At 61.5% G+C, this 114034-nt stretch carries 98 protein-coding genes, 2 tRNA genes and 4 pseudogenes (2 of these 104 cut by a window edge); 51 read left to right on the top strand and 53 right to left on the bottom strand.

Annotated features, from left to right (window positions below; translation table 11 throughout):
* From ACVIJ6_RS12305 to ACVIJ6_RS12290, 4 genes are all read right to left on the bottom strand, one after another.
* Nucleotides 1-799: the 5' portion of a M48 family metallopeptidase gene (locus ACVIJ6_RS12305; protein WP_456772932.1), read on the bottom strand. The gene continues 41 nt to the left of window position 1, outside the view; only the first 799 of its 840 coding nucleotides appear in the window; the start codon lies at nt 797-799; its stop codon lies beyond the left edge, outside the window.
* Between the two features lie 208 nt (nt 800-1007).
* Nucleotides 1008-2336, bottom strand: a complete 1329-nt coding sequence (locus ACVIJ6_RS12300) for a polyhydroxyalkanoate depolymerase (protein ID WP_456772931.1) — start codon at nt 2334-2336, stop codon at nt 1008-1010.
* 125 nt (nt 2337-2461) lie between these two features.
* Nucleotides 2462-3274 (bottom strand): ABC transporter permease, encoded by an 813-nt coding sequence (locus tag ACVIJ6_RS12295; RefSeq protein WP_456772930.1) that lies wholly within the window; start codon nt 3272-3274, stop codon nt 2462-2464.
* Entirely contained in the window at nt 3271-4062 is a 792-nt protein-coding gene (locus tag ACVIJ6_RS12290) for an ABC transporter ATP-binding protein (RefSeq protein ID WP_456772929.1), read from the bottom strand. Before ACVIJ6_RS12290 ends, ACVIJ6_RS12295 begins: the two co-directional genes overlap by 4 nt.
* Nucleotides 4063-4159: 97 nt before the next feature.
* On the opposite strand from ACVIJ6_RS12290, the gene ACVIJ6_RS12285 reads away from it, so the two are divergent.
* Complete coding sequence (locus ACVIJ6_RS12285; protein ID WP_456772928.1) at nt 4160-5509, top strand: ActS/PrrB/RegB family redox-sensitive histidine kinase; 1350 nt, start codon at nt 4160-4162, stop codon at nt 5507-5509.
* A gap of 170 nt (nt 5510-5679) precedes the next feature.
* Nucleotides 5680-6234, top strand: a complete 555-nt coding sequence (locus ACVIJ6_RS12280; protein WP_041751765.1) for an ActR/PrrA/RegA family redox response regulator transcription factor — start codon at nt 5680-5682, stop codon at nt 6232-6234.
* 292 nt (nt 6235-6526) lie between these two features.
* Here ACVIJ6_RS12280 and ACVIJ6_RS12275 read toward each other — a convergent pair whose 3' ends face one another.
* Nucleotides 6527-7441 carry a LysR family transcriptional regulator gene (locus tag ACVIJ6_RS12275; RefSeq protein ID WP_456772927.1) on the bottom strand — a complete coding sequence of 305 codons (915 nt, stop codon included), beginning with the start codon at nt 7439-7441 and terminating at the stop codon, nt 6527-6529.
* 131 nt (nt 7442-7572) lie between these two features.
* Between ACVIJ6_RS12275 and ACVIJ6_RS12270 the strand changes: the two genes are divergently transcribed.
* Both ACVIJ6_RS12270 and ACVIJ6_RS12265 read left to right on the top strand, forming a co-directional pair.
* Nucleotides 7573-8619, top strand: a complete 1047-nt coding sequence (locus ACVIJ6_RS12270) for a succinylglutamate desuccinylase/aspartoacylase family protein (RefSeq protein ID WP_456772926.1) — start codon at nt 7573-7575, stop codon at nt 8617-8619.
* Between the two features lie 117 nt (nt 8620-8736).
* On the top strand, nt 8737-9663 hold the full coding sequence (locus ACVIJ6_RS12265) for a pyridoxal-phosphate dependent enzyme (protein ID WP_456772925.1): 927 nt from the start codon (nt 8737-8739) through the stop codon (nt 9661-9663).
* A 165-nt stretch (nt 9664-9828) separates the two neighbouring features.
* Here ACVIJ6_RS12265 and ACVIJ6_RS12260 read toward each other — a convergent pair whose 3' ends face one another.
* The 3 genes from ACVIJ6_RS12260 to ACVIJ6_RS12250 all read right to left on the bottom strand — a co-directional run bounded on the left by ACVIJ6_RS12260 (nt 9829) and on the right by ACVIJ6_RS12250 (nt 11020).
* Nucleotides 9829-10194: a hypothetical protein gene (locus tag ACVIJ6_RS12260; protein WP_041751126.1), complete on the bottom strand. Its 366-nt coding sequence runs from the start codon at nt 10192-10194 to the stop codon at nt 9829-9831.
* A gap of 273 nt (nt 10195-10467) precedes the next feature.
* Entirely contained in the window at nt 10468-10764 is a 297-nt protein-coding gene (locus ACVIJ6_RS12255; protein ID WP_456772924.1) for a hypothetical protein, read from the bottom strand.
* On the bottom strand, nt 10757-11020 hold the full coding sequence (locus ACVIJ6_RS12250; RefSeq protein ID WP_456772923.1) for a hypothetical protein: 264 nt from the start codon (nt 11018-11020) through the stop codon (nt 10757-10759). The genes ACVIJ6_RS12255 and ACVIJ6_RS12250 overlap by 8 nt, the downstream gene beginning before the upstream one ends.
* A 495-nt stretch (nt 11021-11515) precedes the next feature.
* On the opposite strand from ACVIJ6_RS12250, the gene ACVIJ6_RS12245 reads away from it, so the two are divergent.
* The 3 genes from ACVIJ6_RS12245 to ACVIJ6_RS12235 all read left to right on the top strand — a co-directional run bounded on the left by ACVIJ6_RS12245 (nt 11516) and on the right by ACVIJ6_RS12235 (nt 12359).
* Nucleotides 11516-11653, top strand: coding sequence for a hypothetical protein (locus ACVIJ6_RS12245; protein ID WP_456772922.1), 138 nt, complete (start codon nt 11516-11518; stop codon nt 11651-11653).
* A 101-nt stretch (nt 11654-11754) separates the two neighbouring features.
* The gene (locus ACVIJ6_RS12240; protein ID WP_456772921.1) at nt 11755-11997 is read left to right on the top strand and encodes a hypothetical protein; all 243 of its coding nucleotides are present in this window, start codon (nt 11755-11757) and stop codon (nt 11995-11997) included.
* A gap of 101 nt (nt 11998-12098) precedes the next feature.
* Nucleotides 12099-12359: a DUF1488 domain-containing protein gene (locus ACVIJ6_RS12235; RefSeq protein WP_456772920.1), complete on the top strand. Its 261-nt coding sequence runs from the start codon at nt 12099-12101 to the stop codon at nt 12357-12359.
* Nucleotides 12360-12469: 110 nt separating this feature from the next.
* Here ACVIJ6_RS12235 and ACVIJ6_RS12230 read toward each other — a convergent pair whose 3' ends face one another.
* On the bottom strand, nt 12470-12952 hold the full coding sequence (locus ACVIJ6_RS12230; protein WP_456772919.1) for an MmcB family DNA repair protein: 483 nt from the start codon (nt 12950-12952) through the stop codon (nt 12470-12472).
* 59 nt (nt 12953-13011) lie between these two features.
* Between ACVIJ6_RS12230 and ACVIJ6_RS12225 the strand changes: the two are divergent.
* A pseudogene (locus ACVIJ6_RS12225) lies at nt 13012-13210 on the top strand (trehalose synthase); the annotation flags it as partial.
* Between the two features lie 269 nt (nt 13211-13479).
* On the top strand, nt 13480-14148 hold the full coding sequence (locus ACVIJ6_RS12220; RefSeq protein ID WP_456772918.1) for an MBL fold metallo-hydrolase: 669 nt from the start codon (nt 13480-13482) through the stop codon (nt 14146-14148).
* Nucleotides 14149-14264: 116 nt separating this feature from the next.
* Here the strand turns inward: ACVIJ6_RS12220 and ACVIJ6_RS12215 are convergent, their stop codons facing one another.
* A complete protein-coding gene (locus ACVIJ6_RS12215; RefSeq protein ID WP_456772917.1) occupies nt 14265-15782 on the bottom strand; it encodes an extracellular catalytic domain type 1 short-chain-length polyhydroxyalkanoate depolymerase in 1518 nt (505 codons plus the stop codon).
* Nucleotides 15783-16249: 467 nt separating this feature from the next.
* Here ACVIJ6_RS12215 and ACVIJ6_RS12210 point away from each other — a divergent pair, with 467 nt between their 5' ends.
* Nucleotides 16250-17488 (top strand): LLM class flavin-dependent oxidoreductase, encoded by a 1239-nt coding sequence (locus ACVIJ6_RS12210; protein WP_456772916.1) that lies wholly within the window; start codon nt 16250-16252, stop codon nt 17486-17488.
* 529 nt (nt 17489-18017) lie between these two features.
* Here ACVIJ6_RS12210 and ACVIJ6_RS12205 read toward each other — a convergent pair.
* Complete coding sequence (locus tag ACVIJ6_RS12205) at nt 18018-18296, bottom strand: hypothetical protein (protein WP_456772915.1); 279 nt, start codon at nt 18294-18296, stop codon at nt 18018-18020.
* A 99-nt stretch (nt 18297-18395) separates the two neighbouring features.
* Here ACVIJ6_RS12205 and ACVIJ6_RS12200 point away from each other — a divergent pair, with 99 nt between their 5' ends.
* Complete coding sequence (locus ACVIJ6_RS12200; RefSeq protein WP_456772914.1) at nt 18396-19331, top strand: LysR substrate-binding domain-containing protein; 936 nt, start codon at nt 18396-18398, stop codon at nt 19329-19331.
* 63 nt (nt 19332-19394) lie between these two features.
* Here the strand turns inward: ACVIJ6_RS12200 and ACVIJ6_RS12195 are convergent, their stop codons facing one another.
* Entirely contained in the window at nt 19395-19805 is a 411-nt protein-coding gene (locus tag ACVIJ6_RS12195; protein WP_012047410.1) for a response regulator, read from the bottom strand.
* Between the two features lie 47 nt (nt 19806-19852).
* Nucleotides 19853-20218, bottom strand: a complete 366-nt coding sequence (locus tag ACVIJ6_RS12190) for a hypothetical protein (RefSeq protein WP_456772913.1) — start codon at nt 20216-20218, stop codon at nt 19853-19855.
* A 110-nt stretch (nt 20219-20328) separates the two neighbouring features.
* Between ACVIJ6_RS12190 and ACVIJ6_RS12185 the strand changes: the two genes are divergently transcribed.
* The 4 genes from ACVIJ6_RS12185 to ACVIJ6_RS12170 all read left to right on the top strand — a co-directional run bounded on the left by ACVIJ6_RS12185 (nt 20329) and on the right by ACVIJ6_RS12170 (nt 23141).
* Complete coding sequence (locus ACVIJ6_RS12185; protein ID WP_456772912.1) at nt 20329-20604, top strand: outer membrane protein; 276 nt, start codon at nt 20329-20331, stop codon at nt 20602-20604.
* Between the two features lie 126 nt (nt 20605-20730).
* A complete protein-coding gene (locus ACVIJ6_RS12180; RefSeq protein WP_456772911.1) occupies nt 20731-20895 on the top strand; it encodes a hypothetical protein in 165 nt (54 codons plus the stop codon).
* Nucleotides 20896-21095: 200 nt separating this feature from the next.
* Nucleotides 21096-21254, top strand: coding sequence for a hypothetical protein (locus ACVIJ6_RS12175; protein ID WP_011923716.1), 159 nt, complete (start codon nt 21096-21098; stop codon nt 21252-21254).
* A 510-nt stretch (nt 21255-21764) separates the two neighbouring features.
* Nucleotides 21765-23141, top strand: coding sequence for a cytochrome P450 (locus ACVIJ6_RS12170; protein ID WP_456772910.1), 1377 nt, complete (start codon nt 21765-21767; stop codon nt 23139-23141).
* 100 nt (nt 23142-23241) lie between these two features.
* Here the strand turns inward: ACVIJ6_RS12170 and ACVIJ6_RS12165 are convergent, their stop codons facing one another.
* Complete coding sequence (locus tag ACVIJ6_RS12165; protein ID WP_456772909.1) at nt 23242-23382, bottom strand: hypothetical protein; 141 nt, start codon at nt 23380-23382, stop codon at nt 23242-23244.
* On the opposite strand from ACVIJ6_RS12165, the gene ACVIJ6_RS12160 reads away from it, so the two are divergent.
* From ACVIJ6_RS12160 to ACVIJ6_RS12125, 8 genes are all read left to right on the top strand, one after another.
* On the top strand, nt 23381-24343 hold the full coding sequence (locus tag ACVIJ6_RS12160; RefSeq protein ID WP_456772908.1) for a sensor histidine kinase: 963 nt from the start codon (nt 23381-23383) through the stop codon (nt 24341-24343). The genes ACVIJ6_RS12165 and ACVIJ6_RS12160 overlap by 2 nt on opposite strands.
* A 185-nt stretch (nt 24344-24528) precedes the next feature.
* A complete protein-coding gene (locus ACVIJ6_RS12155; RefSeq protein WP_456772907.1) occupies nt 24529-26307 on the top strand; it encodes a putative bifunctional diguanylate cyclase/phosphodiesterase in 1779 nt (592 codons plus the stop codon).
* A 143-nt stretch (nt 26308-26450) separates the two neighbouring features.
* On the top strand, nt 26451-27644 hold the full coding sequence (locus tag ACVIJ6_RS12150; protein WP_456772906.1) for a substrate-binding domain-containing protein: 1194 nt from the start codon (nt 26451-26453) through the stop codon (nt 27642-27644).
* Between the two features lie 66 nt (nt 27645-27710).
* A complete protein-coding gene (locus ACVIJ6_RS12145; RefSeq protein WP_456772905.1) occupies nt 27711-28475 on the top strand; it encodes an ABC transporter ATP-binding protein in 765 nt (254 codons plus the stop codon).
* A complete protein-coding gene (locus tag ACVIJ6_RS12140; RefSeq protein ID WP_456772904.1) occupies nt 28472-29194 on the top strand; it encodes an ABC transporter ATP-binding protein in 723 nt (240 codons plus the stop codon). Before ACVIJ6_RS12145 ends, ACVIJ6_RS12140 begins: the two co-directional genes overlap by 4 nt.
* On the top strand, nt 29191-30201 hold the full coding sequence (locus tag ACVIJ6_RS12135; RefSeq protein WP_456772903.1) for a branched-chain amino acid ABC transporter permease: 1011 nt from the start codon (nt 29191-29193) through the stop codon (nt 30199-30201). Before ACVIJ6_RS12140 ends, ACVIJ6_RS12135 begins: the two co-directional genes overlap by 4 nt.
* Nucleotides 30198-31268 carry a branched-chain amino acid ABC transporter permease gene (locus tag ACVIJ6_RS12130; RefSeq protein WP_456772902.1) on the top strand — a complete coding sequence of 357 codons (1071 nt, stop codon included), beginning with the start codon at nt 30198-30200 and terminating at the stop codon, nt 31266-31268. Before ACVIJ6_RS12135 ends, ACVIJ6_RS12130 begins: the two co-directional genes overlap by 4 nt.
* A 211-nt stretch (nt 31269-31479) precedes the next feature.
* The gene (locus tag ACVIJ6_RS12125) at nt 31480-34584 is read left to right on the top strand and encodes a bifunctional diguanylate cyclase/phosphodiesterase (protein ID WP_456772901.1); all 3105 of its coding nucleotides are present in this window, start codon (nt 31480-31482) and stop codon (nt 34582-34584) included.
* 31 nt (nt 34585-34615) lie between these two features.
* Here the strand turns inward: ACVIJ6_RS12125 and ACVIJ6_RS12120 are convergent, their stop codons facing one another.
* The gene (locus ACVIJ6_RS12120) at nt 34616-34858 is read right to left on the bottom strand and encodes a hypothetical protein (RefSeq protein WP_456772900.1); all 243 of its coding nucleotides are present in this window, start codon (nt 34856-34858) and stop codon (nt 34616-34618) included.
* A 210-nt stretch (nt 34859-35068) separates the two neighbouring features.
* Between ACVIJ6_RS12120 and ACVIJ6_RS12115 the strand changes: the two genes are divergently transcribed.
* From ACVIJ6_RS12115 to ACVIJ6_RS12105, 3 genes and pseudogenes are all read left to right on the top strand, one after another.
* A complete protein-coding gene (locus tag ACVIJ6_RS12115; RefSeq protein WP_041751128.1) occupies nt 35069-35473 on the top strand; it encodes a YccF domain-containing protein in 405 nt (134 codons plus the stop codon).
* Nucleotides 35474-35615: 142 nt separating this feature from the next.
* A tRNA-Arg gene (locus ACVIJ6_RS12110) sits at nt 35616-35692 on the top strand.
* Nucleotides 35693-36009: 317 nt separating this feature from the next.
* Nucleotides 36010-36099, top strand: a pseudogene (locus ACVIJ6_RS12105) (ATP-binding protein); the annotation flags it as partial.
* A gap of 263 nt (nt 36100-36362) precedes the next feature.
* Here ACVIJ6_RS12105 and ACVIJ6_RS12100 read toward each other — a convergent pair.
* The 3 genes from ACVIJ6_RS12100 to ACVIJ6_RS12090 all read right to left on the bottom strand — a co-directional run bounded on the left by ACVIJ6_RS12100 (nt 36363) and on the right by ACVIJ6_RS12090 (nt 38722).
* A complete protein-coding gene (locus ACVIJ6_RS12100; protein ID WP_456772899.1) occupies nt 36363-36962 on the bottom strand; it encodes a Cap15 family cyclic dinucleotide receptor domain-containing protein in 600 nt (199 codons plus the stop codon).
* A 519-nt stretch (nt 36963-37481) separates the two neighbouring features.
* Nucleotides 37482-38372 (bottom strand): ImmA/IrrE family metallo-endopeptidase, encoded by an 891-nt coding sequence (locus ACVIJ6_RS12095; protein ID WP_456772898.1) that lies wholly within the window; start codon nt 38370-38372, stop codon nt 37482-37484.
* The gene (locus tag ACVIJ6_RS12090; RefSeq protein ID WP_456772897.1) at nt 38369-38722 is read right to left on the bottom strand and encodes a helix-turn-helix domain-containing protein; all 354 of its coding nucleotides are present in this window, start codon (nt 38720-38722) and stop codon (nt 38369-38371) included. The genes ACVIJ6_RS12095 and ACVIJ6_RS12090 overlap by 4 nt, the downstream gene beginning before the upstream one ends.
* A gap of 116 nt (nt 38723-38838) precedes the next feature.
* On the opposite strand from ACVIJ6_RS12090, the gene ACVIJ6_RS12085 reads away from it, so the two are divergent.
* The 5 genes from ACVIJ6_RS12085 (at nt 38839) to ACVIJ6_RS12065 (ending at nt 43760) form a co-directional block, all read left to right on the top strand.
* Nucleotides 38839-39054, top strand: a complete 216-nt coding sequence (locus tag ACVIJ6_RS12085) for a hypothetical protein (protein WP_456772896.1) — start codon at nt 38839-38841, stop codon at nt 39052-39054.
* Between the two features lie 27 nt (nt 39055-39081).
* Nucleotides 39082-39708, top strand: coding sequence for a Cap15 family cyclic dinucleotide receptor domain-containing protein (locus tag ACVIJ6_RS12080; RefSeq protein WP_456772895.1), 627 nt, complete (start codon nt 39082-39084; stop codon nt 39706-39708).
* Nucleotides 39708-40853, top strand: coding sequence for a hypothetical protein (locus ACVIJ6_RS12075; RefSeq protein WP_456772894.1), 1146 nt, complete (start codon nt 39708-39710; stop codon nt 40851-40853). The genes ACVIJ6_RS12080 and ACVIJ6_RS12075 overlap by 1 nt, the downstream gene beginning before the upstream one ends.
* Nucleotides 40854-41158: 305 nt before the next feature.
* Nucleotides 41159-41332, top strand: coding sequence for a hypothetical protein (locus ACVIJ6_RS12070; protein WP_456772893.1), 174 nt, complete (start codon nt 41159-41161; stop codon nt 41330-41332).
* A gap of 328 nt (nt 41333-41660) precedes the next feature.
* The gene (locus ACVIJ6_RS12065; RefSeq protein WP_456772892.1) at nt 41661-43760 is read left to right on the top strand and encodes an ATP-dependent helicase; all 2100 of its coding nucleotides are present in this window, start codon (nt 41661-41663) and stop codon (nt 43758-43760) included.
* Between the two features lie 471 nt (nt 43761-44231).
* Here the strand turns inward: ACVIJ6_RS12065 and ACVIJ6_RS12060 are convergent, their stop codons facing one another.
* From ACVIJ6_RS12060 to istA (ACVIJ6_RS12045), 4 genes are all read right to left on the bottom strand, one after another.
* Nucleotides 44232-44399, bottom strand: coding sequence for a hypothetical protein (locus ACVIJ6_RS12060; RefSeq protein WP_456772891.1), 168 nt, complete (start codon nt 44397-44399; stop codon nt 44232-44234).
* A gap of 647 nt (nt 44400-45046) precedes the next feature.
* The gene (locus ACVIJ6_RS12055) at nt 45047-45268 is read right to left on the bottom strand and encodes a helix-turn-helix domain-containing protein (RefSeq protein ID WP_456772890.1); all 222 of its coding nucleotides are present in this window, start codon (nt 45266-45268) and stop codon (nt 45047-45049) included.
* Between the two features lie 261 nt (nt 45269-45529).
* On the bottom strand, nt 45530-46273 hold the full coding sequence (gene istB, locus ACVIJ6_RS12050) for an IS21-like element helper ATPase IstB (protein ID WP_012041725.1): 744 nt from the start codon (nt 46271-46273) through the stop codon (nt 45530-45532).
* 11 nt (nt 46274-46284) lie between these two features.
* Complete coding sequence (gene istA / locus ACVIJ6_RS12045; RefSeq protein ID WP_083780767.1) at nt 46285-47817, bottom strand: IS21 family transposase; 1533 nt, start codon at nt 47815-47817, stop codon at nt 46285-46287.
* Between the two features lie 460 nt (nt 47818-48277).
* Between istA (ACVIJ6_RS12045) and ACVIJ6_RS12040 the strand changes: the two genes are divergently transcribed.
* From ACVIJ6_RS12040 to mobF, 4 genes and pseudogenes are all read left to right on the top strand, one after another.
* The gene (locus ACVIJ6_RS12040) at nt 48278-48757 is read left to right on the top strand and encodes a hypothetical protein (RefSeq protein WP_456772889.1); all 480 of its coding nucleotides are present in this window, start codon (nt 48278-48280) and stop codon (nt 48755-48757) included.
* 683 nt (nt 48758-49440) lie between these two features.
* On the top strand, nt 49441-49761 hold the full coding sequence (locus ACVIJ6_RS12035; RefSeq protein WP_456772888.1) for a hypothetical protein: 321 nt from the start codon (nt 49441-49443) through the stop codon (nt 49759-49761).
* Nucleotides 49758-51569, top strand: a complete 1812-nt coding sequence (locus tag ACVIJ6_RS12030; protein WP_456772887.1) for a type IV secretion system DNA-binding domain-containing protein — start codon at nt 49758-49760, stop codon at nt 51567-51569. The genes ACVIJ6_RS12035 and ACVIJ6_RS12030 overlap by 4 nt, the downstream gene beginning before the upstream one ends.
* A gap of 3 nt (nt 51570-51572) precedes the next feature.
* Nucleotides 51573-52433: pseudogene (mobF, locus tag ACVIJ6_RS12025) on the top strand (MobF family relaxase); the annotation flags it as partial.
* Between the two features lie 90 nt (nt 52434-52523).
* On the opposite strand, the gene ACVIJ6_RS12020 reads toward mobF, so the two are convergent.
* The 10 genes and pseudogenes from ACVIJ6_RS12020 to ACVIJ6_RS11975 form a co-directional block, all read right to left on the bottom strand.
* Nucleotides 52524-52775 (bottom strand): hypothetical protein, encoded by a 252-nt coding sequence (locus ACVIJ6_RS12020; RefSeq protein ID WP_012044969.1) that lies wholly within the window; start codon nt 52773-52775, stop codon nt 52524-52526.
* Nucleotides 52772-54421: an IS66 family transposase gene (tnpC, locus tag ACVIJ6_RS12015; RefSeq protein ID WP_012044968.1), complete on the bottom strand. Its 1650-nt coding sequence runs from the start codon at nt 54419-54421 to the stop codon at nt 52772-52774. Before tnpC (ACVIJ6_RS12015) ends, ACVIJ6_RS12020 begins: the two co-directional genes overlap by 4 nt.
* Before the next feature lie 71 nt (nt 54422-54492).
* A complete protein-coding gene (tnpB, locus tag ACVIJ6_RS12010) occupies nt 54493-54840 on the bottom strand; it encodes an IS66 family insertion sequence element accessory protein TnpB (protein ID WP_041750840.1) in 348 nt (115 codons plus the stop codon).
* Nucleotides 54837-55232 carry an IS66-like element accessory protein TnpA gene (gene tnpA, locus ACVIJ6_RS12005; protein ID WP_083780697.1) on the bottom strand — a complete coding sequence of 132 codons (396 nt, stop codon included), beginning with the start codon at nt 55230-55232 and terminating at the stop codon, nt 54837-54839. The genes tnpB (ACVIJ6_RS12010) and tnpA (ACVIJ6_RS12005) overlap by 4 nt, the downstream gene beginning before the upstream one ends.
* A gap of 507 nt (nt 55233-55739) precedes the next feature.
* Entirely contained in the window at nt 55740-56084 is a 345-nt protein-coding gene (locus ACVIJ6_RS12000) for an Imm1 family immunity protein (protein WP_456771796.1), read from the bottom strand.
* 31 nt (nt 56085-56115) lie between these two features.
* The gene (gene tnpC, locus ACVIJ6_RS11995; protein ID WP_456771795.1) at nt 56116-57726 is read right to left on the bottom strand and encodes an IS66 family transposase; all 1611 of its coding nucleotides are present in this window, start codon (nt 57724-57726) and stop codon (nt 56116-56118) included.
* A gap of 59 nt (nt 57727-57785) precedes the next feature.
* Entirely contained in the window at nt 57786-58136 is a 351-nt protein-coding gene (gene tnpB / locus ACVIJ6_RS11990; protein ID WP_316167519.1) for an IS66 family insertion sequence element accessory protein TnpB, read from the bottom strand.
* Nucleotides 58133-58504 carry an IS66-like element accessory protein TnpA gene (gene tnpA / locus ACVIJ6_RS11985; protein WP_456771794.1) on the bottom strand — a complete coding sequence of 124 codons (372 nt, stop codon included), beginning with the start codon at nt 58502-58504 and terminating at the stop codon, nt 58133-58135. Before tnpA (ACVIJ6_RS11985) ends, tnpB (ACVIJ6_RS11990) begins: the two co-directional genes overlap by 4 nt.
* Nucleotides 58505-59646: 1142 nt before the next feature.
* Nucleotides 59647-60839 (bottom strand): annotated as a pseudogene (locus tag ACVIJ6_RS11980) (DUF932 domain-containing protein).
* A gap of 526 nt (nt 60840-61365) precedes the next feature.
* Nucleotides 61366-62616, bottom strand: a complete 1251-nt coding sequence (locus ACVIJ6_RS11975) for an IS110 family RNA-guided transposase (RefSeq protein WP_456772886.1) — start codon at nt 62614-62616, stop codon at nt 61366-61368.
* A gap of 1462 nt (nt 62617-64078) precedes the next feature.
* On the opposite strand from ACVIJ6_RS11975, the gene ACVIJ6_RS11970 reads away from it, so the two are divergent.
* Nucleotides 64079-65536 (top strand): AbiJ-related protein, encoded by a 1458-nt coding sequence (locus ACVIJ6_RS11970; RefSeq protein ID WP_456772885.1) that lies wholly within the window; start codon nt 64079-64081, stop codon nt 65534-65536.
* 76 nt (nt 65537-65612) lie between these two features.
* On the top strand, nt 65613-66839 hold the full coding sequence (locus ACVIJ6_RS11965; protein ID WP_456772884.1) for a hypothetical protein: 1227 nt from the start codon (nt 65613-65615) through the stop codon (nt 66837-66839).
* A gap of 537 nt (nt 66840-67376) precedes the next feature.
* On the opposite strand, the gene ACVIJ6_RS11960 is transcribed toward ACVIJ6_RS11965, so the two are convergent.
* The 4 genes from ACVIJ6_RS11960 to ACVIJ6_RS11945 form a co-directional block, all read right to left on the bottom strand.
* A complete protein-coding gene (locus tag ACVIJ6_RS11960) occupies nt 67377-67736 on the bottom strand; it encodes a hypothetical protein (protein ID WP_456772883.1) in 360 nt (119 codons plus the stop codon).
* A 16-nt stretch (nt 67737-67752) separates the two neighbouring features.
* Entirely contained in the window at nt 67753-68643 is an 891-nt protein-coding gene (locus ACVIJ6_RS11955) for a hypothetical protein (protein WP_456772882.1), read from the bottom strand.
* A 570-nt stretch (nt 68644-69213) separates the two neighbouring features.
* Complete coding sequence (locus ACVIJ6_RS11950; RefSeq protein ID WP_456772881.1) at nt 69214-70689, bottom strand: DNA cytosine methyltransferase; 1476 nt, start codon at nt 70687-70689, stop codon at nt 69214-69216.
* Between the two features lie 367 nt (nt 70690-71056).
* Nucleotides 71057-71536 carry a very short patch repair endonuclease gene (locus tag ACVIJ6_RS11945; protein ID WP_456772880.1) on the bottom strand — a complete coding sequence of 160 codons (480 nt, stop codon included), beginning with the start codon at nt 71534-71536 and terminating at the stop codon, nt 71057-71059.
* Nucleotides 71537-71622: 86 nt separating this feature from the next.
* Between ACVIJ6_RS11945 and ACVIJ6_RS11940 the strand changes: the two genes are divergently transcribed.
* The 4 genes from ACVIJ6_RS11940 to ACVIJ6_RS11925 are packed head-to-tail and all read left to right on the top strand — an operon-like array spanning nt 71623 to nt 78723.
* Nucleotides 71623-73113: an ATP-binding protein gene (locus tag ACVIJ6_RS11940; RefSeq protein ID WP_456772879.1), complete on the top strand. Its 1491-nt coding sequence runs from the start codon at nt 71623-71625 to the stop codon at nt 73111-73113.
* Complete coding sequence (locus ACVIJ6_RS11935; protein ID WP_456772878.1) at nt 73110-75872, top strand: Z1 domain-containing protein; 2763 nt, start codon at nt 73110-73112, stop codon at nt 75870-75872. Before ACVIJ6_RS11940 ends, ACVIJ6_RS11935 begins: the two co-directional genes overlap by 4 nt.
* Entirely contained in the window at nt 75869-76873 is a 1005-nt protein-coding gene (locus ACVIJ6_RS11930; protein ID WP_456772877.1) for a PD-(D/E)XK motif protein, read from the top strand. The genes ACVIJ6_RS11935 and ACVIJ6_RS11930 overlap by 4 nt, the downstream gene beginning before the upstream one ends.
* Before the next feature lie 5 nt (nt 76874-76878).
* Nucleotides 76879-78723 (top strand): AIPR family protein, encoded by a 1845-nt coding sequence (locus ACVIJ6_RS11925; RefSeq protein WP_456772876.1) that lies wholly within the window; start codon nt 76879-76881, stop codon nt 78721-78723.
* Between the two features lie 552 nt (nt 78724-79275).
* Here ACVIJ6_RS11925 and istB (ACVIJ6_RS11920) read toward each other — a convergent pair.
* Together istB (ACVIJ6_RS11920) and istA (ACVIJ6_RS11915) are read right to left on the bottom strand one after the other, a co-directional pair.
* Entirely contained in the window at nt 79276-80019 is a 744-nt protein-coding gene (istB, locus tag ACVIJ6_RS11920; RefSeq protein ID WP_012041725.1) for an IS21-like element helper ATPase IstB, read from the bottom strand.
* A gap of 11 nt (nt 80020-80030) precedes the next feature.
* Complete coding sequence (istA, locus tag ACVIJ6_RS11915) at nt 80031-81563, bottom strand: IS21 family transposase (RefSeq protein WP_083780767.1); 1533 nt, start codon at nt 81561-81563, stop codon at nt 80031-80033.
* A gap of 58 nt (nt 81564-81621) precedes the next feature.
* Between istA (ACVIJ6_RS11915) and ACVIJ6_RS11910 the strand changes: the two genes are divergently transcribed.
* Nucleotides 81622-82035: a trypco2 family protein gene (locus ACVIJ6_RS11910; RefSeq protein ID WP_456772875.1), complete on the top strand. Its 414-nt coding sequence runs from the start codon at nt 81622-81624 to the stop codon at nt 82033-82035.
* Nucleotides 82036-82044: 9 nt separating this feature from the next.
* On the top strand, nt 82045-85434 hold the full coding sequence (locus ACVIJ6_RS11905; protein ID WP_456772874.1) for an N-acetylmuramoyl-L-alanine amidase: 3390 nt from the start codon (nt 82045-82047) through the stop codon (nt 85432-85434).
* A gap of 138 nt (nt 85435-85572) precedes the next feature.
* Here the strand turns inward: ACVIJ6_RS11905 and ACVIJ6_RS11900 are convergent, their stop codons facing one another.
* Complete coding sequence (locus ACVIJ6_RS11900; RefSeq protein WP_456772873.1) at nt 85573-86931, bottom strand: tyrosine-type recombinase/integrase; 1359 nt, start codon at nt 86929-86931, stop codon at nt 85573-85575.
* Nucleotides 86932-87247: 316 nt separating this feature from the next.
* Here ACVIJ6_RS11900 and ACVIJ6_RS11895 point away from each other — a divergent pair.
* Nucleotides 87248-87324, top strand: a tRNA-Arg gene (locus ACVIJ6_RS11895).
* 196 nt (nt 87325-87520) lie between these two features.
* Here the strand turns inward: ACVIJ6_RS11895 and ACVIJ6_RS11890 are convergent.
* Complete coding sequence (locus tag ACVIJ6_RS11890) at nt 87521-87757, bottom strand: helix-turn-helix domain-containing protein (RefSeq protein WP_456772872.1); 237 nt, start codon at nt 87755-87757, stop codon at nt 87521-87523.
* A 177-nt stretch (nt 87758-87934) separates the two neighbouring features.
* Between ACVIJ6_RS11890 and ACVIJ6_RS11885 the strand changes: the two genes are divergently transcribed.
* The 4 genes from ACVIJ6_RS11885 to ACVIJ6_RS11870 all read left to right on the top strand — a co-directional run bounded on the left by ACVIJ6_RS11885 (nt 87935) and on the right by ACVIJ6_RS11870 (nt 89709).
* Nucleotides 87935-88414, top strand: a complete 480-nt coding sequence (locus ACVIJ6_RS11885) for a hypothetical protein (RefSeq protein WP_456772871.1) — start codon at nt 87935-87937, stop codon at nt 88412-88414.
* Between the two features lie 55 nt (nt 88415-88469).
* Nucleotides 88470-88649 (top strand): hypothetical protein, encoded by a 180-nt coding sequence (locus ACVIJ6_RS11880; protein ID WP_456772870.1) that lies wholly within the window; start codon nt 88470-88472, stop codon nt 88647-88649.
* A gap of 463 nt (nt 88650-89112) precedes the next feature.
* Complete coding sequence (locus ACVIJ6_RS11875; protein WP_456772869.1) at nt 89113-89448, top strand: hypothetical protein; 336 nt, start codon at nt 89113-89115, stop codon at nt 89446-89448.
* A 33-nt stretch (nt 89449-89481) separates the two neighbouring features.
* Nucleotides 89482-89709, top strand: a complete 228-nt coding sequence (locus tag ACVIJ6_RS11870) for a hypothetical protein (protein ID WP_456772868.1) — start codon at nt 89482-89484, stop codon at nt 89707-89709.
* 238 nt (nt 89710-89947) lie between these two features.
* On the opposite strand, the gene ACVIJ6_RS11865 is transcribed toward ACVIJ6_RS11870, so the two are convergent.
* A complete protein-coding gene (locus ACVIJ6_RS11865) occupies nt 89948-90760 on the bottom strand; it encodes a phospholipase D-like domain-containing protein (protein WP_456772867.1) in 813 nt (270 codons plus the stop codon).
* A 176-nt stretch (nt 90761-90936) separates the two neighbouring features.
* Here ACVIJ6_RS11865 and istA (ACVIJ6_RS11860) point away from each other — a divergent pair, with 176 nt between their 5' ends.
* Nucleotides 90937-92469 (top strand): IS21 family transposase, encoded by a 1533-nt coding sequence (istA, locus tag ACVIJ6_RS11860; RefSeq protein WP_456771791.1) that lies wholly within the window; start codon nt 90937-90939, stop codon nt 92467-92469.
* Nucleotides 92466-93290 (top strand): IS21-like element helper ATPase IstB, encoded by an 825-nt coding sequence (gene istB / locus ACVIJ6_RS11855; protein WP_456771792.1) that lies wholly within the window; start codon nt 92466-92468, stop codon nt 93288-93290. The genes istA (ACVIJ6_RS11860) and istB (ACVIJ6_RS11855) overlap by 4 nt, the downstream gene beginning before the upstream one ends.
* Before the next feature lie 117 nt (nt 93291-93407).
* Here the strand turns inward: istB (ACVIJ6_RS11855) and ACVIJ6_RS11850 are convergent, their stop codons facing one another.
* The 3 genes from ACVIJ6_RS11850 to ACVIJ6_RS11840 form a co-directional block, all read right to left on the bottom strand.
* The gene (locus ACVIJ6_RS11850) at nt 93408-94388 is read right to left on the bottom strand and encodes a hypothetical protein (RefSeq protein ID WP_456772866.1); all 981 of its coding nucleotides are present in this window, start codon (nt 94386-94388) and stop codon (nt 93408-93410) included.
* Nucleotides 94385-97927, bottom strand: a complete 3543-nt coding sequence (locus tag ACVIJ6_RS11845; protein WP_456772865.1) for an AAA domain-containing protein — start codon at nt 97925-97927, stop codon at nt 94385-94387. The genes ACVIJ6_RS11850 and ACVIJ6_RS11845 overlap by 4 nt, the downstream gene beginning before the upstream one ends.
* 312 nt (nt 97928-98239) lie before the next feature.
* Nucleotides 98240-98557, bottom strand: coding sequence for a hypothetical protein (locus tag ACVIJ6_RS11840; protein WP_456772864.1), 318 nt, complete (start codon nt 98555-98557; stop codon nt 98240-98242).
* Nucleotides 98558-98581: 24 nt separating this feature from the next.
* Here ACVIJ6_RS11840 and ACVIJ6_RS11835 point away from each other — a divergent pair, with 24 nt between their 5' ends.
* A complete protein-coding gene (locus tag ACVIJ6_RS11835; RefSeq protein ID WP_456772863.1) occupies nt 98582-99022 on the top strand; it encodes a hypothetical protein in 441 nt (146 codons plus the stop codon).
* 326 nt (nt 99023-99348) lie between these two features.
* Here ACVIJ6_RS11835 and ACVIJ6_RS11830 read toward each other — a convergent pair whose 3' ends face one another.
* From ACVIJ6_RS11830 to ACVIJ6_RS11790, 9 genes are all read right to left on the bottom strand, one after another.
* The gene (locus tag ACVIJ6_RS11830) at nt 99349-102747 is read right to left on the bottom strand and encodes a TM0106 family RecB-like putative nuclease (RefSeq protein WP_456772862.1); all 3399 of its coding nucleotides are present in this window, start codon (nt 102745-102747) and stop codon (nt 99349-99351) included.
* Nucleotides 102748-102784: 37 nt separating this feature from the next.
* The gene (locus ACVIJ6_RS11825) at nt 102785-105022 is read right to left on the bottom strand and encodes a DEAD/DEAH box helicase (RefSeq protein ID WP_456772861.1); all 2238 of its coding nucleotides are present in this window, start codon (nt 105020-105022) and stop codon (nt 102785-102787) included.
* Nucleotides 104991-106322, bottom strand: coding sequence for an ATP-binding protein (locus ACVIJ6_RS11820; protein ID WP_456772860.1), 1332 nt, complete (start codon nt 106320-106322; stop codon nt 104991-104993). Before ACVIJ6_RS11820 ends, ACVIJ6_RS11825 begins: the two co-directional genes overlap by 32 nt.
* Nucleotides 106319-108394 (bottom strand): tellurite resistance TerB family protein, encoded by a 2076-nt coding sequence (locus tag ACVIJ6_RS11815; RefSeq protein ID WP_456772859.1) that lies wholly within the window; start codon nt 108392-108394, stop codon nt 106319-106321. The genes ACVIJ6_RS11820 and ACVIJ6_RS11815 overlap by 4 nt, the downstream gene beginning before the upstream one ends.
* A 522-nt stretch (nt 108395-108916) precedes the next feature.
* A protein-coding gene (locus ACVIJ6_RS11810; RefSeq protein WP_456771799.1) for an IS3 family transposase occupies nt 108917-110016 on the bottom strand; the annotation gives its coding sequence in 2 pieces (ribosomal slippage) (nt 108917-109764 and nt 109764-110016; 1101 coding nt in all).
* Between the two features lie 144 nt (nt 110017-110160).
* On the bottom strand, nt 110161-111252 hold the full coding sequence (locus tag ACVIJ6_RS11805; RefSeq protein ID WP_456772858.1) for an ABC transporter ATP-binding protein: 1092 nt from the start codon (nt 111250-111252) through the stop codon (nt 110161-110163).
* Between the two features lie 83 nt (nt 111253-111335).
* Complete coding sequence (locus ACVIJ6_RS11800; RefSeq protein ID WP_456776967.1) at nt 111336-112775, bottom strand: extracellular solute-binding protein; 1440 nt, start codon at nt 112773-112775, stop codon at nt 111336-111338.
* A gap of 48 nt (nt 112776-112823) precedes the next feature.
* Nucleotides 112824-113861, bottom strand: coding sequence for a carbohydrate ABC transporter permease (locus ACVIJ6_RS11795; RefSeq protein ID WP_456772857.1), 1038 nt, complete (start codon nt 113859-113861; stop codon nt 112824-112826).
* Nucleotides 113858-114034, bottom strand: partial view of a carbohydrate ABC transporter permease gene (locus ACVIJ6_RS11790; RefSeq protein ID WP_456772856.1) — the 3' portion only. 699 nt of this gene lie beyond the right edge of the window; only the last 177 of its 876 coding nucleotides appear in the window; its start codon lies off the right edge, out of view — the gene reads right to left on this strand; the stop codon is at nt 113858-113860. Before ACVIJ6_RS11790 ends, ACVIJ6_RS11795 begins: the two co-directional genes overlap by 4 nt.

Here is a 114034-nt window from a genome sequence, read left to right as displayed (position 1 = left end):
TGTCGAGCCACTTCTTCGCACGGTCGACCGAGGAGCAGATCTTGCCACAGACCTTCCAGAACCGCGGCGAGTGGTTCATCTCCACGAGATGCGCGACCTCGTGGGCGGCGAGGTAGTCGAGCACGAAGGCCGGCGCCAGGATCAGGCGCCAGGAGAATGACAGCGAGCCGGCCGAGGTGCAGCTTCCCCAGCGGCTCGACTGGTCGCGGATCGACAGCCGCTTCACCTTGACGCCGAGCTGTTCGGCATAGGCGTCAGCCGCCTTCTGCAGGTCGCGGCGGGCCTCGCGCTTGAGGAAGTCGAGCACACGGCGCTCGGTGTGCTCGATCGCACCGGCCACACACAGGATCTTCTCACCGCTGTCGCGGGTCTCGGTCCAGACCGTGCCGCGCTCGCCCGCGCGGTGAACGATCTTGTGTGGCACGCCGCGCAGCGGCACCAGCGTGCCCGGCAGGAACGGCGCCGCCTTGGGCAGACGACCGAGACGCGCCGCGATCCACGCACCGTGTCGTTGCGCGAAGTCTTTCGCTTCGACAATGGTGCCACGCGGCGGCATCGTCAGGATCGCTTCGCGATCCGACGGATGAATTCTCAGGGTATAACGTCGCGCACGACGGTGACGCCGCAATCTAATCGAGTAGATTTGCGAGCCATGCTTGACGAGAAGACGCGAAGGTTCGGCGGGCCGCCGATAGAGTAGCGCGCGAGTGGCCATTTCTGTCAGTCCGGGAGGGAAGAACTCGCCCGGATTTTGCCATATCCACCGCCAGGGAAATCGGTCGGCGCAAAAACAAATCATTTGCCCAACATACAGGGGGCCCGCCGGTTCCGCCCCCTAGCCGTTGGGGCTCGCGCGCCGCGCATGAGATGAATTCAGATTCAAGAGCGTCGCTCAAGCAGCGACGCCACATTCACTGCTTGAGTCAGTCTGGAAATCAGGTTTCCGACATCTCTTCAAGGAGTTACCGCGCAGCCGGATTCGGATGCGCGGTGAACGTTGTTGTCGCTTATTCAGCCGCAATGGCGAGCAGCGACTTCGGATCGGCTGCCGACAGCATGAAATCGTTGATGCGGGGCACGATCTCCGACTTGAATCGCGAGCCATTGAACACGCCGTAATGTCCGACACCCGGCTGCACGTAGTGAACCCGACGATGATCAGGGATCGACGAGCACAAACCATGCGTCGCTTCGGTCTGGCCGAGACCGGAGATGTCGTCCTTCTCTCCTTCCACCGTCATCAGCGCGACGCGCGTCACCTTCGACGGGTCGACGAGCACGCCACGATGCGTCATCTCGCCCTTCGGCAGCGCGTGGCGGATGAACACCGTCTCCACTGTCTGCAAATAATATTCCGCAGCCAGATCCATGACGGCGAGGTACTCGTCGTAGAAATCGCGATGCTTGTCGACCTGGTCGCCGTCACCCTTCACGAGGTTGGCGAACAGCGCCTTGTGAGCGTCGACATGGCGGTCGAGGTTCATGCTGATGAACCCGTTCAGCTGCAGGAAGCCCGGATAGACGTCACGCATCACGCCGGGATGCGGGAACGGCACTTTGGTGATAACGTGGTTGCGGAACCAGTCGATGCCGCGCTCCTGTGCGAGATTGTTCACCGCCGTTGGATTGCGCCGCGTATCGATCGGCCCGCCCATCAAGGTCATCGAGATCGGCGCGAACGGATCACGCTCGGCCTCCATGACGGACACCGCCGCCAGCACCGGCACCGCCGGCTGGCATACCGCCATCACGTGCATGTTGGTGCCGAGGAAGCGCAGCATCTCGATGACGTAATCGATGTAATCGTCGAGATCGAAGCGGCCTTCGGCCAGCGGCACCATCCGCGCATCCGCCCAGTCGGTAATATAGACCTCATGGGTCGGCAGGAACGCCTCCACCGTGCCACGCAGCAGGGTCGCGTAATGGCCGGACATCGGCGCCACGATCAGGAGCCGCGGCTGCGGCTCGCGCAGCGGGCGGGTCAGCTTGCGGTCGAAATAGAGCAGACGACAGAACGGCTTTTCCCAGATGGACCTGACCTCGACCGGGGTCCTGATGCCATTCACCTCGGTCTCGTCGAGGCCCCATTCGGGCTTGCCGTAGCGGCGCGTGGTGCGTTCGAACAGTTCGCAGGCCGCGGCGATCGACTTGCCCATCTCGGTATGCGCCCAGGGATTGAGCGGATTCTGAAACAGGATCTTGGCGGCATCCGTGACAGCGCGCGCCGGATTGAGCGAGGCATGCGCCATTTCGTACATCCAGTACATCGGCGTCGTCAGGACAGGACTGCCTTCCGACGCCAGGGGCGGCGCACCGCCAAACTCACCTATCGGCATTCTCGTTCAACCCTCTCTGCAACGCAGCATACTGCCGAATGCGTAATTAAGCGTCAATGCGGTGTTGTACGAGTTGGCGCCTCAAAGCAGCGAAATGAGCCCGAAAATCCACGGGAAAAAGCAAATTATTCACCGGATGACAGCAGCGAGCCGGCACGGCGCGCGCTGCGCAAAAGGGCAATGAATGCCGCAAACGACGCCAATAGCAGGGCGGCATTGAGCCCGAGCGCGGTCAGCATCAGGTCGGAGCGGAAGACGTGATCGGAGAGCAGCGCGCGCATGCCTTCGAACACGTAGGTCGGCGGGAGCGACCAGGCGACCCACTGCAGCCAATGCGGCAGCACTTGCACCGGATAATACACGCAGGTCAGCGGCATCAGCGCAAACATCAGGGTCCAGACGATGCTCTCGGCGCCGAGCCCGTTGCGCAGCACCAGGCCCGACACGAAGATGCCGACCGCCCAAGAGGTGAAGATCAGGTTGCAGAAGAACGCGATTAGCGGCAGGCCGAGGCTGTAGAAGTTGAAATCGAAGAACCAGACCGCGATCAGGGTCATCGGGATGATGCCGATGGCGAGCCGGATCAGGCTCATGGTCATCAGCGCCAGCAGGAATTCGACCGGGGTCAGCGGGCTCATCATCAGATTGCCGATGTTGCGCGCCCACATCTCCTCGAGGAAGGAGATCGAGAAGCCGAGTTGGCCGCGGAACAGGATGTCCCACAGGATCACGGCGCCGATCAGCGTGCCGCCGGCCCTGGCGAAGAACCCGGCATTGCTGGCGATATAGGTCTGCAGGAAGCCCCAGGTGATGATCTGCAGGGTCGGCCAGTACATCAGCTCCAGGAGCCGCGGCCAGGACGACAGCAGGAGATACCAATAGCGCAGGACCATTGCGCCGATGCGATGCGGGGCAATGTGTAAGGAGAGGTCGTTCATTGCGCCGCCTCCCGGTCGCGGCCGCGGGCGACGTCGAGGAAGACCTCCTCGAGCGTCGAGCGGTTGTAGCGCACCATGATCCCGGCCGGGCTGTCGTCGTCCTCGATGCGGCCGCGCTTCATGATGATGACGCGATCGCAGAGACGCTCGACCTCGAGCATGTTGTGCGACGCGAGCAGGATGGTGGCGCCACGGCGCTGACGGTAGCGCTCGAGATGGCCCCGGACCCAATCCGCAGTGTCGGGGTCGAGCGAGGCCGTCGGCTCGTCCAGCAGCAGCAGCTCGGGGTCGTTGATCAGCGCCTTGGCCAAGGCCACGCGGGTCTTTTGCCCCGCGGACAGCTTGCCGCTGGCCCGATCGATGAAGTCGGTCAGGTCGAGCTGCGACGCAAGCTCGGCGATGCGTTCCTTCAGATGATCGACCGCGTAGAGCCGGCCGAAGATGGTGAGGTTCTGGCGCACCGTAAGCCGCATCGGCATGTCGACATAGGGGCTCTCGAAATTCATCCGCCCCAGCACGGCCGCGCTCTCCTCCGGCATGCTGTGACCGAGCACCTCGACCTGCCCCGAGGTCGGCTGCACCAGCCCCATGATCATCGCGATCGTGGTGGTCTTGCCGGCGCCGTTGCCGCCCAGCAATCCGGTGATGCTGCCGCGGCGGATCGCAAAGGAGATGCCGTCGACCGCCGTCGCGGTCTTGTAGATCTTGGTTAGCCGCGCCACGGCGATCGCTGGCGAAGCGGGACCAGAAGCCGAGGCTGGAGGCAATGCTGCGTCATCTTGCGTCATGTCGGGAGTTCATTGAGGCATTGTGCCGCAAACCGCAACAGGCCACCAACGGCCGGTCCGATTTGTCGCCGCACATGCGCGGCATTAAGTTCCCACCATGACCGACACGCTGATCATCGACACGCCCGACACCGACTATCGCCATCCGCGGCAGCGCGTCCGGCTCGACACCATTCTGCGGCTGCGCTGGCTGGCGGCCCTTGGGCAGCTGAGCGCGATCTTCATCGTCGTACAGGGGCTGGAATTTGACCTGCCGGTGGTGCCCTGCCTCGCGGTGATCAGCGTGTCCGCGCTGCTCAATCTCGGCCTGCAGATCGCCTTCAACCCGATGCAGCTATTGGAGCCGGCGCATGCCGGCGGCCTGCTCGCGCTCAACATCATCGAGCTGACGGTGCTGCTCTATCTGACCGGCGGGCTGGAGAACCCGTTCTCCTACATGTTCCTGGCACCGGTGCTGATCTCGGCGACCGCCCTGCCCGTACGCTTGACGATCACGCTCGGCCTGCTCGCGGTCGCCTGCGCCACCGCCCTGTTCTTCATGCATCTGCCGCTGCCCTGGGAGGGCGAGGAGCCGCTGATCTTCCCGCCGATCTACCTGTTCGGCGTCTGGCTCTCGATCGCGCTCGCGATCGGCGTCACCAGCCTGTACGCGTTCCAGGTCACCGAAGAGGCGCGCAAGCTGTCGAACGCGCTCGCCGCCACCGAGCTGGTGCTGGCGCGCGAGCAGCATCTTACCCAGCTGGACGGGCTCGCGGCGGCCGCCGCGCATGAGCTCGGCACGCCGCTCGCCACCATCGTGCTGATCTCGCGCGAGCTGGAGCGGGCGCTGCAGGACAACAGCCAGGTGACCTCGGACATCAAGACGCTGCGCGAGCAAGCCCAGCGTTGCCGTGACATTCTCGGCAAGATCACGCAGCTGTCATCCACGGGATCGATGTTCGACCGCATGAAGCTGTCGACCCTGATCGAGGAGACGGTGGCGCCGCACCGCGATTTCGGCGTGGACATCAAGGTTCGCGTCGCGGTGACTGCGACCAGGGAGCCGGTCGGCACCCGCAACCCGGCGATCCTCTATGGCGTTGGCAATATCCTGGAAAATGCCGTCGACTTCGCGCGCGATTCCGTCGAGGTCAACGCCTGGTGGAACAACGAGACGGTCGAGCTCGTGATCTCGGACGACGGCCCCGGCTTCGCGCCAGACATCCTCAAGCGAATCGGCGAGCCCTATCTGTCCCGTCGGCGCAGCACAGAGGACGCCCAAGGGGGCAACCAGGCCGGCGGCCTGGGTCTCGGCGTCTTCATCGCCCGCACCCTGCTGGAGCGCACCGGCGCAAAGGTCTCGTTTACCAATCGCACCTTCCCGGACCATGGCGCCGTGGTCCAGATCGTATGGCCCCGCCGGCGCTTCGAGGCCAGCGAGGACGGCGATCAGACGGAGCCGGAATAGCGCCGTCCGCGCCAAACCGATGCATCGCGGCTGGCATACAGAACATCACGATGCGCGGCGTCACGCCGCAGACTGCGGCAAGGCGCGATCTTGGCAGCGCCTGCCCGGCAAACCATATGATGCTGGAACAGATCGTCTCGCAACATCGAGCCTTCTCGAGGAATATGACCGTGGGCGCCATCGCCGAACTGACGAACCACCCGGACCGCTCTCTTCTGATCGTCGAGGACGACAAGCCGTTCCTGGAGCGGCTGTCGCGCGCCATGGAGAGCCGCGGCTTTACCGTCACGTCCTGCGATAGCGTGGCCGAGGGCATTTCGCAGATTGGCAAGGCCGCCCCTGCCTTCGCGGTCGTCGACCTCCGACTGGGCGATGGCAACGGCCTCGACGTGGTCTCGGCGCTGAAGCGCAAGCGCCCCGACGCCCGCGCCATCGTGCTGACCGGCTATGGCAACATCGCAACCGCCGTCACCGCGGTGAAAATGGGCGCCGTGGACTATCTCGCCAAGCCGGCCGATGCCGACGACGTCGTGGCCGCGCTGCTGGCGACCACCAGCGAGAAGTCCGAACTGCCGCAGAACCCGATGTCGGCCGACCGCGTGCGCTGGGAACACATCCAGCGCATCTACGAGATGTGCAACCGCAACGTCTCGGAAACGGCGCGCCGGCTCAACATGCACCGCCGGACCCTGCAGCGCATCCTCGCCAAGCGCGCGCCGAAATAAGCCCTCCGTCTGGCTCTCCGACTGCGGCGCAGCGGAAACCGCGCCGTAGATCTATACCCCGACGGCTCGCCATCGAGCTGCCGACAGGCCTCTTCCCTTCACCCGCGCTGCATCCATCCAACACCGCGCGCAAGCAACACGCACCGGCGGCATCTGCCGCATGACGGGTTGATCAATAATCGAATATCGGTGCCTATTCGGAGCGTCGCCGAAGAGGGATGCGGAGCGCACGCAGAACAGGGGGCAGATGATGTCGCGCTCTCGTCTCAACCGCTTCCGCGCAGCCCCCCGATCAATGATCATCGGGTGGCAATGGATGCTCGAATGCTCGGACGAGCTCCAACAATAGTGGATCGCGATTATCGGCGCTCCAAACCAACTGAAGCTCGAACGGAATATCGAGTTCGGGAACCTTGCGCAGCACAATTTCGCTCTGATGATATCGCGCAAAGGTTTCTGGTACGATAGCGAAGCCCAGTCCGGCAGCGACCAGTCCAAGCAGTGTGGCGCTATCGGACGCAGTCGCGGCGCTTTCGGCCGGCTCGATGCCGGCCTGCGCGAATTTCCGCATCAACGAATCGTAATGCGCTGGCGATCTGTCTCGTGGAAAAGTCAGAAACGTCTGCCCGGAGAAGTCTCGCAGGCGAAGGTCGCGACTGGACGCGAGTGAGGATTTGCGGGGGATGGCAATCGCCATTTTTTCGGTGTGGATCACAATACCGCGCAGGGAGGGGTCCTGCGGCGAACGCCACGCGAGGCACCCGGCATCCAGCCGACCGCACTTGATCAGGTCGAGCTGTTCCCCGGAAAGGCACGAGACGAACTCAAATCTTATCTCACGCTGGTTCGAGGCAAGACCCGACACTGCCCCAGTGATTCCCGGCAGCCAACCGTAGCCGGGGATGACACCAATTCTGAGCCGCCCGATCGTGCCAGCAAATGCCTGCGCCACTTCGGATCTCATCTGATCGGCCTGTGCGATCAACACGCGCGCCCGAACTTCCAGCTCGCGGCCGAAGCGGGTCAGACTGACGCCACGCGACAGACGATTGAACAGCCTTGCCCCCATCTCGGCTTCCATCGTCGAAATCTGACGTGACAAAGCCGGCTGGGCGATGTTCAGGACCCGAGCCGCTGCGGCCACACTCCGATGGTCCGCAACACACAGAAAGAAGCGCAGCTGTCTTAGCTCCACTGATATACCCATTCAGCATGGATCGATATCCGAACATAGTATTTGTCGAAATTCAGCGTCCATTCGATTGTTGCTTCGTCACAAAAATAGAGGACGATCGGATGCTGAATGCGCATAGGTCCATCTCTGGGACGTCGGCTCCTATGCCGCTGCGTGACCGCAGCATACCCCACGTCCCGGCATCGAACGGGAACTGCAAAACCTATTTCTCTGACGTCGATCTCGACGAACCGGGGCGCAGTGTCGGCTTCCTCTATATTCCTCAGTCACCTGACCATGATGCATGGGGCACGGTCCGCATTCCGCTCGCCGTGGTCGCCAACGGCACCGGACCAACGGTCATCGTCGAGGCCGGCAATCACGGCGACGAGTACGAGGGGCAGATTATTGTTGGAGAGCTGATACGCTCGCTCGCCCCCTCCCAGGTTCAGGGTCGCTTGATTCTTGTTCCCTCCGTCAACATCCCGGCATCGACGGCAGGCAAGCGAACTTCGCCGGATGATGGGCTGAATCTCAATCGTGTTTTTCCTGGCGATCACGCTGGGTCGATCACCCAGCAGATCGCCGCCTTCTTCAGCGACGAGCTGCTCTCACGCGCCGACGCCTTCCTCAGTCTGCATTCCGGCGGGAGCTCGCTCGACATTGTGCCAAGCGCCCTCGTTCAACCGGCGCAGGACCCTTTGCAACAGCAGCGCAATCTCGACTCCGTCCTTGCCTTTGGCGCGTCCATCAACGTGCAGCTCGATAACCTTGGCGACACGAGGACCTGCGTCGCTTCCGCTGTTGCGGCTGGACTGACTTGCGTCAGCACGGAAATGGCAGGCCGCGGGACGGTCGATCGTGATGCTCTCGCGCTTTGCCGCCGAGGCGTTTTCAACGTTCTGCAGCATTGGGGCGTGTTCGATTCCGGACTGGATCTCCCCCGACCGGAGTCGCGCACCCTTCATCGGGTACTGGGGCCGCAATCCTACGTCATCGCCGGAGAGGATGGCGTCTTTGAGGGTCTGCACCATCCCGGTGAGCCCGTCTGCGCCGGTGAAACCGCCGGACGCATCCATTTCCTGACCGATCCGCGCAAGCCGCCAGTTGTACTCACCTACAATGCCGACGGTATCGTCTTCGCCCGCCGACAGCCGGGGCGAGTGCGGCCAGGCAACGTCTGCGCAGTCGTCGCTACGCCCGACAGCTGATCGAGCAGTGACCTGAGCTTGAGCACGCACCGAGCAGAGGGCGGGCGGATCGCAACAAGAGACGGTGGAGATCCACCGAGCAACGTACCCTCCGCAGTCTATGGACATAAGCGTATCATGATGATTCATCGGCAAACGCCGCTGGTACAGGCCCTCAGCCTTTCCGTAAACCTGGGCAAGGACATCCATCTGAAGATGGAAGCCGTCCAACCCACCGGCTCGTTCAAGGCGCGCGGAGTTGGCCACGCCTGCATGGTGCACCGAAACCGGGGCGCGCGCCGCTTCGTGTCCTCCTCCGGAGGCAATGCGGGCTTGGCGGTCGCCCATGCCGGCCGCAAACTTGGAATACCGGTCGTCGTGGTCGTACCGAGCACGACGTCCGAGCGCGCCAAGACGATGATCGGGCTCGAAAGGGCGGAGATCGTCGTCCACGGCTCGTCCTGGACCGAGGCGAACGAATGCGCGCTCTCGATGCTCTCTCAAACCGATGCCTTCATCCATCCTTTCGACGATCCGCTGCTCTGGACGGGTCACGCAACCCTCGTCGATGAACTGCGCGCCGAAGGCGAGAAACCAGATACCATCGTCCTCTCGGTTGGTGGAGGTGGCCTCCTCTGCGGTGTCGCCGAAGGGCTGGATCGCAACGGCTGGGGCGATGTTCCGATCGTCGCGGTCGAAACACGCGGCGCCGACTCTTTTGCTCAGGCGGTTGCGGCCGGTCAGCCGATCACACTCGCGAGGATAGACAGCATCGCGACGTCGCTCGGAGCCAAGACGGTCTGTCACCGGGCGCTGGAGGTGGCGCAGTCCCATCGGATTGAATCCGTCGTCGTCTCGGATGCCGAAGCGGTCGAAGCCTGTCTACGGCTGATGGACGACCACCGCGTGGTCGTAGAGCCAGCATGCGGCGCTTCGCTCGCCGCGCTGACACAGTCGAGGACTGTGTTGCAAAGCGCCGGACGTATCGTCGTCATCGTGTGCGGTGGGGTCGGCGCCAGCGCTGAAGACCTCTTACGCTGGCGCGTGAGCTTTGCTGGCGAGTAGCCGTCTCCGGCTGCCGCAGAGGCTCATGTCCCGAGATGAGGATCCGGATGAGACAGACCCGTCGCGCGCTCATTCCGATCGGCGCGCAACCGCGAAATCCTGCTCTTACTGCCAACAGCGCAAGGCCCGATCCTTGATCGCACCATCGTCCGTTCGCGGGACGGATCAATGCGACTTCACGAACGCCTGCAGCGCATGAAAGACCGTGCGCCGCTGGTTGCGGCTGCACCAATTGCGCATCCAGCTGTCGACCTCGGTGAGATCGAGCTTGATCTGCATGCCTTCATCGCCGCGCGCGGCGTTGACGGCCGAGATGTAGCCCATCATCCATTGCTGATATTTCGAAATGCTGTTGACATAGGGCCCGTCGGCATTGCCGATCGCCTTGTAGGTGCCGGGCGGCTGTTCCTCGGCGGCCGCGATGAACCGCTCGCAGGAGTCGGAGCCCACGCCGAGGACATAAAACGCGACTTCCTCCGCGCGAACGTTGGTCGCGAAGAGCAGTGCCAGCGCCAAGACCACCCTTCGCATCTGCCGTCCTGTCTGAACCCCCGGGTCTGAATACCGGTCAAGCCTTAATAAGGTGGCGACATGTTGCGCCCCATGCAGGGCAATTGTCGGGCAGAACCGGGAAAATGGCCCGAGCCGGCGTTCAATCACCTCTGTCGCAACGCTGTAATAGTCCCGGATCGATCCGCCAGGAATCTTTCAGAGGCCCTGACGGTACCATCCTCCTGCAACACCTTCGGCGCGGGCCGGCAGCCGGCCGCGGATGGCCGGACAGGCAACATGACGCCGTTGCGGTCAGTCCTCTCCGCTCAGCCGGGAAAAATCGGCGAGAACGGAGGCGATCAGCTCGCGATGTCTCGTATCGTGTTCCGAAAGGCTCGCGGCGTAGATGTTGAGGAGATAGCGTGCCTTTGCCGCCGCTTCCGGCCAGGACGCCGCTGCATTCGCCAGCAGATGCCCTTCGAGCGCGGCCTGCCGCTGGCGCAACTCCTGCGCATGACTTTCCGCCTCCGCGAGCGCACGGCGCAGGTCCACCGCCTTCTGCTCACTCATGCCGCGATGACGGTCGAGATCGAGCGGCTCGTCAGACATCCGATGCACTCGCATCGACACGCTGCGCAGCGGCAAGATCCGCCGAGCTGATCGACAGCATCTCCATGGCGGCGCTGTGTGCGGCCGGAACGATGATCATCGTGGCCACCCGACGGTAGGCCGCAAAGGACAGTCCCTCGATCATCTCATCGTCCGTGACCACCTCATAGGTGCCCTCAGGCAGGAGACGCTCGATGGTCCTGATGCGGAATGGATGGTTGAAGGTGACGAATTCGCGCTGCGAGCGGATGCTCATCTGCGCCTGCCTTTCAGAGGCCCCGTCGTGGTAACCCCGAAGCCTCGGGAAGCATGCGCCTTGCCGCGCCCAATAGCCACCGCTTTCTCATCGGCCACGAAGGCGTGAGCAGCAGGCCGGAGGTCGTACTCGGCTTGCGGCGCTTTGGTCCTCGCTATTACATCGGCCCGGGTGTACGGTGAGCAATCACCGTAATTTCGACGGCATTCACCGGTGACCGAGGGTCGCGCGCACTCCCGCCGCAACATGCGAAGGGTGTCCTATGTCGCGATTTCGTCTGAGCGACTGGATCGTCCGCCCGTCATTGTTCCGCTTCTGCTGCTCGTGCTCGCGGCTGCCGTACTGCATTCGTAGAACAGACCACCGCGCGCCTGTCGGCAACCGGTGGAACGGCGGCCACCCGGCCGATGATCAGCGACGCCGCGCCTGCAGCATCGACGCGGCGCCCTCGTCCGACACGTTGAACCAGTTCCACCCCGAGCCGAGGAGACCGACATGGCCAAAGGTCAGCAAAAAGGCAATCGCGAAGCCAAGAAGCCCAAAAAGGAGAAGCCCAAGTCCATCGCCGCAGCGCCGAGCCAGAAGACCGGAGGCTGGCAGCCGGATTTCTCTGGCGACAAGAAGAAGCGCTAACGCATTTCTGCCGCGCATCGACCTGGACGGCGCCCACGCAACGCCGCACGCAATTCACTGACGATGCGGTCGATCGTTCTCGATAGTTCAAAGGACAGACCATGGCGCGCGAAACGATCTATGTCGTCCAGGCCTTCAGTACCGGCCGGGGCGGACGCGCCAAGGCCGAGACGCCGATCGCCTGCAAGACGGAAGCAAGCGCGCTCCGGACCGCGGAACGACTGGTGTCGAGCAAGGCAGGCGTCGTCGCCTTCTCATCGTCGGGCGATCCCGACATGGGCGACTACGACGATGAGCCCAAGGTCTTCTTCCGCCACGGCTCGCTGCCGTCCGCGTTCGATTGAGATGCGCAACCCCTTTGTCGCCGGCGACCACTGCCGTGCGACGCCCCCTGGATGACGTCCGGCCTCTCCGCGGCGCCATCCGAACCTGATTGGTCACACACATGATTGAGTTCCCAAACCACAGCCGCTCCTACGACCGCACACGGCGGGCCGTACGCTTCTGGGGCTATGACAGCGCGATGGAAGCCTCGTTCTTCGTCGATGAAGGCGCGCTGCGACGCCTTCAGCCCGACACCCGTCCGGACGAGTCGGGCTTTCTGACCGCGTTCGATTCCCACCGCGATCGCATCTGTGCCGCCGCCGCCAAGGTCTATGTCCGTGGCAGCCGGGGCTCGTACGATCTGCTCGCCGCCCATTTCTGACGGCGATCTCCGGCTTATCGATTCCGCCGGATGCTGTCGTACGGCCTTGCGTCGCATGGTAAGAGGAACGCAGCTTGCCGCGCGTCTCGAACCATAAGCCCCCGGATGGACTAAGCCTCCGCGTGGCCCTGCGGGTCGATCAACCGGTTCATCCGATGCGCCGCGGCGAGCGCGAAGCGGACAGTCATCAGTTTGCGCGTCGGCGCCGGCAGTTTGTGCTCGGGCGCCTCGCACTGCAGATGGGCGCCATAAGCGTCCGCCACGATCAGCCCGGTGCTTTTCGGAAACAGCTCGCAGGGCAGGTCCTGCGTGAAGGCGAAGAACAGTCGGTCGCAATGGGCGCGATAATCCTCCCATTTGTGGTCGGCGCGTAGATCGTCGAGTGACGATTTGATCTCGACGATCCAGATCTCGCCGCGCTCGTTGAGCGCCACCAGATCGGCGCGGCGTCCCGAAGGCAGAGGCAATTCGCTGATCGTGGCAAAGCCCAGCGATCGCAACAGACGCGACGTGCCGCGCGCGATGGCGAGCGCCGTCTCCGATTGGCGGCGGTCGATGGGAACGAGGCTGATCCGGGCGGCTGACGACTCCATGGATCAAGGATAGCCGATTCTGGCCGCAGCCCAAGCGCGCCATCGGCGCGGAACCGGACCCCTGCGCCGCCCTTTCGCTTATCAAGCGGCCACCGCCTCAGGTGGCGCAACGGGGCCTATTCCCGCAATCACGACGAGCTCGATTTCGGACGTCTCACCAAGCCGCAGCGCGAGGCGGTGTTCGCGGCGTTCGGGCAGGACAAGAGCATGCAGCTGTACGATCGCCGCATCGAGCTCGCCTACAGCCTGATATTCACGAAGACGCGGCCGCGGCAGCGAGGTCGCCGACCCCGTCGCCGTCACTGTCCTGAAACGAGCGCGGATAGATCTGGTAGAAGATCCCCTCGCACCACCACGCGCCCTGCTCCGCCATTTCGACCGCTTTCTGCTCTTGACCTTGCGGCCCAACGCCGGAACCGGCGGCGGGTTCACAAGCTGCCGTGTCGGCATCCCGACGCGCGGCTCAAGCCGTCGCGAGCCGACGTTTTTCGCTTGGCGCATTGCAAAAAATCGGCATGCTGGGCGCCATGAGCGAAGCAAACCAGGGCAAGGCGAAGGCCGGCGCGATGATCGTGCCGGTCACGCCATTCGAGCAGAACTGCACCATCCTGTGGTGCGAGACGACCAAGAAGGCGATCGTGATCGATCCCGGCGGTGACGTGCCGAACATCCAGGCGGCGATCGCGCAGGCCAAGGTCACCGTCGAGAAGATCTGGCTGACGCATGGCCATATCGATCATGTCGGCGGCGCCGCCGATCTGCGCGACGCACTGAAGGTGCCGATCGAGGGCCCGCATATCGCCGACAAGTTCTTGCTCGACAATGTCGTCGCCAGCGGCGCCCGTTTCGGGATCACGGGGGTGCGCGACGTCACGCCGGACCGCTGGCTGGAGGAAGGCGACACCGTCGAGATCGGCGAGCTCGTCTTCGACATCCTGCATTGCCCCGGACATTCGCCGGGCAGCGTCGTGTTCTTCAACAAGGCCATGCGCTTTGCTCATGTCGGGGACGTCTTATTCAACGGCTCTGTCGGCCGGACTGATCTGCCCGGCGGCAGTCATGAGACGCTGATCAGCTCGATCAAGGACAAGCTGCTGCCGCTCGGCGACGATGTCGGATTCATCTGCGGCCATGGCGCCGGCTCGAGCTTCGGCCAGGAGCGGATGACCAACCCGTTCCTGACGGGGATGGCCTGACGCTTGGCTGAATGACGGCAGCTCAGGGTCGGGTCGTCTGCCTCCCACGAACGGAGATCTGAAATAGAGGTCGCGGCCAGCTTTTCGGCTAACCGCGACTGATCCGTGGCCTGGTGTTACTTCAATCCCGCCGCCTGCAACGCACGCTCAATCACGGCCGCGACATCGATCACGCGGCGGCGCTTCGGGACGGGCGGTGTCGCGGCGGCGGAGATCGCAGGCCCGGCGTTGATCGCAGGCACCGCGTCGGCCGGCGTCATGTCGACCGCCTTGGCAACGGCGGGCGTTGCGACGACGGTCGTAGCGCCGAGCGGCTTCACGTCGGCCGGGCTTCCGGGCGCCGTTACGCTGACAGCCTTGATCTCGGCGGACGCCTGCGGAGAGGATTGTGGCTCGGCCTTCGGCGTTGCCGGCTTGATCGCCGAGCGCGCCGGCTTGGCCCGCGCCGGCCGCGACTGCGCCGGCTTCGATGTCCTGGATGGATTTTCGCGCACCGTCTCCGCGGCTGCCTTGGCCTCAGGCTCGCCTGAAGGCATGTCTGCCGAGCGGCGCAGCAGCTTGGTCACGGCCGGCAGCACCGAGATCGGCGAGACCTCCGGGATGAGCTTTGTGCTCGGCGACGTGACCGCGGGCTTCGGCTGGCGGATCCAGTCGGTGACGCCGAAGAATTTCGCAATCAGATAGGACGAGGAGATGCCGGCCTCGAGCAGGAATGGCCCGGCCTTGCCATAGCGCTTGTCGTTGGCCGCGACGCCGATCGGCGTGCCATGCGACATGTTGGTGATGGTGAAGGATTCCACCACGGTCTCGCCATCGGCATTCCACCACTGCTCATGCGGATAGCCATTGACGCGTCCAGCGGCCATCGGCGCCAGCGGCAGATGATGCAGATCGAGCCACTGCTTGACGATCTCACCGGCATTGTCCGGATGCACGGTGTAGTCCGCGGTGCCGTGCCACACCGAGAGTTTCGGCCATTTGCCGCGATGGTGGGAGGCGCGGCGCACGAGGTCGCCGAGTTCGCCGGCGGGACGCGCCGGCGGCATGCGCATCTGCAGAATGGCGTCGCGCATGCTGCGCGCGGTGCCGAACGGCAGCCCAGCGATGACCGCGCCGGCCGCAAATAATTCCGGATGCGCCGATAGCAGCGCCATGGTCATCGCGCCACCAGCCGAGAGGCCGGTGATGAAGATGCGGCGCGGATCGATCGCGCAATCGGCCACCATGCGCGCGATCATCTCGCGGATCGAGGCGACTTCGCCATGGCCGCGAGTGATGTCTTCCGACTGAAACCAGTTGAAGCAGCGCTGCGGATTGTTGATGCGCTGCTGCTCCGGCATCAGCAGCGCGAAGCCGAAATGCTTTGCCAGCGTCGACCAACCAGCGCCGAGGTCATAATCGAACGCGCCCTGCCCGCAGCCATGCAGCACGACGACAAGCGGCAGCAGCGGCTGGCGCTGCGCCGGCACATGAGCGAACATCTTCAGCCGACCGGGATTGCTGCCGAAGCTCTCAATCTCGACCAGCGGACATTCCGGCACAGGCCGCGGCTGGCGATGAAAATCGGCAAATCCTGTGATGCCGTTCAGCTCACGCAGCCGTCGCAAATACTCAACATTTTCAGCGAGGGACAACGGCAGCTCCTTGGCAGTCACGTCTTCAAGTCGGCAGTTCACGTCAGCGCGGATCAACGCCACCATCACCCAGATGGTTGCTGCAGTGCAAAAGAAAAAGCCCGCGCAAGCGCGGACGTCAGCAATTTGATTGCGAATTTCGGTCTTGCTGCGATCAAAATGCCACGCGGACGCGGCGCTTCACACAACAATCACCGAAACGCGAACAATGCTGCGCCGAAATCGCGGCGAGGGTGAGCAACGACGATCACGCAACTGCTTTTGAGCCGTTGACTGCGAGAGGGCCGTGGTCAGTCTCTATTCTCTGCGAATCGCGACCTCGCTCCGAAGTGTGCGCAGCGATCGACGATCAGTAAACAACAAATGGCAGGCATGCACCGCTCTCATCTGAGCACCATTGCCTGCGCACGACGGGCCAATTAGCCTGATGAGCAACCAACAACGACATTCCATTCGGGAGAGAACACATGGCGCGGCTCAAATTCGGTGCGTTCCTCGCCCCGCATCATCCGATCGGCGAGCATCCGATGCTGCAATTCCGCCGCGACCTCGATCTTGTCGCGCAGCTGGACGAGCTCGGCTATGACGAGTTCTGGTGCGGCGAGCACCATTCGTCGGGCTGGGAAATGATCGCGTCGCCCGAGATGTTTCTCGCCGCCGCCGGTGAGCGTACCAAGCGCATCAAGCTCGGCACCGGCGTCATCTCACTGCCCTACCATCATCCCTACAACGTCGCGCAGCGCATGGTGCAGCTCGACCACATGACCGGCGGCCGCGCCATCTTCGGCTCAGGTCCCGGCGCGCTCGCCTCCGATGCGCATACGCTGGGCATCGATCCGATGACGCAGCGCGACCGCCAGGACGAGGCGATCGGCATCATCCGCCGCCTGTTCAACGGCGAGCGCGTGACCGCGAAGAGCGACTGGTTCACGATGAACGACGCCGCGCTGCAGATCCTGCCCTTGCAGGAGGAGATGCCGTTCGTGGTGGCCTCGCAGATCTCGCCGTCCGGCATGACGCTCGCAGGCAAATACGGCATCGGCATCATCTCGCTCGGCTCGATGTCGACGCAAGGACTGATGGCGCTGCCGCAGCAATGGGAGTTCGCCGAGGACGCCGCACGCAAGCACGGCACCACGGTGAGCCGCGCCGATTGGCGCGTGCTGCTGTCCTGGCACATCGCCGAGACGCGCGAGCAGGCGCGCCGCGAGGCCGGCCCCGGCCTGATGCGCTGGCACAACGAATATACCGTCGGCACCTTGATGCGGCCGGGCCTGAAGCCGTTCTCGTCACCCGATGAAGCCGTCGACAAGACCGCCTTCGTCGAAGGCGCGGCGTCGACGATCGGCACCCCGGACGATCTCGTCAAGACGATCAAGACTCTGATGCAGGTATCCGGTGGCGTCGGCGCCATCATCGGCTTCGTGCATGACTGGGCCAATCCGGAGAACACCCGCCGCAGCTGGGACATGGTCGCGCGCTACGTCGTGCCGGAGATCAACGGCTATATCGACGGCCTGCGCCGCTCGCAGAAATTCGTCATCGAGAACCGCGCCATCTTCGAGCGCGCGGGTCAGGCGGTGATGGCCAAGATTATGGACAATGAAAAGGCCGCCGCGGCGTTGTCGCAGACCGGACCGGGACGCATTGCGATTCCTGCCGTCAACGCGCCGGATCTGCAGGAGGCCGCGAAGCGGAGGAGCTGAGGCGCTGGGCGAGTTGCGCGGCCGCGGCAATCCTCGCCCGCGCCGGGCGTGACGTTCCGATTCATCTCACCAGAGAGTCCTGACGCCGCGCGGATCGCACCCCGACGCGATCCGCTGCCGCGGTCGTGCCGATCTCCGCAACGGCCGGACGCCGTGATCCGCTGGACGGATGCGACCTGATCACGTGCGTACAGCTCGTCAGCCAGATCAACCGCCAGCATTCCCAGTCGGGTCCAAGCATTGCGTTGGACGCGGCGGTTGGACTCGCCACGACACCGGAGATCGCACATTCGCCTCCCGCCACGACGGCGGCCGACACGGCGAAGGCCAGGCGCAGGCTGCGCGAAACGAAAAAGGCCATATCACTTACGTCCGTCCAACGACCGTCGAAGGGGGACTGCCGCGAACAGCTCCTGACGCCTGCTCGGTAGAAGCCCCCCATCGCCGACCATGTTGCAGAGATCGAGGCGGGACGACACGCATCCAGGAGCAGCCGCGTTGCGCAAGCTCCGCTCCGGATGTGCTTGCACTATCGCGATGGATGGTGCCGATGCGATGCGTGTTTTCCGTTCGTGCCGGAGGCTCGCTGATCCTGATCGGGCACCCCGGCAATGGCCTCGCTGGGACCATTGGAGATCAGTACGGCGCCATAGGCCCGCTGGAGTCCCATCTTGCCGGCAGGGGTGATTTCACCTCCGTTCAGATGGTCCCGATCCGGGTACATCGCGCAATCCACACATTGCGCGGACGCGCCAAGTGTCGAAGCCAACAGGGCGAAAGAGGCGGTAGCAAGCGTTCTGACGTTCATCGCAGCTCTCCATAAGGACCGCGGAGACCCTAGCTTGTTGACGCCAGCGGAATAATCCGCATTCCTGTTCCAGGTCTTTTGCGTTTTTCGAGGAAATCGATGGACCTTCTGCGTACGCTGGATGTGCTGGTGCGGGTGGTGGAGGCCGGCTCATTCTCGGCCGTGGCCCGCGAACGGCAGATGAGCAACGCTGCCGTCACCCGGCAGATCGCGCAGTTGGAGGACTACTTCGGAGTCCGGCTGTTTCACCGCACGACCCGCAAGCTCAGCCTCACCGATGACGGCGAGATGCTGCTGGGGATGGCCCGACCGCTTCTGGATAGCGCGGAGGATATCAAGTCGGCCCTCGGGCGGCACCGTGCATCACCCATCGGGCTCGTCCGGGTGGGCGCGACGGCAACCGTGAGCCGTTTCCTCACCCAGCGCCTTCCGGTCCTGCTCGCTGACCATCCCCGACTGCGGGTCGAACTGGTGGTGACGGATAGGTTCGACGAAATGATCGAGAACCGGCTCGATCTGGCCGTGCGGCTGGGGGACGTCAAGGACGCCTCGCTCGTCGTCCGCCGTGCAGGCGCCGCTGCCGCCCGCGTTGCAGTCGCTGCACCGAGCTACATCAGGACGCACGGCGGGCCTGCCACGCCGGCCGAACTGACAGATCACCTTTGCATCGTCCTCGATGCCGGCGTAGATCCGGACGTCTGGAGCTTCATCACCCCTGATGGTCCGGTCGATGTGCGCGTGTCGGGAGGTCTCCTCTCCAACGACAGCCGCACGGTGCACGAAGCAGCGCGAACCGGGTATGGCATCGCGTTCCTCTCGCTGGTCGAAGTCCTCGACGATCTGCAGAATGGCGCGCTGGTTCAGGTACTCAGCGATTTTCCGGCCCCGGACATCTCGCTCAACCTGGTCTATCCGTCGCGACGGCATCTTGCGCCGCGCACACGGCTGGTTCTTGATTTCATTTTCGAGCAGGTGAAGCAGGCCGTCCGCAGTCTCGACGAGATATCGACGGCTGCCACCAAGGCGACGGGCTGAGCGCATCGCCTCACGATCCGGCTCGAAGCGCCGTCAGCTGTGTCGGGGCGTCAGGCGCTGCGTCTACCTCACCGCCGCGACCAGCTTCTCGCAATCGGCGATGGTCGCGATCTGTTTCAGCGTCTCGCGCAACGCCGGCAGGTCGACCGGCTTCTGGAATTGCGGGTAGACGACCAGCCCGAGCACGGTCGCAAGCCGCACATGCTCCTCGCGCGTGCCGTCCTCGGCGCCGCTGATGAAGATCACGGGGGTGCGCGATTTCAGCTCGTTGAGCAGCAGCAGGATGTCGGCGCCGCAGCGATCGCCGAGCGACAGGTCCAGGGTGATGCAGTCGAACGTCCGGCTGCGCAGCAGTTCGGCGGCGGCGTCCACCGAGGTGACACACGTCGCCTCGTAGCCGCATTGGACAGCGATCTTGCGAAGGATCGAGAGATGAACTTCGGCATCCTCGATCACCAGCAACTGATTGCTCATGCTCTTGCCCTCGTTGCCTGTTGGCCAGACGTCCCGGTCTGGCCGTGCTAGATGACAGCGATGGCTGCGAGGTAAAGATTCGGGTCCGTAGATTTACGGAGCGAGGTCGGCACGACGAGGTTGACTTCGCCCGAAGCGCCCACCCGACGGGCATGATCAATGTGGACTCCCGGCAACATGGCGAGCTTTTTGGCCAACCGCCCGATGAAGCGGTTACGGCGCTGACGACAACCATCGATGGTGACGGCGATCGTCTTGAAGGGACGTCGCGGGCTGGGGCAGGACATTGGCAAATCTGTAGCGGTGAAGATGGCAGCGGCGCTGATCGGCGCCGGGCTCGCGGGCTCCGCAATGGCAGCCGATCTGCCCGTCAAGGCACCACCTGTCATGGCCGCACCGAACTGGACCGGCATCTACGCCGGCGTATCGGTCGGCGCCCGCTGGGCGGACAACGACTGGCGAACCAGCGACATCTCCCCGAGTTTCCCCGGCGTGTTCGTGCCAACCAGGCACGCGCGGGAGCATGGACAGTGTGGCCGCCAGGATCGGCGGCTATCTCGGCGTCAACTGGCAGTTCGCATCGTCGTGGGTCGCAGGCATCGAGGGTGACTTGGGGTGGGCCGACAATAAGAAGGCGGCGAATCCCCACCCGGGAACAGCCGGGCTGTTCTTCGGCGCGCCGCTGGTCGGCCTTCCCGCCGGCTCGGTGAAGGACACGTGGGACGGCAGCGTACGAGCCCGGCTCGGCTATCTGGTCGCACCCTCAACGATGCTCTACGGCAGTGCCGGCGTGGCGTAGCAGCGCGTCGAGCTGAACGCCAGTTGCACCGTCGTTCCCGGCAACCCGTTCTGCTTCGGCAATCCGCACAACGACAGCTTCGCCTCCACCCGGGTCGGCTGGACCGTCGGCGGCGGCGTCGAGCACATGATCGGTGGCCACTGGCTGATGCGCGCCGACTACCGCTACGCCGATTTCGGCACCTGGACCCAGCCGTTCTTCAACGTCGGGGGCGGCTTCGACGACCGCTTCACCGCGCATGTCACGACGCGAACGCATACGGCAACGGTCGGCATCGCCTACAAGTTCTGAGACGCAGGCGGCACTGAGGCGGCTGCAATGAGCAAGCCGGCGGACATCGGGGGCGATCGGACGGACGAGCATTTCCTTAACCGGGTCCAGCTAGACTGGCGGCCACTTGAGCAGGGCCTGCAGGGGACCGCTCGCGCGTATGGATGCGTCAGGCAGCCCGCCGTTTCGACCCGGCGGGCTTTTCCGTGGAAAGGTCGCCAATGTCACTCTCCTCAGCCAAGAACTACGCGCTGCGCGCCGAACGGTCGCAGGATCCCAAGGAGGCCGCCGACCTTCTGGCAAAGGCGATCCTGGAGCTGGCGGCCTCGATCGAAGCGACCGATGCCAAGGTGAAAAAGATCAACAAGTCGGCCGGCTAATGGTCCTGGCGTCCGCTTCGGACGGTCTGGCGGGTTGAGGTGGCGGCGAGGCCTTCTCGCTTCGACGATGATCCCCTGATCCTTATGAGCGACGACAGCAGGACGCTGACGGCGAACGTCCGGCCCGACGGCAAATCGCGTCCAGCAAGCCATGCTTGAGAATGCGAAGTCTCACTGCTTTGGCCTGCCGATCACAGGTTGATCGCTCTTCAACGGTGCGCGGGCAGGCGGGCCATGGGTGCGGCCAGCGCCCGGCATTCCCCGTGCCCTCGGTCTGAAGGAGGGCGGAATATTCCATCCCTCGGACGCAACGGCGCGCGGCGAGATCGCGGTCGTTTGCGATGCAGCACGACGAGCCGATCATGAGACACCGGAGCGTATTGCATCGCGGCTGCAACCGCCTATCAATGATGGTCAGGGAGTCCGGCCATGCGACGCTGACCAAGACGAAGTCAGACCCGAAACGCCAAACGGCAGACGGCCGGCCAGCAGACGAGAGGAAACCCCGCGATGTCGATGCAGCATGTGGTCTCTGATCCGATCAGGCTGACCGCGCCACGGCGCAACTCACTGACCCATATCCCCGGCGACGAAGGCTGGCCGATCATCGGCAAGACCTTCGAGGTGCTCGCCGACCCGAAGGGCCATGTCGAGCGCAATGCCCGGAAGTACGGCCCGGTCTATCGCAGCCACATGTTCGGCGAGGTGAACGTGGTGCTGCTCGGGCCCGAGGCCAACGAGCTGGTGCTGTTCGACCAGGCCAAGCTGTTCTCGTCGGCCCATGGCTGGGGCCACATCCTCAATTTGCTGTTCCCGCGCGGGCTGATGCTGCTCGATTTCGAAGAGCACCGCATGCATCGCAAGGCCTTGTCGGTCGCATTCAAAGCCGGGCCGATGAAATCCTATCTCACCGGTCTCGACCGCGGCATCGCAGCGCGCATCGCGCAGTGGAAACAAACTCCCGGCGAGATGCTGTTCTATCCCGCGATCAAGCAGCTCACGCTCGACCTCGCCGCGACATCGTTCCTGGGGACCGAGATCGGGCCCGAGGTCGATGCCATCAACCGCGCTTTCGTCGACATGGTCGCGGCGTCCGTGGCCCCGATCCGAAAGCCGCTGCCCGGCACGCAGATGGCCCGCGGCGTCAAGGGACGCCAGCGCATCGTCGCCTATTTCTCGGAGCAGATTCCGCTGCGCCGCGCGAAAGGCGACGGTGACGATCTGTTCTCGCATCTCTGCCGGGCCACCGACGACCACGGCGCGCTGCTGTCGACCCAGGACATCGTCGACCATATGAGCTTTCTGATGATGGCGGCGCATGACACGCTGACGTCGTCGATCACGTCGTTCGTCGCACAGCTTGCCGCCCATCCGGAATGGCAGCAGAAGCTGCGCGACGAGGTCGCGAGCCTTGGCCTCACCGCCGGCGACCCGATGGCCTCGGAGCATCTGGAGAAGATGAAGCTGACCGAGATGGCGTTCCAGGAAACCTTGCGGCTGATGCCGCCGGTGCCGTCGCTGCCGCGCCGGCCGATCCGGGACTTCACCTTCAAGGGCTATGCGATTCCGGCCGGGACCGGCGTCGGCGTCAATCCGATGTTCACACACCATATGCCGGAGATCTGGCCCGAGCCCGAGCGCTTCGACCCGCTGCGCTTCACCGACGAGGCGCAGCGCGGGCGTCACCGCTTTGCCTGGGTCCCGTTCGGCGGCGGCGCGCATATGTGCCTCGGCCTGCACTTCGCCTACATGCAGGTGAAGTGCTTTGCGCGGCACTTCCTGTCGAACATCGAGGTGTCATTTGCGCCGGGCTATCGGCCCAATTGGCAGGTGTGGCCGATCCCCAAGCCGCGCGACGGATTGCGGGTGATGCTGAAAGCGGTCTGATTGCGGCATCGCGACCAGGAGCGCGGCGTTCGACGGCGAGACCCGGATGGCGTCGCGCGCTGTGACCGTCACATGTGAGCCGGTTGATCGCGGACGCGCATCAGCGCAGCGGAGTTCCGCAGATGGAACAATCCGTAGCGCGCAGCGATGCCATGAAAATCGCGCGGTCTACACCGATTGAACGAATTACCGCCATCGCGGCCATAATTTGGTTGCGCGATTGAGGCTCATGCAGCTTCATGACCCGACTCATCTCGGACATCGGCCGCATCTGGCGCGGCGAGTTGCAGCCGTCGCTTGCCTGGAGCAGCGCATTTGCAGCGATGTGCCTGGCGATGGCCACCATGGTCCGCTTCGGCATGGCGCATCTGCGGCCCGACGTGTTCTTCACACCCTATATTCCGGCCGTGTTCTTTGCGACCGCCATGGGCGGATCCGCCGTCGGGCTGGTCACCGCGATCATCGGCGCGGCGCTCGGGCTGTTGCTCGAATTCGGCAGCGCGACTGTGGACGTCGCGCGGGTGGCGCTGATGACGATGTATCTCACCGTCGCGGCCCTGGTGATCTGGGGCGTCAACCATTACCGCGACCTCGCCGCCAAGCAGCGCGAGATCGCGAAGCGGCTGACCGACGAGGAGCAATATCGCAAGCTGCTGGTCGACGAGCTGCATCATCGGCTGAAGAACAAGACATCCACCATTCACGCCGTTCTGCATCAGGTCCTGCACGATCAGCCGCAGGTGTGGAGTAGCATCGACAAGCGCATCCGCGCACTCGCCGGTGCCGACGACCTGATCGCACGGGTCGACGCACAGGGCTGCGATCTGAAGGATCTCTTGGTGTCGGAGCTCGGGCCTTACGGCCATGTTCGCTTCGAGCTCAATGGCGATCCGCTGTTTCTTCCCGCCAAGCTCGCGGTCAGCCTGGCGCTGATCTTCCACGAGCTCGCCACCAACGCCGCCAAATATGGCGCTTTCGCCTCGCCGCGCGGCTTCCTGCAGGTGTCCTGGACGCTGCACGAAGACCGCCTCAGATTGAGCTGGGACGAAACCGAGGGACCTCCGATCGATCAGGTCGGCAAACCGGGTTTCGGGACCAAGCTGCTCAAGGCGGCGCTGTCGCCGTTCGAAGGCAAGACAGAAACCACATTCTTGAAGACCGGGATTCACTGCACCATGCAGTTCAGAGTGCCGCCGAGCTGAGGCCCGACGCCGCTGCGGCCTTCGACTTTCGCAGCAGGACGATCGAGGCCTTCTCTTCGGCGATTTACCCGCCATTAATGACGCCTCGGCAGGATTTCGCATCATTTCCGATGCTTGCCCGCAGAGTTCCGTGTTTCTACGTACCGCTTAACTAAAATGAAGCGGGAACTTTGCACAATCGGCGCATGTACAGCAGCGATCGATTCAATTTTTCAGCCGAGGCGCGCGAAGGCCTCGGGGAGACCGAGGCCGAGCTGCGCTTTCTCCGCAGCATCGTCAGCCAGCTGCCCTCCGGCATCACGGTCCAGGACGAGCACGGTCGCTTTCTGCTCGTCAACGATACCGCAGCCATCCAGCTCCGTGCCGCCGCCAATAGTGCCGATGGAATCGCCGCGCCGCATCTCGATGTCAGGCGCGCGACCTGCCGCGAGCTGCTCGGGCGCGGCCGGGTTGTGATCGCCGAGGAAAAAGTGACGAGCGAACGCGGTCCGCAGACATTGCTGACCGCGCACCGTCCGGTCCAGATCGGTGAGCAACGGTTGCTGCTGTCGAGCTCGGCCGACATCACGGAGCAGAAGGAGTTCGAGGACCAGCTGTTCCGCGCCGCTTATTACGATGAGCTGACCGGCCTGCCGATGCGCCGGGTCGTCGAGCATCGCGCCGACACTCTGGTCCGGCGCGGCCGCGTCGATGGCCGTTTCGCACTCGCCTTCCTGGATCTCGACAATTTCAAGTACATCAACGACTATTATGGCCATGCCACCGGCGATGCCCTGCTGGTCGAGCTTGCCAAGCGCATCAGCCGGGATCTGCGCGAGTCAGACCTGCTGTCCCGCATCAGCGGCGACGAGTTTCTGCTCCTGCTGCATCCGATCGAGCGTGCCGAAGAGGTCGCGGAGTTCCTTCAAGGCATGCTTGACCGCCTGAACGCGCCGTTCTTCATCGACGGCGCCGAGGTATTTGCCTCTGCCTCGGTCGGCGTGAGCCTGTTTCCCGAGCACGGCACGAGCTACGACGTGCTGCGCCAGAATGCCGATCTCGCGATGTATCGCGTCAAGAACAGCGACAAGGGGACGCTGGCTTTTTTCTCCAGCGCGATGGAGCATGAGGCGCTGGCGCGCATGAAGGTCGAGCAGTCGCTGCGGCTCGCCATTCTCGAAAAGCGCTTCTGCTGTGCGTTTCAGGCCAAGGTCGACATCCGCACCGAGGAGATCAAGGGCATCGAGGCGCTGGTCCGGCTGCGCGACAATGAGGGCGTGATCCAGGCGCCCGGCGCCTTCATCAATCTCGCGGTCGAACTCGGGCTGATCGATGAGCTGACCCATCTGGTGCTCGACGAAATCGTCAAATCGATCGACCTGATCAACGAGACCTTCGGTCACGAAACGACGATCAGCATCAACGTCGCCGCCAAGCAGGCCGCGAACCCGGACTTCATGCGCCCGTTCGCGCGGGCGCTCGAATCGACGGGGTTTCCGAAGCGGTTCATGGTCGAGGTCACCGAGGACGCGTTCGTGACGCGTAGCCATTTTCAGGACGAGATCGTGCCGCTGCTCCGCGGCATCGGGGTCGGCATCTCGATCGACGATTTCGGCATCGGCTATTCGTCGCTGTCGGCATTGGCCGACATCACTGCGGACGAGATCAAGATCGATCGTTCCTTCATCACCGACATCCATAAGCGGCCGCGCAGCCAGGGCATCCTGCGCGCGATCGAGTCGCTGAGCGAGGCGCTTGGCATGACGGTGATTGCCGAAGGCATCGAATCCTTCGAGGAGCTGGCCTATCTGCAGGCCGCGACCAGGATTCGCTACGCGCAAGGCTACTACTTCTCGCGACCGATCTTCCTGGAGGAGCTGAAGCCGGCGATCCCGCTTGCAAGCGAAGCGCGTATGAGCCTCGCCAGTCGCCCTGTGCAGGAAAATCGGCAGGCTTACGCCCGCAGCGGCCGCTATCGGCGCTGATCGTGCCGGAGCGGGAGAGGAAGCAAGCTTGTCAGCACAAAGTATGAGCCCTCCCGCGCTGCCAATGAAAGCGCCTTGACCCGCCCCGAGACTGCACACTATCAGTTGCAGACAACAGCCGCCGGTAGCTGGGAGGAAGGCTCGTGGGAACGTCACATATTTTCAAAGGTATTGCTTTATCATTGGCTGCAGCCGTGCTGGCCACCGCCGCACAGGCCGACGATCTGAAAATCGCTCTCATCTATGGCAAGACCGGGCCGCTCGAGGCCTATGCCAAGCAGACCGAAGCCGGCCTGCGTCTCGGCTTCGAATACGCCACCAAAGGCACCAACATGATCGACGGTCGCAAGATCGTCATCATCACCAAGGACGATCAGGGCAAGCCCGATCTGTCGAAAGCCGCGCTTTCAGAGGCCTATCAGGATGACGGCGCCGACATCGCCATCGGCACGACGTCTTCGGCCGCCGCGCTCGCTGACCTGCCGGTCGCCGAGGAGAACAAGAAGATCCTCATCGTCGAGCCGGCCGTGGCAGACCAGATCACCGGCGAGAAGTGGAACCGCTACATCTTCCGCACCGGCCGCAACTCGTCGCAGGACGCGATCTCCAACGCGGTGGCGATCGGCAAGCCTGGCGTCACCGTCGCCACGCTGGCGCAGGATTACGCGTTCGGCCGCGACGGCGTCGCTGCCTTCAAGGAGGCGCTGGCCAAGACCGGCGCGACCTTGGCGGCCGAAGAATACGTGCCGACCAACACCACCGACTTCACCGCGGTCGCCCAGCGTCTGTTCGACGTGCTGAAGGACAAGCCGGGGCGGAAGTTCATCTGGGTGCTCTGGGCCGGCGGCGGCAACCCGCCCGGCAAGCTGCAGGACATGGATCCGAAGCGCTACGGCATCGAGATCTCCACCGGAGGCAATATCCTCGCCGCGCTGGCCGCCTACAAGCAGCTGCCCGGCATGGAAGGCGCCACTTATTACTACTATGACATTCCCAAGAACCCGGTGAACGACTGGCTGCTCGCCGAGCACCAGAAGCGCTTCAGCTCGCCTCCCGACCTGTTCACAGCCGGCGGCTTCTCGGCCGCGATGGCGGTTGTCGCCGCGGTCACCAAGGCCAAGTCGACCGACACCGAGAAGCTGATTGCGGCGATGGAAGGCATGGAGTTCGATACGCCCAAGGGCAAGATGATCTTCCGGAAGGAAGATCACCAGGCGCTGCAAAGCATGTATCACTTCCGCGTCAAGGTCGATCCGAACCTCGCCTGGGCCGTGAACGAGCCGGTGCGCGAGATCAAGATCGAGGACATGGATATCCCGATCCGCAACAAGCGCTGAGTAAATGACATCCGTGCCCGGCCTCGCGCCGGGCACGTTCGCATTGGCAGTCCTACGGCTGGCGACATGACCCTCACCCTCGAAACCCGCGATCTGACCATCCGCTTCGGCGGCCATGTCGCGGTCAACAACGTCAGCTGCAGCTTCCGCCCCGGCGAGCTGACGGCGATCGTCGGCCCGAACGGCGCCGGCAAGACCACCTATTTCAACCTGATGTCCGGCCAGCTGCGGGCCTCATCCGGCTCCATCCTGTTCGATGGCCGCGATATCACCCAACTCTCGGCTCCGCTGCGCACCCGCGCGGGCCTCGGGCGAGCCTTCCAACTCACCAATCTGTTTCCGAATCTCAGCGTGGAAGAGAATGTGCGCCTCGCCGTCCAGGCGCAGAGCGGCACCCATTACGACCTGCTGCGTCCGTGGATGGCGCGGCGTGACCTGATCGCGCGGGCAGATGCCATCCTCGATCAGGTCGCCCTCGGCAGCCGCAGCGGCGTCACCGCAACGACGCTCTCGCATGGCGACCAGCGCAAGCTCGAAGTGGCGCTGATGATGGCGCTGGAGCCCAAGGTCTTCATGTTCGACGAGCCGACCGCCGGGATGAGCATCGACGAGGTGCCGGTCGTGCTCGACCTGATCGGCCGGCTCAAGCAGGACAAGAGCAAGATCATCCTGCTCGTCGAGCACAAGATGGACGTCGTCCGCTCGCTCGCCGACCGCATCATCGTGCTGCATAACGGCCAGCTGGTGGCCGATGGCAAGCCGGCCGAGGTCATCGCTTCGCCGATCGTGCAGGAAGCCTATCTCGGCGTCGCGCCGCGGAGTGCGGCATGAGCGCGCTCCTGAAGCTGTCGGGCGTCCAGACCTATATCGGCCGCTATCACATCCTGCAGGGCGTCGAATTCGACGTGCCAGAAGGCCAGACCACGATGCTGCTGGGGCGCAACGGCGCCGGCAAGACCACGACGCTGCGCACCATCATGGGGCTGTGGCAGGCGAGGACCGGCAGCATCTCGCTGGCCGGCGAGGCGATCGAGAAGCTGGCGACGCCCGACATTGCCCAGCGAGGTGTCGGCTATGTGCCCGAGAGCATGGCGGTGTTCTCCGACCTCACAGTCAAGGAGAACCTGGTGCTGGCAGCGCGCAACGGCCCGCTCGACGAGGCTCAGCTCGCCTGGATCCTCGGCTTTTTTCCGGCTCTGAAGAAATTCTGGCTGTCGCGCGCCGGCAGCCTGTCCGGCGGCCAGAAGCAGATGCTGTCGATCGCCCGCGCCATTGTCGAGCCGCGCAAGCTGCTGCTGATCGACGAGCCGACCAAGGGGTTGGCGCCGGCCATCGTGATGTCGCTGATCGAATGCCTGAAGGAGATCAAGCGTCGCGGCGTCACCATCCTGCTGGTGGAGCAGAATTTCCACGCCGCACGCGAGCTCGGCGATCAGGTCCTGGTGATGGACAATGGCACCATCGTTCATCGCGGGGAGATGGCGGCGCTCGCCGCCGACGTGCCGCTGCAGGAGCGCCTGCTGGGGCTGAGCCTGGAGACGCATCAATGAGCGACATCGCCGCAACCGATCCGCTGCCGAAGCCGAAGCGCGACCTCGCCCCGATGCTGCTGCCTGTCCTGCTCGCGCTCCTGATGCTTCCGCTGGTCGGATCGGCGAGCTCCTGGGTGACGCTGACGGTCGCCAGCCTGGCGATGGGCATGATGATCTTCATCATGGCCTCCGGCCTGACGCTCGTGTTCGGCCTGATGGACGTGCTCAATTTCGGCCATGGCGCGTTCATCGCGGTCGGCGCCTATGTCGCAACGCTGGTCCTGCTGCCGCTCGCAAGCTGGGCGCAGGCCGACTCGCTGCTGGCCAACCTCGCGGTGCTGGTCCCGGCCGCATTGCTGTCGATGGGCGTGACCGCTGCACTCGGCCTGGTCGTCGAACGCGTGCTGGTGCTGCCGGTCTATGGCCAACACCTCAAGCAGATCCTGATGACCACCGGCGGCCTCATCGTTGCCGAGCAGACGCTTTATGCGCTGTTTGGCCCGCAGATCATCCCGCTGCCAGTACCGGCGGCGCTGCGCGGCTCGTTCATCATCGGCGACATCGCGATCGCCAAATACCGGCTGCTGGCGATGCTGATCGGCTTTGCGATCTTCGTCGCCATCGAGCTGGTGCTGAACCGGACCAAGATCGGCCTTCTGATCCGCGCCGGCGTCGAGAATCGCGAAATGGTGGAGGCGCTCGGCTATCGCATCCGCCGCCTGTTCCTCGGGGTGTTCATGACCGGCTCGGCGCTGGCCGGGCTCGGCGGCGTGATGTGGGGCCTCTATCGCGAGCAGGTGCACGCCTCGATCGGCGACGAGCTGACCGTGCTGGTCTTCATCGTCGTGATCATCGGCGGCCTCGGCTCGATCACAGGCTGTTTCATCGGCGCGATCCTGGTCGCGATGGTCGCGAATTATGGCGGCTTCCTGGTGCCGAAGCTCGCCCTCGTCTCCAACATCCTGCTGATGGTCGCCGTGCTGATGTGGCGACCGCGCGGCCTCTATGCGGTGACCAGCCGATGATGATCCTGTCGGGCGATCCTCCCCGCAGCCGTACGCTGTCCGTGCTGCTCGTCATCATCATCCTGGCATTGCTGGCCACGCCCTTCATTTTCCCCGGCGCCAAGGCATTGAATGTGGCCGCCAAGATCTGCATCTTCGCCGCGCTGGTCGCATCCTACGACCTGCTGCTCGGCTACACCGGCTCGGTCTCGTTCGCGCATACGATGTTCTACGGCATCGGATCCTACGCGATCGCCATCGCACTCTATGGACTCGGTCCCAATTGGACGTCGGTCGTGGTGGCCGTCGCAGCGGGCCTGCCGATCGCGCTGCTGCTTGCGCTCGCGATCGGCCTGTTCTCGCTGCGCGTCGAGGCGATCTTCTTTGCGATGATCACGCTGGCGGTCGCCTCCGCCTTCCTGGTGCTGGCGTCGCAATTGTCGTGGTTGACCGGCGGCGAGGACGGTCGCAGCTTCCAGCTGCCCGAGCTGTTGCGTCCCGGCACCGTGTTCATCGGCAAGGAGTGGTTCGGCTTCCCGATCAACGGCCGCATCCTGACCTATTACCTGGTGCTGTCGGCCTGCGCGCTGATGATCCTGGCGCTGCTGCGGGTCGTGAATTCGCCGTTCGGCCGCGTTCTGCAGGCGATCCGCGAAAACCGTTTCCGGGCCGAGGCGCTCGGCTACCGCACTGTCTTTCACCTGACCTATGCCAACTGCATCGCCGCGATGATCGCGGCCGGCGCCGGCATGCTGAACGCGCTCTGGCTGCGCTATGCCGGTCCTGATACCTCGCTGAGCTTCTCGATCATGCTCGACATTCTTCTGATGGTGGTCATCGGCGGCATGGGTACCATCTACGGCGCGATCATCGGGGCTGCGATCTTCATCCTGGCCCAGAACTATCTCCAGGCGCTGATGAGCATCGCCTCGACCGCCGCGGCGGACGCCGGACTGCCACTTCTTCCGGCCCTGCTGCATCCGGATCGCTGGCTGTTGTGGCTCGGCCTGCTGTTCATCGCCAGCGTCTACTTCTTTCCAACAGGCGTGGTCGGCCGCCTCCGCAGCAAGCCAGGCAGCCTGCGCTGAAGTTCGACTCCGGCAGCGCGCGAGCCTGTTGCGCACGCGCCGGTCCCGGATTCTGCCGGCGCGGTATCGCCGTGCTGACCGCGCGGCTTTTCGACAAAATTCCTCCCGGCATTTAACAAGCGGCTAACTGAGTTTCCTAACCGCTCCGGTACCAGTGCCCTGTTATCAAGCATGCTTGCGATCATTGATTTCCTCCCGGGTCGATCCAGGCATGCAACGCGCAGCAGACACGTCAGGGGCGGCCGAGACCGAGCCAATGCGGCTGGGCACGTCGATCTGGCGCGGTCCTGTGCCGTGGCTCGCGGCCTGCGGCGCGCTGCTCATTGCAGCCATCGTGATCGGAACGCTGGTCATGGCCAATGGCTTCAAAGAGCGCACGATCGGCAATAATGAGCGCGAGCTCGAAAATACCGTCTTGTTGCTCAGCCGGCATTTCGCCCAACAGTTCGAGGATGCCGAGACCGCGGTCTCTCACGCGATCCACCGCATGCAGCTCCGATCGATCGACTCGCCTGAGGCCTTCCGCTCGCGCATGGCGCGGCCCGAGATTCGCGAGATGCTGCAGTCGCAGATCAATGGCCTGTCCTATATGGGCGACCTGACGATCATCGGCGCCGATGGCAACTTCATCAACTGGTCGGAAAACAAAGTGGTCCCGGCGATCAACGTCGCAGACCGCGAGTATTTCAAGACCCTCGCTGCCAGTCAGCAGTCCGACAGCGTCATCATCGCGCCGGTCGTGAGCTATGTCACCGGCAAATGGGCCACCATCGTCGCCCATCGGTTGAGCGATGCGAACGGTGAATTTCTCGGCCTGCTGTCGCGCCGGGTCGATCCGAAGACCTATGAGAAATTCCTGGAATCGATGTCGCTCGGCAATGGCGCTTCGATCACGCTGTTCCACGCCGACGGCACGGTGCTCGCGCGCTACCCGCACACCGATGCCGTCATCGGGCGCAGGGTCGGGAATGGCGAGCTGCTCAACACCGTCGCTGACGGCGCGGTCCACACCGCGCTGATCACGAGCCCGTTCGACGACCTCGAGAAGATTGCTGCCGGAGCCAAGGTCAGCCGCTTCCCTCTGACTATCACCGCCACCCGGACGATCGACGACGCGCTCGCGGACTGGCGTTCTCAGGTGGTCCTGCTGGTCGGCGCCGCGACGTTGGCGGCCGGCGTCATTGCCGTGATGTTCAGCCTGATGATCAGGCAGATCCTGCGGCAGAACCGGATGGCCAGGCAGCAGCTCGAAGGCGAGAAGCAACGCGTCGAGACGGCGCTCGACAACATGACGCAAGGGCTGATCTCGTTCGACGCCGACGCATGCGTCGTGATGTTCAATCGACGCTTCATCGATATGCTCGGCCTGTCCACCGATGTGATCAGGCCGGGCGTCCACCTCACGGAGGTCATTGCCCATTGCAAGGCGCAGGGGTGCTTCAACGGGGATGTCGCTGACTTCTGCACTGCCGTCATCGACCGGGCGGACGCAGGCGACGCCTCGCAGATGGTCACCGAATCGGGAGCAGGACGGTTCTTCAACGTCATCGACAAACCGCTGGCCACCGGCGGCTGGGTCACGACCATCGAGGACATCAGCGAGCACCGCAAGCTCGAGCAGGAGCGCGATCGTAATTACGCATTCCTGCGCGAGATCATCGATCACATCCCCTCGCATATCATGGTCAAGGATGCCCACGACCGCCGTTATGTGCTGGTCAACAAGTCGTCCGAGCGGGGCTTCGGCCGGTCGCGTGAGCAGATCGTCGGCAAGACGGTGTTCGACCTGTTGCCCCGCGCGAGCGCGGAAAAGGTCACCGCCGACGACGACCGGGCATTGGAGCATTCGGACGGGCTGGTTCTCGAGGAGCATCCGTGGCAGACGCCTGCCCTCGGCCTGCGCTATGTCACCTCGCGCCGGATCGTCGTCGCCGATGACAGGCAGCGGCCGCGTTATCTGATCAACGTGATCGAGGACACCACCGAACGGCGGCTCGCCAATGAGAGAATTGCCCATCTCGCCCATTACGACGCGCTGACCGAACTGCCGAATCGCGTCCTGTTCCGGGATCGCATCGCCCACGAAATCGAGCGCGCACGGCATGGCATGTTCTTCGCGCTGCTTTATCTCGACATCGACGAGTTCAAGGGCATCAACGACTCGCTTGGACATCACGTCGGCGACGAGCTGCTGAGGACGATCGCCAGCCGGATCAGGAGCTGCCTTGCGCCGGAGGACACCGTGGCTCGGCTCGGCGGCGACGAGTTTGCGGTGCTCCTGACCATGGCGGCCGATCGCGACGAAGTCATCGCCAAGGTCACCGAGATTCTCGAGCGGATTCGCGAGCCCTATCGCTGCCTCGGCCATCAATTGTCGACCGACGCCAGCATCGGTATCGCGCTCGCACCGGAACATGGCGTCGAGATCGACCAGCTGACAAAGCATGCGGACCTCGCGATGTACGCCGCCAAGGCGGACGGCCGCCATACTTTCCGCTTCTTCGAGCCGGCGATGGATGAGACCGCGCGGGAGCGGCTGCAGCTGCAGCAGGATCTGCGCCGCGCCATCACCGAGGGCCAGTTCGAGCTGCATTATCAGCCCCTGCTCGGCTTCACGGAAAACATCATGACCGGCTGCGAGGCGCTGCTGCGCTGGCGTCATCCCGAGCGCGGCATGGTGCCGCCGCTCGATTTCATCCCGCTCGCCGAGGACACCGGCCTCATCAACGAGATCGGCGACTGGGTGATGCGAACGGCTTGCGCCGAAGCGGCGCACTGGCCGAACGACATCCGTGTCGCCGTCAATGTCTCGCCGATCCAGCTGAAATCGCCGACATTGGCGCTGCACATTGCGAGCGCCTTGTCGGCCGCCGGCCTTGCGCCGGAACGGCTCGAGATCGAGATCACCGAGGCGGTCCTGATCGGCGACGATGAGGTCGCGCTCGACATCCTGCATCAGCTGCACGCCATGGGCGTGCGCATCGCGCTGGATGATTTCGGCACCGGCTATTCGTCGCTCAGCTATCTCAAGCGCTTTCCGTTCGACAAGATCAAGATCGATCGCTGCTTCGTCAACGATATCGGTGTCGGCAGTTCATCGGCGATCGTGCAGGCGGTGGTGAGCATTGCCGCGGCGAGCAACATGACGACCACGGCCGAAGGCGTCGAGACGGGCGCGCAGCAGATGGCGCTGCGCCAGCTCGGCTGCACCGAGATGCAGGGCTATCTGTTCAGCGCGCCCAAGCCGGCCGCGGAACTGCGCAAGCTGTTCGCGCCGGGCGCAGCTGTCCCGGACGATCTGCAGGCTGCCGGCTGACGGCGCCGCAGGGCCGTCCACGGCCCGCCGATCATCGGCCGAAGGCCGGATAGCGCGAGTTGCACGCGGTGATGATCGAATCGTGGATCTTGCGGTCATTCTTGTATTGCGGCGCCAGCTCGGCGTTGATGTTGGCGACGCACTGCTTGTATTTCGGGTTCATCCGGTCGAGGAAGCTGAGATCGAGCGCGGCGGCGTTCCGGCCAGACCCGAGCAGGGTGCCCACGGCACCTGCGGTGACAAGCGCGACGAGCGCGTTTCGAGACGGCGACATGGCCCTGATCCTTCCGCCTGGGCGGCCGCGTCGTGCAGCCGGCTTGAGGACAATGCCGCAGACCCCGGCGCGTCGTTCGTGATCGAGGTCACACGCGCCCCGCTGCGCCAAACCGCCCCACAACACATCCGCAGGATCCGCCGCTGCGTGCCTTTGGCCGACGCCGGGAACGACCTATATAAGCGTCGTTGGAACCCAGCAGGTGGCCCCATGCAACCCGTCTCATTGCTTCTCAACGTCCTCTGGATCGTGCTCGGCGGCGCGTATATGGCGTTCGGCTGGCTCGTGGCCGCGGTCGTCATGGCCATCACCATCATCGGCCTGCCCTGGGCCCGCGCCGCCTTCAACATCGCCGCCTATACGCTGCTGCCATTCGGCTCGCGCGCCGTCCGCCGCGACGAGCTCACCGGCATGGAGGATGTCGGCACCGGGCCGCTCGGGCTGCTCGGCAACATCATCTGGTTCGTCCTGGCCGGCTGGTGGCTGGCGCTCGGTCATCTCCTGACGGCGATCGCGCTGGCGGTGACCATCATCGGCCTGCCCTTTGCCTGGGCGCATCTGAAGCTGGCCGGATTGGCGCTTTGGCCGATCGGCAAGACCATCGTGCCGGCCTGACCCCGGGGATGGCAGATCGCTCCACCAGCCCATCCGCCCCCTCAAGGCCGGACACTGCGCCGACGGTCGACCCGAACCCGGCCGGGCGTCGCGTTCAAGGCCGTTGCCGACCCCGGGGCAATCGGCTAAACCGATTCCGCACGCACCCGTAGCTCAGCTGGATAGAGCGTTGCCCTCCGAAGGCAAAGGTCACACGTTCGAATCGTGTCGGGTGCGCCAATAAAATCAATAGCTTGCGCAGATTGTGGTTAACGCGCCAAAATCAAAACTCACCATAGACTCACCAACAAATCTCACGCCTTAGCGTATGATCGGCGGTCGTTGCGTATGCGATCGAGACGAGCAAGGTGAAAGACCCATACGGTTTCACGTATCACCGGCTAAAGCCTGACAGGCCGGGGCGGTCGCCAGTGAAGGTCGCAGCGCAGCTCGTTCGACTATCCGATTCAGCAGACCGTCGGAGGCAGTCTTCACGGCTTAGCGATTCACAATCTGTGGTGGGCGAGTGTGTGGCCTGCGCCAACCGCTCCAGTTCTAATCCGACCTATGCAGACGCCGTCGTCGACCGCCTAGTCGATAACGCGCAACGGATCGACCTCAGTGGCCAGAGCATGCGGCGAACCTGAAAACCGGGGCGGAATACCTGAGCCCGTGGCGCTGCGGATACGCCGCTGCGCTTGGACCAAGTGGAGAGCATTGCCCACGGCAGTAACGGCAACAGAAAGATCAATCTTCAAGCAGCGATTCAGATTGCCCCCCCCCCCCGCGGGTTCGCCGATGCGAGAAGCTAGACGGCCAGAACGCCTCGCGCCCCGGGCGAGATCGGGCCGCCTGCCTATGACAGTTCGCCAGAGGCGACATCAACTCAACCCTCCTGTTCTGCGCCAGATCATTTCCAAAACTTCCACCACGCGTGCTTCGTCAACCGATACACGTGCAGGGTTCCCGCACTGCTCGTCTCTGTGAAATAGTCCCCGTGCAGTAGAGACCCAGCGCTCTCAACCCGCAAGGTCGCAAGTCCCTTGTAGCTTTCACCGGCCGCGACGACGCCTTCCTTGCGCTCGTTAAGATATACATAGTAGATTCTGTTGCGCGCGAGATCCGCATCGTATTGCGCGTGCGCGACCAACGTTCGCGAGATTGACTCGTTTGTCTCTAAGACAAGCTTCAGTCCGAATAATTGGTGCGCAACATTGAGCTTAATGTCTCTGGTGCCACTACCGCGCAGTCCCTGGAACGCGAGCTTTCCTTCCCACTCACCACCAAGATATGGAAACGTGATCTTTTGCAGTGAGGGCATCCAACGCCATGCGGCCGAGGCCACGATCGGCAAAGCAACCGCAGAGACAGACGACCATCTAATGACAGTAATAGCATCGTGAAGACCATCCGCGCCAATATACCCAGCATATATGGCCGAGAGCATCGTTAACGCAACCGATAGGAGAATCAGCGTGAGCAACTGGCGAACCGGCAAGAGATGCAGCATGACTTTTTCCGCTTGAGTTCGAATACCTTGTCAGTAAAGCAGTTCGACATCGACGCCATTTTGAGGTCTTTTGCCGCGCAAAGGCACTCTGGCGGAACAACAATAATATGCTTGTACACCGGCGACGCGCTTCCGCGAAACTGCGCCGCCATGCCTCTGAAACCCAGACCGCCCTCGACCTGGTCTCTGGATGAAGATTTTCCGAGCCACTTCGCAGCAGCCCTTCAGATAAACCACGCTGCTCACGATGGCGCTGTCATGTGTGGAAGGATGCATCCGACGCAAAACTATGTCGTGTCTGGCTGGTCCTTCCGACTTTTCCCACCGCCGCCAGAAACCTCGACTTACTTCAATCGCGGTTCAGCATTTCACAGCTGCTTAGCGATGTCTCTGGTTGCCAGCGTTGATTTCCTTTACTTGGTGTCGGGGAATTCCTTGCTGAAGTTTCGAGAGGGCCACGTAGTTACACCTTAAGCTCCAAGCTCGCAAACCAGAGTGAGGCCTCCTCAGGTCGCCAAGCTAGCGCCGAAACCTGGGGGTCCAGCTTTCGATCAAGTCGGTTTCTTCGTCGTCATATTCAGACTCCTTGTCTGCACTTAACCCATCGCAAGTCAGGACAGTAAGGGTCCGACCGTACTGACCAAGCCCGACCACGTCTTCGTGCACGCGGTAGATGCGTTCGCCGCCCATCCAATCGTTCAAACGTCCATCACCACCATCTCGCTCGCCCGTGCGCACACTCTCTGGTCGAGCATTGAAGGCTGCGGTCACTGTTCCGTCAGGGATAACCGTGCCCTTTCTTATCCAACTTATTCCCTTTGCTTCCTTAAGCCCCTCGGACATAAAGCAATATTCAATGACGCCCTCTGAAGTCAGGATCACGGCGACCCCGTCCCTCGTTAGGGTTGCATAACGGATTGCCGTGGCCGTCAACGATGTGTCGCAAGCCTTCCCGAGCTCTTCGATGCAGGCAAGCCCTGGATCGTGACGGTTCATCTCCTTCTTGAAAGGCAACTCGGGCATCAGGAGCGCTGCAGCGAAATAGTCGGCCTCCTGCTCGAAGGGGTCTGCCGAACGAAATCCAGCCTGAGAGTAATGAATGCCGCTTGAAAGCAGCGCATCGCAATGCCCTTCAATGCAGTAGTGACCCAGCTCGTGCGCAATCGAGAATCTCTGAAAACCTTTGCTACTAATGTTGGTGGCGTACATGATCCCGAACTGGTCTCCCGCTTTCACCAACATGCCCGATACGCCATCCACCGTATTCGGCTTTGCCTGAACGAAAATATCCTTGCCCGCGGCAATTTCCACGGGGTCAACACGCAGCGTGCTGATATTCATCTCCCGCAGAACGAGACTTGCCATACCTTCTGCGAGCGACTTCCGAGCGAGCTTCGGTTTCAGGGTCAACTCTCGTCCCTCTTTTGGGCACCGCGTTTCAGAAGCATCTCCACGAATTGCTCGGTCAGCTTCAAATCCTCCGAGCTAAGTTTGTGCTGGTCCCGATGAAGTCGGCCAACCTCACCTGACGCATCCGGCACTTCGGATCGGCCAAGCAAGTAATCTGTCGTGACTCGGAGGGCACTGGCCAAACGCTTCAAGTTGTCGAACGACGGCTTTCTCGATCCAGCTTCAAAATGAGACACCGAACTAGGTGGAAGACCGGCGCCGCTAGCGAGTTGGGACTGGCTAAGGCCTCGCAATTCGCGAGCCGACTTCAGCCTTTCTTTAAAGATATCAGTGGCTTCCTTAGGTGACATGGCGCTTTCGGCATGACATTGTTGACGCATTCGCCAATTCGAGTCATCATGGCGATATCGTCAAGTATGCCATGTCGGAGTCGCACACGGCAACTACAATGCTAAGGAACCCTCGGATGAGCAAAGACCACAACTGCACGACCGGCCTCGATGATCGCTGCCGTGACCAAGATGGAGAGATCCGCCGGAAGCGAGGCGACACTCTGGTCGGAACGCTCCGTAAGACCTACGGCACCGCCTTCGCACCGGGCGTTCGCAGTGACATGAGATTGGATACCTTGCGTGACCGGATGGGTGCCGCTTCCCTGTCGAAAATCATCAAGGGGAAGTAGGCTATTCGGAACGGGGGGCTCAGCAGAATGCGCGAGCATGAATATGCGCTTCTCGGCGCAATGAACCGGGCTCACGTTGGCAGATATCTCGGACTCGTTTCCGCGGGCGTATCCGCGGTGATCGTGTACGTGTTGCTGTCCGCCGTCGACATCGCGCATCGTCTCGGCTGGAATGCAAACCTTACACCCTCGATCCTTTCGCTGGCCGGGGCTGCCAGCGTCTTCACGACGCTTTATTGGCTGTTCGACCGGTTTGCGTGGAAGTGGCGTTTCATCAAGCTGGTGATCAAAGTCCCGGACATCGCGGGCGAGTGGGAATGTCAGGGACAGACGATTAATCCCGACGGATCTCCCGGCTATAGTTGGCAGGCGGCTGTCACCATCCTGCAGAGCTGGGATCGGATACGAGTTCTACTCAAAACATCTCAATCGACATCGAACAGCGTTTCGGCTGCGCTGATCTGCGACGATGCGGACGCATACCGTCTTCTGTACCACTATCGCAACGACCCGCGTATTGGAGAGATCGAACTGAGGAGCCATCTTGGTTTTGGCGAGCTTGTTTTTGCACGAAACCTAGAGGCGGCTGATGGCGAGTACTTCAATGGACATGGGCGCAACACATTCGGTACGATGAAACTCAAGAGGATCTAATGGCTCGTAACATTGGAAATCGCCTCAACCAGTTGGCCAAACGCCGGAAGGGCATGGACCGCTTAACGCGGATCGCGCAGGATTCGCAGTTAGAGATTGTTGCGAAAAGCCTTCAATCAGAGACTTGGCAAGATCGCGCAAAAAATCAATCTTACACCCGCTACGCGCTTGGAGCGATGCAGGAAGTTGGTCCGGACTACACGCGGATCAGCGTTCAAACCGCGGAGCGCGTAGGAGCCCAACTCAAGACGGGACTCGCAAACGCCGGCATAACAGCGGAGTTTCGATTGCAGGGTTCCGTACCTCTTAACGTCCATATCCGCGGCGTGAGCGACGTCGACCTCTTAACACTCGATCTGGGATTCTTGACGTATTCAACCACCGGCGCACTGAGCCGGGCTCGCGGATACTACTCCGGTATTCCCACTCCGAAGACGTCGATCGGCACCTTGAACTCACTGAGAACTGAGGCAGAGAAGATTCTCAAGGGCAAATATCCTGCCGCCACAGTCGATACGTCGGGTGGTAAGGCGATCAGCATCTCGGGCGGTTCACTCGCCCGCCCCGTCGATGTCGTTCCCAGCCATTGGCATGATAGTTCCGCTTATCAAGACTCTCGGCAAGAGCATGATCGTACGGTGACGATCCTGAATAAGAAGGTGCCGGAAACCATCGACAATCTTCCGTTTCTTCACATCAAGCGCATCCAAGAACGCTGTGACAGCACATTCGGTAGCTTACGGAAGGCCATTCGCCTCTGCAAAAATGTGAAAGCGGATGCAATCGAAGAAGGTACGTCTATCGATTTTCCTAGCTTTGACATCGCAGCCACAATGTACCACGCAGACACGGACGCCCTCAAGATGGGCCTCTTCTACGAGCTAAGAATCTTGGGCGAAGTACAGCGATTCCTCGACTTCCTTTATCACAACGAGACATACGCCAAGTCGCTTCGGGTCCCCGATGATTCACGGATCATTTTTGATACCCAAGCGAAGTACGAAGGTATGAAGCGACTATCCGCCGAAGTTGACGATCTAATGAAGGAAGTTGCCAGGGAGCAAGTACCGCTTCTCTATCTTCCGGAGGGACAAGCATTAAGGACAAGCCGCGACGCTATCTGGTCATTGAATATACCGACTTGAGGGCAGATTGGCGGGAACGCATCACATTGATCGAAATGTTTTTTGGGCTAGAGCAACAAGCTGAACGAAGCCTGTATCCGCATACAGAGCTGATGCCCTGGCTCGCTTCAAAGGCCTTCTGCGGCTCAGGTTCGTCCGACAATCGTGCATTTTCGGCTACATGGCCGCAGCAGGACGCGACCTTGGTCCTTAGATAATTATACGTTTTGCTGCATCGTACGTTTACCGCATGGCGGCACGCCCGGCAGATTCCGTTTTCATCTCCGGACATGCCCTTGCCGTATCCTTTAACCCCGGAGAATTCCATGGCGACAAAAGCAAAAGCGAAGAGGCCCAGTCACGAAGCGTTGGTCGTGACTGGCGGAGGCGACAGCGCGTTCTGGACCAAGCTCGGCGGTGTCTGGCCGCAAGATGATGGCAAAGGCTTCGACGTCGAATTGATCGCCCTACTCGTTACCGGGACGGCTTGTCATCCGTGAACGGAAAGAAGCCGGCGAGTAGACTCGGCGATCTTCCACCAACATCGAGGAGAGGCTCTGTGCGAGTCCTTCCCGGAGCAGCGGCGAGGCACGCTGACGTGGCAAGGGAAATCGTTCCGGGATGGTCGAAGCCCGTGGAGAGCTGATGACCCGCAAAGTGCAGAGCAAGACCCCACATCTGAACCGGTGTGGGGCTATCCTGTCGACGGCGGTATTGAAATACTGGACCCGTCGCTTATCGGATTTCCTTGCCAAAACAACGCAGGGTTGCTCTAAATAGTTGTTTCTCCAAGCCTATCGATACTTTGGTTCTTGCAGGAGCCGACACATGGGGACGGTAACCCGCATCAGGCCCACGCTGTCGCTGGACGACGAGTTCGCCAACTTCGATGTCCGCGAAGAGCTCGAACGTCAGCTCGAGCAACGGCTGCGCGAGGTCGAGCTCGATGCCAGGCCCGCACTGAAAGCTTTCCAGCCTGCCGCGGATGCCGACCAACTCTCGCTCATCCATGCACCCCATCAGACCATTCGGCTGATCGCACCGGCCGGCTCAGGAAAAACCCAGACCATCATCAACCGGGTGCTGCATCTGGCCAAAAAGGGTACCCGTCCCGAGCGCATCCTCTGTCTGACATTCGATAACTCTGCCGTCAGGGCTCTACGGGAAAAGGTCACGGAACAGCTTTGCGGCCTCTCTGCGCCGCACCAGAACTTCCAGATAAGTACGCTGAACGCGTTCGGCTATAAGATTTTGCGCGACCATTTTCACGCCGAGCACAAGCAGATCATCGAAGCGCCTCGTGTCTGGCGATTGATCAAAGAGCTGAAGGACACCCTCGCCTCGACAGAGGAGGGCCGCAAGCGGCACGACGCCCTGCCAGCCTCCCTTCGATTCCGCTTCTACAGTGAATTTTTTGGCCTCTTGAAAAATGCTCTCTTCGACCCGCGTGCGCCTGACCCGCAGAAATTGGCGGATTTCATGCTCACCAGCAAAGCCGGTGAGGTCTTTTTCCAGCCCGGATCAACCTCCGACGAGAAGAAACTCGTCATTCAGGCTGTCTACTGGATGTTCAAGGAATACGAACGCCTGCTCCAGCGCGAGCGGCGCATGGACTTTGATGACCAGAAACTCCGCGCCGTCAAATGCCTGGACTCGTCCCCCAACGCCCTTTCGCTGGCCCAACACCAGTTTGACGAAATCATCGTCGACGAATTCCAGGATATCAACGAGCTGGATTTCGCCTTTGTGTCCCTGATAGCTCAACGGGCGCGGCTGGTCATCACCGGAGACGATGATCAGGCCATCTATGGCTTCCGGGGCTGCACGCCGCGTTACATAATCGAACTCGAAAAACACCTCGGACGTCAGGTCGAAAGCTTCGAGCTCAAACGCAACTACCGCTGCCCCCGCAATATCGTCGACCACGCTACGCGACTGATCCGCCATAACCAATGGCGCGTCGAGAAGAATCCCATCGCGCACCGTTCAGACGATGCCTCCATCAAGGTGATCGAGTCAACGACGGCCACTGCCGAAGCCAAGATGATCGCCACGACCATCGAACGGGTACGCCGGCGCAACAAGGAGCTCAAATTCTCTGACTTCGCCGTGCTCTACCGCACCAACGCCCAGAGCCTGCCGATCCAGTTGCAGTTCATCCTCCGCGACATTCCCTACAACGTTCGTGAACAGGACAACATTCTGCACAACAATGAGTTGGAGAAACTACTTGGTGTATTGCGTGCAAAGCTGGCCCTCAGCAAGAACCAGCAGCCGGACCCGGCCGACGCGGTCCTGAGCCTAAGGTCATATTTTCAGTACGTTGATGAACGGATCCTGGCGAGACTCGAAAGGGCCTTCGAGGCCGCGCCTTCTTTCTTTGACGCACTGGCGAGTCGATCCGTGTTGACCCTCCTGCCGAAGCTCCGGGAAAGCCGTTTTGCCTCCGTCATGCAGGACGTCGCGAAGGCGCCCTCACTCTTCAAGACGCTGGATATTCTCGCCAAGGATTTCCGGGGGCTTCGCGGCATGGTCGGCAGCCTCGAGGACGTGATCGATAACGAAGTACCCCTCGGTGAAGTCTACGAATTGGCCGCGAGCTTCCGCGGCCGCGTCGATGCGTTCGTCGACACCGTGGACAACGCCCTCAAGCGTGCAAAAGAGGCCAAGACGGGTGAAGAGCAAGATGGCGTCGCCCTGGCGACCTACTTCAAGGCCAAGGGGCTGCAATGGCACACCGTAATCCTGACCAGCTGCAACGAAGGGCTCATTCCCCACAAACGCGCGCCCGTCGAGGATGAACGGCGCCTTTTCTACGTGGCGTTGACGAGAGCCTCTTCGAACCTGGTCGTCAGTTATCTGAAGACGTCCTGTAAAACCCGCGTGACGGCGAGTACATTCCTCACGCAGGCCGGCCTGCATGGCTAGCTCCTACAGCCGCCGCTGTCGAAGCTGCAACCGCTGGATCAACATGCGGCAGATGCCCCACGGACAGTGGGTGCCGTTCGAGAACAATGAGCCCCATAAGTGCGAGGCCGTTCCCGCGCCACCGCCTCCTCGGCCTGCGCCGCCGCGACCCGCTCCAATCGATCCGCCTGATTTTCCTGACATCGAGATTCCCGAGGATGTCGCCGAACCCGTGTGGCCATCGCCGCAGCCGCGCCCGCGTCCGGAGGAGCCGCCCGTTTCTCCCGCGCCGCGGTCACGCCCATCGCCACCTGTCAATCCACAGCCTCCGCCGCAGCCCCAACCACAGCCCGCGGGCGGTGCCTTGCCTCAAAGGCCAACGGCCAGGCCGCCGGCGCCGGAAGTTATTGCACGTCTGCGGTTACGGTTCACGGATCTCCTTAGGATCGGCGCCTACGGCGTCCTCACAATCTATCTCTCAATCGGCGTGCTTCACTCGATCGCCTTTTCGCTCTTCATCAGCCGCGTAGCCTGCGTCACCACCTCCAAAACGATCATCTCGATCTTCTGCAACGCGGGCATAGGGACTTCGCACCTAGTCGCGGTAATCGGCTGGCCATGGTATTGGCTATAGACCCGCTTCTCGTTGGCGAAAATCATGTGGGCAGCGCTCGCTAGCTTGCGGCACTCCGGACTGCCGGCGTTCTGATTTGGAGACTTAATTTTTACGTCCATACCGCGGCAACCCGCGTCATCGCGGCGCGCAGAGCGCCGTCAATCGTGGGACAGCGGTAGGCCGCGAATCGGCATCTGGTTGTTGCTGTAAGGCTGATGCGCTCCTCGACCATTTCCGCCAAAGGCAAGAGGAAGTAGCCCATGACTTCTCTAGTTTGTTGCTGACCGAGGCTCATGGCCAGGACAGTCCGGCGGGCTCGACGATCCGGCGATGGACCAGCCAAGTGGGCGCGTGACGCGGCCCAATGTGGTGGCGCGCCGTGCGCAGGGGCACGGAGAGCTTCCCGTCTGCGTCTGACCTGCCCATTGAACAGTCCGTCGCGCCCCGGGCCGGAATGCGGGTGGCGATGAGCGACGCCTGCTCGAAAACTCCACATCAGACTCCTGAGGTGCATTAGAAATAGCCGAAATCCCGTTCCGCGTTGACATGGCCATCGGCCTTGAATCGTGGTGGACTGAGGATATGCGGTGCTTGTGCACGCGATCAAAAGCTGACCTTCCCGGCGTGCGCAGGTGAACTTGGTGCTCGATCAGCCACACCACGCTACGGGCACAATCAAGACGGGCGCGTTTCAGTCAGATCGATTGACTAGCTTTGCTGCTGCAGCAGTCAAACGTACGCCAGGCTGATCGCCATTGCTGAACTCAATTCCCGCCAGCTCCAAGGCCCGACGCAGCTTGTCCACGGTTCCTGTGTAAGCCGAGATCGGGCCCGGATTCCGTTCGATCCTTTTGATGGTTTCCAGTGAGACACCGGATTTCTCCGCAAGGTCGCGTTGTGCGATACGCAGCATTGCCCGAGCTGCGGATTCCGACGAAGTCGCCCAGGCGTACCGATATGAAGTCGCCCGTGGATTCCGAGACGATGTCGCCCACCTTTCCGATTTGATCTCGCCCAGCGGCGAGGCGTTCTGGCCGGCTGGTTCTCTGGCATCGGTCAAGCCGCGCGGTCAATCTGGAATCGCGACTTCAACCTTTTTTCTTCTTCTGCGGTTGCTGTGGGCATGTGGACAACGCGATTGCGTTGTCCAAGCGCAGCGGCATGTCCACGGCGCTCAGGTCTTTCGGGCGGATTGCCGAGTTCGGCGCAGGCTCTCACCGGTGAGGTCGAGCCGATGGGCATTGTGGACGAGGCGATCGAGCACGGCGTCGGCATAGGTGGGATCTCCAATGAGCAGATGCCACTGGTCCACGGGGAGCTGGCTGGTGACGATGGTGGAGCGATGACCGTAGCGATCTTCGAGGATTTCCAGGAGGTCGTGACGGGCGCCGGCATCGAGCGGCTCGAGCCCCCAATCATCGAGGATCAGCAGATCGACACGGCCAAGGCCGCGCAACAGGCGTGGGTGACGACCGTCGCCGCGGGCGAGCGCCAGATCGTCGAACAGGCGCGGGACGCGTTGATAGAGCACGGAGCGATTGTCGCGACAGGCCTTGTGGCCGAGCGCCGAGGCGAGCCAACTCTTGCCGACGCCTGCCGGGCCGCAGATCAGGAGATTGACGTGGTCGTCGATCCAACGGCCCTCGACAAGCTTGGCGAACAGCGGGCGGTCGAGACCGCGCGGGGTGCGGTAGTCGATGTCCTCGACGCATGCCTGCTGGCGCAGCTTGGCGTAGCGCAGGCGAGTGGCGAGCCGTTTGTCGTGCCGCAGCGAGGCTTCACGTTCGAGCAGCAGAGCAAGCCATTCGGCGTGACCGAGGCTGCCAGCCTCACCGGCGGCTTCGATGTCGGCGAAGGCCTTGGCCATGCCGTGGAGGCCGAGGGCGTTGAGGCGGTCGAGGGTCGGATGGGTGAGCAAGGGACGGTCTCCTAATTGTAGTAGCGCGGTCCGCGGATGTTGGCATGCAGGATCGGCGCATCGTCCGCGGAGCGCTGGTGAGCGGGACGCCGATCGAGATTGTTGGCGAGGATCGACTTGACCGAGCCATAGGTGCGCGCGCCGATGTCGATCGCCCGCGCAGCCGCCGCGTCCAGCCGTTCGCGCCCATAGGAGGCGGCGAGCCTGAGGATGCCGAGGCAGGCGCGGAAGCCTTGTTCGGGGTGCGAGCGCTCGTCGAGAATGAGGTCGCACAATGCGCTGGTTGCCGGCCCGATCGCGGCGGCGTCCTGACGGATACGCCCGATAGTCCAGCCGGCGTAGCGCCGATGGCTGGAGGCCATGTGCTCCGGCACGGTGGTGTGCTTGTGATTGCCACTCATGCGCTGATGCGCGGCAATCCGCTCGCCCTTGTGGAAGATCTCGACGGTGCGGGCGGTGAACCGCACCTCGACCTCGGCACGCGCGAAGCGATGCGGAACGCTGTAATAATGCTTCTCCACCTCGACGTGGTAGTCGAGGCTGACGCGGCGGATCCGCCACTCGGCGAGCACGTAGGGGCTCGCCGGCAACGGCTTGAGCGCCGGCCGGTCGATCTCCTCGAGCAGCCGGCGGCGCGTCACGCCGAGCCGCCGGATCGGCCGCTCCTCGTTGAGCCTGGTGAGCAACTCGCCGATCGCTGCGTTGACCTCGGCGAGGCTGTAGAAGACGCGGTGGCGCAGGCGACCGAGCAGCCAGCGCTCGATGATGAGGACGGCCTGCTCGACCTTGGCCTTGTCGCGCGGCTTGCGAGGTCGCGCCGGCAAGACGGCCGTGCCGTAATGCGCGGCCATCTCCGCATAGGTGCGATTGATCTGCGGGTCGTAGAGGCTCGCCTTGATGACTGCGACTTTGGTGTTGTCAGGCACCAGGAGCGCCGGGACGCCGCCGATCGCCGCGAAGGCGCCAACATGGGCGCTGATCCAGTCGGCGAGCCCCTGCGTCCACGTCGCCTGCGCGTAGGTGAAGCTCGAGGCGCCGAGCACGGCGACGAAGATCTGCGCCGTCCTCCGCTCGCCGGTGAGGCGGTCGACCACCACCGGCACGCCGTCGCCCGCGTAGTCGACGAACAGCTTGTCACCGGCCGCGTGCGCCTGGCGCATCGTCACCGACAGGCGTCCCTCCCAGGCGCGGTAAAGCTCGCAGAAGCGCGAGTACCGGTATCCGCCGGGCTCGGCGCCGATGTACTCCTCCCACAGGATCGACAGCGTCACGTGCTTGCGCTTGAGCTCGCGGTGCACCGCCGCCCAATCGGGCTCGGCGATGCGGCGATGACCCTGCCGGTTACCGTTGCCGGTCTTGGCGAACAGGCGGGCCTCCAGGGCCGCGTCCGTGAGTTCGTCGGGCAACGGCCAGCTCAGGCCTGCGGCCTCGAACCGCCGGATGGTCAGCCGCACTGTCGAGGGCGCCGCGCCCATCCGCCGAGCAATCTCGCGGCTCGGCAGCCCAGCCGCCTTCATCCTGATCACATCGCGCACACGGCGCATCGCAAGCCTCTCCGTCGGCATCCAGGGTCCCCCTTCGCAAAGCCGAAAGGTTGACCCTATGGGAGCCAGAAGAGGTCTCGTCACCCCGGGTTCGCTCTTGCGATACCCGGGCGACATCATCCCGGAATCGTGGGCGACATCATCTCGGAACGGGTGGGCGACTTCAAATCGGAATGGTGGGCGAGATCATCTCGGAATCCTGGGCGACATCGATCGGAATCCGCACCCGAGCTGCCCGGATCTGTTCGCTAGTCAACATTACGCCCCGAGGGTAAAATTTTGCACCTGAGGTGTTGACACGTCAGGGGCTCTGGATTACTCTGGTAGCGTAACATCGAGCCCCTTGCGGGCAAACCTTGGCGCGCGCCTATCCCACAGATATCGGCGTCGCGCGGAAGCGTGCCGCCATGCGGTTCACAAGCCTGACAAGTCGTGCGACCAAGCGCGTGCGGAGTGGCCAATGATCAACCACTTCCGGAAGACCAGCGGTGAAGAGTCATCGGTTTACCCTCCGGCACCTCAGCTGGAAGATTCCTCGCTCCTCGCACTTGAACAGCAATTCACCGAGTTATGCGCAGAGCTGAAGGCGCTGGAGTCGTCGCGTCGCAATCGAATTCAGGATGATGGCGAGGTACCTGAACAGTCCCGCGGGGAGCTCTCTTTTTGGCAACCTCCTTCTGATGAAGTCACGACAGACAAAATAGAAGCGATTCTTCTCCGCCTGTACCCGGTCGAGCAGGAGATCATACAAACTCCTGCATCGACAATGGTAGGATTGGGCGTAAAGGCGCGGCACGCCGCTTATGTTACTTCCCAGTATTGGGAAGAGGACCTTGGCCAACTCGATTGGGACGCGAAGGCGGTCCGCTGCCTGATAGAAGCAGTCTGCGAGGTAGCAGGCGTCGCGTTGCCATTTCATGGTTCAGAAGTCGACGAGTGAGTGCGCATTGCGTCGCGTTTCTACAGCCCATGCACGAGAGAGCGAAGCGAATGAGTGTCATATCGATCATGGCCGCAATACTAGAGGATGAATTAGAAGCGTACGGCGTACTTGGATTGACCCAAGTTGATTGCAAAGCCATCGTTCAAAGCGTGATCGACCGGACGATTGAACTTGAGGTCAGAGACAGCTGGAGTCGGTCCGAGCCCTATCCAGGTGAACAGAATTGACGGTTTGTTGGCTAAATTTTCCGAAAATCAGAAGCGTGAATGTATCATGCACATCGCGTATCCACGAGGCGCTTTCGGTCGCCTGTCTCCTCTGTGACGAGGTCGCCCATTAAATGATCGGCGCAAAAAGATCATGCGACACCTGTTATGTGTCACCCTCAAGCACAGTGACTGCTACTGGCCGACGATCGTCGGAGCAGAGAAATTTCCAGGACCCTCCCTTTTATATCCTGTTGTTCGATGTGCCTTTTCATCGGTTGAAGTGCGTCTCAACGTCTGAACGAGATTGTTTGAGGGGCGACAATCGGGTGCACCGATAGGCTCCGCTCCCTTCTTGCGCTTGCCGACCTTCGGGTGAGCGTTAGACTTGAAGTCTCCTGGACGCTCCAATTGGGCAGCGGGCTCATCCGCATTCATGATCGATCGCCTCGGCAACTCAGTTGAGGCCATCTCATGACAAGCAAGACAAGACCAATCTCGATCCGTCTCACAGCGAGCGAGATTGAGCAAATCCACGCGCGGGCTCACAGGCTTTCGGCAAACGTGACGGGCGTCGCCCGCGACCTGATCCGCACCGGGCTTGCCGGCGGAGACAACAAGGCGCTCGCCGATCGGTTGATGCGGATTGAGCGTCGGATCGCCGCGCTTGAACAGCAAAGCCAGGAAACCTACGCGCAGGTTCAATCGACCGACAAGGCAGCACGTGATCTGCTTGCGATGTTCGAGGCGCTGTTGAAGGCCCTGACCGGCGAAAGCTCTGGGAGGGCAGCATGACCCGGCGTTTGCGGATCATTTGCTTTCTCGCTGCCATGGGCTGCTTCGCGGTTGCGGCGAGCATCTCGTATCTCGGGTTTGAGGTCTGGCCGCCGAGCGCCACGCTGGCAGACGGAAGGAGCGCCGAATTCAAGCCAGCAGACATCCAAGCCTGCATCAGAGGGCGTGGCTTGGCCTGGCTGGGAGACCGCACCGGCGAGGCCTATTGGCAGGCCTGCCGAGACTGGCTCACGCGATATCAAGCTCTCACCGGCTTCGAGCTTCGTTTCTGGAGCGTCATCGGCGCCAGTCTTGCGGGCTTACTTCCGCTGTTCGGGTTTGCGCTAGGTCTTCGGCTGGACTCGGTCTCGCTCAAAGTCCTTCGCGGAGCACGGCTGCAAACGGGCCGCCAAGGCCTGAAGGCGTTCGCCCGGGCCGCAACTGCGGAGTGCAAGGTCCATGGGAAGGGCGTTGAGTTGATGCCGTCGGTGCCGTTCGGCCGCGAGCGGGAGGCGCGGCATTTCCTGATCGTCGGCAGCGTCGGCGGCGGCAAAACTCAGACCATGCTTCACTTGATCAATGAAGCGCTCTCTCGCGGAGACGGCCTTCTGGTGCTCGACACCAAAGGCGACATGATGGGCGGGCTCCCAGCCGATGGAGAGCCCCTCCTCGTTGCGCCCCACGATCGGAGATCGCTGGTCTGGGACGTTGCTGCCGACTGCAGCATCAAGCAGGATGCCCGCGAGCTTGCCGCCCGCTTCATTCCGCCAAGCTCCGATCCGATGTGGTCACAGGCAGCGCAGGAGATCTTTGTCGCCTGCATCGTCTACCTCCAGGCGACCAAGGGTAAGGACTGGGGGTGGAGTGATCTGGAACGAGTCGTGACCGCAGATGTGGACAAGCTCGCGGGATTCGCAAAGGATCACAACCCCAATGCGCTACGACTGCTCGACCAGCCGGAAAGTAAAACCACCCTCAGTATCCTGACCACCTTCCAGACCCATATGCGGATCGTCTCGGTCCTGGCGGAGGCCTGGTCCGACCCAACGGCCCCCCGCTTCTCGATCCGCCACTGGCTGCATCACCCGACTCGCTATCGCCCCCTGATCCTCCAGCACGACCCCGGCTACCCGGAACTATCGCGGATCTGGATCGGCAGCCTGCTCGGCCTGCTGGCCTCGGCGGTGGGAAGCCCGACCCTCGCGGAAAGCCGTGAGCGGAGGGTCTGGCTGTTCTTGGACGAGTTCCCGCAGCTGCCGCCGATCAAGCAGTTTCCAACCTTCCTCGAGCTTGGCCGATCTAAGGGCGTCGCTGTCGTGATCGGAGCACAGGACACGGCCCAGATCCGCGCTGTTTATGGGCAGGACCAGGCCAAGTCCTGGTTCGGCATGACCGGCACCAAGATCATCACCCGGATAAACGCCAGCGAAGCGGCTGAGGACATCAGTCGCCTCATCGGCGAGCAGGAGGTCGAACGGCGCACGAAGAGTTCGACCCATGCCGGCGGCAAGACCAGCGTCACTGAGAGCACCCAACGCGAAATGCGCCGGGTGATCACGGCATCCGAGCTTGGCTCCCGCCTTGGCCCAACCCGGGACGGCGTGCGCGTCCTGCTCATCGGTCTTGGCGAAGACGTGTACGAGCTGGAACTGCCCTATCTGAAGCTGCGGCAACTGCGCGAGCCGATAGTGCCTGCTGATTGGACTCGCCCCTTGTCCGGGGCGAGGCTGTCCGACCGCGCCGACGATGACACCGATCCAACTCCACCCCCTCCGCCTGCACGCCTGTCGAGGGAGCTGGCGCGGCAAATCCTCAAGCGGCGGGAGTGAGCCATGGTGGCGTCGATCTCAGCCCGTGGGAACGCGGCTTCTGCGTCACGCTACTATGGCCATCTGCAGCACGACGACTACTACAGTCGGGAGGGCGAGCCGCCGGGCCGCTGGGCGGGCAAAGGGGCCGAGCGGCTCAGCCTAGACGGACCGGTGACGCGAACCGAGTTTGACGCCGCGCTGCGCGGGATCGATCCCAAGACCGGCGAGCGGCTGGCGAAGCTCGGCGGCCGCGGCCGGGAGCACGCGGCCGGCTGGGACATGACCTTCAGCGCGCCCAAATCCGTCTCGGTGCTCTGGGCGCTTTCTGAGGCCCCCGAGCGCCAGATGATCGCCCAGGCCCATCGGTCAGCCGTGCTCGCGGCGACTGCTCAACTGGAAGGCACCGCCGGCTGGGCCAGACGTGGCCGGTCCGGAGCCACCCGAGAGCAAACGGCAGGGCTGCTGATGGCGCAGTTCGACCACCATACCAGCCGCGAATCCGATCCGCAGCTGCACACGCACACGTTCATCTTTAACCTCGCCCCGCGGCGCGACGGCGGCTGGGGCGCCATCGTCAGCCGCGAGCTCTACAAGGCCCAGAAGCAGGCCGGCGCAACCTACCGCCAAGCAATGGCTTTAGAGCTCGAACGGCAAGGCATTCGGCTGGAGCGGCGGAAGGACACGTTTCGGGTGGCGGCCATCCCGCGCCATGTCGAGCGGGCATTCTCCAAGCGGCGCCAGGCCATTGAGGAAGCCGCGAAGGCCCACGGCTACAGCACGCCAAAGGGCATGGAGCTGGCGACCCTGCGCTCGCGCCGCCCCAAGCGGGACGCCAAGCTCAGCGAACTCACAAACCATTGGCGAGCCGAGGCCAAGGCGCTGGGCTTTGATCTCGGCAGGAGCCATGATCACATGCACGCCACGACCAGCGGCCATTCGTATGCGTCCGGCGTAGGCCGCAGGCGAGTTGGATTATTCGGACGGCCAGCGCTTAAGCAATCCCGGACTTTCTTTGTACATCCGGACGAGTTCGATCAGGTTTTCGATTCCGAAGTTGGTGAACGCCTGGACGCCGTCTTCTCCGACGCCATAGACCCAGATGACGCCGTCCTCGATCTCCATTTCGTTGGCGACGTCACGTAGCCAATCCTCATCTTCGCCGAGGTCTTTCGCGACCTGAGTGATGGTGGTGACGTGATGGACCTTGTTAACATGGATGGTCATGCGGCTTGAGCAGAGATTGTTGGTGCTGGCGTCCAATTCCAGGGCAGAAGCTCGTCCAGCCGATGAGCCGGATGGGCGGCGATGCGAGCGAGGATATCCGTAAGCCACGCCTGCGGATCGATGCCGTTCATTTTTGCCGTGACGATCAAGCTGTACATGGCTGCGGCACGTCGCCCTCCGCGATCAGACCCGCAGAACAGCCAGGATTTTCGTCCAAGAGCAATGCCTCGCAAGCCTCGTTCGGCGGCATTGTTGGAGAGACACACGCGTCCATCGTCCAGGAACAGCGTGAAGCTTGCCCATCGCTTCAGGATATAGTTGAACGCCTTGGCCAGGTCGTGACCGCGGGACAGTTTGGCGAGCTGTTCGCGCATGTAGACCTGAAGGTCCTCCACCAGAGGCCGGCTCAGCATCTGTCGCACCTGAAGACGCCCTTCGGGGCTCCTGCCATTGATGGAACGTTCGATCTCGAACAGCTCATCGATCCGCCGCACGACCTCGATCGCGATCGGAGAGAGCGGGATTTCCTTCTTTCCGGCGCCCTTGCGCCGCGCATTCTCTTCGATGTCGGCCATGGCAAAGAACGGGCGCCTTCCATGTGACCAGCAGGCAGCCTCCCGGATCGGTCCGGGCTGGCGCCCGGCCAGATAGAGCTGGTTGTAGCCGTCATAGGCGTCGGCCTGCAGGATGCCGGCATACCGGGCCAGATGCCCCTGCGGATGCTCGCCCTTGCGGTCGCGTGAGTAGTAGAACATCGCTGCTGGTGGACCCGCGCCCCCAAACGGCCGGTCGTCCCGAACGTAGATCCAGCACCGTCCCGTGTCGGTCTTGCCCTTGGCCAGGACCGGCACCGTCGTATCGTCGGCATGAAGGCGCTCGGCTGCCATAACATGGGCTTCCACCAGGCGCAGCAGGGGATCCAGCGACGTACAGACCGCCCCCACGGCATCGGCCATGGTTGATAGCGCGATCGGCACCCCTTCCAGGGCATACCGCTCGGCCTGGCGGTTCAAGGGCTGATGCTGGCCGAACTTCTCGAACATGATCATGGCCAGGAGGCTCGGGCCGGCCCATCCCCGCGGGATGGCATGGAACGGCGCCGGGGCCTGGCTGATCTTCTCGCAATCGCGGCAGGAGAACTTCTCCCGTACCGTCTCGATCACCTTCCACTGGCGCGGCACTACCTCCAGCGTGCGCGTCACGTCCTCGCCGAGCTTGCGAAGGCGATTGCTGCCGCAACATTCACAAGCTGCCGGCGGATCGATCACCACCCGTTCCCGTGGCAGATGCTCGGGGAAGGTCTGACGCTCGGGGCGCTTGCGTGTAAATCCACGCACTGTCGTCGTCTTCGCCACGGCCCGTTCCGCCGCCAGCTCGTCCTCGGTGGCGTCGGCTTCCAGCTCTTCGAACGTCAGCGCCAACTGCTCGATCAGCCGCGCCGAACGTTCCGACCGTGGCCCATAGATCTGATGTTTCAGCTTGGCGATCTGCAACTGCTGCTGGGCGATCAGCGCTTCGTCTTCCGACGCTTTCGCGCGGGCGACCGCGAGTTCAGCGGCGATCTCCAAACCCTTCGCGCGCTCGACTGCCAGCGCCTCCTTCAGGGCGCCAACGTCATCCGGAACAGCGTCGCGATCAGCATTCATGCGACGCAGTGAATCATAGATTGAATGCGTTGGGACTCCTCAAAATGCCGGCAGCCGCAGATTTTCCTGAATCAGCCAGCGCTCTGCGGCCGCCAGCTTAGTTGGGGATTCCTCCAGTCGATGCCCTCGAGCATGTAAGCCATTTGCGCCGCCGAGATCGATACCGCGCCGTCCGACGCTGAGGGCCAGATGAACTTCCCACGGTCGAGGCGCTTGGCGTAGAGCGACATGCCCAGCCCATCGTGCCAAAGAATCTTGACGAGGTCACCGCGGCGGCCCCGGAAGATGTAGAGATCGCCGGCATGGGGATCGCGCTTCAAGGTCTCCTGAACCGTAAGAGCCAGGCTTTGCATGCCGCGACGCATGTCGGTGTGGCCAGTGGCGATCCAAACCCTGACGCCGCTCGGAATCGGGATCATCGTCGCCGCAGCAGCTCAAGAATTCGCTGCAGCGCCTCAACGTCCACGTCACGGTCAACGCGAACGCGACAGCCGCCGCCAAGCTCGATCTCGATGATTCCAGCCCTTGCACGCTGCGCAGGCGGTGAAGATACTCGTTGTGGCGCGTCGCTCGAAGTCGGAGCCGCCATCGGTGTGATCTCGACGGGAACGAGAGCTGGCACAGAATCTCCGCCCAGTCGACCCTGGCGCGCCTGTCGACGCCAAGTGAACAGCAGGCTGTGAGCCACCCCATGCCGGCGCGCGACGCCGCAGACCGTCTCGCCAGCCTGCAAGGTTTCTTCGACAAGGCGAACCTTCTCGTCGTAACTCCATCGCCGCCGACGCTCGGCGCCCAACACATTGACCTGCATTCGCCAGGTGACCTTAAAGCTAGACTTAAGGTCAAATCCTCGGCCCGCCAATCAAACTACACAAGGCGGCCGCCGCCGGGGGGATACGGCCATTCTCACGCGGGACTGCCAGAAGGGCGCGGCCATGCCCGCTCGCCGGTCGCTCAACCATCAGCGCCGGCAGCTTTGGCAGCAGGTCAGCCAACCCAGCACCAAAGCGCCGCTCAACTCGGCTCTCGCCTCGGCCACGTCCTCCGCACGTTGGACCAGCCGGCCGGCACGTCTGGCGTCAGGATCAAGCTCCGCCACCGCGAGTACGAGCGGGAATGACCGAGAGCCGGGAAGACAAATTTGACGTTGCCTCCCGAGCCTGCAGCTGCCGCTGATCGCGCAAACGGGATTGCCGACTGGCGGAGCCCCTGCGCGCTTCCCAATCGATCTGCAGCCCTCAGGGTACGCATCCGGTGAAGACCACGGGCGGAGTAGCCCGCGCGGAGTATCCATCCGGCCGAGACCGCGGCAGATCTGTTACGCGATTTGCCACGCGACGTGATCGTATCGTGCTCCGTCATTGACGAAGAAGTACGCAATCGCTTTGTAGCATTCTTCTAGATCTATGCACCAGGATAGGGGATGCTCGTCGACCTGCCCGTTGGAGAGTGTGTAAGCGCAGGTTCCCTGATGGTCTGGGTTACCCTTTGTCACGACGCCGCTATCGCCATTGAACCGCAGATACATAAGCCAAGCGTGGCTACCATTGCGCAGCATGGCTAAGGACTGACCGTTCGGTACCGATATCCAGAGTTCGAACTGCGGTTGCTTGTCGATGCGATCCAGAGCAAGGCTCAGATGCTCGACAGTGGCAATCGACAAGTCAGTTCCGTTAAACGTGATCTTCATCTGATCAGGCAGCGGCGACAAGGGTTCTGGGTTTTGACCAATTCCACGGCAGCAGCTCGTCGAGCCTCGACGCCGGATGATCATTGATCCGCAGCAGCACGTCCGTCAACCAGGCCAGCGGACCGATGCCGTTGAGTTTGGCGGTCTGGATCAGGGTGTAGATGGCGGCGGCACGGCGGCCGCCATCGTCGGAGCCGGCGAAGGTCCAGTTCTTGCGGCCGACGGCCACGGCGCGCAGCTCGCGTTCGGCCGCGTTGTTGGTCATGCACAGCCGGCCATCGTCGATGAAGCGCGTGAACACCTCCCAGCGCTTGAGGCTGTAGTCGATCGCCTTGGCGGTCTCGCTCTTGCCGGAGAGCTTGGCGCGGCGCTCGTACAGGAAGGCATGAAGCTCATCGACCAGCGGGCGGCTGCGCGCATGGCGCGCGGCTTTGCGCTCGTGGGCCGGCAGACCGTTGATCTCGCGCTCGATCGCAAACAGGGCGTCGATCTTCGCGATCGCTTCGATCGCGATCGGCGCCTTCTTCAGCCGCGCGATCTCGAAGAACTTGCGCCGTGCATGCGCCCAGCAGCCGACCTCGATGACCGGGCCCGGCTTCCGCGATGGATCGTAGAGCCTGTTGAAGCCGGCATAGGCGTCCGCCTGCATCGGTCCGGCATAGATCGCAAGATGCGCCTCTGGATGGGTGCCGGAGCGGTCGGGCGAGTAGAAGAACGCGGCGGCCGGCGGCGCGTGCCCGGCGAAGGGCCGATCGTCGCGCACATAGGTCCAGACGCGCCCCGTGCGCGTCTTGCCCTTGGCCAGAACCGGCACCGTGGTGTCGTCGGCATGGATGCGCTCGGCAGCGAGTACATGCGCCTTGATCGCCTCGACCAGCGGCATCAATGTCGCCGCCGCCGCGCCGACCCAGTCGGCCAGCGTGGAGACGTCCAGCATCACACCTTCATGCGCATACGTCGTGCTCTGCCGGTTGAGGGGCAGGTGCAATCCGTATTTGGCGAACAGGATGTGCGCGAGCAGACGCGGTCCAGCGCGCCCGCGCGAGATCGGATGGAACGGCGCCGGCGGCTGGCTGATCGCCTCGCAGGCGCGGCAGGAGAACTTCTCACGCACGTGCTGGATCACCTTCCACTGCCGCGGCACGAGCTCCAGCGTCTCGGTCACGTCCTCGCCGATCTTGCGCAGCCTGTCGCCGCCGCAACACGGGCAATGGGCCGGCGCGGGATGAACGATGCGCTCCCGCGGCAGGTCTTCGGGCAGCGGCCGCCGCGCCGGACGCCGCCGCTCGAATGGCTGCACGTCTATCTTCGCGGCCTTGGCGCGTTCGGCTGCCAGCTGCGCATCGGCTTCGGCCTCCGATGCATCCTCCTCGAGGTCGGCGAGTTCTAGCTCGAGCTGATCGAGCACCGAGGCGCGCTCGGAGGATTGGCCGTGCTGTTCGTGCTTGAGCTTGGCGATCGTGAACTTCATCTGCTCGATCAGCAGCGTGCGGGCGCGGACCTCGGCTTCGAGATTGCGTGCCTTGGCTTCCGCCGCAAGCTGGGCCGCCTGGCCGGCGAGCACCAGCGCCTTCAGCGTCGCGACATCATCAGGGAGCGAATCGGCTGTGATCATCACAGAAGATGGAATCACAGCTCCGCCCGGTACGCATCAGTGCCGTGACGTTCGAGCGCTCAACCAACAGCTTCCGGGCGCCACGTCCGCTGCGGATGCCGCCAGTCGATGCCTTCGAGCAGATAGCCGAGCTGGGCCGGCGTGATCGTCACAGCTCCGTCCACAGCCTGTGGCCAGATGAAGCGGCCGCGCTCCAGCCGCTTGGCGAACAGGCACATGCCCTGGCCATCGTGCCACAGCACCTTGATCAGTCCGCCGCTGCGGCCGCGGAACACGAACAGATGGCCGCCATGCGGATCTCGCTTCAAGGTCTCCTGGACCAGCAGCGCCAGGCCGTCGAAGCCCTTGCGCATGTCGGTATGGCCGGTCGCCAGCCAGACCTGTGTGCCCGAGGGGATCGGGATCGTCATCGCGAACCCGCCCGGAGCGCCGTGATCACCGCCGTCACCGTCGCGGCATCCGCCGCGCCGCTGATCCGGATCTTGGTCTCAGTCCCGATCTCGACTTCGATCAGCCCCTGAGGCGGAGCTGCCGCTGCGTGAAGATCGCGATCGGCTGCAATCGTCACAGCGGCGAAGCCGGGCACGGCAGTCTCCTTGCCGCACAGCTGCCGGCGCCAGCGGAACACCTGGCTGGAATGCACACCAAACGCGCGCGCCACGCCCAGGATCGTCGCACCCGGCTGCAACGCTGCAGCGACGATGCGCTCCTTGTCAGCCCGCGACCAATGCCGCCGTCGCCGCTCCGACGTGATCACTTCAACTTCCGCTTTGGCCATAGGACTAGCTCCAGGACTAGTCCTATGGCTTCGCGAAGCCTCACTGCCGACGCAAGGTGGCCGTCACCGGGGGCTTACCCCTCAGGAAGCGATCTGCGAACTTCAATTCAGATCGGGAGAGCCGACAACGTTGGCGGGGGCCCTAAACCGAAGGAGACGCACGAGAGATCGAGAGCGAGACCGGAGATTTCGTTCGTATACGCGCCCAATCGCCGGCAAGTGATTGACGAGCTTTGATTTGTCGATCATTCCGCACGACCGCTGTATTCGTTCGGGCCCGCTTGTGTAAACATCGATCAACAGGATCTTTTTGTTTCACCCCAATGAGATAGCCGCGCGCGGCCCGCGAAGCGTCAGCATCGGAGGTGCATAGGGTGTGAAAAATCCCTTCCTCCTCTTCCCTGAGCCTTCGCTTCGATCCTCGTTGCGTGCCACGGCTTACGAAGCGGCGCAATCGCAGCCGCAAAGACGCACAACTCTCGCCGCCGGGACGTCGACTAGGCCGCGGTCATGCTATCAACCAACAGCGGTCCGATTGCGCTAGGCAGGTGGACTTTTTGCAGAAGAGCCGGGCCGAAATGTCCTGCCACCGCTCCGCTGAAACGAGAACGTCTCTGCAGTCCTGGCGCAAATCGACTGCGAGTCGTCGCGATTGATCGACGCTGGGAATCGTCAGCCCGATGACATCGGGCCCCGACCATGTCGCGCGGCCATAGCTCAAAGCTGAAGTCAATTTGCGCGCCGCAGGTGACGTGTTTTGGCTGCCGTTGTGCGGAGGGCGGCCGGCAAACGATTTGTCAACTGGCAATAAGCTTTCATGCAGCGAAGTGGCTGAACTTCCGCTGCCACACAGGGGCACCGTGGACGAGGTTGCAGCATTCTAGCCGCTGGAATCCGTCGATCTCGCGCGATTGAAGAGCCAGCGCAAACCAAAAAGTTCGGACGAGCTCGTCCGTCCGCCTGGCAGTCGTCGCGATGAGTTGCCGTCGAACTGTGCTTTCGCGAGCCGGGCCGAAGGCCCGGCGAGCACCGAACGCGTGCACGCGTCAGCGTCGCCGATCTGGCTAGCGGGGTCAGCAACGCCGTTCAACTTTGTTGAGAGCGACCGCGCAACCGGTGTCACCCGGTTGCGCGGCTTGTGTTCAGACGCCGCGCTCCATCAAGCGCCTGGCCTTGCCCTCGAGCTCGAGTCTTGCGTCCTGATGCGCCTTACCCCGAGCAACAGCCGTGATGCCCTGCACGAAGTCAAAGATGCTCTCCGGCTTGCGGTTCTCTTCACCCAAGACCGCTTCAATGACCTTCGACGTTTCGGCTTTGGACAAACCGCTCTTGCGCAGAAAACTTTCCCGATCCTCATCTGTGCGGGCGACAATCCGCTGCCGAGCGGCCGCAATGCCGGCAACAAACGGCGCGGGCGAGGAATTGGCAAAGTTCGTCAGCGCCGGTGCGGCCTCATGCGCAAAGCGCTGCGTGGCAAACTTCGAATGCCGGATCGTGATCTGCTCGAACTTCTCCACGCCCCAGAGATTACGGTTCATGCAGACGGCGCGCAGATAGAAGCTCGCAATGCCGAGCGTCTTGCTGCCGACCTCGGAGTTCCAGCAATAGAAGCCACGGAAGTAGACATCCGGTGAGCCGTCCGGCAGCCGTCCCGCCTCGATCGGATTGGCGTCGTCGACCAGAAACAGGAACACGTCGCGATCACTGGCGTAGAGCGTGGTGGTGTCCTTGGTCACGTCCACGAACGGGTTATGAGTCATGCTCGACCAGTCCAGCATACCCGGCACTTTCCATCGTGTGTCACCGGTGCCATTGCCGGCGATCTGCATGACGGCGGCAACCAGTTCATGATCCCAGATGCGTAGTCCGGCCCGGTGACGGCGCGAAGCTCGACACGGCCGCTGTCGGCTTCCAGGGTCTTGACCAGTTCGGCACGGTGCGACAGCAAGCCATGTTGCAAATTGATGGCCGATAAGGGCGCGGGCAGTTGCCGAAGGTACGCGGCGGGCGCACCGACAAGCGTGCACAATTGCCCAAAGCTCCAATGCGTCGGCGCCACCGGTTCGTCACGACCGGGAACGATCAGGGCCAGCCGCTCGGCGTTCTCTCGGGCAGCTTCGACGCGAATGGATTGGCTTTCGACGGTGCGGGCCTGTGCGCACGCTGCCCGGCTGCGCACGGCATCATAGAGGTCCGGCAAACTGAGATATCGCTCGTCATCGGGACGCGCAAACCACTCCGACGATACCCGGCCAATGCGCTGGCCGCGCGAGATGTCCACCCGGAATCCTCCCGAAACCTTCTGCCCGCCGTGCTGAGAAATTGTCACGTTCATCGTCATCTCCTGTCAGGTTGAAGCGCAGCGCTGCGCTGCAACCCTGCCCGTCGGCGAGACCTGGGGTAGCAAGGGCAAGGGCGGTCGGAGTGGAGGGGACTCCCCACCTTTTGCAAGAGCATTCTGCTTGCGAGTGCGACCAACCATTGCAGCTTCGGTTTCGCTTTTTAGGCAGGGTGAAGAGCGCACAAGCGCGCTCGAACCCCTGCCTCGCGGCGAGCAGCGGGTGTGCAAGCGGAGTGAGTGCCTTCGCGGGGAACCGGCTGCAGGGAGCGTGTTGAAGCTGTCGCTGATAGCTCCCGTGAGCCGCGACTGAAGCTGGGCGGAAGGCACTCCGAAGCGCGCCGAGGGCGGAGCCCTAAGCCTTCGGTGTGTGAGCGCAGCGACGCGCAAAGCACCGCCACCAGGCGACAACTCGTCAAGGTCATCGCTCGCTCATGTGAACAGACTGATCGGCGATCATCTGGGCCTGTCGTCGTCGCGACGCTACGCTATGCGGAGGCTTCGCGCCTCGCCGACGACAGGATCAAACCGCCGCACAGCGCGGAGTTCGGTCTCTGTCGAAGAGTTCGCCGGTCTTCAACATGGCACAGGCAACACCGATCAAACGGCTGCCGATCGAACGCAGCGCGCGAGCATGAGAGTGTCCGCGCTTTCGTAAGGCGGCATATCGATTGCGTGTTTGGAAGTCGTGCAGCACCGCCACGCGCGCCCAATGGTAGACAGCCGTTCTGAGACGATGCGGACAAGACTGCCGCATGACCACGAGAATCTGCTTACCGCTGCGCCGCGTGACGGGCGCGACGCCAGACAGGCCCCGAAGTGCTTGGGCATCGCGGCGAGCGACCGCGTCATGTGCTTCGGATAGAAGCGCAGCGAGGACGATCGTCCCAATTCCGGGCATCGATCGCAAGATTTCGGGATCAGCCTGGGTGTTTGGTGCGACGCCGATTGCTGGTGGGAGCTCGGCGACCGCAGAACACAAGCGCTCGAGCTGCTTCATCGCAAGCTTCATCTGCCCCATGACGAGCCGTAGACGCTCCAGGATCAGCTCGCAATGCGCGACGCAGGCTTCCGTAACACCATCTGCAACCGTTATCGGCTTGCCACGAAGATGGTTGAGCAACGTGTCGGCCGTCCACTTCTTCACCCGGCTTTGCTTCAGTCGCTTTGCGACCGTCGACGTTCTCACCGTCTGCGCTTTTGCGGGCGTGGGGATCAAGTCCCAGAGCTCCAAGATCCACTGCTGCGACCAATCTTCCGCAAGGTCCAGCATCTGCGGGAAATAGCGCCAGAGCTGATGCCGAAAGCGGTTAGCCAAACGATTGCGTTCGGCAGACAGGTCCTCCGCCATGCGTGACCACTCGCGCAACTGGATGATCGTCGGATGCACCGGTTCCAAGAACCGATAGAAGCGCCGATCTGTTCGCAGGGTATCGGCAAGAACGAGCGCATCAAGCCGATCATCCTTGGCACCCGCCATGGTAAATCGATCTCGAAAGCGATCAAGTTGCTTCGGATTCAAGGCATGCACCAGAAAACCAGACTCCATCAGGCTCTCGACGACTGGTCCGTGCGGGACTTCGATTCCAACAGCGATGCGGCCTGGCTCGACACCCGTCGTTGTTCGGATCCAGTCGGTAAGTTCAGCCAACCCTTCACCGCTATGCTGGAACGAGCGATGGCCGAGCTTTGCTCCTTGGGCATCCAACGCGTAAACGTAGTGCGTCGCCGATGCCCAATCGACGCCCGCGTATGCAGCAATATCTTCAGTCATTCCCTTTCTCCTGCTCAGTCGGGCAGCTGCGCTCCTCGCCGGCCCTGTTCTGGCGCTCAAAGGCGCAACTCCCCACGGGGCGTCGAACGCAGCTCATCCGTCGGGGCACTCGTCCCCTCTAGGCGCTCACGGCGCAGGATCACCAGGTGACTCCCAACGAATCAGCCCGCAGGCGACGATAGCCCCGTGAGGAGCATTGTGATTGGAACAGGGATCGCCCGCGCTTAAGGGCCGCTCGAAGAGCGGGTCTGCACAAGCGCATGACCGACTGCGACGATTCCGGAATTGAGGACGCGCGGAAGACCGGGGAGACCGCTCGGGGCGGCGTCGGCACAAGCCGGCGCTTCACCCTGGTGCGCGCGAGGGGCGGCGCCCCATAGCTCTTCAACAGAAAAAGAAGCGTATGGGCGGAGCGCCAGCGGAGGCCACTCGCGGGTCGCAAGACCGGTTAAGAGGGCAGCCGCAGGAGCGTCAGCATAGCGCCGCCGAAGGCGGGACGCGGGACCGACTGCCCCCGGCGAGCGACTCAAGAGCATCGCGACGTAATAGGATCAATTTTGCATTTATGATTTTATGGTATCGTCTCATCGTTGAGCATGTAGATGCACGACGTGCGCACGTTCACTGAGCGAGAGTCTCATAGAGGACGAAATGGCCAAGAAAGCGAAGAAGGCAAAGAAGACCGCCAAGGCAGCCACCAAGAAGGTCGCTAAGAAGACTGCAAAGAAAAAGAAGTAATCTCTCCTACGACTAAGAGATTGCGCCTCTGGGTCGCACCCCGAACGCAAAGCGAAACCTCTCCCAGGAATCTGAAACGTCCTTTGGCAGCCGTACGGTTTCGCGGCAAGGTAAGATGAGATCGGCCCCTTGTTCAGGTAGCTGCTGCATAAAGGTCCGGTTTTTCGTTTCTGCCCCGAAGAGCGTGATCCGCTCTTGCGCAAAGGATCGATGACGCCAAGCCGCGACGCTCTTGCGGCGCGGTTCACGAGAGCCCGGTCCGCGATGCGAGTTGGAGAGCGGCGGCGCGTAGAAAACTAACGGCCGAAGCCGCAGTCTGGGCCTCCCGCACTCCGCCCGTCAACCAGTCGAGGTTGCGAAGCACCTCAATATCTGTATCCCTGAAGGCGGCGGCTAGCACGCTTTCGTCGTCGCGGCCTCGACAGATTGCGCGCGCGAACAAAGATCCGCGCGCGTCAGAGACTGCAGAACTTTGCGCGGTCTCGCGCCGATGCCGCCCGCGAACAATGCCGCCGCAGCGCCATGCACTGTCCCGCCACCAGCCACCTAATGAAGAACACCGAACGCCAGCCGAGGCCCGGAAGCGCGTCGTCGATCTCCGCGACACTAAACGGCAGCGCTTCGCGCACGCGCCGAGAGGCACTGGACGCGCCGACGCCGGATATCAATGGCGGCACGCGGCCCCAAATCTACCCTCCTCTAGCGATCTAGCTGGACATTTCCAATGTTCATGATATGTACTGTCAGCAGTTCTCCCCCGCTGACCGAAATTGATGGCCGCGGTTGGACGTCCATATTGCCGCGACAATCGCAGCGGCCACGCAGCCGCAGCGGCGAATATCCTTTGGTTTCAATGCCCGACAGCCTACACAGCTTGATCGTTGCCGTCTTGCATTCGATGAGCCATTCGGCCCTGAGTGTCGAGCCATTGCGCATAGCAGGGCTGGTCGTGCCAGGTGGTGAGGGTCTGTCCAAGCGGCAACGTATCGATCTGGCGCTGGACGGTTTGACCGAAAGGCAATTGGCAACTCTGGCGTTGAGATTTGCCGTTGAGCGCAACGACCCAGCCCTCGACGAGGCGTCCCGTAAGGCGTTGGAGGCCGGTGACCCGCCTCTGACGCACATCACGCGTCGAGACGTCGCCAGGGTTTACGGAGACGATCTGGCCGGGGAACTCGACACCGTGTCGCTGGTCGGAAAATACTTCCCTCTATCTTCGCCGTTTGAAATGTTCGAGCAGCGCGGCCGCAGCCTTCGCGATCAGATCGAGAGACATATGGACCGCAATCCCGGCGATTGGTCGGTCGAACATTTGTTCGGGCAAATTGGGGCATTCGACTGTTCCCGGGCGCGCTTCGCAGCGATGATCGAGGAGTCGGTTCATCCGCTCTCGCGATCGGGGGACGAGCAGCTAAGAATAGTGACCGCTCTGAACAAGGTCCTAACGCGAGATGGCTATCATCTAGTCCCCGATGGAGAAGTATCCGGTCATCCAATCTTCGCGTTTCGGCCCGTAGTACGGGGCGTGGCTGGGCGGCCCAAGAACTTGATTTTTGCTTCAAGGGGACCGAAAAAGCCCGAGATCGGCTTCGTTGACGCAATCAACAACGACATCGTCGTACTGTCCGGTGAAGAAAGCTGCCTGATCTATGATCATCCGATCGGATCGAACGGGCTGCTTTGGTCAGACCTTGTGGCTTGGTGGGAAGAAGCCACCCCCGGCGGAAACGCCGCCGGTTTGGGAGCGCGCCTTCGGCAATCGTTGTCGTCCGACGGTGAAGAAAACCTTTTCGCGACCTACTTCAAGAAGTACAGGCCCACCCTCGGCGATGATCTGCCGGCGTTGCTGCCGCAGGTCTATCTTCATTACGACCCCGCCATCGTCAAACTGCTGCGCCACCGCCTACCTCTAGCACGACAACGCATGGACTTTCTGCTGCTGCTCCCGGAGCGACAGCGGATCGTAATCGAGGTCGACGGCACACATCATTTCTCCGAAGAAGGCAAACCCTCGCTGAAGGTCTATGCCGACATGGTGTCGGCCGACCGTGAGCTGCGGCTCGCCGGATATGAAGTGTACCGATTCGGCGCGAACGAGGTCGTCGGTTACGGCTCCGAGACGAGAATTACGAATTTCTTCGACAAGCTCTTCCGACTCCATCGAGTCGGCACAGAAAGCTGATAGTCCGAGGATAAATCGAAGCGCGCTACGTGCTCGCATGAGAAGTTCGTGTCGGAACTCTGCAGGGTCTGCGATCATGAACGATGGGCGGGAATTTCAGGAGATCGCTCACTGCGGTGGGCAGGTGATATTCACCGTCGACCGAGGCGACGACGGTCGGAGGCGATATCGTGTCACCTGGCAAAGCAGCCGGCCCGTTCCGGCGGCCGTATACTCGATCTACGCGTTGAGAGAGGGCATCCCGATCGCCGATCTGCCGATGGGAGGAATAGGTGCGCCTTGGCCCGCTCCACCCGTGCCCGGCTGCGTTCCGGTATTCGTGGCCTCAGACAGCGAGGGAAAATTCGGATTTCAATGCCCGAGATGCGACCAGTATTGGCGGACGCGTGGCGGCGTATCGCTCTGCCCCTACTGCGGAGCCCACGCCGAGCGTCACGAATTTCTGTCCGCGGCGCAACGGGTCTACGTCCGGCTTTATTGCGAGAAGCTCGACGAGGCGCTTTCGACGGACCAAGACGGGACGCACGTCATCGATATGGACGTCGTAGCGGACGCGGCGGGAAAGGACGTCGCAAAGCCACCGTTCTATTATGCCGAGCAGAGCCAACAGAAGCAGTTCGACTGCACTGCCTGCGGCGAGTTCAACGACATCCTGGGTCGCTTCGCCTATTGCTCGGTGTGTGGCACGCGCAACGATCTCGCCGAACTCGAGGGGAGCATCATCCCGGCAATCCGCGAGGGGCTGAACCGTGGCGCCGATCCTCCGGGCTGCTTAAGGGACCTCGGCTCGGCTTTCGATACCTTTGTCGGGCAATACGCGACGCAACTAATCAAGAACAGGCCGATGCGCTCGGCGCGTCGCGAACGCATCGGGAGAATGCGCTTTCACGATCTTGCCACAACGAGACGAGAGTTGTTGGGCGGTTTCGACATTGATATCTACGAAGGCCTAACGGAAGCGGAGATTGCCGCCGCGACGCGTTCGTTTCATCGCCGTCACGTCTACGAACACAACGGAGGCGAAGTCGATGAGAAATATCTGCGTGACAGCGGCGATACATCGGTCCGACTGAAGCAGAGCATTCGGGAGACGCAGGCAGGCGTCCACGAATTCGCCAATCTCGTGCTGCGCATGGCGCGGACCCTTCACCGCGGCTTCCACGACATCTACGAACCGATCAAGGCAGCCGTAGATCGATATGAAGCGGAGAAGAAACGCGTGGCCGCCCTCCAGCGTACGAACGAGCGGCGATCCCCCGCGTCACCAGTCAATTCCGCCAAGCCTCAATTGAGTGGTGAATAGATCGAAAAACCAGCGGGACATGCCGCAGAGTTCCGGGCCATCTTCCGCTTCGAGAAGAAGCGCGCTCGTCGGCGACGGGACCACAGCGACGGCGAGTAACGGGAAGCAGGCGGTTGAGGTGGACGCCCCCCTGGACGGGTCGATCGCCATGCCGCGCCCATCGCGCCTCGATGGAGCCCTTGTGCCCCAGGGGGATCGCCCCGCAGCCCTCGGCGCTGCGGAGGACGGAGAACGGACGTCTTTTTGACTTTGACGAGGAATGCCGCGGTTGGCGGCAGGGAAGAAAGTAGGCATTGAACCGTTGCGGGAAGGCGATTGAGGAGCTTCCGTCCCTCGGGCCCGATCAGCCATTCGAGGCCCGCGACGGACACGGCCATTACCATACGAACGGAGAGCACATTGGCGACTGCCGCCACCCAAATCTACGCATTGGTTCGCTCTCCCGCCCAACAGCGCTTTTCATGCGTTCAATGCAGAGCAGGCGAAGAACCTTGCCGACACCCGCGGTCAAGCCGCCGAGATCGAAGTCGCAGGTCCTCAGCCGGCTCCCTCGCTCGTCACCTTCAGTCCAGCAAGCTCGATAAAGAATCCTACAGGGACGAACATAGCAGAGGTCCAAACAAGCAATAGATTTGCGGCCGTACTGCCAGGCTCTCCCGCCAGAACACTGCGATACGCGATGACAGAGCCGACGAAGATCGCAACGCCGACCAGAACAAACAACATTTTCCAGCCCGCCGTCGCTTTGTGCGCTGGAATGCCCAAACCGCCGCCGGCCAGCGCAGCGACGGTACCAACGAGCACCACCCAGGACTCCATTCCTGGTGGACTTGACATGAACTTTGCCACGATGGCGGCTACAAGACCGGCCAATACCATGAAGCTCAGGTTCTTCATCGCCCTTTGCTTCCGGCTATCTCGTGCTGCCCAATAGGTCCAACTTGACAGTTGTCAGACCAAGTGCTGCACCGTCAGGTGCGAGTAGCAGCATTGGTGTCACCCCAGACGGGGCCAGCGCATTTTCAATCATCAGCGAACGCCCACCGTTGATGCGAACCAGTGCCACCAGGTATCGCGGATCGAATCCAATCGCCCGAAAGTCTTCCTGCTTAAGCAGTTCTCCGAGGGGCATGGGGCCGCGGAAATCGAGATCCCGCGTCTTCAGACTCTGGACGAAGCTTTCGGAAGTAGCTCCCAGCATTTCCGCGCCGAAGCCGACGCGGATATCACCGGGGCCCGTTGCCAAGTCGACCTGCAACGACTTCTTTTCCGGGTAGTACCTGAGTACAATTCTGGCGAAGGCCTCTGCGATCTCACCTGCGCCGGTCTGGTACGTCCTCCTCAGCTCGGCACCAGTCGTTTTCGGTCCACCTGCTGTGTCTCGCTTGCCTGGAACCTGGACATAGGCTTCAGCGGATTTCATCCCATCATTGCTGACGGAGATAGGAGCGTCGTGATCCAACTGGTAGCTCTCAAGGCTGCCATAGTCGTTCTTGCAGAAGACCCCACCGGGCTCCAATGGCTTGTCGAAGGGGATGATGAGTGCCGGCTTTTTCCAATCGAGCGATAGCTTCTTGTCGTGCAGGTTCTTTATATAGTGCCAGGCACGAGCTTGCCCGTTCCACGGATCTACATCCGAGCCCCACTCGAACCTGCTGTCTTTGGTTTGAGGTGTGACGTCTCGGACAGGCGGCGGCAGACCGCCCTTGCCAAAATCCCCAAGGTTGCAGCCTTGTGCAGAGGCTCCTACGGAGCCTACCGAGAGCGAGACAACTGCGGCGACGCAAACAAGAACACGTCTCATCTGTCCTCCAGTCAACCGAAGCTCCTGCAAGGGAGATAGAAGTATTTAGCGCCCATGCTTGAAGGTTAACATGGCTTGCAAACGCCGAACAGGAGCAAATTTGCTACCTGAAGTCCGGGTGAGTGAGAGCGCGCGTCGACAGTAAAATTGAGCGCTTTTCCTTGGAAGCCCTCCGGTAAGGGTCGCGGCCGCGAGCTGGCAGCAGGGTTGAGTATGAACACATCTGGCAAAAGGATAGAGGCACCCGCAAGAGGGTCACGACGCGCAGCGGCGGGATCCGCGACCGAGCGCAGTCGCGAGACCGGTCAAGAAGGCACCCGAGCGCGGGACAGTGATGGCGAAGCCGGCGTGCAATGACGGCGGGACCGCGAACGAGCGGCTCCGGCGAGCGACGCATTATCCTGCGCTAGGGATCAAGGCCGGATGGCCGAGATGTTACGCGGCTCGGTTGACGAGAGCCCGACGTGGCACAGCAGCGTAGCGCGAACAACAACTAACGGGTGACTGGAATCACGTCGCTTGGCGAGCTTTCCTGAACGAGGAGCACGTGCCCATTTCTACTTTTTGGTCCTATTCAGCGGCTACGCTCGAAGGCATCAAGGCGGCCCGGAGACTGGAGACCATTTCGACTGCGATCTCCCGGGCCATGACCGGCGGAACTGAATTGCCGATCTGCCGAAATGCCGGGTTCATGGTTCCGGCAAATACAAAACCGTCCGGGAACGACTGAAGCCGGGCCGCTTCCCTGACCGTGATCACCCGTGCCTGGTCGCTGTCGTAGTGGATATGCGTATATGTATCCTTGCCGATGTGAGCAGTAAGCGTCCGGACGGGTCCGTTTGCCTTCAGTTTCCACCATCGGTTTGGAAACTTCGTCGGGTCATACGGAGGGACCATTGAATCGCGAAGGATGCGCCACTGGGCAGTAGAAGGCGCAAGCCCACGTCGCCGTGCCGCCGCCTGAAACAACTGTGATGCCAGACGATGAGCTGCGGGATATTCGTCCCCTGGCGCCATGGCCCTGAAGATCTGAGCGTCACGAGGCAGGAAGCGCAACACGTGATCATAGATGCCATCGCGCGCCTCGAAGTCTGGCCAGGAACGCATCAGCCGGGCGTACGAGGACAGGTTCTCCCAGGCCGTTCTGCGATAGCGAACCGCTTCCGTAAAACGACGGGCTCCTCGCTTCAGTTTTCCTTCGAGATGCGCCGTGACAGGCGGTAAATCGCTGAGTGCCTCGCGAGCGGTGACGGCATGTGGCAATCCCTCGTGTCCGGTGTCAGCCTTGACGAAGGCATATTCATCCGAGCCTTTTACCAGCTTCAACGAGACGGCACGTGTCCCGGCATATCCCGAAGGGAGGTCGCAGTGACGCGTTGCGCGGGGAAATCTGATAGTTGCGCCAAGCTCCCTCCGATACGCGATCATATAGACGCGATCTCGCATCTGCGGGACCCCGTGATGGGCTGCATTAATCAGAGAGTACGCCGCGTCATAGCCCATGTCGTCGAGCGCCTCGACGATCTCCTGGACGACGTTGTGCCCGCCGTAGTTCAGAACATCGGGAACATTTTCAAAGAGAATTGCCAGTGGCTTGAGCCGGTCGACATAGTGAAGATAGCGCAGGTACAGATTTCCCCGCGGATCAATCTTGAATGCGCGTGGATGGTCCGCCACCTCGCGGAGTTTCGCACGACCGACACGAGCGTATGCTTGGCAGGGTGGCCCGCCCACGATTATGTCGACAGCCTCGGCTGTTTCTCCCAGCCCGAACTCGGCAACGATCTCTTCCGGTTCAAGCTCGGCAACATCACGGGGCATCGCGTGATGCTCCAAGACATCCTTCGATGCATTCCTGAAGAAGTTGATCGCATGCGAACGCGCCGCCAGTTTGTCGATTTCGAGTGCAGCGGCGATGTCACAGCCTGCCGCTCTAAAACCGAGGCTCAGGCCGCCGCAGCCCGCGAACAAGTCGAGGACCCTTGGCCGAGCCGCAGGGTTGCTGAGCCGAGCGCATTTCGCAGCGATGGCGGATGACGATTTCATGGAGGTGCGCTTCCATTGCGCGAGGCAGAGTGACGCAGCAACTTACCAGGTTGGGCGGACATTGCCAGGCCGCTGAAGCGGAAATTGTGGTCCAGGGAACAGGAACCAAGTGCACGCAGGCGCGCCGGGACGAGAACCGCCCTGGCCTCCATCCACCGGCTTAGAACCGAGGGAGCTCGTCGTGCGCTTTCGATGAGCACGGCGCCTCCTGGCGCAAGATTCGGCCGATGCAGGTTGAGCAAATCGCGCAAGTAATGGCTACCTGGCTGCTGTTCTTTGGTGCCAGACCGTCGGTGCCGATCTCCCTCCATACGCCGACCAGCAGACCGAACGCTCAGTATTCTTGGCATCCCATGGCCCGCGGAGCCTATTGCTGTGCGGGATCGGCCTGAGCGCGAGCTTTCCTCCCCGGCCGTTTCTCGCGCGGCCCAGTGCGAGGGAGCAGCCTGCCAGGCGGTCCAAGCACCTTCTTGAGCCTTTTCGCCACGGGCGCGAGATCCGCCAGCTCACATTCCCACACCACCACAACGCGCCACCCCATCGCTTCCAGTTCTCGCTCTGCTTTTCGATCCCGGGCGATGTTGCCGTCGAATTTGCGCTGCCAGAATTCCGGGCGGGTCTTGGGCACGTACGCCAGCCCGCAATCGTGGCGGTGCCAGAAACAGCCGTGGACAAAGATCGCGGCCCGCCTGCCCCGGAACACGACGTCGGGCTTTCCAGGAAGCTCCCTGGCGTGGAGCCGAAACCGATAGCCCATGGCATGCAGCAGCTTTCGAATGGCCAACTCCGGCCCCGTGTCGCGTCCCCGGATGCGCCCCATAAGGGCGCTCCGCTTCTCGGAGCTCATGATGTCAAACCGCAGACTTGGCTCGCCAGCGCGCTCAACCCCTGGTAACCTGCTCTTCGTTTTCTCCCGTAGGGTTTTTTGAGCCATTGCCAACGCGCGCCGTACCGCCATCCGCTGCAGCCCTCGTAGGCTCCCTTCGGGGGGTCGGCTATTCGCTGGAGACCGCAATTGCCGACATTCTCGATAACAGCATAGCTGCCGACGCCAAAACTATCGAGATCCAATGCGATTGGAATGATGGCGAGCCGGTCGCCTGGATACTGGATGACGGCGCGGGCATGCATGCCGATGGGCTCGTCGAAGCGATGCGATTCGGCGGCATCGGCCCGGAGGCCGAACGGTCGGCCGAGGACCTGGGCAGGTTTGGACTGGGACTCAAGACCGCATCCCTGTCCCAATGTCGCCAGCTTACGGTCGTGTCAAAGATTTCCACGGAGGAGACCTCATTTACCTGGGATCTTGATCAGCTGCGCAGGAATGGTGGTGGATGGGATCTGATCGAGGGCGATGCGGGCCTCCGCGAGGACATCCGCGACCGCTTGGCATCCAGGAGATCCGGCACGCTCGTCGTCTGGCGGAAGGTGGATTTCGGGCGAACGAGCGATCGGCCGAGCCACGAAACGTTTCTTGCTGATCTCGAGCGCGTCGATGCGCACCTTGGAATGGTCTTCCATCGGTTTCTCGCGGGCGATGCCCGGGCTCTCAAGATGACTCTCAATGGCAGCCGGGTCGAGGCGTGGGACCCGTTCCTGGAGAAGGACGAATCGATCATTCGAAATCCGGAGCAGCACATCGCGGGGCCTGGCGGCAAGATACGCGTCCGCGGGTTTGTCTTGCCGCACCGCGACCGCTTCCGCAACGACATCGAATTCGAGAGGGCCGGCGGACCTGACGGCTGGACAGCCCAGCAGGGCTTCTACGTGTATCGGCAGAAGCGCCTCCTTTCGGCGGGGGGTTGGCTTGGGCTCGGAGGGAGCCGCGCATGGACCCGAGACGAAACCAGCCGGCTGGCCCGCATACGGATCGATATTCCGAACACCGCCGACCACGATTGGCGTATCGACGTGCGCAAGGCGATCGCCCGGCCGCCGGATGCGATCAGAAAGCCATTGCAGCGGATAGCCGAGGATGTGCGTCGCAAGGCCCGCGAGGTTTTCGTCCATCGAGGCCAATTCGGAAGCCGACAGAAGGCAACCACAGTATCTCGAATCTGGCAGGTGAACCCTGAAGGTACCAGGCGCCGGTACACCCTGCGACGAGATCATGAGTTCATCGAGCTCATAAATGGCCGAATGGACAAGACAGCATTCGACCTGCTTGAGGGACTTTTTGATCTTATCGAGCGGACAGTACCCGTGGACCGCGTATGGCTGGACGTGACTGAACGCGGCGTTCCAGACGAAGGAGTCGACAACACCGAGCTGGTGAACGCCGCGCTCTCCATGGCGCGGCTGATGGAGCGGGCCGGGCTCCCCCTGCTCGAAGTCGCGGCACGGCTTTCGAGAATGGATCCGTTCGACAAGGTTGAGGAAATCGAGCAGAAGCTCATACGCAAATTACAGGGGGAAAAACGATGAGCTCGGTCGAGGACACGATTGGTTCGATGGCCCTCATGATGCTTCGGCAACGCCATCCCAACGCGGCCATGGGCAAGGAACAAATAGAGGCTGCAGTAGATGATTGTTCCCGACTGCTCGCGCAGGACCTATCGCCTGAGCAGATCGCAGCAATCGTGCATGAACTGGAAACACGGCTGACCGTCAAGATCGGCCGGCCTACAACACTCATTGACCAGCGAGGCCACGTCCCCTGGTACTTCGGAGATCGTAAGGAAGGCCGGAGGTTCTTCAAGCGGTATGGCGAGTTCCTGCTTCAGGATCAAGGCTGGCCACCGGCGGCCATCGACGCGATCGACCTCTCTACCGATCTGATCATGGAGCTGATCGAAGACCCGAATCGGGACGGCCCCTGGGATCGTCGCGGCCTAGTCGTCGGGCATGTGCAATTCGGAAAAACGGCCAACTATGCCGGACTCGCGAGCAAGGCAGCGGACGCTGGGTACAAGCTGATAATCGTTCTCGCCGGCATGCACAATGCTCTCCGGCAGCAGACTCAGCGGCGCATGGATCGCGATTTTCTCGGCTACAATACCACTCCGACAAATGGCGGTGGCTTCACACGGATCGGAGTGGGCGAACTCGACAAGAGCATTCATGCCGAGCACCTCACCACCCAGGCGGCCAACGGCGATTTCAATCGCGCGTTCGCCGACAACCTTGGAATCGGGGTGCAGCAACGTCCCGTGCTTCTGGTCATCAAAAAGAACGCGCGCATTCTCGAAAATCTGAACAACTGGGTTAGCGAGGTCCTCGCCCCCCGGGCCGACACCGAGGCTCGGCCTCTGCTCGTCATCGACGACGAGGCGGATCAGGCGTCGGTTGACACGGGCGAACAGCAGTTTCTCGATGACGATACGCCTGATCCCGAATATGAGCCCAAGCGCATCAATGGACAGATACGCCGTCTTCTCGCGGCATTCTCACGTTCGGCATACGTAGCCTATACTGCGACGCCGTTCGCAAACGTTCTGATCCACGATGCCGCGTCTACCGACGAGCACGGCGATGACGTGTTTCCTCGCAGCTTCATCATCAATCTCCCCTCGCCCTCGAACTATGTTGGGCCAAGCCTTCTCTTCGGCATCGACGGCAGTGGAGGTGAGGCAGCGGTCGAACCGATCGACGTCACTCGAGACGTAGACCAAAGCGATGAAGGTTGGATCGCGGTCGACCACAAGAAGACTTTCTCGCCGCGTTATCACGGCGAGGATCGTATTCCTCCATCACTCGAAGACGCAATCCTGAGTTTCGTACTGGCCTGCGCGGCGCGGGCAGCGCGGGGACAGCGCAATGTTCACAATTCGATGCTTATTCACGTCTCCCGCTTCAAAGACGTGCATCAGGCGGTCTTTCGGCAGGTAGATGAATGGGTCTCCGACTTGAAGCGCAAGCTCAAGTACAGGACAAAAAAAGCGGATCCGATCCTCGACCGTCTGCGTGAGCTTTGGGAGAGCGATTTCGCGCCGACTTCGGCGTCGATCAGAGCGCAGGAAATCGGACAATCGCTAGCCACGACGGACTGGGCGGATGTGGAGCGCGAACTGGTTTACGCTTCCGACAAGATCAGACCGCAGGTCGTCAACAGCGAAATACGGGATGCGCTCGACTATGACGGCAACGCAGCTCAGGGATTGAATGTCATAGCGATTGGTGGCGACAAGCTTTCTCGAGGACTGACGCTAGAAGGACTTACTGTCAGCTATTTTCTGCGTGCATCAAGGATGTACGACAGCCTGATGCAGATGGGACGTTGGTTCGGATACCGTCCCGGATATGTTGACCTCTGTCGGATCTATATGACACCCGACCTACGACTGTGGTTCCGCCATGTGGCGACCGCCGCCGAGGAGCTTCGAGAGCGTCTCAATCATATGGCCATGATAGGCGCCACTCCTGAGCAATACGGGCTTAGAATCCAGTCCCACGACATTCTGCTCGTCACCGCTCCGAACAAGATGCGTCACTCGCGGGAATTCCAGGTCTCGTTTCAGGGTGAGGCAAAGATACAAACCGTTCTTTTCCACGACCAACCGACCAACTACCGTAACGCACTGGCAATTACAGGATTTCTGGACCGAATTGGACCCGCTGTAGAACCTGGCGCGAACGAGGAGCTCAAAGCGTTCCAAGGGCGCCGGGTATGGAAGGCGGTAGCCGGAGCCGAAGTCGCAACTCTGCTCGCATCGCTTCTCTTTCCCGAAGCGGCTCACGATGTGAATGCCGTCCGCCTGAGTTCTTACGTCAGAGAGCAACTTGGTGCCGGGGAACTGACGGACTGGACGATCGCGGTGCTCAGCGGCAGCGGAGAGACATTGGGCGTGAATGGATGGACCTTCACGACAGTAGAACGTGCCCCCTTACCGCGTGGAGACGCGTCTGGTCGTTATGTCGTCAAGACGATACTCTCACCCCGAGACGAAGCAATCGATCTGAGTCGATCAGAATTCGAGCGTGCACTTTCCGCAACGAACAGAAAACGGGTCGCGGCCGGCAAGGATGAAGCCAGCACACCCGACGGCCCCGAGATCCGAAGGGTCCGCGGCGAAGATCCGAGGCGGGCGCTTTTGTTGCTCTACCCGCTGTCTCCTAAGAATGCAGGCCTGGACGCCGTAGAGGTTCCGATCTTCGGTGTCGTAGTCAGCTTTCCGGACTCCAATAGCGGCCGTTCAATTCGGTATCGATTCAACACCGTTGAACAACGGCTCGAACCCGTATGATATCGCCTCGAGACGAACTCGTATCAAAATGGGCTGAGGCAGCCTGCGTCGCTCCGTCGGATCATCAATGGCGGGCAATTTCCCTCTCGATCGCCGCGCCAGTACGCTTGCGAGCCGGTATCAGAGAGCCAGATGGCCGGATAGCGCTTCTCGTCGAGTCGCCACTAAGCGCAGCGCCGAACAGGCTGCTCAGGCTTACTGCTGAAGGTGTCAGCCTGAGCGATGAGCGAGACGCGGCAAGGGGGCTCCTTCGCATTGCGATCACACTTGAGCGCGAACAACTACGAGATATTTTTGAAGTGCTGGCAGCCGACCTGGTGGAAGTCGCGCGGGAGGCCTTGGATGCTGCCCGGACCATAGCCATCGTCGTGTCTCGACTTGAGGCATGGCAGGTATTCCTGCGTTCGGGTCGCCGGGGTCTATCACGAGAGGAGCAGGTTGGGCTTCTCGGTGAACTCGTCGTCCTGGAGCATCTGGCGTCCGAGATCGGATATGAAGCGGCCGTCGAAAGCTGGTTTGGGCCGCTCGAAGGCATTCACGACTTCAGCAGATCAGGAATCGGCATGGAGGTGAAAGCGGTCGCCCGGGGCGGAAATCTCCTGCGGATATCACGACTGGACCAACTGGATCGACGAGGACTTTCGGCTCTTCTGATTGCCCGCGCAAGATTTCAGGAGGTACCAGGGGGACGCACAGTTCTGACTGCCGCAAATGACATTCGGAATGCCCTGAACCAATCTTCGCCCGATGTTAGATCGACTTTTGATGATCTACTGATTCGGGCCGGGCTTGTTAAGGTCGGACATCTGCAACCCCCCATGCTCTCGTTCTCCCTTCAGACGCTGTATGGCTTTGACGTTCGTGAGGATTTTCCTAGGTTGACTGGCGCGTCGGTTCCCAAGGAGGTTGTGGATGCGTCCTATGCTCTTGACGAGAGACTACTGGTAGATTTCCTAATTACCCACGACGCTCTTAAGAAGCACCTCAAGATGATGGGCTGAACCTCATGAGTGAAGAAGCGATCGAGATTTTTGCTCGGGAGCTTGCGGCTGAAGTCGACGAGGCCGTACAGCTTGGCGACAACAGCATCTACAGCGAGGAAGAGTTCACCCGCCTCGTCCTCGATCGGCTCGGTGATGAAGGTGCCATTGAGAACCCGATGCTGCTCTGGCAGGAGGGAAGCTTTTCCCGAACGAGATACAAGATCACCGGTTATTCGATTCCAGATGACGAGGAGCGCCTCATACTCGTCACGACGCTCCACACTGGAGAAATGCCTCCACGCGCGTTGACGCGCGACGAGATTCTGAATGCTCTGCAGCAGGCCATGAAGTTCTATGAATGCAGTTGCAAGGGACTTCACACGAAAATTGAACCCTCGAACACAGATGCGAGCGAACTCGCTAGGCACATCTACGAAGCTCGTGAAAAAATCGGCGTTCTTCGAGTGGTTCTCCTCTCCGACGCTCTTACGGGGCTGAGATCCATCGATCTGAAGAAGGCCTTTGACGGCACCCGCGTAATTGTCGACCTGTTCGGCATTGAACGGCTACAGCGGATTCTGGGACAAGGCCTTCGCAGAGACGACATCACTGTGGATTTTGTCGCCGATTTTGGCAGTCCACTTTCCTGTCTCAAAGCCTCAGCGGACACTGCAGACTATGACGCGTATCTCGCATCCATACCGGGCATCCTGCTCGCAGATATATACGAGAAGTATGGTACGCGACTGCTTGAACTGAACGTACGAGCGTTTCTTGGTGTTCGTGGACGCAAGAGTGTAAATTCTGGTCTCCGTCAAACTATCCGTGAACTACCGCACCGTTTTCTTGCATACAACAACGGTATCGTTGCGACTGTCGACTCCATGGAGATTGAGGAAAATGGCGCCGGACTGTATGGCATCAAGTCAGTCCGAGGCCTGCAGATCGTGAACGGTGGCCAGACTACTGCGAGCCTCCATCGCGCCCAGCGGAGAGATGGAGCCAAGCTCGACGCGATCTCTGTGCCTGCAAAGATTATCTGCGTGGGCGGAGCGCACCTCGACGAAATGGTTGGTGCAGTCTCAAGGTCTGCAAACAGCCAGAATACGGTTCAGCCCGCCGACTTCTCTGCAAACGATCCCTTCCACGTCACGATTGAAAAGCTCGCGAACAATACGTGGCTTCCAGACGGAACGAGTCGCTGGTTCTATGAGCGCGCTCGCGGCAGCTACGGAGCAGCGGAGCTCAAGGCGTCCTTTGCTACTGCCCAGAAGCGACGATTCGCTCAGGAGACACCAAAGGAGCGAAGGTTCTCCAAGACCGACATGGCAAAGTACCTGAATGCCTGGGCTGGACACCCTCACCAAGTCAGCTTTGGCAATCAGAAGAACTTTCAATTTTTTATGCAGGGATTGAAAGACGAGCACCCGACTGGATTTGAACCGGATTCCGGCTGGTACAAGGCATTCATTGCCAAGGCAATTCTGTTCCGGACCGTGCAGACTATCGTCAAGGCAAAGAAATTTGCTGCGTTTCAGGCCAACATCACGGCGTATACAATCGCGTATCTTTCCTGGACGACTGAAGGCCGCTTAGATCTTGAGATGATCTGGAGCCGGCAGGCAATCTCGCCTGAGCTTCACAACATACTTGAGGACTGGGTGACCAAGATCGACGAGGCCCTAAGGAAGACCGCCGGCAATCGTATGGTCAGCGAATGGGCCAAGAAACCCTCGTGCTCGGAGGCGGTTCGCGAGTTGAAGCTGGAGCTTCCGAATAAGCTCCCGCCAGAATTTCTCTACCAGACCGCGCCCCGCAGCTCAGTCATGCGTCGGCCCAAACTGCCGGATGACGAACTTAGGCTGTAATCGGACGAAGAACGCGCAAGCCGCACGATGAGCCAATGCTCTGCTAGCCGGTCAAGCGATCCTGGCGACAAACCGCTCCAAGGTAGCGCATGCGTCAAGACAACAACGAATCAGACGCCCGTCGTGATCCGAAACTTGCAGCACTTGGCGAGCGGTGGGCCGCCGCGCTACGGCTTACGTTGCTTTAGCTCACGATTCCGTTACTCTTGCACGTGCGGCAACTTTACGAGGAGCATTCATATGCCTGATCCTGATGACCGTATCAAATTGGCCGATGCGATTATGGGTCTTCGAAACGAATGCGGATTCCGACGAAGTCGCCCAGGCGTACCGATATGAAGTCGCCCGTGGATTCCGAGACGATGTCGCCCACCTTTCCGATTTGATCTCGCCCAGCGGCGAGGCGTTCTGGCCGGCTGGTTCTCTGGCATCGGTCAAGCCGCGCGGTCAATCTGGAATCGCGACTTCAACCTTTTTTCTTCTTCTGCGGTTGCTGTGGGCATGTGGACAACGCGATTGCGTTGTCCAAGCGCAGCGGCATGTCCACGGCGCTCAGGTCTTTCGGGCGGATTGCCGAGTTCGGCGCAGGCTCTCACCGGTGAGGTCGAGCCGATGGGCATTGTGGACGAGGCGATCGAGCACGGCGTCGGCATAGGTGGGATCTCCAATGAGCAGATGCCACTGGTCCACGGGGAGCTGGCTGGTGACGATGGTGGAGCGATGACCGTAGCGATCTTCGAGGATTTCCAGGAGGTCGTGACGGGCGCCGGCATCGAGCGGCTCGAGCCCCCAATCATCGAGGATCAGCAGATCGACACGGCCAAGGCCGCGCAACAGGCGTGGGTGACGACCGTCGCCGCGGGCGAGCGCCAGATCGTCGAACAGGCGCGGGACGCGTTGATAGAGCACGGAGCGATTGTCGCGACAGGCCTTGTGGCCGAGCGCCGAGGCGAGCCAACTCTTGCCGACGCCTGCCGGGCCGCAGATCAGGAGATTGACGTGGTCGTCGATCCAACGGCCCTCGACAAGCTTGGCGAACAGCGGGCGGTCGAGACCGCGCGGGGTGCGGTAGTCGATGTCCTCGACGCATGCCTGCTGGCGCAGCTTGGCGTAGCGCAGGCGAGTGGCGAGCCGTTTGTCGTGCCGCAGCGAGGCTTCACGTTCGAGCAGCAGAGCAAGCCATTCGGCGTGACCGAGGCTGCCAGCCTCACCGGCGGCTTCGATGTCGGCGAAGGCCTTGGCCATGCCGTGGAGGCCGAGGGCGTTGAGGCGGTCGAGGGTCGGATGGGTGAGCAAGGGACGGTCTCCTAATTGTAGTAGCGCGGTCCGCGGATGTTGGCATGCAGGATCGGCGCATCGTCCGCGGAGCGCTGGTGAGCGGGACGCCGATCGAGATTGTTGGCGAGGATCGACTTGACCGAGCCATAGGTGCGCGCGCCGATGTCGATCGCCCGCGCAGCCGCCGCGTCCAGCCGTTCGCGCCCATAGGAGGCGGCGAGCCTGAGGATGCCGAGGCAGGCGCGGAAGCCTTGTTCGGGGTGCGAGCGCTCGTCGAGAATGAGGTCGCACAATGCGCTGGTTGCCGGCCCGATCGCGGCGGCGTCCTGACGGATACGCCCGATAGTCCAGCCGGCGTAGCGCCGATGGCTGGAGGCCATGTGCTCCGGCACGGTGGTGTGCTTGTGATTGCCACTCATGCGCTGATGCGCGGCAATCCGCTCGCCCTTGTGGAAGATCTCGACGGTGCGGGCGGTGAACCGCACCTCGACCTCGGCACGCGCGAAGCGATGCGGAACGCTGTAATAATGCTTCTCCACCTCGACGTGGTAGTCGAGGCTGACGCGGCGGATCCGCCACTCGGCGAGCACGTAGGGGCTCGCCGGCAACGGCTTGAGCGCCGGCCGGTCGATCTCCTCGAGCAGCCGGCGGCGCGTCACGCCGAGCCGCCGGATCGGCCGCTCCTCGTTGAGCCTGGTGAGCAACTCGCCGATCGCTGCGTTGACCTCGGCGAGGCTGTAGAAGACGCGGTGGCGCAGGCGACCGAGCAGCCAGCGCTCGATGATGAGGACGGCCTGCTCGACCTTGGCCTTGTCGCGCGGCTTGCGAGGTCGCGCCGGCAAGACGGCCGTGCCGTAATGCGCGGCCATCTCCGCATAGGTGCGATTGATCTGCGGGTCGTAGAGGCTCGCCTTGATGACTGCGACTTTGGTGTTGTCAGGCACCAGGAGCGCCGGGACGCCGCCGATCGCCGCGAAGGCGCCAACATGGGCGCTGATCCAGTCGGCGAGCCCCTGCGTCCACGTCGCCTGCGCGTAGGTGAAGCTCGAGGCGCCGAGCACGGCGACGAAGATCTGCGCCGTCCTCCGCTCGCCGGTGAGGCGGTCGACCACCACCGGCACGCCGTCGCCCGCGTAGTCGACGAACAGCTTGTCACCGGCCGCGTGCGCCTGGCGCATCGTCACCGACAGGCGTCCCTCCCAGGCGCGGTAAAGCTCGCAGAAGCGCGAGTACCGGTATCCGCCGGGCTCGGCGCCGATGTACTCCTCCCACAGGATCGACAGCGTCACGTGCTTGCGCTTGAGCTCGCGGTGCACCGCCGCCCAATCGGGCTCGGCGATGCGGCGATGACCCTGCCGGTTACCGTTGCCGGTCTTGGCGAACAGGCGGGCCTCCAGGGCCGCGTCCGTGAGTTCGTCGGGCAACGGCCAGCTCAGGCCTGCGGCCTCGAACCGCCGGATGGTCAGCCGCACTGTCGAGGGCGCCGCGCCCATCCGCCGAGCAATCTCGCGGCTCGGCAGCCCAGCCGCCTTCATCCTGATCACATCGCGCACACGGCGCATCGCAAGCCTCTCCGTCGGCATCCAGGGTCCCCCTTCGCAAAGCCGAAAGGTTGACCCTATGGGAGCCAGAAGAGGTCTCGTCACCCCGGGTTCGCTCTTGCGATACCCGGGCGACATCATCCCGGAATCGTGGGCGACATCATCTCGGAACGGGTGGGCGACTTCAAATCGGAATGGTGGGCGAGATCATCTCGGAATCCTGGGCGACATCGATCGGAATCCGCAAAACGAAATCCGGACAGCCGCTGAGCGTGCTCAAGCGCTGGATGCCAAGGATCGGTTTCTGATAACTGAGGCGGAGCTCGAACTTACGATCGTTGCAGAGGACACGATCGGAATGGATGCGGAGCTTGGATGGTGGATCTTCAAGGCGAAGGCACAAGGGGCAGCCAAAGATGCCAGCACTCAGAAGGTCCGCCTGAAATTGGCTCTTGGCAACGTTGAGGTCGGCTCGGCCAAGAAAACAAAGTGATACGCTTCGATGCCAGAGCTTGGACGGCTAGTTGAGATCAAGGGAGATCGAGATCACCAGGAAGGCACCGGCTTTCTGATAGCCGACGGCCTGATTCTGACGGGCTGGCACGTGCTGCGCCCCCCTCCCGGGGATCCGTTTCCGTCTCGCGTGCGTGTCAGGTTGGAGCGAGATTTCGAACCGAGGAAGGCCGTTGATGAAAAAGATAAGATCGCCGACATTCTGTGGCCCGAAAGCGACCCAGGCGACGATTTGGACTTTGCGCTGCTGGGTCTCCCGGCCTCGAACGGCAAGCTGCCCCCAGGGACTAGCGTAGCGCCCGTCAGGTGGGCGTCCTTGGGAAGATGGGGCCAAGTTGAAGTTACTGCCGTCGGATACCCTGACACAGCCGTTGATGACAAATTGGAGCGCCGTGAAACTAAGGGAATCTCAGGCCTTATCCAGCTCGCCGATAATGCTCGAGCTTTGGCCGAGGGAACGGGCCTGCTCAAGATCACGTTGAGAGACGAAGACACCCCCAGCGAACCGGCTGCCAAGGCGTGGCCTGCGATGTCCGGCGCCGCCGTTTTCGCTGGAGAGGTTCTAGTAGGAATAATCCGACTAGCAGGCCAAGAACTAAGCAGGCATCGACTTTATGTCGTTCCGATCGACCGCCTTTTTGCGCGCGATGATGTCATCGCAAAGCTTCGCGCAACTCACTACGCGCTTCCACCGCGTATCGATCTGGATCGCACACCATCAGCCTCAGCGTGGACTAATTCAACCCTATGGAATGTTCCTTATCTGAGGAATGATGCATTTGCCGGCCGTGAAGAGATCATTTCTCGAATTTCAGCAGAATTGAATTCAAGCTCGGCACGGGCCGTCATACAGGCTATCGCCGGACTTGGGGGAATTGGCAAAACGCAGGTCGCGCTTGAATACTGCTATCGGTATCGTGATTCTTACCAGATCATCTGGTGGGTTAGAGCGGAAGACAAGAAAACTCGCGCTGCCGATCTGAAGGAGCTAGGCCAACGGCTGGGGCTAGCCATCGACCAAAACGGCGAGACGGAACAGATCCAGTCAACGCTCCAGTTGCTCAACCAATTGTCAAGCTGGCTTCTAGTATTCGACAACGTTGAAGATCCAAATGATTTGACGGGACTGCTACCAACCGCTGGGCACGGACACGTTATCGTAACATCCAGGCATGCAAGTTGGGCAGGTGTGGCGAAAGCTATTACGCTCGATGTATGGACGAGAGATGAGACAATCAATTATTTGATTAATCGGACAGCCCAAGCTGATACGGCGGATAATCTGGCCGCGGCCGCAGAATTGGCCGAAGTTCTGGGGCGGCTACCGTTGGCGATCGAGCAGGCTGCCGCCTACATTGACGAAACCAAGATAGGTCTCATTGAATACACAAAGCTATTCTCCAAACATAAGCTCCGGCTCTTCCAGTTGCGTCGTCCATCGCGAAATCGAGATGAGCAAAGTGTCGCCAAGGTCTGGAATATTTCTATTCGCCGCGTCGAAAGAGCTTCGCCAGGCGCCGTTGCACTGCTGAAGCTTTGTGCCTTTCTGCGGGCCGATCAAATCGCCAAGGAAGCAATTCAAAAGCAGCATACGGCGATGCCTGAGCCGCTCAGAGCCACCGCGGCGGACTTTGTCTCCTTGGGTGACGCGATCGCCGTCTTACGACGATACTCATTAGTTACTGCAACCCCGGAATATATTTCAGTTCATCGACTTCTTCAACTGGTAGTTAGAACTCGTCTCAGCGAACGTGAATATCGACTTTTCTCTGAGTTGGCGAACCGCCTTGAGCACCGGGTAGACGACACCCATTATGCTGACGAACAGCCACACCGCTCTCTATCGGACGCCTCACTTGAACTATGGAACCACCTATTTTACCAGGCGAGAACAAGACGTAACTTCCTGATATCGGTTAGTACAAGCATGACTGTTGGCGGTATTGGCTTCACCTTGTACAGAACACTTCAGAGCAATTCCTCAGACGAAGCAGACACCGACCCAGCTTCGCCTCCGATCGTGAGCAACGGAGACCCCTTTCCACTGACATGGTTGGCCGAAGTACTTAGGTCGGCGGGCCTAAGCGTTACGGAGCAGCCAGGCTGGCTCAACCGAGGACGCGGCAGCGTAGGCCCACTCAAAGGTGTAATGTGCCATCACACAGCTGGACCGCGATTTGGGAACATGCCCTCTCTGAGCATCATCACCAACGGCCGGCCGGATATGCCGGGCCCTCTTGCGCAGCTTGCTCTTGGGCGTGACGGTACCTTCTTTGCGATAGCGGCCGGAAGAGCAAGCCATGCCGGATCAGGCATGTGGCAAGGCATCAGCACGGGAAACGAAAGCTTTCTCGGGATTCAAGCCGAGAACTCAGGCGGTCCGGATGACGCCTGGCCTGCAGAACAAATGCAGGCTTATCAGCGTGGAGTCGCCGCCATCTTACGAAAGATCGGCGCCGACGCCATCATGTGTTGCGGACACAAGGAATACGCGCTGCCTCCGGGACGCAAGGACGACCCCTCATTTGACATGGAGAAGTTTCGAACTGACGTTGCCAGGATTTTGGCTAACGTTGCGGAAGCGGATGAAACCGTTCCGGATCTGGACGAAATAGCCAAAAGTCAGGGCCCTATCGCAGCAATCACGGCCATCGCGATGCGATCCAGGAGCGCCCGACTATCGTGGAGAGACCGGGGCATCGCGCCTGTAGGATACATCAAGGGCATGGCCGTCGTCTTTGCCAGAGTGTCCCTCAAGCTCAAGATTGGCGACCCCGCCGCGATTGATATGGCAAAGGCGAATAGTGGAGATGCTGCTAGGGACGCTCTTGCGTGGTATGATGACGTCTTCCGTGCAGCAGGAATGGATAACAGCAAGGGCGGTCTGGATACGCTGCGGCACCTCTTTGTGCTTCTGATCGGCCTAGGGATGCGTGAAAGCATCGGAAGATATTGTGAGGGTCGGGATAGAGCGGCCAACTCGACTGACGAGCAGGCCGAAGCAGGGCTTTTTTCTTCCAGCCTTGCGACCCAAAATGCAAGTCCGCTCCTTACGCCGCTATTCCAACAATACCTCGCTCGCCCATCTGGCTTTTCAGAAATCTTCAGAGAGGGCGTAACGTGCACCTCTTCGAACATGGAGAACTTTGGGAACGGAGCAGGCAAGGAATTTCAAAAGCTCTCGAAGGAGAGGCCAGCTTTCGCGGTGGAGCACGCAGGCGTGGTGCTTCGGAATGCGCGGAGAGCGTACGGTCCGATCAATCAAAAGAAGGTAGAAGTTCGCACGGAATGCAATGCGATGCTCCAACGGGTTCAAAGTTTCCTGGAAACACAACAAGAATTATTCGCCGAGCTCGGCGTAGACAAGACGACGCCCTAATCTGGCGGCGTATGGCGGCGCCTCACTTCGCAATCGTCAGGCACCCGGCCTACCCGCACTGCATCGGCTTCGCGGCCGAGCTTCGCGGCTCGTTGTCTCATTTGCAGTCAACACAGATTGAGCGCAGTCCTCTTATTGCTATGCGGCAACCATGCCGTCGCCAACCCGATCGTCGCCAGGATCAACTGATTGCTCGAATAGCCGAGCAAGCGCCGCCTCTCGCGATGCGTAATCGAGCGCATAGATCGTCCGCCGAAATTTCTTGCCATTAAGAAGTCCCTGTATGTAACCCGCGATCGTGTCGGCTGCCATCACGAGAAGCGAATCGACCGTGTGAATGTATCGCCCTGTGATTGAACCGCGAGAATGTCCCATCAATGTGCCAATTGTTGCTTCTGTGAAGCCCAGATCGTTCGCAATGCTCGAGAAGCTATGGCGGAGTACGTGGGGTGTCAGATCGGCGAGAGTGGTATCCTTCAAGAGCTTACTCCAAAGTCGAGGAAATCCGACCAGTGGCTTCCCTTTGACGGTACCCTCAAACACAAAGCCATCTGCGTTTCCGGAAAGGAGCGGAGTAAGGAGATTCAAGACCGGCAGACCTACCGGACGGACTGAGGCCCCTTCCTTGCTGTCGTTTAGACGCAGACAGCTGCCGTCCACGTCCACCTCGGATCTCTTGAGATTGATTGCCTCGCCACGGCGGCAAGCCGTCAGAGCCAGATGACGAATAATCTTCACTGTTGTTTCAAACCGCGCATCTGTGCCCTTCTCAAGGAGAATTTTCCCCAGCAACCGATACTCATCATCGCTAAGACGCCTTTTCTTTACACCGTCTGCCGGCTTGCGGACGCCGTGGGCGGCGTTCTTCTCGATCAAGCCTTGATTCACAGCGTAAGTGAGAATTCCGCTAAGCAGTCCCGCAGTTCGTGTTGCCGTGCCAAGCCCTCCCCGTACAACAGATTTTCCACGCTTGTTCTTCGTCTTTTCGATCGTAGCCGACTTGCCTGAAGCGACATCCTCGATGAACTTGTTGATATCAGCAGGCTTGATATCCTGTAGGCGCTTCCTGCCCAACAACGGCACGATGTGGCGGCAAATGCGGCCCTTGTCGACGTAAAGAGAACTGGCTTTTTTAGGCCGGTTTCCCTTCCCGAGAATGAGGCCCTTTTCGGCCGCTGCCAGATATCGTTCACAGAGCTCCTTGACTGTAAGAGCTTTGCGGTGTCGTGCGCGATCCTCCGCAGGATCCTGACCTCTCAAGGTCTCGCCGAGGGTAGCAATCGCCAGCTTGCGGGCCTGCTCGGCTGAAATGGTTCCGTGCCGGCCAATGGTCAGACGCTTGCGGCCGCCATTGCGGTTTCGATAGTCGACAAAGAAAGTACGACTCCCGCTCGGGTGGACAAATACGCCAAACCCCTTCAGCTCACTGCACCAGATCGTGAATTGCTTGGACCGGGGTATCGCAGCGTCGACCACCGTCTTCGTAAGTTTGGGCATCCCACTAAACCCGTTAAAAAAACTCACCAAAAACTCACCACCAATTGGAAAGCGGTAGCGAACTGGAGAGTAGAATACCCGCGCTTTGTGTCGGAAATGTATTCAATATCTCAAGGCATTAGAGGATGCCCTCGAAGAATGACGAAGGCTAGCGCGCTCTAGCGCAAGTGGGATTTTTGCCCTCCGAAGGCAAATGTCAAGCTGTTTTGCGGGAGCGTAAAAGTAAAAAGTGACTTGGGTTTCAAACACTTAAGAAATCGGCGCGGACCGCTTCACAGCCACGAAGTTTCCGCGTAAGCATTGCGTAAGCAGGCAGGCACCCGTAGCTCAGCTGGATAGAGCGTCGCCCTCCGAAGGCGAAGGCCACACGTTCGAATCGTGTCGGGTGCGCCACCCAATAGGTAGCTCTCTCGGAAGCCGGGAAGAGCCCGCAGCACATCTCCCAGCTACTCATCAGAATTGCGTTCAGCGCGGAAGGCGCCATCGCCCGGTTGCGTTTGGTCGTTAGAAGCCAATTGATTTGCATGCGTTGCGACCTGGGTCCTGACGCCGTCGATCGAGGCAATGGGGAGCATAGACTTGGGGCTGGTTAGGCTTTGGGGTTCTTGAGCCTCACGCCCTCGCCTTTTTGGTCCGCATCGAGAAATTCTATGCCGGCTTTGACCAAAGCTTTCTGAACAGCTTGCACCGTACTTATCCGAGAATCCACAACACCGCCCTCGAGCCTGGCAACGGCGTTCAGGGACACGATCGCCTTGTCCGCAAGTTGCTGCTGGGACCAGCCAAGCAACGCTCTAGCAGCCCGAATTTGTCGAGAGGTGATCATATGATCACCATCGACACCCCTAGCAAATGCGCCACTATAAGGTTATAAATACACCTCTTAAGGGTATCATTCACCCGCATCAGGATGAAATCTCATGTGGATAGCCTTGGGGTCCGAGCTGAGCCGTCTGCGCGCATTTTCGGGTGCATGCTGCAGCTTGTTGAGGATGCATGAGCCATGAAGCCCCCCTCGTCCCGACCGTCTTACAAGCCCCAGGCCGGAGTCGCTTCTCATTGTGGCCGCACCGACAATTCCAACAAACCTTCCCGACGTCCGACTTCAAAACTCGCCAGCAGACCGTTTAATGCAACCAATGACGATTCAGGTCTGGTTGTATTGGGCAAGCAGCTCGAAGAGGCTTTAGCCAAGATACGAGCTTTGCACGATCCGGCATCGCCAGATCATCTCGAGCAAATTGAAACCATGCTCGCGGACTTAGCGCCCATAGAGCAGGCCATTATGGCTACACCGGCACGAACTATAGCGGGTCTGGGCGTAAAAGCTCGCCATGCGGCCTACGTCAATTCCGAGAATTGGGATGCGCCGATTGACGAGATCGACTGGGATGCTCGGGCCGTTCGCTCCTTGATTGAAGCGGTGTGCGACGTGGCCTCTATGTCATTCTCCTTGGGGTCGAACTGCAAGGAAGAGAACTAGTCGCGCCGCGCAGATCCTGCTGCCGTTCAATTCTGGATAGAAAGGATTGGAGCGAATGAGCGTCCTGTCGATCATGGCCGCGATCCTCGAGGAGGAGTTGCGAGAACATGGTATCCGCGGACTAACCCAACGCGACCGTGAAACGATCGTCCACAACATTATCGAACGCACAGCCGAATTAGAAACAGATATCAAGCGGCGTCATTTGGGAGCACACCTCGACGATCAGAACTGAGGACAGTTGGTGAGTTGCGGACCACTTTCGAGCGTGGAGGAGGGAGTGTCCGCAATTATGCGTCAAAATCCTCCTTTTACGACGAATAGTTATCTTGATTTCTCGTTTCTGTTCCCACGGCATCACCGTCGCCAGAATCGCGGATTGGAGCGAAAACGGACGAACGATTGCGGCCAATTCTAGAGGCGACTAGAGAATCTGCGGCGCGGGGAGATTGGATGGCCGATTTCTATTGGACGCCGAAAACACCAGAGGCCCTCGCCATTGCAATGATGGGCTGCCGAGGTAGCCCGTAACGCGCAAACGGCGTCGATGCCATCTTGCTGGACGCAGCCAACATCGCCTACCGAGAGCGGAACGCTCCGGGCCTTGAGGCGCAGAAAGCCGAAAGTAAGCCGGCGTTGACTTTGTTGTGGTGGACTTGCCATCGGTCGGCCGGCGCACAGTTGGGATCATAGCCGTGATGCCAGAGTACGAGGCGCAGCTCATATCGGGACGTACGAATACGGCGCTGGCGGCAGCGAAGCGCTTTCATTGTGCGTCGGGCGAGGCGTCCGCGCGCTACGCTATTTGCCACGTCGGCAAGACATCGTGCACCGACTCAATCCCAAAAGATGTTGAGTTGGGCATGGACGTACCGCGCGACCGCAGCCGATCTACAGACAGCGCAAAGCAGAATGGTGGACCCGATGGTCGTTCGAGTACAAACCAACGCGCGTACCCACGCATCGACTATCTAGGAGATCGCGGGCAGATCAGCATCGCCAAGAAATATCGCAATCTGGCAGACGCCGATTAGACTTATCCCTGCACGATCGGAGCGCTGTGGGGCGTGGCCCTGACATCCAGCGAACAGGCGGCTTTCTGCAGTTGCGTCCAGGCGGAATTCGCGCGCGAGAGAAAGGAGCGGGAAGTCGAGCGCCTGAGGGAAGACGCAGCGTGGGAAGATGAGTGGGCCAGATGCGAGAAACTGATCGCCAAAGCGCAGGCGGCGCTGGAGGTAGCGCAGCGGCAGCCCGAGGAACATCGGAAGCTCTCGAAGCCGAGCGGCGCGACCTAGAATATTAAGCTGAAGAGCCTGCCATCGGCCGTGGGCCCGGATTGCAGATAAGAGTCCGCTCACGGCCTCAAGTAAGACAAGAAGTAGAACGCTGATTGTGGTGCAGCCAAATGTCAAGTTATCCGCCGGGACGCCGGCACAAGGTGTTGCTTCGATCGCTGCCGCGTCAGGCGGACTTCCCGGCCGCAACAGCGCCCTCATTCTTAGGGGTCTTCTGTCGGTAAGGCGCGCTACAAGGTCAGGAAAATTTTGATCGCGCGTGCTCGAAGCGCCGGAGGAACGTGTCCGCGATTTTGTTGAGTTCGACGAACACGCCGATCTCCTTCCGGGAGCTCGATTGCGACGAACTTGCAGATAGCCAATTCTGACTACTTACCGCCAATGCATCGTCGTCCCAGCACAAGACTTTCGCATGGAGTCTCGGCTGGAAGATTGGACGAATACGGACTCCCTGCCTCTCGAATTCGCGGGTGAGTTCCGCGGCATCGACGCCCGACAATGGACCGGTCGCTCGTCCATAAAACAACGACGCCTGAATTTTCTTTTCCTGTGCGGCCGTGACCGCCGGGACGATTGCCATTGGAAGTCCGGCGATGCCGATGCGGTGGCTCGTGATGGCGATGCGCTTTTTGGCCTGATCGCGAGCCTCCAACGGGATCGAGGCATGATCCGGCGACAGGAGGATACGCACCTTGGCCTTTCGCCCAGAACCGGGCTTCGCGCTCGCGATCCGGCGGGCAAGTACCGTCAATTCATCCGCCAATGGATGCCAGACACCACGCGAACCCAAGGACATCGCCGCAACGTGATTCACGATGCGGCCAGCGAGCCGGGCATCTCTCAGGCGGACAGTAGCCTCGAAGCTGTCGAATTCCGTCGACAGCCAATTACAGGAACCGACCAACGCGGTCCACGCGCCGTTGCCATCGTCGCTTGCGATGATCTTGGCATGCGAATCCGTCGTCAAAGTGTGCACCCTGACGAGATCCGAACGGCCGGCCTGCTGGATCGAATTCCGAAGCGACGAAGACGCATGCGCGACGACAATCAAGGTGAGAACCCAGCGACAATCAGGATGAGAGAGTGCCGGCGGGAGCGGGACGAAGGGAGGGCGTAGCCCGACCGGAGGACCGCTCCCGCCGGCGGCGCGTCCCTTTCAGGCCGTCTGGCGGCCGGGTGTGGTTAGCGCAAGCTGTTGATTCGTCTCGACAAGAGAGGATCGACGGCTTGCCTGGCCTCCACATCACCGACCACCAGATGAGGCTATACATGAGTTACCGATTGACGTTATCGGCCGAGGCCGCGGCGGCCAAAGCCGGGTTTTCGACGGCGAGTGCCTACCGGATCGAGGCCGATCCGCGGCTGCCGTCGCAGAAGCAGGAGCCGCGTGGCCGGCGGCGGCCTGATCCGCTGGCGCCCTATTGGGACGCCGAGATCGAGCCGATCCTGAAGGCCGCACCGGGTATCCGGGCGGTCGGTGTGCTGGAGGAGCTGCGCCGGCGCCATCCCGATCTCAATCCCAACATCCGCCGCACGCTGGAGCGGCGCATCACGGCCTGGCGCGCCTTCAATGGGCCCGAGCAGGACGTCATCTTCCGCCAGGAGCATGAGCCCGGGCGGCTCGGCCTGTCGGACTTCACCGATGCCGGCGTGCTGGGTATCACCATCGCGGGCGTGGCGCTCGACCACCGGCTCTATCACTTCCGGTTGGCGTTCTCCGGCTTCGCGCACGCCCATGTCGTGCTCGGTGGCGAGAGCTTCGTCGCATTGGCCGAAGGCCTGCAGAATGCGCTGTGGGCGCTCGGCGGCGTCCCCAGAGAGCATCGCAGCGACAGCCTGTCGGCAGCGTTCCGCAACCTCACGATCGATGCGCGCGAGGACATCACGCAACGCTACGACGAACTGATGCGGCATTACGGCATGGTGGCGACCCGCAACAATGCCGGCATCGCGCATGAGAACGGTTCGATCGAGAGCCCACATGGCCATCTCAAGAAGACGCTGGAGGACGCGCTGCTTTTGCGGGGGACGCGCGACTTCGCCGACCTCGATGCCTATCGCGCCTTCGTCGACATGGTCGTCGGCCGGCGCAACGCCCATCTCGTCAAGCGGATCGCAATCGAGAAGGAGACGCTGGCGCCACTGCCGAGAGGTCGCAGCAGTGACTTCGAGGAGAAGGTGATCCACGTGACCTCGTCGGGCGGCTTCATCCTGCGCCGCGTGTTCTACACGGTGCCGTCGAAGCTGATCGGTCATCGTCTGCGCGTGCGCATCTACGATGATCGCCTCGAATGCTTCATAGGCACCACGCAGGTCGCGACGCTGCGTCGTGGTCGTCCGGTGTCGGACAAAAAGGGCGGACATGTCGTCGACTATCGGCACGTCATCCACGCCCTGCGGCGCAAGCCGATGGCGCTCGCCAATCTCGTCTATCGCGATCAGCTGTTCCCACGGGCCGCCTATCGACGCGCGTTCGAGACTCTGCAGGAACGATATGACGATCGTCATGCCTGCAAGGTGACGGTCGAGCTTCTCGCCCTCGCTCACGAGCGGGCCTGCGAGGCAGAGCTTGCCGAGATCGTCGCCAGAGATCTCGATGCGGGACGGCTGCCTGACCTTGCCGCGTTGCGCATCCGCTTTCGCCCGGAGCAGGCCGCGATCCCGCACGTCGCCGTCGAGCTCGCACCGCTCGCCGCCTACGACGAACTGGCGTCCATCGGCTTCGTGCCGGCAACCTCGAATACGGGAGATGCAGCATGACCAGCACGACCACATCCATCGATGCCGCGCGTGTCGAACTCCTTCTCACAGAGTTGCGCTTGCCGAGCGTCAAGGCGATCTGGCCAAAGCTCGCCGCGCAATCTGACAAGGAAGGCTGGCCCGCGGCGCGCTTCCTCGCCACGCTCGCCGAACACGAGGTGGCCGATCGTGGCCGTCGCCGCATCGAGCGGCACATGACGGAGGCACGCCTGCCTGCGGGCAAGACGCTCGCGACATTCGACTTCGAGAGCGTGCCGACGCTGTCCAAGGCGCAGGTGATGGCACTCGCCGCAGGTGACGTCTGGCTCGAGACCGGGGCCAATCTGTTGCTGTTCGGTCCGCCCGGCGGCGGCAAGAGCCATCTCAGCGCGGCGATCGGGCTTGCCCTCGTCGAGAACGGCTGGCGCGTCCTGTTCACGCGCACGACGGACCTCGTGCAGCAGCTGCAGGTGGCGCGGCGTGAACTGGCTCTGGAATCCGCGATCGCCAAGCTTGATCGCTATGACCTGCTGATCCTCGACGACATCACCTACGTCTCCAAGGATCAGGCCGAGACCAGCGTGCTGTTCGAGCTGATAGCCACCCGCTACGAGCGGCGCTCGCTCCTGATCACCGCCAACCAGCCGTTCGGCGAGTGGGGCCGCATCTTCCCCGATCAGGCCATGACGCTCGCCGCCGTCGACCGCCTCGTCCACCACGCCACGATCATCGAGATGAACGTCGAGAGCTACCGCCGCAAGGCCGCCCTCGGCCGCAAGCGCGGCGCCAGCCGGCCACCAGTCCATGCTACGCCGAAGGAGGTTCAAAGCTCCGCTGATTGACGCTGCCGCACCGCTGATTGTCGCCCAGCGTCAATCAGCACTTGCCAAGCCGGACGTCCGCGACAATGATCCCAGGATCCCGGCCCCAATCTTCTCATCCAGATTGACGCCCAGTTCTCATCCTGATCGTCGCGCTACAGACGCAGTACGGGACGATGAATTGTCGGAGAGATCGTCCGACTGCCCCCACAGAATATCGACCCGCACGTTGCGCGCCGCTGCGGCCAATATTGGCTTCATGAAATCGTCCTGCCGGTCCGATATGAACGTCGAATGGATAACGACGTGTTCCCGCGCGCGAGACAAGGCATCCAGGAATGCCTTCTTGTGCTCCTCGTCACCAAGTATCAGGTCGCTCTGATCGAACACCGCATCGACCACGGGTTCGGTCCAATCGGTCGGATCGGTGACCGTCACCTCCGTGCCGGCACTAGTCTTCGCAGCAGGCGTCGTGGCAGCCGACGCTGCCTTCAGTATCGCAGCGCGCAGCGGTTGCTCGGCCCGAGTGGATATATCGTCGATCACACCACCCATCACCCTGACGACCGCATATCCCTCGATCGGCAGATGCGGAGACGAATCGGAACCGATGATGACCTCGTTATCGCCCTCCAGCGCACTGTAGATCTGGCTCAGATCCTCGGCATCCTTGCGTGGGTCCGGACTCAGGAAGACCAAGGCATCGGCATCCGACGACTTCGAAACGCGATTGCGAGCCCTAATCGAAAATTCGCTACCTCGAAACGCCTGCCCGGTCACGCGATCGTAGGCGAAGCTCATAGTTCTGGGCCGAATCGTCGTCAGTCCGCGCAGCTCGCCAAACTTTATCTGCTCCTTTCCGGCGACAGTGGCCCGAAATATCGTCGCGCTCGGATTGTCGATGATCTCAACCCACCCCGCCCTCATCAGGCGGATGAACGCCTCGACGACGATCCGACGATGCAACCTAGAGCGCTTCGAGAGGTCCGCCGTCGTGGCGGGCGCCTTCGAAACGGCCTCAAGCATCAGATGCTCGATCACGCTCCACCGCCGCCCCTTCTCGACGTGGAAGCGGCGCCGACCCCGTCGCATCGGAATGGCTACTTCGATCAGGCTCATGACTTCTTCCGCAACGTGTTCCAAGGGACGATGGTCGCATCGCCGTCACGTTCTGCCGTCTCCAAACAGGCCAGAAATTTCTTCAGAAATCCAATGTCCGCAGTAGGCACTTTTTCCGAGTATTTCATCACGTGGCGATAGAAGCTCAGACTTCCGATGACGATCATGCGCCACTTCGCGCGACTGAGCAGCACGTTCATCCGACGGCTGTCCTCAAGAAATCCGAGGGCGCTCTTGATGGTCGCCTTCTCGTTGTTCCTCACGAGCGATATCAGAACAGCGTCGGCCTGGTCGCCTTGGAAGGAATCCACCGTCCCGCAGTAGCCGTCTTCGCCCAACGCCGGTTCGAACTGCAACAGATGCTTCAGCGAGGTCGCCATCTCCGACCGGATGGTCTGCCGCAACTTTTTGACCTGCTCGTTGTAGGGCGAGAGCACGGCGAGCGAAGGCCGTGAGCGATCGGTCGTTCGCAGCAGCCGAAGTACCTGCAGCGCGGCAGTCACCTCGTCCGGATTCACCCACGGCGGGGCACGATCGCCGCCGCGATAGCCGATCGTTTCGCGACTGTATGGCATGTCGACGAATATAATCGGTCTCTCCGGAAGGCGCTCGTCTGAAAACCTGAACGGTGGACTGCCGTTGCGGTACTTCTTCTCGACCTTCTCGTTCGTCTTGATCGTGCCTTCGTAGAAGCAGTCCGAGACGATCTTGGCGATCGCCGGATGCATACGATGCTGCTCATCGAGCTTATGGAAGATCGGACGCCGTACCCGACCTTGATCCGATCTCGCGCCGATCTCACCTCGAACCAGAGTTTCGAACAGCGTCAAGACGGCGAGCGTATCGGCGCAGAGCCGGCCAAAATCCGCTTCGTCTAATTCTATGACATTGAGGATTTCCTCGATACCCGGCTCCTTCTGGTACCTGGCTACGTACGGCATCGCCGCCCGCAGCGCCTTCTTGACGGATTCGGCGCTCGACAGAAGCTTGATCATGTTGTCAGCGCCATAGGGCGCCAACTGCTGGTGATCGCCGATCATCAGGCGCCGATGGGAGAGCAGAAGAGGCGAAAGCAATTCGCTGCCTGTCGCCTTTCCCGCTTCTTCGATGATCGTCCAATCGAACAGGCTGGACTCCTCGATCAATTGCTCGACCGCGGCGGAATTGGTTGTCGCGAACACGAGGTTCGCCGAACGCAGGATCATCGCCTCGAACGCGCGCGCCTCCGCTATCATCGCCCGCGCGGCCTTCGACTTGTCGGATCCCTTTGCTTTGCGGACTTCGGCCAGATCTCTGATCTTGTCGCGAACGCTCGGATCCGCCTCCTCGACCAGATCGCTGTCGGCCAGGGCTTCCAGCCAGATGTCGGCTTGGCGATCGATCTCCAGATCCGTATCGCTCGCATCGTCGTCCGCCGGCCTGGCCCGGACGGCCACCGGCTCGACGCCACTCGGCAGCATCGCCATCACTTCCTGCATCAAGTGATCGATAGCGGCGTTGCTCTGCGCCGAAAGCAGAAGTCGCGAAGTCGGTTCGTCTATGAAGCGGCGTCGTACGATTTCCGAGACAGCATACGTCTTGCCGACGCCCGGAGGCCCCTGCAGCAGAAAGAAGGGAATCGTCGAGAGAATGCTCGTCAGCGCCTCTTGCTTCGATTTGTCCAGGCTCTTGAAGTCGCTATCCTGCTTGACGGGATCGTGGCTGTCTTCGATCCGTCCGCGGGGGTCGGTCAGCATCCGCAGCAGCTCCGAATGCTCGCGCAACGTCCGGAGCGCCTTGAGACGCCGGCGCAGCTGTGTGAGCTTTCCGCGCATCTCACCCGGAATCAAGAACGCCTCGTCGCTGATTCTGGTCGCGAAGGAGCCTTCGAACTTGAAGCTTTCCCTTTGGTTCGCCGAATCGACACCGACGTATCGCCAGTGGTTTTCGACGTCTCGTTCGCCCAGCGATCCGATTTGGGCCAGGGACCAACCGTCGTTGCTCTTATCCGTCGCCTCTCCCTTGTCCAGTAACTCGGACAAACGAACCGCTGGAGAACTACGGAACAGGAGCACCTTCGACAGCGCCTCCCGCTCCTCATCGTGTCGCGATGTGGCGATCACGCCGTGATTTCCTCCTTCGGACGGACGGCCGGGCTTCACCGAGACCGGAAAGATATCGGCGACCGCGTAAGCCATCTCAAGTGCAGTGAGCAACGCAAAGGCTTCGTATTTGCGATCCAGATCCGTCTTGCGGTGCTCGGCGGGCTTGAGCGCATCGATGTGCGGCTGCCAGTGAGCCACGCGACCTCTGCGGCGGGAAAAGCTCTGCTCCTGAGCCTTGCCCGTTGGCAAAATGTCGAGCATCTCGGGAAGTAGCACTTCGGATCCCATGATCGCGTGCGGCCTGGCAAGCTCCGCCTTCTCGCAAACTGCGAACTCGAAGGTCGGAACGTCCGTGGTTTCGGGCGCCCGATAGGGCGATAGCCAGTATGTCATCTGGTTGCCGAGCAAGGCGACCTTGGCCCCGCCCGCATTGTCTTTGACCAGCGTTAGGTAGGGCTCGCCGGCAAGATCATCCTTGACGAAGGCGACCAGACCATCGACATCGTTCGCCTCGATTTCGTTGCTGGTTGCGAGGCGAATGTCCCGCGTCAACTGAGAGCGCGCATCGAGCCTGAAAGCCGCTGCGAGCTTGAGTTCTCCGCCGGCGGCCTGAGCTTGAATGGTTTCGATCACGTCGGAGATTTCCCGGCAGATCTGCTCTCCATCGAGACGTTCGACCGGGATCGTCCCGGTCAGTTTGCGCAAAATTCTCACTTCGGTGACCGAAAGGTGGTCGGCGACCTCTGACAGCAACAGACGCAGATCGATGACCCTGCCTGGCGAAACGTCGAGAAGTTCCGCGATCATCAGGCCGAGATTGCGCCAATCTTGGCCGAAAGACGCCGCCTGCGCTTCCGCCCCTCCTGCACCTGCGCGGGGGACGTCTTCAACCGTCGCCAACCGCATGGACCATTCGAAGCCAGTCAATCGAAAGTCCGGTTCATCGCCGAACGATCCGACGATCGACCACGGGTCCAGATTCCGGTGGATAATGCCCTGCGAATGTAGCAGTTCGAGCGCCCGAGCAACACGGAGAAAATTCTCCCACAACAACCGACGATTTCTCGGCAACCGCGGCGCCGACAGGACGGGTGGCTTTGCCGTCGTGCTCCGGAACGTCTCAAGGGGGTCGCCGCGGCCGGGATCAAGCACAATGTAGAAGCCATCCCTATCCGCCCCCGCCGTGATCATGGGAACAAACAGGTCATCCGCCTTCGGCACTGCGGCAAGTCTTTGTAGTTGCCGAATTTCGCTCCGCCAAATGTCCTTCATGTCCTCGTCGGAGGCGACGCCTTCGCGACTCCAGGCTTTGACCAGAACCGGTAACCCCTCCGGATTGCGAGCTCTGAAGAGAGACGGCCGCCCGCGCGACGGGTCGCCGCCCACCAAATCGTCTGGCGCAGGTTTGTACCCCTTGAGAAAGGAAGTCGTCTTCCCTGCCCTACTCTGGGCCATGATACTTCTCTCCGTCCGAACATCCTTCAGACCTCATACGACCTTCCGACCATTCAACGAAGTGATATTTTTTGACGCCCCAACCGATGGTTGATAACTGGAAATCCCCCGATGCAACCAGAAAGCAATGGAAGGCGCCGAGTTCGATCCGATCGATCGTGCGGCCTCGCTTCACCTTCCAAGAGGCCGGCTTCACCTGCCCACCGATTAGAACACCTCGAGGACGATGTAAGTCCGTCTCTTAGGCGCCAGCCATACAAAAGGATAAATCGCAAACGCCGGCTACGCGAGTAGCGGGCCCAAATGAACGTATCAATCAAGCAGGTCATATTTCACGTCGCAGACCAGGTCTCTCAGGTTCTTGCCACGCTTCTTCAGAAACTCAGGCAAAAACGGCCAATCCAAATTTTCACCCGACGCGGAAATGATCAATTGAGGTTCCTCGTATACGTCGAGGTATCCCAAGCCATTTCGATCCAGCGTCATCGATAGCCTTCTTATCCGATAATCTGAGGGGCGAGCATCTTTGATCATGATCGTCTTAAGAGCGTCGGGATGCACGCACACCCCTCCGGCATCAGTCGTTCGTCTTCCGCCGAGTTGTAAGCACTTCTCCACGATCGCTCTCATCAGATTTCTATCCGGAAGACTAACATGGCGGAGTCGTTCGACGTATGCTGTCACATACCCAACGGTGCGACCATTGATGGTATGGCTGCACTTCCGATCATCGAGGCACCTGATGTAGGCCTGAAGTTATTTCGGGACGGTAATGCCTCCCTCATTGGCCTCATCCTTTATTTCCTGCAGATAACGCTGCCGCAGCGTATCTCCAGCCGCAGCAAATCGTTCTTCGCGGTCACGTTTCCACTTCGTGAGAACCGCCAGGGTGAATTTCTTGGGATCAGTATCGACAAGCTTGTGACAAACGTTGCACAAGAAGATTGGGTTATCGAAAGCACGTCGCTGGTCTTCGCTGAGACTCTTATCAAAACGCGCTCCGCCAGGGCTTTCAGCTTTGATGTGACAGGCCTCGCCGATCAAAGTTCCGTTGGCGTTCACCAAAACGGTATTGCATCCCGGCTTCGCGCATAGGTTCCCGGAAAGGATATAGAGCTGACGAAGGGGTTTGTGCAGACGGAGCTTTTCGAGCGGTCTTGGCCGTTGCTTCCCTTCTCGCCAGCCCGCCCAGTATGTACGGCCAGCTAGACACCTTCGGTCCGCTTCGTATTTTAATCGCGGGCGAGAGACTGGATTTGTAAAGTGACTGTATATAGGAAGCAAAGACGCACAAAAAGTGCTGATGACTCCGTCTTCGTCGCGGCATCGACAAGAACGATGGGAACGCGTGTGCCAAGGAGATCGTGATCCATTAGCCTGTTGACCGAATTCAAAAAGAATTTTCGCTTCTCCCAAAGGGGTCAGTCCAGGCGCGTAGATAACTCGAGATATCGACAGAATGCGTTCGCCAGCTGCATCTGTCTCGGCGTCCGGCACTCCGCTTCGAAGAGCCGCGGCGAGGCGACGATCACGCAGATGCATTTCGCGCGCGAGGTCGCGACGTTCAATCGGTTTGCGCTATACAGAAATTCCATACCCCGGGGCGCATCGGTATGACTCGAAGTTGTCATCGAGTAGATCACGATCGGAGCCTCGCGACCCTGAAATTTGTCGACCGTCCCTATCCGTGCGCCCGGAAGGCGCTCCTGCAGTTCGAACACCTGAGCATTGTAGGGCGCTATGATCAGTATGTCGTCCAAACCGACTGGCGCCTCCGCGCCTTCGCGGTTCGTCCAGGTCGTCCCACTTTGCAATATCTCCCCGACCAGGTCACGAACGCAGTCGGCCTCTTCCGGCGACGAGCTCTGGTTACCTTCGTGCTCGACGGGCAAATATTTGAGACCCGATCCTTGGAGGCGCCCGCCGGACCGGATCGACTGGTTGTCCAGTCCGGGGCGCGGATAAAGACGGCTCTCGTAGAACATTTCCGAATTAAACGAGCATATCGACGGATGCAGACGCCACGTCTCCGGCAGGAATAGTCCGCGGTCGGGCGGGACCGTCGCATGAACACCAAGAATGTGATCGAGGGAAGATACATCGACGCCGTCGGGATGACTGCCTTGGATCGGCTGCTCGAGCTGCCGGGGATCTCCGAGGAGAACGATACTCTTAGCGGCCTGGGACACGGCTAGGACGTTTGCGAGCGACATCTGCGCGGCCTCGTCGATGAAAAGAACGTCGACACTTCCCGCGGCATCGGTCCTTGCCCAGAACCAGGCCGTCGCGCCCCCGACGTTGCAGTCGGAGCGCAGAGCGTCAAGAAAGTCCGCGTTGTCGGACGTGAACCGGAGTGGCGGCCGGTCGTCCTCCCTTTCGGATACCTTCTGGATGCATCCGAACTCGATACCTTCCTTGCGCGCCGCCACGAGCACCTCGTCCAGAAGGTTACGGATCACCTTGTGGCTGTTCGCGGTTACGCCTACGGACTTTCCGTTCTTCGCCAACGCGCAGATCATGCGAGCGCCCGTGTATGTCTTGCCAGCTCCCGGCGGTCCCTGCACCGGCAGGACGCTTTGGTCGAGATTGAGCGCGGCTCGAATGGCCGCGGCGAGCGTCTCCTCGCCCTCGACCTGAAACGCTTGTCCGCGCAGCCGAGGCGCGGCACCTATGAGTAGATCCCGCGCCGCCTTGTGATCGCCGTCGCCCTCCATCCCGTGGTCCGCCACATACTCGCCGAGCCGCATCAGGGAATCGGCGAGCACCTGGGTGTCGACGTAGCTATGGGCGAAGATGGCCGCGGGATGATACGTCGCCGTATCTCCACGCTTCTTGATGTCGATCGTTCGTTCGTCGAGTGAAATCCCCACCGCGCGCCCGAACTTGTCGCCTCCGACGCTCCTGAGTTCATCACCTTCCCGGATGTCCGTGTCCTGAAGCACGAACGCGTACCGGTGGATGGGTGCCTTGGCGGTGCCGCCCACTTGGTTCAGGAAGGTCATGTCCGACAGGCCATCGCGCTCGTGAAGCAGGTCCTCGGCGGACAGGTCGCGAAGCCGGAAGTATTCCCACCAGACGGCTTTCTTCTCCCGACCGTGCCAGTCGAGCATGAAGGCGAGAAGCCAGCGAGCTTGTTGTTCGGGGCTGCGTTGCAAGACGTCGTCCGACACACCGAGGGTGAGCCGTGCCACGAGTGCAGCGACCTTCTTCTGCCACTCGTCGAGCTCGGCGCTGATCTCGGCGGTCGGCCCCGCCGGCCGCTCGACTGTCGCGCCGGCCGCGACCAGAGCCGTTCGAACCGTCTCCAGCCAGTTCCGCAGAGCTTTGGTCGAGACACAGTCGTCGCAATTGTATCCTTCGACCGCGATCTTGTCGGCTTCGGGAACGCCCGATGGGTCGGCGAGTTCCAGCCGCGCCTGCGTCCGGGCCATCGCGGCTCCAACGTCGGCCAACGGCACGCTCCGGACAAAGCCGTAGAGCGGCTCAAGCTTCTTTATCGAATAGCTTTCCACGCTCGCCCTGATGGCATGGCGTACGACCGAGAAGAGATCGACGAAGATCTCCCCTCGAAGAAGATTGTCGACTTCATTTTCGCGCGTCGCGTAGCGTCCCATCAGACGCTTCATCGCCGCCGGTTCGTAAGGGGCGAAGTGAAAGATATGAAGGCCCGGGTATTCCTTTAGACGCAGCGTCACGAAGTCGACGAAACGTTCGAACGCCGCCCGCTCTTCCTGCCTGTTGGAAGCCCAGTCTCCGACATATCGCTCCGCCCCGTCCGCATCGATGAAGACGTATCCAAACAGAAATTCGAGACCCCCGTCGCCCACGAACGGATCTCCTTCGAAGTCGAAGAAGATGTCGCCGGGCGAAGGCTCGGGAAGACGCGCCAACCCGAACCCCGGCACCGGAGCGAGCGTTTCGTACAGGATCTTACCGGCTCTGATCCCTTCGATTTGGATTCTCGCCTGTTCGCGTATCTTCTCGAAGCTCTTGGCGGCACCGCGATCAGGTCTCCAGGGAAGCGGCAGAGGCACCGCCGCGAGCTCCGTGGTGGTGTTGACCCCTCGCCTTTCCAATTCGCCGATTTGGGATTTGCTGATGCCTGCGACCAGCGACATGTGGTCGTCGGCCCTCCTCCTGTCGTCGCACTGACGGCGCCAACGGCAGATTTCACAATGCTCGATCGGTTCGGGATAGGCGGCGACAGCGTCTCCGCCGGAGACGGCACGCTCGAGGCTGGCCCTCACATGGCGGTAGTAGGCGGCGTAGTCGGCGACGCGATGCTCTTCGGGCGAGAAATCGTTTCCCGGTGTGATGACCAAAGCCGACTCCGATTCGCAACCCTGCATCTTGGAAAGAAGATCGGAGTACAGCGATATCTGCAGGACCGTGTTGCCCTTCGTTTCCCGGGACAGCTTCGTGTCAGTCACCTGGTACGACCATGCCCCCAGCCGGCTGGGCTTCTCCACGCGAAGAAGGACGTCGGCCCGCCCGCTCCATACACCGTCCTGCAGCGCCGCCTGCACGATAGTGGCGTCACCCCTGCCGAGAGCTTCGCGGGTGGCGGCAACCGAGATCGCGTCAACGCCCACGCCCTCGATCAGGGTGGCGACCGCACCGTTCGAGGTCAGGTGACGGACGTAGTCGCGCTCGTGCAACGCACCGCGCTCCGCCAACGTCTCAAGCACCGGGTCCCAGATCTTCGGCATGGCGAGCTCGCCGTTCACGACCTTGACGTCGAGCGCGGTCAGATAGCCGCAATTCAGATGCCCGACCAAATCGCCGGCGCTGAGAAACAGCTTCCCATCCGCTCTGTGCATTCCGCCTCCTCACCGATCGCGATCGCCTTGAAAATAGCTACGCGCCGGCGGCCATCGCTGATATATCGGCTATTCGGCCGCGGTTCTGCTTGGCCCACAGCGAGCGCGCCAACCCTTCCGGCACCTGCTCTCTGAACTTTCCGGTCTTGACGTTAGCGACGAACGCCGAAACGACCGCCGGATCGAACTCGTGCATCTGTACGAGCTTTTGCAAGATGGGCTGGAGTTCTTCCTGCTTGACCTTGGAAACCGACACGCCCAGTTCGTGTACCCCGGATTTGAGGCCGGCCATGGCCAGAGCCGCGCTGAACACTGCTGTCGCCTGAGAACCCCGCCAGAGAAAGACGTGCATGTCCCGATCTTCGGGCATCAGCCAGCGGTGCTGTAAATCCAGATTTCTGAACATCTCGCGCCCTTCGGACAGAAGCTTCCGAGCCTTCTCGTCGAGATAGGGCGGGACATCGCTCGCGAGATAGACCGATCGCATCTCCGCCACCAGCCTGTCGTGCGCGGGTTCGCCGTTAGCTGGTTCGAAGCGCGGGACGACGCCGCCCGGATGCGGCGCGACGACCAGGGTCATCGTCTGCTCGTCAAGGTCCTGCACGATCCATCGTCTCCCGGCGAAGACAACCAGGCCGTCCTTATGGACGGGATGGGTGATCGGCAGCGTTCCGAGAGTCCGCCCGCCGACCGTCAGCCGCCACTCTTCGCCAGACTCGAAGACCGCGAAGAAGCTGCGCGACTGCGCCGTCTTTTCGCCCTCCTGCCCGAGCATGAGCGTACCGTCCTCGGCCTGCTCGACGAAGCGCACGTCGCGTGATCCAAGATGGCGCAGCAGGTTCATGAAGTCGTTGGTCGAGATGGACGCAAAAGGACCAGGTCCACACAGAAGGTCGTACAGCGGCTTGGGTCTGATGCCGCCGCGCTCAACGATGACCGAGAGTATCTGGTGGATCAGCGTCGACGCGATCTCTGGAGACGTGCCGGCTTCCTCCACGAACCCCTGAAGAAGAAGTCTGACGACCGCGACGGACCTGATCGTGTTCGATCGAAGGCGGTCCAGTATCCCGGACTTCCGATCGATGTTCGGTTCTCTCAGGTAGATGCGTAGGACCGACGGTGTACCGCGGCGTCTGCCGGTCCGACCGAGTCTTTGCCTAAGCGACGCCAGCGAACGCGGCGCTCCTATCTGAGCGACCGACTTGACCGAGCCGATGTCGACGCCCAACTCGAGTGTCGACGTGCAGACCGCTGTCGTGGGCCACTTCCCGTCCTTGAGGCGGTCCTCCAACTCCTCCCGCAATACCTTCGAAAGGCTACCGTGGTGAGGATAAAATTCGTTCGGCACGTTCAGCTTTTCAGAGCGTCGGCGCAGCCGGTCGGCCGTCGATTCCACAGTCCGCCGCGATCCTCCGAAGACGAGATTGTTTTCACCTCGCAGCGTCTCGAACAGATGATCCGAGATCCAATCGAGCGCGATCCGATGCGGCAGGCCGTCCTCGTTCTCCGTCCCTCCCTCGGCGTGATCGGGATCGTCGAGATCAGGTGGCTCGACGTATCCCCTGACCTGGAGCCTCAGTTCCGGCGCATCGGACTTCGCCAGAAGTTCAGCCACACGATCCGGATCTCTGGGCCGTAGCCAGGCGCGCGCTTGCCCTAGATCGCCGATCGTCGCAGAGAGACCCACCCTCCGCGCCGGGCGGGCCGCCATTGCGTCGATGCGGCGGAGCAGGCTCGCTACATGCAGTCCTCTCGGTCCCTGGAGGAAGGAGTGGAGTTCGTCGATCACAATAAATTCCGCAGCCGACAGCAGCCGCTTGGCGTCAGCAGGACGGCGGACGAACATTGCCTCGATGGACTCCGGCGTGATGAGCGCGATGCCGTCCGGCCTACTTATCGCTTTCTTCTTGTCCGCCTGCGGCGCATCGCCGTGCCACTTGACTACGGGGATCTCCATGCTTTCGCAGAGCTCTTCGAGACGCCTGAACTGATCGTTGATGAGTGCCTTGAGCGGACTTACGTACAGAACCGAGAAGCCGGACGCCTTCCGGTCAGCTATCGAAGTCAAGATCGGCAGAAACGCCGCCTCGGTCTTTCCGGCGGCGGTTGTCGCCGCAATCAGGATGTCGCTGTCGCCGTCGAGCACCTCGACGATCGTACGGGCCTGGATTTCGCGGAGTTCGTCCCAGCCTTGGTCGCGGATCCAGCGGCGGATCTTCGGGTGGAGCCGGTGATAAGCGGATTCAAGTCCCGATGCGGAAACTGGTGAGCTCATCTCCATCTCCCGGTTGCGGTCCGCCCTCGGGCACCATCTCCTCCTGGCCGTGCAGATCGGCGGAGATCTGAACTTGACCCAGCAGATCCTGCCATTTGGCGCCGGGATTCTGCTCCAGAACCGAGAGCAATTGGACGAACGCCTTCACCGTCGTCCGGGGCGTCCGGAAGTACGCTTCACCAATCCGTCGATCGCAATGGTTCATGAACGCCTTCAGAGCCTCGTCCGGCACCAGATTGTTGGAGGGATCGCCTCCTGCAAAGACGTTCCTGATATTCGACAGCAGGACGAGGAGGTCCTCCGGCGTCAGGCTCTGGAGGTTGATGACCGGTCCCGAGAGGTCCACGAGACCTCCCGTCGCGAATTGGTTCTCGGCGAGGCGCGACTGCAGCGCTTCGTAGCTGAACAACCCTCGCCGGGTGTCCATCAGGAACGATGGCGTTCCGCACATCATGAATCCGATGTTGGACGTATTCCCCTGCAGGGCGTCGTTGACGATGCGCAGTATCTGCTCGAAATTTAGCTTCCGCGCTTGGGCACTCTGCAGCTTGTAGATGTTCACCATCTCGTCGAACATGACGAACAGCCCGGCATAGCCGGCCACCTTGGTCAGACATGCGAGCGATTTCAGAGAGTCGTACACGCTGTCGTCATCGATGATCGTACGGACTCCGAGCGACTTGTTCGCCTCCGTCTTTGTAGAGAACTCCCCACGCAGCCAGCGCAAGGCAGCGGTCTTGAGTTCTTCGTTCGACGTTTCGCTGCCGCGCCAATAGGCCTTTAGGACGGTCGCGAAATCGTAGCCGCCGACGAATTCCTGTATCGACGCCAGCCTCTCGTCGATGACCTTCTCGACCGCGATCTGCCGCTCACTCGCCTCCTTCACGGCGTCCGTCACCAACCGCTCCACAACCGCCGCCAACGCGCCGCCTTCCGGCTTGGTCCGCGTAGCCATGTTGCGGACCGCTTCGGAATACAGTGCTCTGGCCTGGCCCCCTCCGGCATGGATGCGGCGGTCGGGCGCTAGATCGGCATGGACGGTGACGCACTTCCGCTCCAGCGCGATCAATCGGATCAGGTTCGCGAAGAAGGTCTTTCCGGCGCCGTAGTCGCCGATCACGAACCTGACGGCGGCCCCACCGTCGGCGATACGGTCGACGTCGCGAAGGAGAGCACCGATCTCCGCGGCTCTGCCGACCTGGATGTGCGGAAGGCCCACTCGCGGAACCACGCCTGCGCTGAGCGCCTGAATAATCGTATCCCGTTCCTTCGGCTTGATTGCCTTCGGCGCTTTGCTCATGTCGTCGTCTCTCTCAATTCGGCCAACCGCGACCGTAGCTGGGGCGCCATGACGATCTCATCGCCCTCCTCCAGCAACGGCTCGTCGAAGTGGTCGAAAGACCAGTCGTTGATGCATTCAAGAGCGCCTTCGGGAAGGAGCTTCATGGCGCGTGCGCGCTCTTCAAATTCGGCTTTGGAAATGGAACCCTTGAGCTCGATTTGCTCAAGCAGTTCGGTGTGCTGGCGGTCCAGGCCTTCAAGGGACGCGCCGTTCGCGGTGGAAGCGATGGGCGTCTCGACTTCGGAAGGTGCCGGTTCTTCCTCAAAGATGTTCGCCAGCAATTCGGAAACGGCCGCCGTTTCGCGTTGCGTCCGGGCGAGACGCACAGCATCGATCTTTATGCCAGCAGCATCATTCGGCGGAGCGGGAGCTTCCTTGGGAATCGGAATGCCCACCTCGCGCCTTTCGTCCGAGACAGCGACAGGTTCGTCGCTTCTTGGTACCGCCCGGTGCAGTTCGGAATAGACACGCTCCTTAGGCAACCCCAAAGACTTGTGCAGCCGTTCGAGAAACTTGACGTCGTCCGCATCGACGTTGCCGCTACCACCCACGACGGCAAGCGCGGCGTCGGCGATCGCCTCGCGTTCGGCATCGCTCCGTTCCGCCAGCCGCTTCATTACTCTCGACAGCTTCGGCGGACTGTTGAAGGTCGTGACGGCGAAAGCGATAAGGCGGGCACGCTCGATCGCGCCGAGGTTGTTTCCGTCTCTGATCCCGGCGATCACACGGGACATCTCGTCTCCGGATGTTTGACCATCCGCTGCCGCCGCGAGTACGGCGACTTCGACTTGAGCCTTCATCGTGCGGTAGGCCGGACGCTCGAAATCGACGTGACCGCCGCCTGGAGCACTGAATAGGAAAACCTGATCGTCCAATTGCGGAACGGCGCTGCCAAACCGGCGATCAGGCTCGATGGCGATGTCGACAAGATCTAGCACCTGACTCAATTGGTCGGCGAGACCAGGCGCCACCTTGTCCCGCATCTCGAAATTCGCCGCCCGTAGAACCGTCCGCATCTTGCTGCTCGCGCTGCCGTGGCCGCCCATGATCTCCGACAGACGCGCCTTGAATTGGTGCAATGCCTCGAACCCGATCTCCAACAAGAGATCGGCAGGAAGCATGAGCGCGGCCTGCACCGAATTTCTCGCTTCCGGCCTCTTTCCCAGCAATCGGCTGAAACTATCGAGTTCGTCGGTACAATCCTGCAGCAGCTGCCTCAACGGCTCCGGTGATATCGCCGTCTTTACGACGTCCGGATAGTCTTCGTGCGGTCCCTCGATCTGGGCGTTGAAAGCGCTGCTTGCCGCTTGATATCGGATCTCAATGTTGCCCGTCGTCTCGACAACGAACCCTTCAGGGAACCTCGCCCGAAACCGGAGGTGCCACAAGGCGACGAATTCGTCGAAGCAACGGACCGCGGCCGTACGTAGGTAGACGTCCTGCAGCGCCAAGACCCAGACAAGGGCGTCCTCCGACAACAGAACCCGCGACAGCGACAGGCGACGTCCCAAGTGGATACGCACGCCGAGGTCCATCTCGGACGAATGCGTACGTTCAGGCGACAATGCGGGAACGGGAAGCGGAATGCCGGCCGCGCATCTCGCTGCGTCGAGGAAACGTTTCGCGTACCCTTGGAAGGAGTCGCTGTCCTTTCGCGCCGCCACAAGTCTTTCGACTTCGGCAATAATTTCCGGAGCGCTAGCAAGATCGCGCTCAACGAACAGCCGGTGCTCCAATCCGTAGAAGAACAGAAAGACATGCCCGATGCCGTACGAGGTCGACCGCCGCCCTGTGGACATCCAATCGAGGAACGCGCGCCTCGCGGCAGGAGACACGTCGGCGTAGGACGGCCAGTAAGGCATCGAATTCCCGGCAACGTCCGGCCTGGGCGATTTCGCGCTAAGCTGCGGGTTCACAGCGTAGCCGTCTATTTCACGGTTTTCGAAGGAGAGAGCGCGTCCGAGGTAGAAGAGCCCTGAGGATATGTCCGCGCCTTGAACCGTTACGAATTCCCCCGATCGAACCCACACCTGGCCGAGCTCGGTCGGTCGCGGGAGGCTCCTGCGTTGGATTGTCCAGACCTGACCTTCTGCATGGAGCCAATCCTCGCCATGCTTTCGACCGGGCTTACGACAGGGACCGTAGACTCCTTGCGCTTTCCGAACCTGACGAGAAAGAAAACGAGCGCGAGAAGGACGCAAATCGTCCCAACCGCGGCCAGATGTTCCATGACGAACTGGTAGACCGCCGTCAGGACCGCAAAAAGCGCGCCCAGCACGATCAGCAAGCCAGTTCCCGCGTTTGATCCTCTCTTACGCCGCCCCATACCCCGTCAGTCCGATGTCTGGTCGAGTGATAAAGGCATAGCGTGTGACGGGCGACCAGTGCAATCGGCCATTGTTCGATAAAACCCGCCAGCGGCTGCTCGCGATATCGGGCTTCGTAATGACCTTGCCCCCAAGTTTTATCCAGGTCTGAGTTCGTTCGGGCGGTTGGATTGAAGTGCTCCCCGAAACTAGGCCAACTGAGGCTGGAATTTTCCGGGGTTAGGCTCATGCCGGCGGGGGCGCCGATGAGCCATTCAACAGCGAAATCGGCGCCTTGTTGCCGATCGCGCTATGTGGCCGGACCTCATTGTAGTCTCTACGCCAATCCTCCATTTTCTGCCGGGCATCGTCAAGGCTCAGGAACCAGTGCGTGTTCAGGCACTCGTTTCGGAACTTGCCATTGAAGGATTCGATGAAGCTGTTGTCGGTCGGCTTGCCTGGCCTGGAGAAGTCGAGAATGACATTCTTCTGGTAAGCCCAGATGTCGAGATCGCGGGAGATGAACTCCGACCCCTGATCGACGCGAATAGTCTTGGGGTAGCCGACGGCCTTGCAGACGCGTTCCAAAGTCAGCACGACATCCTCGCCTCGATAGCTGAAGCGCGGATCGACGGCTGGTGAGAAGCGACTGAAGGTATCGACGATCGTAAGAACCCGGATCTTGCGGCCGGTAGCGAGCTGATCGTGAACGAAATCCATCGCCCAAGTCTCATTGATCTGAGATGCGTCGGTACGATCCTCGCGCAGCTTGGCCTTGACGCGACGTCTCGGCGTTTTATTGCGCAATTGCAGGCCTAATTCCCTGTAGAGACGATAGACGCGCTTAACGTTGACGGCCCAACCGTCACGTTGCAGCAGGACATGGACCCGGCGATATCCGTATCTCACCCGCGTCTGGCAGACGTCCTTGATCCGATTTTTAAGGGCGGCCTGGTCGCCGCGCTTCGACTTGTAGACGTACAGTGCGCGATCGATCCGAAGCGTCGAACAGGCCCGCCTGATCGAGACCTTCCAGTCGCTCCGCACCTTGTCGACAAGCTCCCGCTTGCGGCCAGGCTTCAGAGCTTTTTTGAGAGCACATCCTGCAGCATGGCCTTGTCGAGCGACAAGTCCGCAACGATCCGCTTGAGCTTGGCGTTCTCCTCCTCGAGTTGGCGCAGCCGCTTCATCTCCGATGGCATCAGACCGGCATACTTCTTCTTCCAATTGAAATACGTCGCCTGGCTGATCCCGGCCTTGCGGCAAACCTCCGCAACCGCCGTACCGTCCTCAGCCTGCTTCAGAACAAATGCGATCTGAGCCTCCGAAAACTTCGATGCCTTCATGGAACTCTCCTCTGTCCCGGGTGGGATCATAAGTGGAAAATTCCAGTTCAAACTGGCCTAATTTGGCGGGGGCACGTCAGCAGAACCCCTTACGGCGTTCTTCGCGAGCGATGGCGATGTGGACCGCCGCGCCGGTGCCGCCGTTCAGGGAATGGCCATCCCCGTCGCCTTGTCGAAGAGGTGCGTTCGCTCCAGGTCGAGAGCGACGTCGATGAATTGATCGGGCGCCGCAGCCACGCCCACCGGCATCTGCGCCGTGAACGGAAACGCGCCGACGGTGCCGATCACCAGCGTATGCGGCCCGAGCGGCTCCACGTCCTTCACCAGGAGGCGGATGCAAGCGCCCGCCGGGGCGTCCTGCCGCAGCACGTGGTCGGGCCGCACGCCGAGCACGACCGGCTTGCCGACGCTGCCTGCATAGGCGGCCTCGCGGGATTTCGGCAGTGTCAACGCCGTTCCGGACGGCTCGGTGAACACCAGCGCGCCATCGCGGGCGAGGATTTCGCCGTGAATGAAATTCATGCTGGGCGCGCCCATGAAGCCCGCCACGAAGAGATTGCTGGGCTTCTCGTAGATCGTGATCGGATCGGCTGCTTGCTCGATCCGGCCGCGATTCATGACCACGACGCGATCGGCCATGGTCATGGCTTCGACCTGATCGTGCGTGACGTAGACGATCGTCTTGGCGAGACGGCGGTGCAACGACTTGATCTCGGTCCGCATCTCGATGCGGAGCTTGGCGTCGAGGTTCGACAATGGCTCGTCGAACAGAAACACGTCCGGACTGCGCACGATGGCGCGGCCGATCGCCACGCGCTGGCGCTGCCCGCCGGAGAGCTGCTTGGGCCGACGGTCGAGATATTGCTCGAGCTCGAGCACCCGCGCCACCTCCTGGACGGCTTTCGCGATGCTGGCGCGTGGCTCGCCGCGCACCTTCATGCCATAGCCGATGTTCTCTCCGACCGTCATATGCGGATAGAGCGCGTAGTTCTGGAAAACCATCGCGCAATTGCGCAAGCCGGGACGCAGCTGCGTCACATCGCGCTCACCGATGCGAATGGTTCCGCCGGTGACCGTCTCCAGCCCCGCGATCATACGCAAAGTCGTGGTCTTGCCGCAGCCCGACGGGCCGACAAGCACGACGAACTCCTCGTCGGCCACGTTCAGATCGAGCCCCTCGATGATCTTGTAGGGCCCGTATGCCTTGCTGACGTTCTCGATCTCGACGCGCGCCATGGAATCCTTTTTCCGTCCTCTCTGTCGACGGCCAACCAGCCCGGATGAGGCTCACGCATCATCCGGGCAGGCCTCAGCGAACACTACTTCTTGGGCGGAAGTCCCATCGCCGCACGATAGGCGGCGAGTTGCTTCGCGCGACCGAACTCGTCGGTCAGCCGATTCCATTCCTTCGCGACCGCGTCCAGCGCGGCCTGCGGCGTGGTCTGGCCGGCGAGCGCCTTGCCAAGCTCGATCTCCACGACCTCAGTGTAGGAGAAATAGCCGGGCAGACGCATATCGAGCGCGACGTTCTTGCCGTTGATGGATTCGGCCTGCGCGCCGAGATATTCCTTGGCTTCCGCTGGCGAGAAGATCTTGTTCCACAACTCCAGATTCGCGGTGTGCGACTTGCGGTAAGGATTGACACCGGTGCCGCCGGTAATCGCAGCCTGGCCGGAGACTTCGGGACTCGTCAGCGTCTTCACGAAATCCCATGCCGCCTTCTGATTCTTGCCCGCCTGGGGGACGCCGATCTGCCAGCCTCCGAACGCCATGAAGGGGGTCGGCAGGACCGCCGGGAACTTGTCCCACTTTTTCGTCTTCGCGTTCCAGATCTCGTCGGAGCCGGGCAGGATCGCCGAGCCGACCTTGCCTGAAATCTTGGACTGCTTGGGGTCAGCCGCGATCACGCCGGTGTCGCCCCAGCCGATCGACTCCGCGACTTGGCCGCCGGCGACCGCCGCGTTGACCTCGCCGAACGAGAAGTTCAGCGCGTTGGGCGGGCCGAGCTTGGACGCGCGGATATACTCTTCCAGCCCCTTCACCCAGCCGGGATTGTTGATCTGCGCATCCATCGTTTCGGGGTCGAAGAACATCGCGCCCGGATAGTTCGGATTGTTGGTGTAGGCAGCCGCGTGGCTGAAGAAGAACCAGAACTGCTGGCCGCCGCGACGGAAGGCTTCCGCGGTGCCCCAAAGTCCCTTGTCCGGACGCTGGAAGAACTCCGCGATGTCGAGATATTGCTTCCAGGTCTTCGGCGGTGCCAGGTCGTAACCGTATTTGGCCTTGAAAGCGTCCTTCTCCTTGGGATCGCTGAACAGGTCGGTACGATATGTATAGGTGTGAACGTCACCGTCCATCGATTGCGAATAGATCTTGCCTTCCCACACCATCAGGCGCTCGCGATAGGCCGGCTCGATATCGTCCCAATCCTTGCCGGACTGCATGTCCTTGGGCATCTCGCTGAGATAGGGAACGAAGTCAGGCAGCCATGCCGGGGCGAAGCTGACCAGATCGAAGGTCGCATCCGAGGAGGTCAGCGACGTGACGATCTTCGGATAGAGCTCAGACCATGGGAACTCGACGACATTGACCTTGCCGCAGGTCTTCTTGGTCCATTCGTCCGCGCCAAGCTTGAGCGCGGAGGCGATATACGGTCCGGTCTGCGTCGCCACCGTCAGGGTGACGCCGGAGTAATCCGGGCTACAGGCCGCATGCGCCTGGCTCGCGGCGCAAGCCATCGCGAGCGAGGTGGTCAGCATCAGAAACGTCCGTCGTAACATCGTCCAGTCCTCCCTAGATGATTTTTGCTATTTGATTGCCCCGAGCAGCAGGCCCGACCGCATCATGCGGCTGAGCAGGCCCGCCATGATCATCATCGGCACGATGGCGACGAGCGCCGCGGCGGAGATCGCCCACCATTCGTCACCGCGCTGACTGTTCTGTCCCGCCACCAGGATCGGCAGCGTCTGCCATCTGGAATTGGTCAGGAACAGCGCGAACAGGAACTCGTTCCAGACAAAGGCGAGCGTGATCATGAAGGTCGCGAGCAGCCCGTTCATCGACATCGGCACCACGATGCCGAGAAAGATGCGCCAGCTCGGCACATTGTCGACCATTGCGGCTTCCTCCACCTCGATCGGGATCGCCTCGAAGAAGTCCCGCATCAGCCAGACGACGATCGGCAGCGAGAACGCGACGTAGCACAGCGTCAGGCCGAGATAGCTGTCGACGAGTTGGAAGCCGAGCCGGCCGATTTCGCTGTAGAGCAGATACAACGCAAAGGCCGTGACGATCGGCGGGAACATGCGCTGGCTCACAAACCAGAACAGGATGTCCTCATTGCCGAGGATCGGCCCCGGCAGCGGCAGCCGGTTGGCGATGATGGCAACGACCAGCGCGATCGGAAACGCGAGCAGCAGCGCCTGCGGCCGGTTGAATCCGAGTGTATTGTTGAACAGCAGGTAGCCGCCCAGTGCCAGCAGCAAGAAGATCAGCCCTGCGCCAAAGCGAACCTTGAACTCGAAACGCACCAGCGCGTAGGCCGCCATCGCACCGATCGCCGTCGCGATCGCCGCCGCGGACAGGCCGACGATCGTCGAGTTCAGGAACGTCCGGAAGAATTCCCCGCGGATCCCCTGGTAGAGATCGATGAAGGGCTGCAGAGTCGGCGTGAAATCGACGAAGGGAATGTAGGTCGGGCCACCGACCACGCCCGGCGGCGTCTTGAAGGCGGTCACCACCACCCAATAGAGCGGAAACGTCGTGATCAGACACCATGCGAGCACGCCGACCGCGACAAGGCGTCGGCTCCAGCTCGACAGTCCGGTAAGGCCCCGCCGGCTCATCGCCGCTTCTCCAGATGCGGCCGCAACAGGGCCAGATAGGTGACGCCGATGATTGTGATGGCGATCAGGAACAGGAAACTGAGCGCAGACGTATAGCCGAGATTGAACTTCTTGAAGCCCTCCTGATAGGCGAACAAGGTCAGCGTCTCGGTATCCACGCCGGGTCCACCGCC

It is taken from the genome of Bradyrhizobium sp. USDA 4369, assembly GCF_054056435.1.
Note: the sequence above shows the minus strand (reverse complement) of the source record. Positions and strands in the feature narration are given on the sequence as shown.

Excerpts from the sequence above, each read along its gene's own strand:
- ACVIJ6_RS12300 (WP_456772931.1), bottom strand. The coding sequence starts at position 2,336 with ATGCCGATAGGTGAGTTTGGCGGTGCGCCGCCCCTGGCGTCGGAAGGC.
- ACVIJ6_RS12295 (WP_456772930.1), bottom strand. The coding sequence starts at position 3,274 with ATGAACGACCTCTCCTTACACATTGCCCCGCATCGCATCGGCGCAATG.
- ACVIJ6_RS12290 (WP_456772929.1), bottom strand. The coding sequence starts at position 4,062 with ATGACGCAAGATGACGCAGCATTGCCTCCAGCCTCGGCTTCTGGTCCC.
- ACVIJ6_RS12285 (WP_456772928.1), top strand. The coding sequence starts at position 4,160 with ATGACCGACACGCTGATCATCGACACGCCCGACACCGACTATCGCCAT.
- ACVIJ6_RS12275 (WP_456772927.1), bottom strand. The coding sequence starts at position 7,441 with ATGGGTATATCAGTGGAGCTAAGACAGCTGCGCTTCTTTCTGTGTGTT.
- ACVIJ6_RS12270 (WP_456772926.1), top strand. The coding sequence starts at position 7,573 with ATGCCGCTGCGTGACCGCAGCATACCCCACGTCCCGGCATCGAACGGG.
- ACVIJ6_RS12265 (WP_456772925.1), top strand. The coding sequence starts at position 8,737 with ATGATGATTCATCGGCAAACGCCGCTGGTACAGGCCCTCAGCCTTTCC.
- ACVIJ6_RS12260 (WP_041751126.1), bottom strand. The coding sequence starts at position 10,194 with ATGCGAAGGGTGGTCTTGGCGCTGGCACTGCTCTTCGCGACCAACGTT.
- ACVIJ6_RS12255 (WP_456772924.1), bottom strand. The coding sequence starts at position 10,764 with ATGTCTGACGAGCCGCTCGATCTCGACCGTCATCGCGGCATGAGTGAG.
- ACVIJ6_RS12250 (WP_456772923.1), bottom strand. The coding sequence starts at position 11,020 with ATGAGCATCCGCTCGCAGCGCGAATTCGTCACCTTCAACCATCCATTC.
- ACVIJ6_RS12245 (WP_456772922.1), top strand. The coding sequence starts at position 11,516 with ATGGCCAAAGGTCAGCAAAAAGGCAATCGCGAAGCCAAGAAGCCCAAA.
- ACVIJ6_RS12240 (WP_456772921.1), top strand. The coding sequence starts at position 11,755 with ATGGCGCGCGAAACGATCTATGTCGTCCAGGCCTTCAGTACCGGCCGG.
- ACVIJ6_RS12235 (WP_456772920.1), top strand. The coding sequence starts at position 12,099 with ATGATTGAGTTCCCAAACCACAGCCGCTCCTACGACCGCACACGGCGG.
- ACVIJ6_RS12230 (WP_456772919.1), bottom strand. The coding sequence starts at position 12,952 with ATGGAGTCGTCAGCCGCCCGGATCAGCCTCGTTCCCATCGACCGCCGC.
- ACVIJ6_RS12220 (WP_456772918.1), top strand. The coding sequence starts at position 13,480 with ATGAGCGAAGCAAACCAGGGCAAGGCGAAGGCCGGCGCGATGATCGTG.
- ACVIJ6_RS12210 (WP_456772916.1), top strand. The coding sequence starts at position 16,250 with ATGGCGCGGCTCAAATTCGGTGCGTTCCTCGCCCCGCATCATCCGATC.
- ACVIJ6_RS12205 (WP_456772915.1), bottom strand. The coding sequence starts at position 18,296 with ATGAACGTCAGAACGCTTGCTACCGCCTCTTTCGCCCTGTTGGCTTCG.
- ACVIJ6_RS12200 (WP_456772914.1), top strand. The coding sequence starts at position 18,396 with ATGGACCTTCTGCGTACGCTGGATGTGCTGGTGCGGGTGGTGGAGGCC.
- ACVIJ6_RS12195 (WP_012047410.1), bottom strand. The coding sequence starts at position 19,805 with ATGAGCAATCAGTTGCTGGTGATCGAGGATGCCGAAGTTCATCTCTCG.
- ACVIJ6_RS12190 (WP_456772913.1), bottom strand. The coding sequence starts at position 20,218 with ATGCCGGTCCAGTTCGGTGCGGCCATGACAGGTGGTGCCTTGACGGGC.
- ACVIJ6_RS12185 (WP_456772912.1), top strand. The coding sequence starts at position 20,329 with ATGGACAGTGTGGCCGCCAGGATCGGCGGCTATCTCGGCGTCAACTGG.
- ACVIJ6_RS12180 (WP_456772911.1), top strand. The coding sequence starts at position 20,731 with ATGATCGGTGGCCACTGGCTGATGCGCGCCGACTACCGCTACGCCGAT.
- ACVIJ6_RS12175 (WP_011923716.1), top strand. The coding sequence starts at position 21,096 with ATGTCACTCTCCTCAGCCAAGAACTACGCGCTGCGCGCCGAACGGTCG.
- ACVIJ6_RS12170 (WP_456772910.1), top strand. The coding sequence starts at position 21,765 with ATGTCGATGCAGCATGTGGTCTCTGATCCGATCAGGCTGACCGCGCCA.
- ACVIJ6_RS12160 (WP_456772908.1), top strand. The coding sequence starts at position 23,381 with ATGACCCGACTCATCTCGGACATCGGCCGCATCTGGCGCGGCGAGTTG.
- ACVIJ6_RS12165 (WP_456772909.1), bottom strand. The coding sequence starts at position 23,382 with ATGAAGCTGCATGAGCCTCAATCGCGCAACCAAATTATGGCCGCGATG.
- ACVIJ6_RS12155 (WP_456772907.1), top strand. The coding sequence starts at position 24,529 with ATGTACAGCAGCGATCGATTCAATTTTTCAGCCGAGGCGCGCGAAGGC.
- ACVIJ6_RS12145 (WP_456772905.1), top strand. The coding sequence starts at position 27,711 with ATGACCCTCACCCTCGAAACCCGCGATCTGACCATCCGCTTCGGCGGC.
- ACVIJ6_RS12140 (WP_456772904.1), top strand. The coding sequence starts at position 28,472 with ATGAGCGCGCTCCTGAAGCTGTCGGGCGTCCAGACCTATATCGGCCGC.
- ACVIJ6_RS12135 (WP_456772903.1), top strand. The coding sequence starts at position 29,191 with ATGAGCGACATCGCCGCAACCGATCCGCTGCCGAAGCCGAAGCGCGAC.
- ACVIJ6_RS12130 (WP_456772902.1), top strand. The coding sequence starts at position 30,198 with ATGATGATCCTGTCGGGCGATCCTCCCCGCAGCCGTACGCTGTCCGTG.
- ACVIJ6_RS12125 (WP_456772901.1), top strand. The coding sequence starts at position 31,480 with ATGCAACGCGCAGCAGACACGTCAGGGGCGGCCGAGACCGAGCCAATG.
- ACVIJ6_RS12120 (WP_456772900.1), bottom strand. The coding sequence starts at position 34,858 with ATGTCGCCGTCTCGAAACGCGCTCGTCGCGCTTGTCACCGCAGGTGCC.
- ACVIJ6_RS12115 (WP_041751128.1), top strand. The coding sequence starts at position 35,069 with ATGCAACCCGTCTCATTGCTTCTCAACGTCCTCTGGATCGTGCTCGGC.
- ACVIJ6_RS12100 (WP_456772899.1), bottom strand. The coding sequence starts at position 36,962 with ATGCTGCATCTCTTGCCGGTTCGCCAGTTGCTCACGCTGATTCTCCTA.
- ACVIJ6_RS12090 (WP_456772897.1), bottom strand. The coding sequence starts at position 38,722 with ATGTCACCTAAGGAAGCCACTGATATCTTTAAAGAAAGGCTGAAGTCG.
- ACVIJ6_RS12085 (WP_456772896.1), top strand. The coding sequence starts at position 38,839 with ATGAGCAAAGACCACAACTGCACGACCGGCCTCGATGATCGCTGCCGT.
- ACVIJ6_RS12080 (WP_456772895.1), top strand. The coding sequence starts at position 39,082 with ATGCGCGAGCATGAATATGCGCTTCTCGGCGCAATGAACCGGGCTCAC.
- ACVIJ6_RS12075 (WP_456772894.1), top strand. The coding sequence starts at position 39,708 with ATGGCTCGTAACATTGGAAATCGCCTCAACCAGTTGGCCAAACGCCGG.
- ACVIJ6_RS12070 (WP_456772893.1), top strand. The coding sequence starts at position 41,159 with ATGGCGACAAAAGCAAAAGCGAAGAGGCCCAGTCACGAAGCGTTGGTC.
- ACVIJ6_RS12065 (WP_456772892.1), top strand. The coding sequence starts at position 41,661 with ATGGGGACGGTAACCCGCATCAGGCCCACGCTGTCGCTGGACGACGAG.
- ACVIJ6_RS12060 (WP_456772891.1), bottom strand. The coding sequence starts at position 44,399 with ATGATTTTCGCCAACGAGAAGCGGGTCTATAGCCAATACCATGGCCAG.
- ACVIJ6_RS12055 (WP_456772890.1), bottom strand. The coding sequence starts at position 45,268 with ATGCTGCGTATCGCACAACGCGACCTTGCGGAGAAATCCGGTGTCTCA.
- istA (WP_083780767.1), bottom strand. The coding sequence starts at position 47,817 with ATGCGCCGTGTGCGCGATGTGATCAGGATGAAGGCGGCTGGGCTGCCG.
- ACVIJ6_RS12040 (WP_456772889.1), top strand. The coding sequence starts at position 48,278 with ATGATCAACCACTTCCGGAAGACCAGCGGTGAAGAGTCATCGGTTTAC.
- ACVIJ6_RS12035 (WP_456772888.1), top strand. The coding sequence starts at position 49,441 with ATGACAAGCAAGACAAGACCAATCTCGATCCGTCTCACAGCGAGCGAG.
- ACVIJ6_RS12030 (WP_456772887.1), top strand. The coding sequence starts at position 49,758 with ATGACCCGGCGTTTGCGGATCATTTGCTTTCTCGCTGCCATGGGCTGC.
- ACVIJ6_RS12020 (WP_012044969.1), bottom strand. The coding sequence starts at position 52,775 with ATGACCATCCATGTTAACAAGGTCCATCACGTCACCACCATCACTCAG.
- tnpC (WP_012044968.1), bottom strand. The coding sequence starts at position 54,421 with ATGAATGCTGATCGCGACGCTGTTCCGGATGACGTTGGCGCCCTGAAG.
- tnpB (WP_041750840.1), bottom strand. The coding sequence starts at position 54,840 with ATGATCCCGATTCCGAGCGGCGTCAGGGTTTGGATCGCCACTGGCCAC.
- tnpA (WP_083780697.1), bottom strand. The coding sequence starts at position 55,232 with ATGCAGGTCAATGTGTTGGGCGCCGAGCGTCGGCGGCGATGGAGTTAC.
- tnpC (WP_456771795.1), bottom strand. The coding sequence starts at position 57,726 with ATGATCACAGCCGATTCGCTCCCTGATGATGTCGCGACGCTGAAGGCG.
- tnpB (WP_316167519.1), bottom strand. The coding sequence starts at position 58,136 with ATGACGATCCCGATCCCCTCGGGCACACAGGTCTGGCTGGCGACCGGC.
- tnpA (WP_456771794.1), bottom strand. The coding sequence starts at position 58,504 with ATGGCCAAAGCGGAAGTTGAAGTGATCACGTCGGAGCGGCGACGGCGG.
- ACVIJ6_RS11975 (WP_456772886.1), bottom strand. The coding sequence starts at position 62,616 with ATGACTGAAGATATTGCTGCATACGCGGGCGTCGATTGGGCATCGGCG.
- ACVIJ6_RS11970 (WP_456772885.1), top strand. The coding sequence starts at position 64,079 with ATGTTCATGATATGTACTGTCAGCAGTTCTCCCCCGCTGACCGAAATT.
- ACVIJ6_RS11965 (WP_456772884.1), top strand. The coding sequence starts at position 65,613 with ATGAACGATGGGCGGGAATTTCAGGAGATCGCTCACTGCGGTGGGCAG.
- ACVIJ6_RS11960 (WP_456772883.1), bottom strand. The coding sequence starts at position 67,736 with ATGAAGAACCTGAGCTTCATGGTATTGGCCGGTCTTGTAGCCGCCATC.
- ACVIJ6_RS11955 (WP_456772882.1), bottom strand. The coding sequence starts at position 68,643 with ATGAGACGTGTTCTTGTTTGCGTCGCCGCAGTTGTCTCGCTCTCGGTA.
- ACVIJ6_RS11950 (WP_456772881.1), bottom strand. The coding sequence starts at position 70,689 with ATGAAATCGTCATCCGCCATCGCTGCGAAATGCGCTCGGCTCAGCAAC.
- ACVIJ6_RS11945 (WP_456772880.1), bottom strand. The coding sequence starts at position 71,536 with ATGAGCTCCGAGAAGCGGAGCGCCCTTATGGGGCGCATCCGGGGACGC.
- ACVIJ6_RS11935 (WP_456772878.1), top strand. The coding sequence starts at position 73,110 with ATGAGCTCGGTCGAGGACACGATTGGTTCGATGGCCCTCATGATGCTT.
- ACVIJ6_RS11930 (WP_456772877.1), top strand. The coding sequence starts at position 75,869 with ATGATATCGCCTCGAGACGAACTCGTATCAAAATGGGCTGAGGCAGCC.
- ACVIJ6_RS11925 (WP_456772876.1), top strand. The coding sequence starts at position 76,879 with ATGAGTGAAGAAGCGATCGAGATTTTTGCTCGGGAGCTTGCGGCTGAA.
- istA (WP_083780767.1), bottom strand. The coding sequence starts at position 81,563 with ATGCGCCGTGTGCGCGATGTGATCAGGATGAAGGCGGCTGGGCTGCCG.
- ACVIJ6_RS11910 (WP_456772875.1), top strand. The coding sequence starts at position 81,622 with ATGGGAGCCAGAAGAGGTCTCGTCACCCCGGGTTCGCTCTTGCGATAC.
- ACVIJ6_RS11905 (WP_456772874.1), top strand. The coding sequence starts at position 82,045 with ATGCCAGAGCTTGGACGGCTAGTTGAGATCAAGGGAGATCGAGATCAC.
- ACVIJ6_RS11900 (WP_456772873.1), bottom strand. The coding sequence starts at position 86,931 with ATGCCCAAACTTACGAAGACGGTGGTCGACGCTGCGATACCCCGGTCC.
- ACVIJ6_RS11890 (WP_456772872.1), bottom strand. The coding sequence starts at position 87,757 with ATGATCACCTCTCGACAAATTCGGGCTGCTAGAGCGTTGCTTGGCTGG.
- ACVIJ6_RS11885 (WP_456772871.1), top strand. The coding sequence starts at position 87,935 with ATGAAGCCCCCCTCGTCCCGACCGTCTTACAAGCCCCAGGCCGGAGTC.
- ACVIJ6_RS11880 (WP_456772870.1), top strand. The coding sequence starts at position 88,470 with ATGAGCGTCCTGTCGATCATGGCCGCGATCCTCGAGGAGGAGTTGCGA.
- ACVIJ6_RS11875 (WP_456772869.1), top strand. The coding sequence starts at position 89,113 with ATGCCAGAGTACGAGGCGCAGCTCATATCGGGACGTACGAATACGGCG.
- istB (WP_456771792.1), top strand. The coding sequence starts at position 92,466 with ATGACCAGCACGACCACATCCATCGATGCCGCGCGTGTCGAACTCCTT.
- ACVIJ6_RS11850 (WP_456772866.1), bottom strand. The coding sequence starts at position 94,388 with ATGAGCCTGATCGAAGTAGCCATTCCGATGCGACGGGGTCGGCGCCGC.
- ACVIJ6_RS11845 (WP_456772865.1), bottom strand. The coding sequence starts at position 97,927 with ATGGCCCAGAGTAGGGCAGGGAAGACGACTTCCTTTCTCAAGGGGTAC.
- ACVIJ6_RS11840 (WP_456772864.1), bottom strand. The coding sequence starts at position 98,557 with ATGAGAGCGATCGTGGAGAAGTGCTTACAACTCGGCGGAAGACGAACG.
- ACVIJ6_RS11835 (WP_456772863.1), top strand. The coding sequence starts at position 98,582 with ATGGCGGAGTCGTTCGACGTATGCTGTCACATACCCAACGGTGCGACC.
- ACVIJ6_RS11830 (WP_456772862.1), bottom strand. The coding sequence starts at position 102,747 with ATGCACAGAGCGGATGGGAAGCTGTTTCTCAGCGCCGGCGATTTGGTC.
- ACVIJ6_RS11825 (WP_456772861.1), bottom strand. The coding sequence starts at position 105,022 with ATGAGCTCACCAGTTTCCGCATCGGGACTTGAATCCGCTTATCACCGG.
- ACVIJ6_RS11820 (WP_456772860.1), bottom strand. The coding sequence starts at position 106,322 with ATGAGCAAAGCGCCGAAGGCAATCAAGCCGAAGGAACGGGATACGATT.
- ACVIJ6_RS11805 (WP_456772858.1), bottom strand. The coding sequence starts at position 111,252 with ATGGCGCGCGTCGAGATCGAGAACGTCAGCAAGGCATACGGGCCCTAC.
- ACVIJ6_RS11800 (WP_456776967.1), bottom strand. The coding sequence starts at position 112,775 with ATGCTGACCACCTCGCTCGCGATGGCTTGCGCCGCGAGCCAGGCGCAT.
- ACVIJ6_RS11795 (WP_456772857.1), bottom strand. The coding sequence starts at position 113,861 with ATGAGCCGGCGGGGCCTTACCGGACTGTCGAGCTGGAGCCGACGCCTT.